This window comes from Cronobacter sp. 153480017-3, assembly GCF_053627815.1.
This window is the reverse complement of the sequence record NZ_JBSEYN010000003.1, coordinates 400,036-515,378: the sequence shown is the minus strand read 5'-3', so window position 1 is coordinate 515,378 and position 115,343 is coordinate 400,036. Positions and strand designations below refer to the sequence as shown.

Genomic DNA, 115,343 nt, shown 5'->3' with positions numbered 1-115,343 from the left:
GCCCGGCGAAAAAGCCGGTCTGAATGCCGGTGTCGGGAATAAACGAGGCCGCAATCATCGCGACAAGCCAGGCCACAGCGATTTTGGTCAGTACCAGCGTGCCGGATTTACGCAGTACCGTGCCAGTCGCGCGTAAATCAATAGACGCGCCAATACAGAAAAACCAGACGGCGAGAACAGGTACCGTTCCGCTAATCATGCCTTTGGTAAACGAGCCGAAATAATTCCCGGTTTCCGGAGCCAGCGTATTTAAAATTGCGCCAAGTAACAGCGGGATAAGCATCATCCCTCCGGGGATGCGTTCCATCGTAGCTTTAATCTTCATCATAAACCTCAGCGGTTTTATTCAGCCCAGGCTGAATTAAGGTTATAAGTGCCCACCGATAAAAATGATTAATTTTCATCGGGTTACGTTGGTATTTTTTGTAGGACAGCCGTGGCGAGGCAGCGGCGGCTGGCATCTTCGGTATAAGAATTGAGACTGGTCTGTGTGCGACTTATCCCGTTATTGAAGCGACTGGCGCTACTATTACTCTTGTGGAATATTGATTCAATAGAAATGAAACGATGTTTTAGTTACATCGATCACATTATTGATTCACGTGTTTGATAGCATCAAACGCAGCGAAAATTTATGTAAATCCACTGTTATTTAATTGGGGTTTTTACGCTTATCTGATACCGGGACTCGATCCCCGTAACGTCACGAGGAGTCAGAATGGACGTTCGTCAAAGCATTCATAGCGATCACGCGAAAACCCTGGATACCGCCGGGCTTCGCAGGGAATTTTTAATCGAGACGATTTTTGTGGCTGACGAGTACACCATGACGTACAGCCATATCGACCGCATCATTGTGGGCGGCGTGATGCCGGTAAACCGCACGGTGGCCGTGGGCAGTGAAGTGGGCAAACAACTGGGCGTGAGCTATTTTCTGGAGCGCCGCGAGCTGGGGGTCATTAATATCGGCGGGCCGGGGCTTATCACGGTGGACGGCACGCGCTATGAAATGAACAGCCGCGACGGGCTGTATGTCGGCAAGGGCGCGAAAGAAGTGGTGTTTGAGAGCGCCGACGCGGCGAATCCTGCGCGTTTTTACTATAACTGCGCGCCGGCGCACACGACATTTCCAACCAAACGCGTGACGCCCGCGGATGTTTCGCCGGTGCATCTTGGCGAGGATGTGACCAGCAACCGACGTACCATCAATAAATATTTTATTCCTGACGTGCTGGAAACCTGCCAGCTCAGCATGGGCCTGACGGAGCTGGCGCCGGGCAACCTGTGGAATACGATGCCGTGCCATACGCATGAACGGCGCATGGAGGTGTACTTCTATTTTGGACTGGAAGAGAACAGCTGCGTCTTCCACATGATGGGCCAGCCGCAGGAGACGCGGCACATTGTGGTGCAAAACGAGCAGGCGGTCATTTCGCCGAGCTGGTCGATTCACTCAGGCGTCGGGACGCGCGCGTATACGTTTATCTGGGGAATGGTGGGCGAAAACCAGGTCTTCGACGATATGGATCACGTTGCAGTGAAAGATATGCGCTAACCGCCCACGCATAAAAAAAGCCTCGTCAGTGACGAGGCTTTTTTGTGGGCTACGCGCCGCGTTTGTCTTCGGTATTACGCTCGAAATCAGAGGCGTCGTGGCGCTCGTGAAGCTGCTCGTTGAGCGGCCCCCAGGTGCGGTTAACGATGCGTCCGCGCTGCACGGCCGGACGTTGTGCGACCTCTTCGGCCCAGCGCTTCACGTTTTTGTATTCCTCAACCTGCAGGAATTTACTTGCCTCATACAGCCCGCCGATAATCAGGTTGCCGTACCACGGCCAGATGGCGATATCGGCAATCGAATAGGCGTCGCCCGCGATAAAACGGTGCTGCGCGAGCTGGCGGTCCAGCACATCAAGCTGGCGTTTGGCTTCCATCGTGAAGCGGTTAATCGCGTACTCGATTTTTTGCGGCGCGTAGTGGTAGAAGTGGCCGAAACCACCGCCGAGATAAGGCGCTGACCCCTGCAACCAGAACAGCCAGTTCAGCGCTTCGGCGCGTCCGGCGTAATCTTCCGGCAGGAATTGACCAAATTTATCGGCGAGATAAAGCAGGATCGCGCCGGATTCAAATACGCGCACCGCGGGCGTGACCGAACGATCCAGCAGCGCCGGGATCTTGGAATTAGGGTTCACCTCAACGAAGCCGCTGGAGAACTGATCGCCTTCGCTGATGCGGATCAGGTGCGCGTCATATTCCGCGCCGCTGATGCCAAGCGCCAGCAGCTCTTCCAGCAGGATAGTCACTTTCTGGCCGTTCGGCGTGCCGAGCGAATAGAGCTGTAACGGGTGTTTGCCGACCGGCAGCGTTTTTTCATGCGTCGGCCCCGCGATGGGACGGTTAATGTTTGCAAAGGCGCCGCCAGACTGCGGTTCCCAGGTCCAGACTTCAGGTGGCTGATATTCGTTTTGAGACATAATGTTATCCCGCGCGATGAGTAAGGAAGTAAACCGGCCGTCCGGTTCGCGTTTTCGAGTGTAGCAGGCGAGGGCGCACTCGCCTGTTATCCGGTTGTGGCATTACCCCACTCAACAGCCCGCGGCGATGTAGTCGCCGTTCGGGCTGACAGGAATAACGGTGAGGAAGAGAACGACCGCGAACAGCAGTAGCGCCAGCCCGCCTGCGATTCGCAGCAGCGCGGCGATACGCTGCGCCTGGACGGGCGTAGCTGGCGTGCCAAAAAGCCGTGTGGTGGTGCGGCGGGCATACTGCACGCCGAGCGACAGCGCCATAATCGAGAGCGCCGTACCGAGCGCCATCGTCATCACCGCCGCCATTCCCCAACTCGCCATGCCCAGCGCATTGGCAAACAGCATAATCATTATCGCGCCGCTACAGGGCCGCGCGCCGATAGCGGCGATAACGCCAAGCCGGGCGCGCCAGTCGCCACCATGATTTTCACGGCCGACACCATGATGGCCGCAGCCGCAGTTTTCCGGGTGCGATTGCACAGGCGTCAGCGAATGGATTTTCAGGCGCGGCGCACGCAGGCTTCTCGCGGCGCGCAGAATAAGAAACAGCCCGAACGCGCCGATAAGCAGCGCGCTCACCTTTTCGAGATACCAGCGGCTCTGGCTCAGATCGCCAGACGCCAGGTTAAAGCCGACCGCCAGGATAAACACAAACGCGATGGCGCTGACGCCCTGCATCAGGCTGCCCGCGAGTGGCACTACTCTTGCCGCAAAGAGGTTTTCGCGGTGGGTGGCAAGATATGCGCTGACGATAAATTTGCCGTGCCCCGGCCCGATGGCATGCAGTACGCCGTAAATAAACGCGCCGCTGATAAGCCAGAGGCCGCCGGTGTACTGATGGTTATTGAGCTGCAACAGATAAAGCACCAGATAGCGGTGCAGCGCGATTTGCAGGCTGAACGCCCATTGCAGAAACGTGCCCCAGTGGCTGTAGAAGAAAAACGCCACGCCCAGCGCAAAGAGTGTTAACAGCAGCGCGCCGGGACGATGCCAGCGGCGGTTCAGGATGGCAGTCGACATGCAGTTATCCCGTGAATGAGCATTAAGCAAGTATAACGATGAAAGCGTTAGGGAGAAGCGGGACAAACAGGTGCAGCAATATCAACAATCGTTACCGCTTTCCGGTGGTATACGACTTACGTCATTCTTACGCGGCCATCATCGTTGTTGAGTAATTATTCATAAAGCAAATGTGAAATAATAATACACTTACTAAATTAATATTCATTAAGCCATTTTAGACGACATTCTCCTCAGCGATTGATATCACCAATAATAAAGGTGCGCTTATGGTAAAGGAAAATTCATGTGCGGTTCGAAAATGTCCATGGTGCCATATAAGTTTGTAGACTAAAATCGATGGCGTTTTCAAGGCGCTAATGGCAGCGCTTTATTGATGTTCGTTGGCGGGAGGCATTGGATACAGGCATTGTACATGTGCGTCTGTCATTATTAATATTACCCGGATGTCATTCTCTTACGTGCGAATGGTGGGTTTTATCTTCATATTGATGGGGGTAGAGGTTTTTGTGGTGTAACTCTCTGAAATTGATGAATAAAAAATTAATTCCTTTATCTCTCTTTAATAAGCTAATTATATTAAACTATAAAATATATACCGGTAAATTATTCATTGTATGAATTTATATCGCTGGGAATCGATGCGCCATGAAATGGCAAGAGAGATTTCCTGATATCAGTCAATATCAGATAAAATGCTGTTGTGAGAAAGTTAAGTTTCTTATCGATCATTATTTGTTACCTTTGAATTCATTGATCTGTTTTTAAAGTGGAATAAGCTTGGCGAAAACAGAACGCAGCACAGGATGTGACTTATTTTGGATTCACTCGCCCATTCATCTTGTTTTTTATCTTCAGCCTCTGACGCCAGTGCTTATATAGATACCCTGCTGCAGGATACGTACCTGTTCGTGATGGATATTCATCATCAGCCTGCGCTGGTACGTGACGAGGCGCTGTATCGCCGCGCGGTGAAGCTGGTGGAGGCTGTGCAGGGGACGCTGAAAGCCAGAAAGGAAAGAGACGATTTGATTCACCACGTTATTTATGCGCAGTGCGCCATGATGGATGACGCGGTACTGAACAGCGCCTCTTCTGAGGATAACTACGTCTGGCTGCGGAATCCGCTACAGGCGCTGTTTATCGGGCAAATGCGGGCCGGAGAAGTGATGCCAGAACGGACGCGGGCGCTGCTGCGGGAGGCTGCGCCAGATCCGCGTCTGCTGGTGCTCTACCAGCGTCTGTATGGCATGGGCTACAGCCAGCGGTGGATGGAAATATCTCCGGATCATGCCTTTCGGGAGAATACGGCTGAACTCACCGAGTCCCTGAATGCGCTGGTGCCAGCCGGTGAACAGCCGTTGTCTGCTGCGCTGGTGGTGGAGCGCCACCCGACGGTACGCGGCCGGTTACTCCGTTCCCGCATGGTCCATATCACGCTGGCATTTTTGCTGACTGCCGGGCTGATAGCGCTCCTGCAATCTTCATTACAACATTTACTTCAGTCAGCCCTGCCGGGCTGAGTATCGTCTATCCCGGCAAGGAACGCATCGGGTGCCGGGTCAGCATAAGGAAGCCATGATGACGACTACATCCCCTGTTCTGGATGCGCTAAGCCTCAATCGCTACCACCTCAAAATTAAGGGCTGCACTGCGCCGCTGGACGTGGAGTCATTTGAAGGTCGCGAAGGGTTAAGCACCCGTTATCGTTATGACGTGCGACTTACCAGCAGCGATAAGGATATCGATCCGGCGATGATGCTGATGAAGAATGTTACCTTCATCATGCAGACTCTGCCGCAGACGGCGTTTCGTCGTACCCTTGCCCCGGAAGTCCAGCGGACGCTGTATGGCGTAATCACTCACTTTTCCCGCCTTTCCGTTTCGCGTGATGAAGCCACATACAGCCTGACGTTCGAACCGCGCCTTTCGCTGCTTGATAACAGCCGCCGCAGCGCCATCTACCAGAACCTGTCCGTACCGGAAGTGGTGGAGAAAATTCTGCGTGAGCACCACAACTGGCCGGGCTGGCTGTTTGAGTTTCGCCTGAGTAATACGTATCCGTCGCGGGAAATTATTACCCAGTTTATGTTGTCGGATGCAGAGTTTATCGACCGTCTGCTCTCGGAAGTGGGCATCTGGTATAACTTTACCCAGGACATCGAGACCGGGCATGAAATGGTGGTGTTCGGCGATTCAGACCGGGGCTGGCAGTATGGCGTCACTGTTCCGGTGGTGAACCCGGCGGGCATGCACGATAACCGCGCGGAATCGGTGTGGAATTTACAGGCACACCATCAGGTGACGGAGCGCTCGGTCAGTACACACGATTACAACTACCGTACCGCTGATGTCATCATGAATGCGGATGCCGACCTGACCCACGATGACGACAAAACCACGTACGGTAATGACTACCACTATACCGATGGTTTTCTTAGCGAAGGCGAGCAGTACGCCACGGCGGGGAACCAGAGTGCCGAAAGCGGGTATTTTTATGCCCGCCTGCGCCACGAACGCCAGCTGAACCGCCAGCACCGCCTCAGCCTTGAAAGCAACTCCACGCTTATTGCCCCGGGCCAGGTGCTGAAGGCCCAGGGCGACAATTCCCGCGCCTTTGCCGAGGGCATGCTGGTGACCGTCATAGAAACTTCCGCCAGCCGGAGTTCGCACTATCGGCTTAAAGCTAAAGGGATAGCGTACCGGAGTACGGTCTGCTTCCGCCCGGTCCATCAGCCCCGCGCCCGTATTACCGTTCCGCTGACGGCGCGTATCACCAGTTCGCAGGCGGGTGATATCTACAGCCATATCGATAAACAGGGCCGCTACCGGGTTCGCTTCGATTTTGATAAGGACAGCTGGCCGCAGGGCGGTGAAAGCCCGTGGCTCAGGCGCGCCCGCGATTACGCCGGGGATAACTTCGGGTTGCATCTGCCGCTGATACAGGGCACCGAAGTGGCGGTGATGTTCGACGGCGGTCACCCGGACAAACCGTTTATCGCCTGGTCGCTCCACGACTCGCGCCACCCCGACCACGTCACGATTGAGAACTATAAACGCAATATTCTTCTGACGCCTGCCGCGAACGAGCTGCGCCTGCAGGATGAGCGCGGCAGAGAGAATATCCACCTCTCCACGCCGTATTCCGGCAAAACACAGCTCAATCTTGGCTACAACGTTGCGGATAACGACGCCAGGCAACTGCGCGGCGAAGGGGCAGAGCTGCGCACTGACGGGCACGGCGTGTTCCGCGCCGCGAAAGGTATTTTCATTACGGCTGACGGCCAGCAACAGGCGCAGGGTGAGATGCTCGCCATGCAGTCTGCGGTCAGCGAACTGGAAGCGGCGATACAGGAAGCCAGCAGTCTGCGGGCCGCCGCCGAAATGGCAAAAGCCGAACTCGCCGACGTACAGAAACAGACCGACCTGCTCAACAGCACGCTGAAAAACCTGCAACAGCAGGCGCTGCTGCTCTCGGCTCCGTCGGGTATCGCACAGGTCACCCCATCCAGCATCCAGCTTGCCGCCGGCCAGAACCTGATTGCCACCACCGGGCAGGATGCGGATATCAGCATCGGTAAAAAGCTGCGTATTGCGGTGGGTGAGGCACTGAGTCTGTTTGCAAAACAACTGGGCATCAAACTGTTCGCGGCAGCGGGCAAAGTGGAAATTCAGGCGCAGAGTGACGCGCTGGAGATGTTAGCGCAAAAGGACATGACGATAGCCAGCCAGAACGGCAGGGTGACGGTGCAGGCGAAAAGCGAACTGCTGCTGGAGTGCGGCGGGGCGTGGATACAGATGAAAGACGGCAGCATCACGCTGGGCGGCTCCGGTAACGTGACGGTAAAAGCCGGGACGCTGGAAAAGCTCGGCCCGGCGTCGATGCAGGGCAGTATCAGCCTGCCGGAGGGCTGTTCAACAATGAAGGCACCGAAAGATGCCGCTGAGCCACTGTGAGGACGACCGTGTGACCATTACGTATGATTTCAGTCCGCAGGCCGTCGCGCAAAAGATGGATGCTTTGCTGACTCAACTGCACGCCGCCATCACTGCGCGTCAGGAATATGTATACCTGCTTATCGATAGGGAGGCATTGCCGGACGATGTGATGCACCCGTTTATCTGCGCACTGGTGGACCATCGCCCGGCGCCGGTCAGGCTGCCGCACCGCAACCTGAGCGTGGATCGCCATCCCTGGCTGGTACCACTCAACCTGACGGATGCTGCTCACCATGCTCTGCTGGTGAACAGCATCCGTCAGGCACTGGAAGAACAGCATCCTGACCGTCTGTGTAATGGCGGAGGCCGTGCGGTCTGTGGCTGGCTGACCAGCCCTTATGATACCGCCGTCGCGGTAAAACAGCTCGGACATACGGCTATTCAGCGGCTGGTCTCAGGGCAGCAGATATTACTGCGTTATTACGACCCGGCCATTCATCACATCCTGTGGGCGCAACTGGATAATTTGCAGCGGGATCGCTGGCTGGGTGGGCTCTCCGGCTGGCATTTCCTGAACGGTGACGGGCAACTGGTGAGCCACTGTCATACAGCTTCTCCTTATCCGCTAATGACCTTCTCGCTGATGCTGAGCCCGGAAGACGAAGACGGTATCCGGCAGGCGGGCGACATCGTGCGCATTCTGGAAAGCTACCGCCTGATGAATATCAGCCAGCACCGGCATGATGAATCCACCGCTATCTCAATCATCCGCGAGGCACTGAGCCGGGCGCGGCATTTGCATGGTTTTGAAGATGAAGCCGACCAGCGGATGCTGGCGCTGGACTGCCTGCGGCTGCACCCATACCTGGACAACCACCCCCGACTAAAAATTCTGCTCTCCCCCCACGAGCGTGAGCCGGGAACCGGTTATGGCACCTGCGTGGCCGGATTGTCCGACCAGGACTGGCAGCGCATCTGTCATGAAATAAACACCGAAAAAGCGGATGCGCTGGCATCCGGTACAGGAGCACTGCATGAGCACGTCCCTTTTTAGCCCTCAGCCTTGTTCACGTTGCCTGGCAACTGGTCCGGCGTTGGTCCCGGTGCGTTATGCCGTAGTCACGGACAAGGTACAGTTCCCGCTGCCCGCATGGGCCGAACCGGAGATAACCTTCCCGGACGAAGGATCGGGTTTTCGTTACGGCCTGCGTACCCTGCGTCAGGGTTTCGTATACGTCTATTACGAAAAAAGCCGTCAGTGGGATGGCTGGGCGGTAGCGGAAGACGGCAGCTTGTGGAAACAGCCTTCAGGAGCGTATGCCCAGCCTAAAAAGGCACCGGACTGCACAGCCCCGGAACACAATGCCACTAACGTCGAGATGATAATCCTGCGTCCCGAAGCGTTAAGTGGAAATACCTGGCTGGCGTTCTCCCCGTCCAAATGGTACACCGACACGCTGGATCGTTACGCTGGTAATGAGCAGGACCGAAAAGCCCGCATGCAGTGCATAGCCACCTGGCAATGGGCGGAGCCTGAAAATAAACACGGTGTGGCGCAAGCAACACAGGCAAATCTAAACACGGTGCTGGATTATGCGCCGTTCAGTTCATCACATCCGGCGGCCCTGATGCCGTTCGATCCGCCAGTCAAACGGTTGTGTTTTACGCAGCCTGAATCCCCCTGGTACCGGTTTAATGAAAGCGATATCTGTCCGAAAGGCACTATTTACCCGTGGAGTAACAACCGGGCAGGTATGGCCGGACGGACCGTGGAGGCACTGGCTCAGCGAGGTTCCGGGCTCACCCCGCTCGGGCGTCCGATTAAACCTCTGTTAGTGGCGCTGTATGATCCTGCGGGTATCACCCATGAACTGGCGGGCTTTGCAGACGATTATACCGCGCTGCATAAAAGCTGGGTGGATGAGCTATCCATCGAATTTATGACGGACCGCTGGCTGAGCGGGGTGGAAAACCAGCTTCGTGAGCTTAACCGTGCACAGGCGCTACAGGACGCGATTTACAACACTGGCCTCATTGATGCGATGACGCAAGGGCACCGCAATGAGCAGGATACCGCCCGCCTGCATGACAACATTCGGCTGAATGCCATCAAATCCGCAGACAGTCAGTTTGCCCATGACTGGGGGAAATATGCGGCAGAGTTGAATCCGCAGAAACGTAAGGCATTTCTGGACTGTCATAACCGGTTCTGTGATGTCCTGGCGCAGCAACTGGAGGCGCTGGCATCATTTCGTGTGGCATGGCTAAAAAATGCACATTTCATCACCTGTAGCCAGGACTTTGCCTCTGAACGTGTGGAAGACAACCTGAGCTACCAGGAAATGGTGGATTACGCGATGGCATCGCTGAATTTGACTCAGACCGGAACCGCCTGGCTGGATGAACAGATTGACCGGTATTCGGCGGGACCGAAAGATAACCTGGTCTGGCGTTCACTGATGCTGAATAACCAGAGCGTGATTGACGAGACGCAGCCTTTCCTCACGGGCCTGGCACAGCACAAAGGCAACCCCCAAAAAGCCGATAAAGCACAGTTTCTGGCGCTGGTTACCAGCCTGAGCGGCAAGTTTGTGAAGGCATATGACAAGGCTAATGCTGCGGTGGCGAAAAATCCGACGCCGTCGTCGTCCTGGTCAAAAATGATGCTGCACTGTGATCGGAAGATGACCACGCTGGGCGACCGTTTTTTCAGCTTTACCCGGTTAGATAAAGTGCTGGATACCATGACGGAAGTGTTGCACAAGACCCTGTTCTCCGTGATGTCCGGTGTGGCCTTTGATGATGCGGTAAGGCTATCAGTGTCACAGCTTGAGGACGGGAATGCCTTTCGCCAGAGCGTGCTGGACAGCCTGAAAGCATCGGGGGCTGACAATCGCCTGAGAACAGAAACGAAATACAAAACTGAATTTGATAAATTCGCTCAAACAGAAAAGGGGGTCTCTGCGCTGAAAAAATCGCGCATCAAGCTGCTGGTGCTGGCGTTTAACCTGCTGGAGTATGCCGACAAGTTACATAAGCTGGAAAACGATACGACCAGCAAGAAAGTCTGGGCGCAGTATTTTGGGGCGGCCTCCAGCACGTTGAGCACGGCCGCAGATATTGTGCAGCCCGTATTTGAATTTGGCATAAAAAGTGAGGGGTGGCTGAAAGGAATTAAATGGACAGGAGCGAGTGCGGGGTCGGTGGCATCGCTTATCAGCCTTGGACTGGATATTACCTCATTCGTTGACGAGTTAAAGAATAAGCAGCGCTGGCAGTTTGTGGTGCTTTACGTTTTTAAAGTCACAGTGGATCTCAGTATAACCGTGAAGGCCCTTAAAGGGCTGCTTGAACTGGTGGTCGAGCGAGGATGGTTATCTGCTGAAAATTTGTTGGCAAAAGGAATTATGCGGATTGCTGCATGGGAAGTCGTGGCGGTTTTATCGAGCTGGGAAGTCATGATTGTTATCTTTATCGTAGAGCAGCTCTACACAGTGTTTTTTGGTAATGATTTGCAGAAATGGTGTGCGCAGAGTGTCTTTGGCGGCAATCCGGCAGAGGATCTGAAGTCCACATGGGTACTGGAGCTTCCGGCCCGCAGAAACAAGGTTCTGGAACAACAGCGGGAAAGCTTTGATACGGCTATGCAGGTGATCCAATGAAACCGAACCGTTACCTTTCCTGGAAAGAAGCTATTGATTTCGACCAGATTAAAAGTCAAATCAGCTCAAAGGAAACATGTATCGAAGTAAATATGCAATGGATTAGTGACCATCCGAATACAGATGAAAAGTTAAAATTAGAACAAGAAATAAATAGTGCTCAGGATAAACTTACTGAGTTAAAAAACCTGTTAAGCAAAGAACCCCCGCTGCCTGAACTTCCTCCTTTACAGCCACTGGTGAAGGTTAGCGGTATCCTGGATGAAATACAGACGATGGTCGTAAAGGGATATTTTTCGGCCCGTGAATATGAACCTGATGAATTCGCTCGCCAGGAGTCACGCCGGCAATGGGGAAGTGTGTTGCTGGCGGCGATTGGTGAATCGGCAGCAGCAACCGTGAATGCGCAGGACGAAATAAGGTCTGCGGATGTTTACCATTTTATTCAGGGCAAAATTGACGGTAAGCCTTTTTACGGATGGACCGGAATGGTCACGGCCAGAGCGGGCGATCGTGTTGAGCTTGCCGCGGTGGATAAAGGCGACCATCTTGAGGTTTATGCACTGGCTGTTCCTGCATTGCGTGTGATTTCCGTGCTCCCGCGCTGCGATATGAGTATTGATGCTTACATTCGCTCGGGAATGAAGATCACCCATGGTTTGCTGTTACTGCTATTTGTCCCCGGCGCGCTGACGTTTCTCAGTACACATAATTATGCGCTTCCTTATCTGGTCGGGATAGTGGTTCTCTGGTTTGCGCTGGATGTGCTGGCCGTTGAATATTCTGAATACCTTGAACGTAAAAAAATCAAACCTCCTCAAAAAATGGCAGAGCGGATTTTTGCTGCTCTCGGTTTCAGCAAACCTGCTGACGTGCATTTACCCGCGATTACGCGACGGAAAGTAAAAGCGCTCAAAAAAAATGGCGTGCCGGATGACAGGCATGACGAGCGCGTGATGCCGGGGCCGCGCGGTGAGAGCCATTATTTTTATTACTGAGTTTATTAATGAAAATGATTGCTGCATGCGGCAAAACCGTTTCATTACCACAGTGAAGGTGACCCAATGAGCGAAAACACTTACCGCCATCGCAAAGATGCTATTGATTTTGATGAGATTAAAAGCCAAAGAAGTATGTTAGATACCAAATTAATTGTAAAAAGGGAGAGAATTCATCGTTGTCCTGAAGATCGTCTTAAAGTCGAAAAAGAAATCACAGAATTGTACGCAAAAATTTCTGAACTGGATGCATTGCTGGCAAAAGCCCCTCCCTTGCCAGCGCTTCCGCCTTCACAACCGCTGGTAAAAGTCAGCGGTGTGCTGGAAGAACTCAATACCCTGTTTACCAAAGGCTATTTCACCGATCGTGAATATGAACCTGACGAATTCACCCGCCAGGAGTCGCAGCGGCAATGGGGAAGTGTGTTGCTGGCGGCAATTGGGGAATCAGCAGCAGCAACAGTGAATGCACAGGATTCCGTTCGGGAAAGCCATACCTATGATTTTGTGCAGGGAAAGATTAACGGAAAACCGTTCTATGGCTGGCTGGGATACTGCTCAGCGCAGTGTGGCGATGATGTTGACATGGCCGCTACCGATCATGGCGATCATTACGAAGTATACGCTTTGGCCCTCCCTGAATTACGCGTCATAACAACTATTCCCTGTTGTGCTTATGGCGTTATCGGTAAAGCGAATGCGGCGGCAATTGGCGGTATTCCTTTTTCAGTTGGTGTCGCCATTATTGGGCTAATTGTCTCCTTCTTTGCTGCAAACAGTATTCTCCAGATGTTACAGATTACCGGCTGGTTCTTTCTGGGGGCAGTAATCTATATGGCCCTGGCTGGTCCGATTGTCTACGACCGAATGAAAGAAAAACCCAAGCCGACCATTGTGCTGGGGCAACGTATTTTTTCAGCGCTGGAATTTCCACACCCTGAAAAAGTGAATCTGCATATGTCAACGCGACTGAAACTGTGGTTTGGGAAAAATGAGGCGTTACCGGAATCAGCATCACGAATGATGCCAGACAAGTATTATTACGTGAGCCATTATTTTTATTACTGAGTTATTTACAGAAAATAATTGCTGGTGTTTTGACAGTGAAAGGAAACAAGAATGATGCGAAAGGGAATTATTCGCCAGGGCGATAAGCTGACCAGTGGTGGAGAAGTTATCACTGCAACTTCAACATTTAAAGTGAATGGAAAAATGGCTGCAAGGATAGGCGATCTGGTCAGTTGTCCGTTGCCGGGGCATGGCATCAATCGGATCGTGGGCAGCACACCACAATATTGTTCTGATGGAGGCTTTCTGGCGTTTGACCATTACCTTTGTGAATGTGGTTGTCAGGTGCTCAGCAGTGCGCCTGATACCTCATTTGGAGGGTAAGCGCCATGAACTGGTCAATCCCCGAACCCTATGCCATCCCTGCGGTAAAACCTCTCCGCTGGCAAAACGGGTGGCGTGTTTTTTTTCTCTGTTGTATCGCGATATTACTGTGTGGCGTTGGAAGCTATTTCTGGCTTAAAGACTCGCGCCTTCTGTTGTACACCTTCGGTATGGTGGTTGCCATTATGGTCCTGGCGGGGATTCTGGCGGGCTGGAAGCTGTACCGTTATGGTGTTGAAGCTGAGCATGCACAAGGGATTGCTCGTTATAACCAGTTGAACGAACATCAGTGGCAGCGTTGGGCTCAGGCGGGAGTACCGGTTCTGGGTATGACAATAATTTTCCCGGAGGCTGTTCCCCATCCTTCAGACGGTATTGTTCCGGTTACTGTCGATATTCCACTTTTCCTGCCGAAATACCCCGGAGAGACCGTGGTGATTAATGAATTGCTACTCCCTCTGGTGCCGCTGCTGACCATTTTTACCCAAAAACACCCCCTCATTGTGCTATTGCCTGATACGTTATCGCAGGAGACATTTCGTGTCGTCTGGCAGCGATTGTCATTACCAGTTTCAGCGCTAAGTGGATTTGAACTGCTACAGCAGGGCTGTTTCAGTCTGGTGAATACCTGGGTAGATGAAAAGAATACCCGTAGTGGCAGGTTAGTATTGTTTGTTGACTGGACCGATAACAGAAAAGCCACTCAGGGAGCGGTGGCCTGGCTTCTGGGATGCGGAAGTAAAAATGAATTACCCGTTCGTTGTACGCTGCATCGTCCTATGCAAACGAAGACTGACCAATTTGCGGCAGATATCGAAAAGTTCTTTCACTATCAGCCTCTGGCACAGGCGATGACGGATTTCTGGTTTGACCAAAGTAGCAAGCCCTGTACCGATATATTGATGATACAGCGCAGTAGATACCTGAAAAAAACTCAGGACGACGGGAAGTTGGCTCCCTCTCTCCATTCGCAATACCTCCCTCATTGGCTGGGTCGGACGACACCTTCACAGGATATCTTTGCGATAACGTTAATGATGCAGATGGCGGAACATCGTCAGGGAACGCAGGTCTTGTTGTGGAACAGAAATAATACACTGACTCTGCAAAGTGTCAGTGCGGGGGACCGGACGGATGATTAATAGTTTATCCCGAATCTCGGGTATCACGCTGATCATTATTCTGATAAGTCTTGTGGTTGGCGCGCTGCTATGGTGGAAAGGACCACACTGGCATCTGACGCCTCAGCAATCAGGCCAGTACTGGTTGATAGTCACAGGAGTGGCTGGCAGCCTTGCTGCGGGGTATCGGGTATATAAGCAACGTAATCCCTCGCGTAAGAATGACGCACCTCATGTTAAAAACAGTACAGAAATAGACCCCTCATCCGTTTTGATTACTGAAATGCGGGAATATTTACGTCATCACTATGGTCTGGGGTGGCGGCGAAAAGTTCGTTTTGTAGTCGTATGTGGTGCGCAACATCAGGTCACACTGTCGGTGCCCGGGCTGGTGGATAACCAGTGGCTGGAAGCCAACAATGTAGTGGCGGTGTGGGGCGGAAACCTGCTGTCCGGGGCAGACAGCCCCCGTATCGCGGTGCTACGTAAACTTAAACGCTGCGCGGTCAGCGCGATAGTGCTGGCGTATGACGGCGAGCTACGCCAGGCCATGCCGGGCGACATGATTGCCCGGCAACTGAACGAACGCTACAAAAAGCTGGGCTGGCGCGTACCGCTGTATCTGTGGGAAATCCGGCAAAGCGACTGGCCGCAGGACGAACGTGAAACGCAGCCGGTGGGCTGTCTGCTTTCGTCGCATACCACACCGCAGGAGCTGGTGGAGACGCTGAAATCCCTGCCGGACAGGCTGACGCCGCCGGGCGTACAGCAGGGGCTGGCGAATCACTCTCATGACTTTCTGCTGCGTCTGGGCTGGCAGTTACGTAACGGGATGGCGGAGCGCTTTCACACATTGGCTGTGTCGTTACTCTCCGGCCCTTATGCTGTGCCGCTGCGCGGAGTGATGTTCAGCCCGCCGCTTTCCCCGAAGGCCGGAACTGACAAACAGCGCTGGCTGCCGGATAACAGCTGGAACGCCATTCTGGACGACCTGCCGGGGCTTAACATTCATCGCGCCGGGCTGGCCTGGGAGCGGATGCTGTATCAGGCGGTGCTGATAGCACTTGGCCTGACCTGCGCGGGCGCGCTGTTCTCCTGGAACGCTAACCGCCATGTGATTACGGACGCACAGAATCTGGCGGCCATCGCCCGCAATGAACATAAGAACACTGGCGAACGTCTGATGGCTCTGGATGATCTGCAGAGAAACATGGAGCGCCTGCAGTACCGCAGCGAACACGGTGTGCCCTGGTATAACCGTTTTGGGCTGAGTCAGAACGATGAGCTGCTGGCCCGTCTGTGGCCAGCGTATGCCCGCAGCGCATTACCGTTACTACGGGATGCCACGGCGGCAAAACTGCGTGACACGCTGAGCGTCTGGAATTCCTTACCCGCCGACAGCGGGCAGCGGGCGAAGCAGAGCCGGGAGGCGTATAACTGGCTGAAAGCCTGGCTGATGTTAGATCGCCCGGAAAAAATGGACGCGGCGTTTTTCGCCACCACCGTGATGGCTCTATGGCCGCACCGCGACGGTGTGACGCCAGGTGTCTGGCAGTATGAAGGGCCTCGCCAGTTGGCCTTTATGGCGCAAAACCTGCCCTCGCACCCGGACTGGAAAATCTCCGCTGACCCGCAACTGGTCTCCATCACACGCAGCGCGCTGCTGCGCCTGATTGGTCAGCGTAACGCGGAATCGGCGCTTTATCAGAAGATGCTGCAACAGGTATCGCATAACTACGCCGATATGCGTCTCTCCGACATGACCGGCGATACCGATGCCTCGCGTCTGTTTACCACGGATGAAGTGGTGCCAGGGATGTTCACCCGCGACGCCTGGGACAACGCCGTACAGCCTGCCATTGATAAGGTGGTGAATGAGCGCCGGGATGAAATCGACTGGGTACTGACCGACAGCAAACACCAGGTAGCCCCGGATATCTCACCGGAGGCGCTTAAGGCCCGCCTGACAGAGCGCTACTTTACCGATTACGCCGGAGCCTGGCTTGATTTCCTCAACAGCCTGCACTGGCAGAATGCCGCCACGCTCTCGGATGCGATTGACCAGCTGACATTGCTCGCTGACGTGCGCCAGTCACCGCTGGTGGCGCTGATGAACACCCTGAACGTGCAGGGCCGTGCCGGACAGTCGCAGGAAGCGCTCTCTGATTCACTGGTGAAATCGGCACAAAACCTGCTGCACAGCGATGGCGCAAAGGCCATCGACCAGCGGGCGGGACCGCATGGGCCGCTGGAAGCGACCTTTGGCCCGACGCTTGCGCTACTCAGCAACCAGAACGGTGGCAGCGACAGCCTGAGCCTGCAGACCTTCCTCACCCGCGTGACCCGCGTTCGCCTCAAACTTCAGCAGGTAACCAATACCGCTGACCCGCAGGCGATGATGCAGGCGCTGGCGCAGACCGTGTTCCAGGGCAAATCGGTGGATGTGACCGACACCCGCGATTACGGCAGCCTGGTAGCGGCCAGCCTCGGTCAGGAGTGGGGCGGTTTTGGCCAGGCGCTGTTTGTTCAGCCGATGGAGCAGGCCTGGCAACAGGTGTTAGCCCCGACGGCAGAGAGCATTAACAGCCAGTGGCAGCAGACCATTGTGAACGACTGGGAACATGATTTTAACGACCGCTGGCCGTTCTCGCCTGACAAACAGAGTGAGGCTTCGCTGCCGCTGCTTTCGCAATACCTGCGTAACGACACCGGGCGTATCACTCAATTTGTGAAAACCAGCCTCGGCGGTGTGCTGCATAAAGAAGGCCGTCGCTGGGTGCCGGATGCCATCAGCAGCCAGGGGCTGCACTTCAATCCAGAATTTCTGGATGCGCTGAATGCGCTCAGCGAACTGGCTGATGTGGTGTTCACCAGCGGCGATGCCGGCGTGCATTTTCAGCTGATGGGTAAACCGGCCCGTGACGTGATGCAGACCACGCTGTTCCTCGACCAGCAAAAACTGGATTACCACAACCAGGTAGAGAGCTGGCAGCCGTTTGTCTGGCCGGACAGCCAGTGGAAGCCGCGCACCACGCTTACCTGGACCAGTGTGAACACTGGCGAGCGTATTTACGCTGATTACCCCGGAAGCTGGGGCTTTATCCGTCTGCTGGATAAGGCGCAGGTGAAGGCAACGGACAACAGTACCTATGTCCTGCGCTGGAAAACGGCAGACAGCGACACGCTGAACATGATACTGCGCACGGAGGCGGGCGTTGGCCCGCTGGCGCTGCTGAGACTGAAAGGGTTCAGGCTGCCGCAGCAGGTGTTTGAAACCACGGGCGCAATGGCAACCCGCCATACAGAGAGCGATGCCGGAAGTGAGGAGTAAATGGAAGATTTAACCCTCCGCTACTTTGAAATCGAAATGCGCTATCTGCGCGATGCGGCGCGGGAATTTGCACAACAGCACCCGGAAGAGGGCCGCCAGATGGGGCTCATGAAGAACGGGGCGATGGACGAATCGGTTGAGCGCCTGTTCCAGGGTTTTGCTTTCCTGATGGGGCGAGTGCGTCAGAAACTGGACGACGATTATCCGGAACTCACCGAAGGGGTTATCAGCCTGCTGTGGCCGCACTACCTGCGTCCGCTGCCGTCGATGTGCGTGGTGGAAATCGCACCGGACCCCGATGCGCTTAAGCACAGTGACATCATCCCTGAACATACCGAAGTGATTTCTGCGCCAGTGGGAGACAATCACGTACGCTGCCGCTACCGCACCACACGACCGCTGACCCTGCAGCCACTCCTGATTGAGAAAGCGGGTATCTTTACCGAGCCGGACGGCGAGAATACCCTGCGCCTGCGCTTTCAGTGCGGTAACACCGCCGACTGGCAACAACTGGATCTTTCGGCTCTGCCGGTCTACCTGAATGGCGATGCGCCGCTGGCCTCGCTGCTGCATCTGTTTCTGACCCGGCTGGTGGGACAGGCATATATCCGCTTTCCTGGTAACGTGGATCGCCATCCTCTGTCGCTGCGTTTTCGCGCCAGCGCCTTTGATGAAGACGCGCATCTGTGGGATGTGGAGAAGAGTGAGTACAGCGGCTATCAGCATCTGCTGGAATATTTCACTTTCCGCGAAAAGTTTATGTTCGTCTCCCTGGAAGGGCTTGAGCAGGCTGACTGGCCGGAAGCGTTACCGTGGTTTGAGCTGGAGCTGCGCTTCACACGGCCCTGGCCGCATGATTTTAGCGTCAGCGAAGAGAACCTGCGCCTGCACTGCGTGACGGTGGTGAATCTGTTCCGCCTCGATGCGCGTCCGCTGGCAATTAATGCCGACCAGACCGAATATCGTTTACAGCCGCTGCGCGATAACGACCCGCATACTGAAATCTTTGCGGTGGAGTCTGTGGCGGCCTCGTCTGAAGAGGATGCGCCACGTTACACGTCGTTTCGCCTCTTTGAACAGCGTGGCGGACTGCTGCGGCGTGAACGCCCGCCCCGGTATTTTAATACCCGTGTGCTGCGCGGCTCCTCCGGGCGCACGGAAACCTGGTTGATTCCCGGCGGCGAAGCATTTGAGCGGGAACGTCAGCAGCCCGATGAAGCACTGGTGCTGAGCCTCACTGGCACCAATGGCAGTCTGCCGCGCAAAACCCTGCAGAGTATCCTTCTCAATCAGCTTGCCGGTACGCCGCAAACCCCGGTTCGCGTGCGTAACCTTTGTCGGCCATCGATGCCCTGTTACCCGCCCAACGAAAACCGCTTTCACTGGAAACTGTTAAGTCAGCTTGGGAGTCGTTTCCTGTGGATGATGAACGATGCAGAGGTGCTGCGTAACGCGCTGGCGCTTTATAACTGGACAGAGGACGACACAAATCGCCGTCGGTTAAGCGGCATTATTAAAGTTCAGCACCATCGCCTTGAATACTGGAAACGCGGCCTGCTGCGGGGTGTGGATATTGAGGTCACGCTCGACACGACGATGTTCGCCGGAGAAGGCGATGTCTGGCTGTTTGGCAGCCTGCTGAACCGCTTTTTCGCGCAGTACGCCGATATGCACCTGTTTAACCGACTCACCCTGATACTACAACCGACAGGACACTGCCTGCGATGGAAAGAAAACCATCAGTCAGCTTCACGCGGCTGAATGACGCGTTCGGCACACGTCTGCCGTACAGCAGCTTTTACCGCTTTCTGCAGTGGCTGGAAAAAACGCACCCGGAATACCCGCCGCTGGGGAGCTCCTGGCGTATCAGCGATGATCCGCTGCGACTGCGCCCGTATGCCGGGATGGGTTTTCCGGCGAGCGAGTTTAAAGACATCGAACCTCATTTTGATGAGAGCCAGGACTCGCCGCCGACGGTCAGAACCACCTTTATGGGGCTGTACGGTATTACGTCTCCGTTACCCACAGCCTATATCGATGATATTGCGCAGCGGCGTGACGGCCATGAAACGGTGGAGCACTTTCTCGATATCTTTAACCATCGCCTGATAACGCAGTATTACCGTATCTGGCGCAAGCACAGTTACCCGGCGTCGTTTGAGGACGGCGGTACGGACAGGATTTCGCAGTGCCTGCTGGGGCTGGCGGGGCTCGGTATTCCCGGTACGGCAGAGCATCTGGATACGCCGTTGTCGCGTTTTCTTGGGATGCTCCCGGCTCTGCAACTGCCGGGCCGGACCGCAGAAGGGATTGCCTCCGTGGTCAGCATGGTTACGCCGGATACATCGGTGGCGGTGAGACCGCGCTATCAGCGGAAAGTGGATATCCCGGAGCTGAGCCTGAGCGCGAACGGAGAAGGTTTTTGTCTGGATGACCGTCCGGTGATGGGCGGTTTCGCCTGGGATGTGAACAGTACCATTGAAATCCGGCTGTATACCGAAAGCAAGGCTGATGTACGGGGCTGGATGCCGCCGGGATACACGCTGTATCACGATTTACTCTCACTGCTGCGTGTCTACCTGGGCTGGCGCTATGACGCGTGTATCTCCCTGACGTTTCCGCGCAGGCTGCTGCCCGCACCGCGCCTGACCGCACGTGACCACAAGGACAGCGTATACATGGGGTACTCGTTCCTGCTGGGGCACGACCCTGACGATACGGGGCCGGACCCGGAAATGCCGGACGAAGTGACGATTAAACTCGGCAGATACGAAGGACTGAAAAAGAATCCCGTTCGCCGCGAGGTAACAGAGGTTGAAGACTGAAAGGACAATGATGAAACGACTTACTCTATTACTGTTACTGGCTTTTATGCTAACGGGCTGCGGTCTGACGCAGCGGGTCAGCGACAGTACGACTTCAGTGGCAAAAGCCATTTTCTACAAACAGGTCAAAACATTGCATCTTGACCTTACTGCCCGTGCGGCACTGAACCCTGATGAAGACGGCATGCCACTGGCGACTGACGTATGGGTGTATCAGCTGAAAGACCGACAGGCGTTTGAGAAAGCGGATTATGCCACACTGCAGTCCGACGCTGACACTGTACTGGGCGTAGACCTGGTGGCTGAAAAAGATGTGTGGATACGACCGGGCACCACCGTATCGCTGGATATGCCGCTCGATGAAGAGACGCAGTACGTGGCGCTGGTGGCGCAGTTTCGCTCACCGGATGCGCGTAAGAACGACTGGCGACTGGTGCTGATGCGGGATGATCTTGACCCGGATAAACCGCGCACTGTGCTGCTGAAAGGGCATTCGATGACACTGAAGCCAACTGAAGATAAATGAGGGACTCGAAACGGAGTGTAGCCGGAATTTGCTGAACAACTGCTGATAAATATAGAGGAAGGATGGGCTCTTTTTGCTCACTTACCAGGTGAACTGCAGCTGGATGATTTCGAAGGCGTATAAACATACGCCTGTGAACATGAAAGCGGGGTGTATCAGATTTAGAGGATGTCACGGACCCGGACTAACGCCGCGTACGGCGAAACATAGAACGCAGTTCGATGAAGAGTCCGGCTCGCTAAAAGCAAAAAACCAGCCCGTAGGCTGGTTTCTTTAAATTAGTGGTGCCCGGACTCGGAATCGAACCAAGGACACGGGGATTTTCAATCCCCTGCTCTACCGACTGAGCTATCCGGGCAACGGGGCGCATTAAACCGTAAAGGCCCGAAGACGTCAACGGCTTTGTCATAAAAAATCCGTCAATCTGTGCTGACTGGCTGATTTTCAGACAAAAAGGCACCCGTTAATGGGTTATCAGGTCAGCGCGCCACCCTGACGGCACTGGGCGAAACGCAGGATATCTTCGGCGAGACGCCGCGCAGTATCCACGTCCGCCTGGCTGCGTTTGACCAGCAGACGGCTCAGACAGCCTTCCAGCACCAGTTCCATCTGCTCGGCGACCATCGCGGGATCGTCCACTTCGAGCTGCGTTAACAGCTCATGCGTGTAGTGATACGCCGCGCGTTTTTGCTGATCCGCCAGTTGATGGATCGGGTGCGACGCCTCGGGGTAAAACGTACAAGCGGCGATAAACAGACAGCCTGGGTAGCGATCCTGGCTGACGCAGTCCGTCAGCGCCTGATAGCGCGCCATGAGCTTTTGCTCGGCGCTTAGCTCTTCGTTGTAGATCAGCTGGCGGCGCCAGGCGTCCACACGCTGGCTCAAATAGCGCAGCGCGTCATACAGTAGCGCCTCGCGATCCGGCCAGTAGCGCTGGATCTCTTCCGTCGGACACTGTGCCGCGGCGGCCACCATTTCCGGCGTGGTATTGGCAATCCCTTCCTGTTCAAGGATATGCAGGGCCTGCTCCAGAACTTCTTCACGTTGCACGGTCTACTCCTCTCCGTTTAGCCCAACGGTTTCTCCCACCCAAGTGTTGTTTACCGCAGGCGATTGTGCAAATGCGTTGCGAATGCGGGCGCGTCCATAAAACCGGTGACGCGGCCATTTGGGATCTCGTTACCCTGCGCATCGAAGAAAATAATCGTCGGCAGCCCGAGCACATTAAGGCGCTTCAGCAATGCCACATCGGCGGCGCTGTTGGCGGTGACGTCAGCCTGCAACAGCACCGCGCCATCCAGCGCGCGCTGCACCGCTGGCGCGCTGAACGTGTATTTTTCAAACTCTTTACAGGCGACGCACCAGTCGGCGTAGAGATCGAGCATCACCGGCTTACCTTTGGCCTGCGCCAGCGCGCGGTCGAGATCGTCCACCGTGGCGATGCGGGTGAAAGCCAGATGCGCCTGGGATTCCGCGACAGGCGCGCCGAAAGCCCAGTCCTGCAACGGGCGGGCGCAAATCAGTGCCGCGCCCAGCAGCACGATTTGCACCGCGCGCATCCAGGATCGGGTGGCGCTCAGGCTGGTCACAAACGCCCAGCCGAAGAACGCGACGCCAAGCGCGCTCCAGAGACGCAATCCCCACGGCTCGCCCAGCACGCGCTCCAGCAGAAATACCGGCAGCGCCAGGATGACAAAGCCGAACGCGGTTTTGACCTGCTCCATCCACGGGCCGCTTTTCGGCAGCAGCCGGTTGCCGAAAACAGTGACCAGAATCAACGGCAGACCCATGCCGAGCGCGTAAAGATACAACGTGCCGCCGCCGAGCCACAGATCCCCGCTCTGGGCGATATAAAGCAGAATGGCGCTGAGCGGCGCGGTGGTGCAGGGCGAGCAGATAAGCCCGGCAATCGCGCCCATCGCAAACACGCCGCCCGGCGAGCCGCCGCGCTGGCGGTTGCTCATCAGCGTCAGGCGCGTTTGCAGCGACGCGGGCAGTTGCAGCGTAAATAGCCCGAACATCGAGAGCGCCAGCAGAACAAACACCACAGAGAGCGTTATCAGCACCCACGGGCTTTGCAGCGCCGCCTGAAATTGTAATCCCGCCGCGGCGACCACCAGCCCGAGCGCGGTATACGTGAGCGCCATTCCCTGCACGTAGACGAACGCCAGCAGCAGCGCTTGGCGGGTGGAAAGCCGTTTTTCGCCGCCAAGCACGATGCCGGAGATAAGCGGATACATAGGGAGCACGCAGGGTGTGAAAGCGACGCCGATGCCGATGAGCAGCGCCCAGAACGCGGAGAAGGGCAGGGTGGCGGAAGGCGCATCGCTGTTAACGCGGGTTTGCTCGCCAGTGGCGGCCGAAGGCGTAGCGGCGTCGGCTTTAACACTCTCTGTCGGTTCGACGGCGCTCAGCGGCACCGTGCGGGTTTCCGGCGGGTAACAGAAACCGGCTTCAGCGCAGCCCTGGTACGTCACGCTCAGCGTCGCGCCCGGTGCCGCCTGCTCTACCGTGACCGGCACGCTGAGCGCGTCACGGTAGATTTCGCTTTTGCCGAAGAACTCATCTTCATGCGGCTCGCCAGTGGGTAGCGCGAGCGGCGCCACGCTGGCATTGGCGGGTGTTACGCGAATTTGCTGGCGGTAGAGATAGTAGCCGTGCTTAATTTGCCAGTTCAGCGTCAGCTGGTTCTTCTGCTGCTGAAAATCAAAGGCAAAAGCCTGATCTGCCGGCACAAACTGCGAGGCGTTTTGCTGGCCGAAGAGTGAGGCCGAAGCATGAGCGCTGCAAAACAGCAGGATCAGCGTAAGGATGCGGTGAGCCATGAGAGGTAATCGTTGTCTCCATGAATGACGGGGATCACAAGCAGTTCGGGTGTCTGGTACGGGTGATGGCTTTTAAGACACGTCAGCAGCGCCTGCTGACGCGCGGTATCGCTTTTTAACACCATCTGCACCTCGTACTCTTGCTCCAGTTTTCCTTCCCAGTAGTAGAGCGACGTGGCACCCGGCAGCAGCGTCACGCAGGCGGCGAGATTTTCCGCCAGCGCTTTGGCCGCCAGATCCTGCGCGGTGGCTTCGTCCGGCGCGGTGCAAAGCACAACGACGGCGTCCGGCGCGGCGTGAGTAACGGTATTTTCATCCAGCATAAAGCCCTCCTGCCTGAAAAGTGTGAACGGCTACTATACAACGGCAGAAGCGGGCGCGTTAGCCGTTGAGCGCAGGTGTGAGGGGTTGTGACGTAAAAAGGGGCGCCGCAGCGCCCCGGAAGATCACAGCATGACGCTGCCCAGCAGGAAGCCAAAGCAGACGGAGAGCACAACGCCGAGCGTGCCCGGAATAAAAAACGGGTGGTTAAAGACGAAGCGGCCAATACGCGTGGTGCCGGTATCGTCCATCTGTACGGCGGCAACCAGTGTCGGGTAGGTTGGCAGAATAAACAGGCCGGAAACGGCGGCAAAAGAGGCGACAGCTGTCAGCGGGGAGACGTTCAGCGCCAGCGCCATCGGCATCAGCGCTTTGGCGGTCGCCGCCTGGGAGTAAAGCAGCGCGGAGGCGATAAAGAAAATCAGCGCCAGCAGCCACGGGTGGCCCTGAATCACGCTGCCCGCCGTCGCTTTGATCCAGTCGATATTGGCGGAAACGAAGGTGTCGCCAAGCCATGCCACGCCGAGGATACAGATACAGGCGCTCATCCCGGCTTTAAAGGTGCTGGAGTTCAGAATGGTGTCGGTTTCCACGCGGCAGAGAAGCGTGATAAGCGTCGCGACGCTCAACATGATGATAAGAATCGCGCTGGTGGTGTTCATCAGCGGTTTTGCCACAAGGCCGAGGCTCGGGCTGTTGATAATCGCATATGCAACAACGCAAACCACGCCCAGCAGGAACAGCCATACGGAGGTTTTGGCGCGCGGTTTGATGTCAATTTGCTCATCGCCGCGCAGCTCGATTAACCCCTCTTCAAGACGTTTGAGGTACACCGGATCGTCGGAAAGCTTCGAGTTAAAAAGGATGGAGACGAGAAAAGACATCACCAGCACCGCCGCGAGCGTAGAAGGGATAACGACCATCAGCAGATGAATGTAGCTGACGCCGTGGCCTTCCATCACCGAGGACATATACACCACGGCGGCGGAAATCGGCGACGCGGTAATGGCTATCTGTGCGGCGACCACCGCGGTGGAGAGCGGACGGCAGGGCTTCACGCCCTGTTCTTTCGCCACTTCAGCGATAACCGGCAGCGTGGCGAGCGAGATATTCCCGGTACCGGCGAAAATCGTCAGAAAATAAGTGACGATGGGAGCCAGTATCGTGATGTATTTCGGGTTTTTGCGCAGCAGCTTTTCCGTCTGGTTGACCAGGAAATCGAGCCCGCCCGCGACCTGCATGGCGGAGATAGCGGCGATCACCGCCATAATGATTGAAATAACGTCAAAAGGGATATTACCGGGTTTCACCCCGATGCCGGCGAGGACCAGCACCCCCAGCCCGCCGGCGTACCCAATGCCGATTCCCCCAAGCCTGGCGCCAAGAAAAATGGCCAGTAAAACGATGATAAGTTCGACGACTATCATGATGGCTTCCTTGATGGTTAATTGTTGGATAATTAAAAGTTATAATTTGGTATCCATTAAACGAAAAAGGCACGTCCGAAGACGTGCCTTTTCAGTGTACCGCGAAAGGGGATTACTGTTCGCTTTCATCGGTATAGCGTTTTGCTTTGTAGGCCGGATGCATCAGGTTCTGGACGGAGAAGATGTCGTCCAGTTCCGCTTCCGTCAGCAGACCGCGCTCCAGTACGACTTCACGCACGCTCTTGCCGGTTTCAGCGCAAATCTTCCCGACGATATCGCCATTATGGTGGCCAATGAACGGGTTGAGATAGGTGACGATACCGATAGAGTTGTAGACGTAGCCTTCGCACACTTCTTTGTTCGCGGTAATGCCGTTGACGCATTTTTCCAGCAGGTTGTAGCAGGCGTTGGTCAGGATATGAATCGACTCAAACATCGCCTGCCCGATAACCGGCTCCATCACGTTCAGCTGCAGCTGGCCGGCTTCAGATGCCATGGTTACGGTGGTGTCGTTGCCGATAACTTTAAAGCAGACCTGGTTTACCACTTCCGGCACAACCGGGTTCACTTTGGCTGGCATGATGGACGAACCCGCCTGCAGCTCTGGCAGGTTGATTTCGTTTAAGCCCGCGCGCGGACCGGAAGAGAGCAGACGCAGGTCGTTACAGATTTTGGAGAGCTTAACGGCCAGACGCTTGAGCGAACTGTGCACCATAACGTAAGCGCCGCAGTCGGAGGTCGCTTCGATCAGGTCTTCCGCCGGAACGACCGGCAGGTTGCTCACTTCCGCGAGTTTCTGCACCGCCAGTTGCTGATAGCCATCCGGGGTGTTCAGACGCGTGCCGATAGCGGTTGCGCCGAGGTTTACCTCAAGCAGCAGTTCCGCCGTACGCAGCAGGTTTTTCGTCTCTTCGTTCAGCAGCACGTTAAATGCGTGGAACTCCTGGCCGAGGGTCATCGGCACGGCGTCCTGAAGCTGGGTACGGCCCATTTTCAGGATGTTTTCAAATTCCACGGCCTTGCGCTGGAAGCCTTCGCCCAGCTCTTTAATCGCGTCGACCAGTTTCACGACAGATGCGTAAACCGCGATGCGGAAGCCGGTCGGGTAGGCGTCGTTCGTGGACTGGCATTTGTTCACATGATCGTTAGGGTTGAGGAACTGGTATTCCCCTTTCTGGTGGCCCATCAGCTCAAGACCAATGTTCGCCAGCACTTCGTTGGTGTTCATGTTAACGGAAGTGCCCGCGCCGCCCTGGTAAACATCCACCGGGAACTGATCCATGCATTTTCCGTTATTCAGCACTTCATCGCAGGCGGCGATAATCGTGTCGGCGATTTTGCGCGGGATGGTCTGCAACTCTTTGTTGGCCAGCGCCGCCGCTTTTTTCACCATCACCATGCCGCGAACAAATTCAGGAATATCGCTGATTTTGCTGTTGCTGATGTAAAAGTTTTCAATCGCTCGCAGAGTGTGAACACCGTAGTAGGCATCCGCTGGAACTTCCCTGGTACCCAACAAATCTTCTTCGATACGAATGTTGTTTAACATGTGAACCTTCTTACTTAAGCTGACTAAGAATGCACCAAACTCACAGGATATATGTGGTTATGGAGGTAAAATGACCGACATTTATGTCCTTAATCGGTCTGGTGCCCACGATCATATGCTGATGATAGCGAAAAGCAGTAACCTGGATCACTTATTCCCCGCCGCGTCTGATGACAATTATTAAACTGTGAAATGGGTCACCGCTTAAAAATTTCCAGAAAAAATGTCCGTGCAAAGTGATTGAACTTTGACTAAGGCGCCTCCATCTCAGTGTATATGCGTTTGCACATCTATTTCTAAGGCGCCAGAAGGCGCCTGCTTTTTACAGGAGAACCCGGTGCGCTGGATACCCTTTATCGCCTTCTTTCTTTACATCTATATTGAAATTTCCATCTTTATTCAGGTGGCGCATGTATTCGGCGTTTTCCTGACCTTAGTGCTGGTGATTTTTACCTCAGTTATCGGGATGTCGCTGGTACGCAACCAGGGCTTTAAAAACCTGATGCTGATGCAGCAGAAAATGGAAGCGGGCGAAAGCCCGGCGGCGGAAATGCTAAAAAGCGTGTCGCTGATTATCGCAGGCCTGTTGCTGCTGTTGCCCGGCTTTTTTACCGATTTCCTCGGCCTGCTGTTGCTGCTGCCGCCGGTGCAAAAACTCATCACGCTGCGCCTGATGCCGCACCTGCGCTTTGGGCGGATGCCGGGCGGTGGTTTTGGGGCTTCATCGCAGGGCGGCAACACCTTCGACGGCGAGTACCAGCGCAAAGACGACGGCCCCAAACGTCTTGAAGACCACGATCGCGACTCGCGATAAAAAATCCAAAAAATTTTTTTCTTTTCCCCCTTGAAGGGGGAAAACCCCAACCCCATCTCTCTGGGCACCAGCCGGAAACCTTCACGGGCCGGCTCAATCCCTAACTGATACGGACTTTCTCAAAGGAGAGCTATCAATGAATATTCGTCCATTGCATGATCGCGTGATCGTCAAGCGTAAAGAAATTGAATCTAAATCTGCTGGCGGCATCGTTCTGACCGGCTCCGCTGCGGGTAAATCCACGCGTGGCGAAGTGCTGGCTGTTGGCAATGGCCGCATCCTTGAAAATGGCGAAGTGAAGCCGCTGGATGTGAAAGTGGGCGACATCGTAATTTTCAACGATGGCTATGGTGTAAAAACCGAGAAGCTGGACGATCAGGAAGTGCTGATCATGTCTGAGAGCGACATTCTGGCAATTGTTGAAGCGTAATCTCACGCGCGAACAAAACTGAACGTACGAATTTAAGGGAAATAACGATATGGCAGCTAAAGACGTAAAATTCGGTAACGACGCTCGTGTGAAAATGCTCCGCGGCGTAAACGTACTGGCAGACGCAGTGAAAGTCACCCTGGGCCCGAAAGGCCGCAACGTGGTGCTGGATAAATCTTTCGGTGCGCCGACCATCACCAAAGACGGCGTGTCCGTAGCACGTGAAATCGAACTGGAAGACAAGTTCGAAAACATGGGCGCGCAGATGGTGAAAGAAGTGGCCTCCAAAGCGAACGACGCGGCAGGCGACGGTACCACCACTGCAACCGTACTGGCACAGGCTATTATCACCGAAGGCCTGAAAGCTGTTGCGGCAGGCATGAACCCGATGGACCTGAAGCGCGGTATCGATAAAGCGGTTGTTGCCGCTGTTGAAGAGCTGAAAGCGCTCTCCGTACCGTGCTCTGACTCCAAAGCTATCGCTCAGGTCGGCACCATCTCCGCTAACTCCGACGAAACCGTAGGTAAACTGATTGCCGAAGCGATGGAGAAAGTGGGTAAAGAAGGCGTTATCACCGTTGAAGAAGGCACCGGTCTGCAGGACGAGCTGGATGTGGTTGAAGGTATGCAGTTCGACCGCGGCTACCTGTCTCCGTACTTCATCAACAAGCCGGAAACTGGCGCTGTTGAACTGGAAAGCCCGTTCATCCTGCTGGCTGACAAAAAAATCTCCAACATCCGCGAAATGCTGCCGGTTCTCGAAGCCGTGGCTAAAGCAGGCAAACCGCTGCTGATCATCGCTGAAGATGTTGAAGGCGAAGCGCTGGCGACCCTGGTCGTGAACACCATGCGCGGCATCGTGAAAGTGGCTGCAGTGAAAGCACCGGGCTTCGGCGACCGTCGTAAAGCTATGCTGCAGGATATCGCTATCCTGACCGGCGGTACCGTTATCTCTGAAGAGATCGGTATGGAGCTGGAAAAAGCGACCCTGGAAGATCTGGGTCAGGCGAAACGCGTTGTTATCAACAAAGACACCACCACCATCATCGATGGCGTGGGCGACGAATCCGCAATCCAGGGCCGTGTTGGTCAGATCCGTCAGCAGATCGAAGAAGCGACCTCTGACTACGACCGTGAAAAACTGCAGGAGCGCGTAGCTAAACTGGCTGGCGGCGTTGCGGTTATCAAGGTTGGCGCTGCGACCGAAGTGGAAATGAAAGAGAAGAAAGCCCGCGTTGAAGACGCCCTGCACGCAACCCGTGCTGCGGTGGAAGAAGGCGTGGTTGCTGGTGGCGGTGTAGCGCTGGTGCGTGTTGCTGCGAAACTGACCGAACTGACTGGCCAGAACGAAGACCAGAACGTGGGTATCAAAGTTGCGCTGCGCGCAATGGAAGCTCCGCTGCGTCAGATCGTGTCCAACGCCGGTGAAGAGCCGTCTGTTGTCGCGAACAACGTGAAAGCTGGCGACGGTAACTACGGTTACAACGCGGCGACCGAAGAATACGGCAACATGATCGACATGGGTATCCTGGATCCGACCAAAGTGACCCGTTCTGCACTGCAGTACGCGTCTTCTGTGGCTGGCCTGATGATCACCACCGAGTGCATGGTTACCGATCTGCCGAAAGAAGATAAAGCCGACTTAGGCGCTGCAGGTATGGGCGGCATGGGCGGCATGGGCGGTATGATGTAATTTAATCTTCATACTTCAGGCCCAGGGCGTTGGCTGCATTCATTCACCCCCGTCACTTACTGAGGTAAGCGCCTGGGATTTATGAACTTGCCGCCTGCCTGCAACCTGAATTATTCGATTAAAAACAGAAAACCCCGGTCAGAAATGGCCGGGGTTTTTCTTTTGGTCATCTTTTTAGTATAAGGTCTTACCGGGCTTACGCAGCCAGGCTATCACCAGCTATTCATAATGGGGAACAACATGCGCTTGAAAGTCACTACAGGAATGGTTGTCGCAGCGCTGCTGCTGGCGGGATGCAGCAACGGTAACACACTCTCGACCGCAGGTCAGAGCGTGCGTTTTGTTGAAGAGCAGCCTGGTAAAGAGTGCCGCTTACTGGGCACCGCGACCGGCGAGCAGAGCAACTGGCTTTCTGGTCAGCACGGCGAAGAGGGTGGCTCCATGCGCGGTGCGGCAAACGATCTGCGTAATCAGGCCGCAGCGATGGGCGGCAATGTGCTTTATGGCGTAAGCAGCCCGACACAGAACCTGCTTTCAAGCTTTGTTCCGACATCCAGCAAAATGGTCGGTCAGGTGTATAAATGCCCGAACTGAAAGTGATATCACCGCATTAACGGTTTTGAAAGATAAAAAGGCGGGTGCGCTGCGCTTACCCGCCCTACGATTTTAACGCCGCGCTGGGTTTGACTGTGGCGGGTGCGCTGCGCTTACTTGCCCTACAGGTTTTAACGCCGCTTTTGGTTTGACTGTGGCGGGTGCGCTGCGCTTACCCGCCCTACGATTTTAACGCCACGCTGGGTTTGACTGTAGCGGGTGCGCTTCGCTTACTTGCCCTACAGGTTTTATCGCCGCGTTGGGTTTGACTGTGGTGGGTGCGCTTCGCTTACCCGCCCTACAGGTTTATCGCTGCCGCTTTTTCTGCGTAGGGCGGGTAAGCGCCAGCGCACCCGCCGCCTCGCCATTCACGATAAAATCAATTCTGTCGCAGCTGCAAATCCAGCGGCGTTTTGCTCGGCTCGCCACCAATTTCACGCGCCAGCTTCGGCACCAGATAACCGGAAACCCGCGACAACAGCTCGCGCATAATCGCCCGCGCCTCGTCGTCGTTCACCATAAAATGCGCCGCGCCTTGTACTTTATCCAGCACATGCAGGTAATAGGGCATCACGCCCGCATCAAACAGCGCATTGCTGAGCGCCGCCAGCGTCGCGGCGTTATCGTTTACGCCTTTCAGCAGCACACTCTGGTTCAGCAGCGTAACGCCCGCCGCGCGTAGCTTCGCCATCCCCTCGCGAAACGCGTCGTCGATTTCCTGCGCGTGGTTGATATGGTTTACCAGAAGCACCTGCAAACGCGTCTCGCCGAGCAGGCGGACCAGCGCATCGGTAATACGCGCCGGGATAACAATTGGCAGACGGCTGTGGATGCGCAGGCGCTTGATATGTGGGATCGCCTCAAGATGCGCAATCAGCCATTCCAGCTCGTGGTCTTTCGCCATCAGCGGATCGCCGCCGGAGAAAATAATTTCATCCAGCTCCGGGTGCGCGGCGATGTAATCCAGCGCGGCCTGCCAGTTGCGCTTATTGCCCTGGTTATCCGCATACGGGAAATGACGGCGGAAGCAGTAGCGGCAATTCACCGCGCATCCGCCTTTTACCAGCAGCAGCGCGCGATTGTGGTACTTATGAAGGAGGCCTGGCACCACACTGTTTTGCTCTTCCAGCGGATCGGTGGTAAAACCGGGCGCCGCGACAAACTCCTCGCGCGCGGTTAATACCTGGCGCAGCAGCGGATCCTGCGGGTTGCCTTTCTCCATCCGCGCGGCGAACGCGCGCGGTACGCGCAGCGCAAATAACCGGCGCGCGTCGCGACCAGCCAGCAATTCTTCACTGGCGTCTATATTGAGAAGGTGCAGGAGCTCATCGGGATCGGTGATAACATCGGCAAGTTGCGATAACCAATCTTCTCGGGATGGGGTATTTAGGGTTACAATATGCGCCATTTTGTGGCTTAGCTACCAGTTAACAATTTCAGAGGGCCTTATGGCGACTTATTCTAGCAACGATTTTCGTGCCGGTCTTAAAATCATGATGGACGGCGAACCGTACGCCGTTGAATCCAGCGAATTCGTTAAACCGGGTAAAGGTCAGGCGTTCGCGCGCGTTAAGCTGCGCCGTCTGCTGACCGGTTCTCGCGTTGAGAAAACCTTTAAATCCACCGACTCCGCCGAAGGCGCAGACGTTGTGGATATGAACCTGACTTACCTCTACAACGACGGTGAGTTCTGGCACTTCATGAACAACGAAACTTTCGAACAGCTGGCTGCGGATGCCAAAGCTGTTGGCGACAACGCGAAATGGCTGCTGGACCAGGCTGAGTGCATCGTGACCCTGTGGAACGGTCAGCCTATCTCCGTTACCCCGCCGAACTTCGTTGAGCTGGAAATCGTGGATACCGATCCGGGCCTGAAAGGCGATACCGCAGGCACCGGCGGCAAACCGGCGACCCTGTCTACCGGCGCTGTGGTAAAAGTACCGCTGTTCGTACAGATCGGCGAAGTCATCAAAGTGGATACCCGCTCTGGTGAATACGTTTCCCGCGTAAAATAATCTCGACTGATATCAGCGGCGTGGTGTCGCCACGCCGCATATTTGCAGAGAACGTCCCATGAAAACCCCGCTGTTACGTCCCCTTTTGATTCTGCTGCTGTGCTCGCTAATCAGCGCCTGTAATACGGCTCGTGGCTTTGGCGAAGATATTCAGCATCTCGGCGGCGCGATTGAGCGCGCAGTAAAATAGTTCTTCTGTTCCTAAAAATCGTTTCCTTCCGGCAGCTTGTCAGTTTTTGTCTATGCTTAAAAAGCTATACACAAATAACTTAGGCTATAAAAGGAAGAGATTATGGTTAAGAAAACAATTGCGGCGCTCTTTTCAGCACTGGTCCTTTCTTCACTGTTGACGGCCTGTAACACCACGCGTGGTGTAGGCGAAGACATTCAGGACGGCGGTAGCGCAATTTCTGGCGCAGCGACTCGCGCATCGCAGTAAGCTTTGCGACGACGGTACGACCCCTCCCGGTGTCGTACCGTTATCTTGCGCACATCTCTGGTAGCGGTACGAACAGCGAAAAGCGGTTATCGGCACCGAGTTTCATGCGAATATTGCGTTTATAGGTGTAAACCGTTTTAACGGCGATGCCCATTTTCCGCGCGATTTCTTCATTGCTCATTCCCACGCTCCACCATTCCAGAATGCGTTCTTCACGCAGCGTCAGTAGCGGTGTCACTGTTTTAGGCTCGCCGAACGGCGGACGCGACATCAGCGCTTTACCAATCATCTGGCCAAGCTCGCGCAGTGGAATAGTTTTATCCACGATGCGCCAGGTTATTTGCTGTGAGCAATAATCATTCAGCACGTCTGAACTACCGCTTTGTAATAAAATAAGGCGCGTAGTATTGCCGCAGGCGGCGAAAATCGAGGAGAACTGATTTACGTGGTGAATATCTCCCATAAACCCGTGAAGATCGGCAATCACCATATTGGGTTGCCATTGAATAAGAAGCTCACGCGCGCGTAGCAAGTGATCGGTTGCCGTCACGTGGAACGGCGCCGCGAAATCTTCAGCGTGGTTAAGCCAGCTTTCGAGCCCGGTACGGCTGAAATGACAGCGGTCAACCAGTAAAATTTTATACATGCTCGGATTCATTATGGAGAGAAAGACGCACCTGCTGACGCCAGCAGGAAAGTGTTTCATCATAGGAAGATTTATCGCTAACTGAACCCGTGATGTACGCGCACAATCGCGGCTATTTCCTGGCTTAACTCACGAGAATCCGCTGGTTTAGGAAAAACCTGGTTGCAAAATGCGCAACAAGAAGGGATGATCCCGCTGTTTAATCACCTGGCCTTGCGGGACGACCTGCAAGCGCGTCATGTTGAACGGGGACGGCCCCAAATAACCTGGAGCTGAATATGTCCTGGTTCATTCTGTTTATCGCTGGTCTTCTGGAAGTGGTCTGGGCCGTCGGCCTGAAATATACCCACGGTTTTACGCGTGTTGTGCCAAGCCTTATCACCGTTTCGGCGATGATTGTCAGCATTGTGCTGCTCTCATGGGCGATGAAAAGCCTGCCGACCGGCACGGCTTATGCTGTCTGGACGGGGATCGGCGCGGTGGGTGCGGCCATTACCGGCATTCTGCTGTTAGGTGAGTCCGCAAGCCCCGCGAGGCTGATAAGCCTGGGGCTTATCGTCGCGGGGATTATCGGTCTGAAACTCAGCACGCACTAACCGGCGCGCTGATTTACCCAAATCAGTTTTTCCACCGCGAAGCCCTGACGGATCGCGGAATCCAGCAGATCCTCTTTCACTTGCTTACTGATGGTTGGCGTGCGGGAGAGGATCCACAGATAGCTGCGATCCGGTCCGCAGATCAGCGCATGCTGGTAGTCTTTATCCAGTGCGATAATGTTATATCCGCCGTAGAACGGGCCGAAGAAAGAGACTTTCAGCGCGGCGCGGCGGGTATCGCCGGTGAAATAGGCTTTACCTTCGCTCTGCTGCCATCTGTTACGATCCGGGTTGAAACCACGGTTAATCACGTTCAGGCCGCCATCGCCACGCAGGCTGTAGGTCGCGGTGACCTGCTCAAGACCGCGCTCAAAGCGGTGATCGAAGCGGGCGATTTCATACCACGTGCCGAGATAGCGGTTAACGTTAAAATCCTCCACCACTCTGACACCGCTCGGCGGCGTCGGGGTACTGCAGGCGACCAGCAGTGCTGCAGTCGCGACGGTAGCTACAACAGGAAGTAGTCGAATACGCATGGCGGGATCCTTCTGTTTTTACTGCTAAGTGTAGATGCCCGTAGCGGTTTTGTAACATCAGAGAAGGGAAATAGTCAGGAAGAAAAGCGCCGCTTCGTGAGAAGCGGCGACAGGGTTCAGAGTGTAACTACGCCAATCAGCGTCACGACCGTCAGAATGGCGGCCAGACCATAGAACACCCATTTCCCGGCAGGAACATGGATTTTCAGGTCGTGCATGCCGTGGTGAATACGGTGCAGGCCGCACCACAGCGGCAGCACAATCATCAGGAACAGGAACAGGCGGCCCACCCAGCTCTGGGCGAACGCCAGCACGCGCTCGTAGCTGAATGCGCCTTCCGGCCCCATGCCGAGCGGCAGCAGAATGCCCACCAGCAGGATGATGACCGGCGCGATAATGGCGCACCACATGCCCCCTGCGCCAAACAGCCCCCAGAATACCGGCTCGTCGGAGCGTTTCGGGTGTTGATTAATCACGATATCCTCCTTACCAGACCAGGGCGATAAACAGCACGACAATCGTGACGATGGCCGTCACACCCCACAGCCCGCGGATCACCGGCTCCGGCCCCATTTTTTCGTCTTTCACCACCACGATGGCGGCTTTCGGCGCGAGCTCAAACCAGGTTTTGGTGTGTAGCAGCGCCGCCAGCAGCGTGATGATGTTCAGTAACACGACGACAGGGTTTTGCAGAAAACCGACAAAACCGGCCCAGCTCTCCGGGCCATGCTTAAGCGCGAACAGGCCATAAATCAGTACAAGGCTGAACCAGACGGCAGGCACCGAGGTGCCTTCGCGCAGCATGTAAAAGCGGTAGAAGGGCAGTTGCTTCCACCAGCCTGTTTCCATCGTCCGTACATAAGGCTTACGTTTCGAGGTCATCATTCACTCCTTGCGCCGGGTTTGAGCATGGCGATTAAGAAATCCTTCGAGCTCTCCACTTTGCTCTGCTGGATAGCCGCGGCCGGATCGACATGTTTCGGGCAGACTTCCGAGCAGAAGCCAACAAACGTACAGGTCCAGACGCCGTTCTGGCTGTTAAGCTGCGGCATACGCGCCTTCTGGCCCTTATCGCGACTGTCGAGGTTATAGCGGTGCGCGAGCGTGATCGCCGCCGGGCCGATGAACTCCGGGTTCAGGCCAAACTGTGGGCAGGCGGCGTAGCACAGGCCGCAGTTGATGCAGCCGGAGAACTGATGGTATTTCGCCATTTGCGCCGGTGTCTGGGTATTTGGCCCTTGTTCCGGCTTGCGCGGGTTACCGATGATATAGGGCTTAATGGATTCGAGGCTCTCGATAAAGTGGGTCATATCGACCACCAAATCGCGCTCGATCGGGAAATTCGCCAGCGCCTCGACTTTCATACCGGAAGTGTAATCGCGCAGGAACGTTTTACAGGCGAGTTTCGGCACGCGGTTGACCATCATGCCGCAGGAGCCGCAGATAGCCATGCGGCACGACCAGCGATAGCTTAAATCCGGCGCCAGGTTGTCTTTGATATAGCCGAGCGCGTCAAGCAGCGAGGTTTGCTCATCCCAGGGCACGTCGTAAAACGCGCTGTGCGGCGCGTTATCGGTTTCCGGGTTATAACGCACGACTTCAATGCGCAGCGTTTTCATCTCAGCCATTCGCCGTCTCCTTTTTATCGGCCGCTTCCGACTCCGCGCCATAAACGCGTTTCGCCGGAGGCAGAGTGGTAATCTTCACGTCGCTGTAATCGAGGCGGGTGGTACCGTCTGCGTCGCGGAAGGCGAGGGTATGACGCAGAAAGTTCACGTCATCGCGCTCGGTGCAGCCTTCGTCAAGCCGCTGATGCGCGCCACGCGACTCTTTACGCGCCATCGCGGAGTGCGCCATACATTCAGCGACGTTCAGGCCATGGCCAAGCTCAATGGTATAGAGCAAATCGGTGTTGAAGACGCTGGAAGTGTCGCTGATGCGCACGCGCTTAAAGCGCTCCTGCAATTCAGCAAGTTTATCGATGGTTTTCTGCATCAGCTCCGGCGTGCGGTAAATGCCGCAGCCTTCTTCCATCGAGAGGCCCATTTCGTCGCGGATTTTCGCCCAGCTTTCGTTGCCGTCCTGGTGCACCAGCCCGTGCAGACGCGCTTCGACATCCGCGGCCTGCGCGTTCAGCACGTCGTCGCGCGTAGATGTCGCTTCCATCGCGCGTTCCATCGCCTGCGTGCCTGCCAGTTGGCCGAATACGACCAGCTCCGCCAGCGAGTTTGAACCAAGACGGTTCGCGCCATGCAGCCCCACGGACGAGCATTCGCCCACGGCAAACAGCCCCTTGATGCGGGTTTCGCACTGCTGATTGGTTTCGATGCCGCCCATGGTGTAATGCGCCGTCGGGCGCACGGGGATCGGTTCTTTGACCGGGTCGACACCCACGTACGCTTTAGCCAGTTCGCAAATGAACGGCAGCCGCTCCAGCAGTTTTTTCTCGCCGAGGTGGCGCAGATCGAGATAGACCACATCGCCGCGCGGCGTGGAGATGGTGTTGCCTTTGCGCCACTCGTGCCAGAAGGCTTGTGACACTTTGTCGCGCGGGCCCAGCTCCATATATTTGTTCTTCGGCTCGCCGAGCGGCGTTTCCGGCCCCATGCCGTAATCCTGCAAATAGCGATAGCCGTTTTTGTTGACCAGAATGCCGCCTTCGCCGCGGCAGCCTTCCGTCATCAGAATGCCGGAGCCGGGCAGGCCGGTCGGGTGGTACTGCACGAATTCCATATCGCGCAGCGGAACGCCGTGCGCCAGCGCCATGCCCATACCGTCGCCGGTGACGATGCCGCCGTTGGTGTTATAACGATAGACGCGCCCCGCGCCGCCGGTCGCCATCACCACCGCATTTGCGCGGATCTGCACGAGCGTGCCTTCCATCATGTTCATCGCCACCAGGCCGCGCGCCTGGCCGTCATCCACCAGAATATCGAGGACGAAATGCTCATCGAAGCGCTGGATTTGCGGGAATTGCAGGGAGGTCTGGAACAGGGTGTGGAGCATATGGAAGCCGGTTTTGTCAGCGGCAAACCAGGTACGCTCGATTTTCATGCCGCCAAAGCGTCTGACGTTGACCGACCCGTCCGGGCGACGACTCCACGGGCAGCCCCATTGCTCAAGCTGAGTCATTTCGCGCGGGCAATGTTTAACGAAATAGTCCACCACATCCTGCTCGCACAGCCAGTCGCCGCCTGCGACCGTGTCGTGGAAATGATACTCAAAACTGTCATGATCCTGGGCAACGGCCGCCGAACCGCCTTCAGCGGCGACGGTATGGCTACGCATCGGATAGACTTTTGAAATCAGTGCGATTTTAGCGTTGGGATTACGCTCGGCCGCCGCAATGGCTGCCCGCAGTCCCGCACCGCCGGCACCGATAATGGCGAGATCGGCTTGAAAAGTATGCACGACATTCCTCCGGGTTTTAGTTATTCCCACCGCGCGGTAACTAAGGCGAAAACTCGGGGCTGCGCGGGGGTAAAGCATTCCCCTGCTCCTTTTTGGGTAGGTGAGTATAACCTTAGCCCTAAAGGGGAAATTTGATGTGTTCGATTTTTTGGGGCGGTGCGGCGCGTTTTACACGCCGGGTTAATTGAAGTGGCTCACAAAACGCAAATCTGGCGTGAATAAAGGAAAAAAGTGCGCAAAATTTGTCTGGCGAACGGGATACGAGTAGACTTCGTGCCCTTGTTTGACGACGGAGAAAGTACCATGAGCGAGACGGCCACCTGGCAGCCGAGCGCATCCATCCCCAACCTGTTGAAACGCGCCGCCATCATGGCGGAGATCCGCCGTTTTTTCGCGGACCGCGGCGTACTGGAGGTGGAAACCCCCTGCATGAGCCAGGCGACGGTAACCGATATCCACCTGTTCCCGTTTGAAACGCGTTTCGTCGGTCCCGGCCATTCCCAGGGGATTAATCTCTATCTGATGACCAGCCCGGAATATCACATGAAACGCCTGCTGGCGGCGGGCTGTGGGCCGGTGTATCAGCTGTGCCGAAGCTTTCGTAATGAAGAGATGGGGCGTCATCACAACCCGGAATTCACGATGCTGGAGTGGTATCGCCCGCATTACGATATGTACCGCCTGATGAACGAGGTGGACGATCTTCTGCAGCAGGTGCTGGAGTGCCAGCCCGCCGAGACCATTTCCTACCAGCAGGCGTTCCAGCGCCATCTGGAGATAGATCCGCTGTCGGCGGATAAAACGCAGTTGCGTGAAGTGGCGGCGAAGCTTGACCTGAGCAATATCGCCGATACCGAAGAAGATCGTGACACGCTCCTGCAACTCTTGTTCTCTATGGGCGTTGAGCCGCACATTGGTAAAGATCGCCCGGTGTTTGTGTATCACTTCCCGGCAAGCCAGGCGGCGCTCGCACAAATCAGCACCGAAGATCACCGCGTGGCGGAGCGTTTTGAGGTCTATTACAAAGGCATTGAGCTGGCGAATGGTTTCCATGAGCTGACCGACGCGCGCGAGCAGCAGCAGCGTTTCGAGCAGGATAACCGCAAACGCCTTCAGCGCGGTCTGCCGCAGCAGCCGGTGGATTACAACCTGCTGGAAGCGCTGAAAGTGGGCCTGCCGGATTGTTCCGGCGTGGCGCTGGGTGTCGATCGCCTGATTATGCTGGCGCTGGGCGCAGAGAGCCTCGCTGAAGTTATCGCTTTTACGGTCGACCGGGCGTAACGGCTGAATGCTTACCTGTGGCGGGTGCGCTGCGCTTACCCGCCCTACGGTGTTAGATAAGGCTTAATTTGCCTTGTAGGGTGGGTAAGCGCAGCGCACCCACCTTTACTAAACGACTTCAACAACAGAATTGCCGCCATAAAAAAGGAGCCTTGCGGCTCCTTTTTCGTTACATACTGCCCGGCGCGCGGCTGGTGCGCCCGGCTGAACTTAACGTTCGCGCCATGCGCTTGCCGTCGAGGCTCTCCAGACGCATCTGGAACGGCGGGAACGGCATCTCGATGCCATGCTCGCGGAAGCCCTGCAAAATCAGCTGATGGATTTCGTGGCGCAGCGGCATGCGGTGTCCCATCTCGGCGGCGTGAATACGCAGTTCAAAGAGCTGAATACCCTGCTGCAAATCGACCAGGAACACTTCCGGCGGCGGGTTATCAATCACATACGAGCACTTCTCAGCGGCACGATAGAGGATCTGCGTTACCTCTTCGCTGTTAGCATCTGCCGGCGCAGGCACCGTCAGCACCACGCGCGTGACCGAATCCGAGAGCGACCAGTTAATAAACTGCTCGGTAATGAACGCCTTATTCGGCACGATTATCTCTTTACGGTCCCAGTCGCTGATGGTCGTCGCGCGCGTGTTGATGCGCGTCACGCTGCCGGTTAAATCGCGAATGGTCACGGTATCGCCGATACGAATCGGCTTTTCAAAGAGAATAATCAGGCCCGAAATAAAGTTGGCAAAAATCTCCTGTAAGCCGAAACCGAGCCCTACACCGAGCGCCGCCACCAGCCATTGCAGCTTCGACCACTCAATACCAATCATGGAGAAGCCCACCAGGCCGCCTATCAGCATCAGCAGATATTTGGTGATGGTGGTAATGGCGTAACCAGTGCCTGGCGTCAGCTCCAGATGTTGCAGCACGACCAGCTCCAGCAGCGCGGGCAGGTTACGCACCAGCTGCGTGGTGACGATAAACACCAGAATGGCGATCAGCACTGCGCCAAGCGTAATCGGTTCAATGCTCTCAACGCCCTGAACGGTCGAGGTGACATCCCACAGCGAAATATTCTCAAGGAACCCGAAAGCCGAGTGAATTTCCGACCACAGCACAATCACGGACAGCAGCGCGATAAGCGTCAGGATCGAGCGCACCAGGCGCAGCGACTGGGCGCTGATCGCATCCAGATCAAGCTCCGCGACTTCCACTTCCACGCTGCCTTCGGTGCTGTGCCCGTGGTGCGGTTCTTCTTCGCCGCGGGCGCGCTGGGCCAGAATTTCCGCGCGACGCGAGCGGGCGCGGTCAAAGGCCAGGCGACGGCGCTGAATGAGCATCCAGCGGCGAATGATGTGGTAAATCACCAGCAGCAGAAACCAGATGGCGACGGACGTTTCCAGACGCGCCAGCAGCGCCTGCGCGGTGGCGAGATAACCGACGGCCGCAGCGAGGATTGCCGTTAACGGCGCGCACAGCAGCAGGTTCCACAGCAGCCGGTTGACCCAGTTATCGCCGTTGCCTTCTTTATCGAGAAAGAGCGGGAGGCCCGCACGCTTGAGGCTGAGCGTGACGATCGCCAGCGCGCCGCAGATAAGCACAAAGCACAGCCGCCCCAGCGAGCCGGAGAATTCGCGGTCGTTGAGGTTATCGAAGGTAATCAACGCCATGATGAGCGGCACGATAAAGCCGATGCTCATCAGGTAGTAGCGCATCGCGCGGGCGACCCGGTTGCGCGGCCAGCCGAAATGCGTGATAAACAGGCCGTTCGGGCGTGCGAAGGTCGCAGAAATCATCACGACCCACAGCAGCGGCACCGTGGCGGTGACGCCATCGCCGACCGCCACGGCGATAGGCCAGGGCCAGGCTTCACGAAGGCCATAGCCAAGCGTCGCCCACAGCACGGGCAGGGGAGAGGCCACCAGAATCGACCAGAACACCGTGCGCATCGTGAGCCAGAAATGGTCCTGCGTTACCTTCCCGACCCGCGCGCTGGAGCGCTCCAGAAACGCTGTAAAGTGACGCCGCGAACTGATACTAAAGCCCACCAGCAGCAGCGCGCCGAAGAGCGGCAGCAGCGTCTCTTTGCTGGTCACCATCATCACGGCGGCTTTACCGAGCTGGCCGAAAAAGTCGAGCGAGATAAGACGGCGCAAATCCTGAACGATATCCACCGGCCAGCTGATAGTGAGCGGGCTGACGTCTGAAGTCCAGAACAGGTAGCGGTGCGTCGCCTCGTTCACTTCTTTCAGCGCGTCTTCAAGCTGGCTGTTTGCCACTTTCAGCTTGGTAAGCTCAAGGATTAACGTATCGCCGCCCTGCAACAGCGAGTTGAGCAGTTCGCGTTGGGTGCGTAACTGCGCGTCGAGAATACGGCTCTGCTCTGCCGTCAGCGGCTTGCCGTCCGCCTGTCGCAACTGGCGCAGCTGCGGCTGCTTGTTGAGCTGATCTTCATAGCGCAGACGATGGACGCGAAGCTGCGCCATTTCGGTATCGAGTTGCTGAAGCTTCGGCATCTCTGGCAGGCGCGACACTTGGGCGCGCAGCGCCTCGCCGAGCACGTTCGACACCCCGAGCCACTGTGACTGTTCACGCAGCGTGGTTAACGCCTGACGCACCTGCATGGTCTGACTGGTGGCCTGCCGCTGCTGGGACGCCACCAGATCCATACGCTGCGCCTGCTGGTTTAGCGCGCGCGACAGCTCGCGGTTTACGTTGAACTGCTCGACAATCGCCGGCGGCAGGTTGGCGCTGTTCTCGGCAAGCAGTTCGGTGCTCTCCAGCGCGCGCTCAGCTTCCTGCTGGCGCTGGCTGTTAAGCTGATTGCGCAGCGCCTGGAGGTAAGCATCAAGCTGTTCGCTCTGCTTTTGCGCCAGTTCCGCGCGCAGGCGCGCCAGCTCCTGGCGGTTGCTGGCGGAGAGCTGGGCGAGTTCGAGTTCGTCAACGCGGGCTTTCAGTTGAGACGATTCGGCCTGCTGGCTAAGCAGCTGCGCCGCGCCAAGCGCATTTGAGCCGGTCGGCGCGCCCGCGCGGCGTTCCATCTCGTTAAGCTGGCGGCGCGCGTCGGTTTGCTGCTGGGGAAGCTGGCTTAAGGAGTCGGCGATTTCGCGCGCGCGATCCTGCTCCTGCTGCGCCTCGCGGCTCTTCTCCAGCAACTGACTGCTGACCTGGAGGATCTCCTGATTGAGCGCGTCGGTGGTAAGCCCGGTAGGCACCCGGCGCGGCTCATCGCGCAGATTGTTGAGTTGCTGGCGCAGCGACTGCGAAAGCTTAGGGAAGTTATCGATAACCTCCTGATATTGCTTTGCGCGCTCAAGGGAAGCTTTTCGCTCCTCAAGCGCGTTTTGCGCCGCCTGCAGGGCTTCAACCACTTGCGCCTGATCGGGCTGGTTTTTGGCCGCTTTGGCCTGTTCCAGCTCCTGCGCTATCTGTTTTTCATCAGGCGCGGTTGCGGCGTTCGCCCAAAAGCTCAGGCTCCAGGCCAGCAGCACGTAAAGGATCAGGCGCACGTCATTTACCTTTGAATTAACGGTTTTGGTCGTTATCTACCAGCGGGTTGGCTTCACGCTCGGCGTCGGCTTCTTCTTGTGAGATAACCGCAGGGGCGACGTCGGCTGCGACCGCCTCAACAGAGACCGCCAGCGGCTCGCCGAGACGCGTGACGGAGAGGCTTTGCAGATGCTCAACCAGCTCCACTTTGCCCGGCGCGAACAGGTTGATAACCGTTGAGCCGAGCTTGAAGCGGCCCATCTCCTGGCCTTTCAGCAGCGCCACGGCGCCGTCGCTTTCGCCTGCCGGGTACGTCCAGCGCTTGATGATGCCTTCACGCGGCGGGGTGATGGTGCCAGCCCAGACGGTTTCGATGCTCCCCACAATCGTCGCGCCCACCAGAATTTGCGCCATCGGCCCGAATTCCGTGTCGAACAGGCAGATGACACGCTCGTTACGGGCGAACAGGTTCGGCACGTTCTGCGCGGTCAGATGGTTTACCGAGAAGAGATCGCCCGGCACATAGATCATTTCGCGCAGGATGCCGTTGCATGGCATATGGACGCGGTGATAGTCGCGCGGCGAGAGATAAGTGGTCGCGAAGGTGCCGTTACGGAACAGATCGGCCATCAGATAGTTGCCTGCCAGCAGCGCTTCCAGCGTGTAGTTGTGGCCTTTGGCCTGCAGGATTTTATCGCCTTCGATGCGCCCGAGCTGGCTGATTACGCCGTCTGCCGGCATTGCCAGCACGTTCGGATCGGTGTTCAGCGGGCGAACTTCATCACGCAGCGGACGCACAAAAAATTCGTTAAAGGTGCGATAGCTGGCGGTATCGGGCTTCTGCGCCTCGCTCATGTTGACCTTGTAGTACTTCACAAACAGATCGATGACCAGTTTAGTCAGCCAGCCTGCGCGTTTGCTCGCGCCCCAGCCAGCCAGACGGGTGAGCCACTGTTTGGGCAGAATGTATTGCAGCGAAAGTTTGATTTCGTTTAACAAGGTAGCCTCCAGGCCAGTGTTTCGTCATTCCTGGCCCGGTTATATGCCGGGCCTGTCAGAAAAAGGGGCTGATTCTAACGACGCCAAGCGTAATTGTCAGTCGTCGCTTTCGGAAAAGTTTTTACGCGTTTTTACCTGCGCCATGCTTTCCAGAATCCGGTGATAATTGTCGAAGCGGGTTTCGGCTATCTCGCCGCGCTCGACGGCCTCGCGAATGGCGCAACCCGGATCGCTGCCATGTTTGCAGTCGCGGAATTTGCACAGGCCGAGATAATCGTGGAATTCGATAAAGCCGCGGGTGATCTGGTCAGGCTCCAGATGCCACAGGCCGAACTCGCGCACGCCCGGGGAATCGATGACTTCGCCGCCGCCGGGGAAGTGATAGAGGCGCGAGGCGGTCGTGGTGTGCTGGCCAAGCCCGGAGTTATCAGAAACATCGTTAACCAGAATCTGGTTATCCTTGAGGCCCAGCAGATTATTCAGCAGGCTCGATTTCCCGACGCCCGACTGCCCGGCGAAGATGCTGGTGCGGCCAATCAGCGCCTCTTCCAGTTCTTTCAGCCCTTCGTCTTTGTAGCTGGAAACCAGCAGGACGCGATAGCCGATACGGCGATAGATATCCATCTGCTCGTTGACGAAGGCCAGGTCTTTTTCATCAAGCAGGTCAATCTTGTTGAGCACCAGTAATGGCTCAATATCCAGCGTTTCACAGGCCACCAGATAGCGGTCGATAATATTCAGCGACAGCTCCGGCAGGATGGCCGAGACGATAATGATTTGGTCGATATTCGCGGCGATAGGCTTCACGCCGTCGTAAAAATCCGGGCGCGTCAGGACGGAGGTGCGCTCGTGCACCGCATCGACAATGCCTTTGCCCTGCACGTTTTCTTTCGCCGGACGCCAGACGACGCGATCGCCAGTCACCAGCGAGCGGATAGTGCGGCGAATGTTGCAGCGGTGCACCCCGCCGTCAGACGCTTCGACGTCGGCATGCTGACCAAAACGACTGATAACGCGGCCGTCGCGAGGCTCACCAAACTGCGAGTCGTCGGGATCGGCTTTCTCCGGAGTCTGTTTGAGCCGGCGCTGATGATTCGCTGAGACGCGGCGTTGCTGACCTTTGGAGAGTTTATTTTTGCTCAATCTTAATGGCTCCTGGTCGCCCCTGGTGGGCAAAACCTCTATGATACCAGCTATTGTAAATGAATTAACTGCCTGTCACCCCAGCGTGACGCGATACGGATGGAAAATAGCATGAGTGCCAATGAAAACAACCTCATTTGGATCGATCTGGAAATGACCGGGCTTGACCCGCGACAGGATCGCATCATTGAGATCGCCACCCTGGTGACCGACGCCAACCTCAACATTCTGGCAGAAGGGCCGGTTATCGCCGTGCATCAGTCTGACGAGCAGCTGGCGCTGATGGATGACTGGAACGTGCGCACCCATACCGCCAGCGGGCTGGTGGATCGCGTGAAGGCGAGCACGATGGGCGATCGCGAAGCGGAACTGGCGACCCTCGAATTTCTTAAGCAGTGGGTACCGGCCGGAAAATCGCCCATCTGCGGCAACAGCATCGGCCAGGATCGCCGCTTCCTGTTTAAATACATGCCGGAGCTGGAAGCGTATTTCCACTACCGCTATCTGGATGTCAGCACCCTGAAAGAGCTGGCGCGCCGCTGGAAGCCGGAAGTGCTCGATGGCCTTAAAAAACAGAATACCCACCAGGCGCTGGACGATATCCGCGAATCGGTAGCGGAACTCGCCTATTACCGCGAACATTTTATAAAATTGTGATGCAAGCGAGGGGCTAAGCCCCTCTTTTGTTGATAAAGTGATCGCTTTGGCGAATAAAAACGCAGTCAGACAAAAATCACGAAAAAAAGCGTTTAAGGGGTTGCGGTAGAAATCATTTCTCGTATAATGCGCCTCCCGTAACGACACAGAAATGTGAATTACGCAGAGCGGGAATAGCTCAGTTGGTAGAGCACGACCTTGCCAAGGTCGGGGTCGCGAGTTCGAGTCTCGTTTCCCGCTCCAAAATTTGAAATCGCCGAAAGGCAGCACCACCCAATCAACGTATTTCGGGTTGCGACAAGGCGGCAACTGAACGAATTCTTGGGAGCTTACTTAAGTAAGTGACTAAGATGAGTGAAGGCAGCCAACGCAGTAGCAGCCAGAAAGACAAAGATTAAGCGGGAATAGCTCAGTTGGTAGAGCACGACCTTGCCAAGGTCGGGGTCGCGAGTTCGAGTCTCGTTTCCCGCTCCAAAATTTGAAATGCCGAAAGGCAACACCACCCAAGCGGGAATAGCTCAGTTGGTAGAGCACGACCTTGCCAAGGTCGGGGTCGCGAGTTCGAGTCTCGTTTCCCGCTCCAAATCTCCTCGATTGTACAAATTATCCACAGCGATAACGCGCGCTACGGCGGGTTTTTCACGTTTGTGCCACACTTTTCTAAACAGACTTATCCACAGAATGCATAAAGTTATCCTGTGAGCAGAAATGATAACTTTGTTCACATCTTTTCTTTATCTTATTGATATTGATAATAAATAATTTATTACCAAATGTTAATTTTGAGGCTTTTTGATAATCATGGCCTTTGAATGACAAGACTTTTTTAATTTTATTCACAGCGAAACGCGTCTAGGCGTCGCGCGGCAAGCCTTTCTCAATCACTCTGACCAGCCGCTGTTTCTGCGGGAGCTGCACTTCCACCACGCAGGCATTACGTTTGTCTGTTTGTTGCGCAATCGCCCAGTCAATATGCTCATCAAGAAGTGGGTGCTCACCTTTGCGCTGTTGCAACGCCGTGATATTAGCCTCGTCCCAGGGCGCGTTGCCGAGCGCGACCGCGATATTACGCAACCAGCGTAAGTGGCCAATGCGGCGGATCGCCGACCCTTCCGTGACTTTCAGAAAGTGCGCTTCGCTCCAGCTAAACAGTTCAATCAGCTTTGGCGCGTGCAGCGCCTGGCGCGGGCTGAAATCCGCTTCATCGGTGAGTTGTGAAAAACGGTTCCACGGGCAAATCAGCTGGCAGTCGTCGCAGCCATAAATGCGGTTGCCCATCAGCGGGCGAAACTCTTCAGGGATCGCGCCTTCAAGCTCAATAGTGAGATAAGAGATGCAGCGGCGCGCATCGACCGTGTACGGCTCGACAATCGCGCCGGTGGGGCAGATGGTCATGCAGGCCACGCAGCGCCCGCAGCCTTCTTCGACAGGCTTATCCACTGGTAGCGGTATATCCACCAGCAGTTCGCCAAGAAAGAAAAACGACCCGGCGTCGCGGCTTAAGATCAGCGAATGCTTGCCGGTCCAGCCGAGACCCGCTTTTTCGGCGAGCGGGCGCTCAAGGATGGGCGCGGAGTCGACAAAAGGTCTAAAATTCAGCGATGCGCAATGCTGTTGCAGCGTTTCGCCGAGTTTTTTCAGCCGGTTTCTCAAAAGCTTATGGTAATCGCGCCCCAGGGCGTAACGGCTCACGTAGCCGAGCGAGGGATCTTTCAGCGTGCTGGCAAACGCCGCCCTGGCAGGCAGATAATTCATGCGCACGCTGATAACGCGCAGCGTGCCGGGCAGCAGTTCATGCGGGCGGGCGCGCAGCATACCGTGACGCGCCATCCACTCCATCTCGCCGTGATACTGTTTATCCAGCCACGCCTGTAACGCGCCTTCGCTGGCGCTGAGATCGGTATCGGTAATACCGACCTGCTGGAAACCGAGCTCGGCACCCCATTGTTTAATTTTTTGCGCTAACTGATTGAGATCGAGGGGTTCAGACATGACGGACCACGGGATGAACAAAAACGACGCCAGTATACCACACTCCGTCTGGCCCGCAGACTGGCTGCGCACGGCGGAACGCGAGGCGGCGGACAGCCTCGGGCTGACGCTCTATGAACTGATGCAACGCGCGGGTGATGCGGCGTTTCAGGTGGCGCGCGCGGCGTATCCGCACAGCCAGCGCTGGCTGGTGCTGTGCGGCCACGGCAATAACGGTGGTGATGGCTATGTGGTGGCGCGTCTGGCGCAGGCGGCGGGCATTGACGTGACGCTGCTGGCGCTGGAAAGCGACAAACCGTTGCCGGAAGAGGCGCAGGCCGCGCGCGAGGCCTGGCTCGGCGCAGGCGGTGAAATCCATGCGCCGCATACGCCGCTGCCGGAAACCTGCGATCTGATTATCGATGCATTGCTCGGCACGGGGCTTTCTCAGGCTCCGCGCGAGAACGTCGCCGCGCTGATTGAACAGGCGAATAAACATCGGGCACCCGTAGTGGCGCTGGATACTCCGTCCGGCCTGCTGGCGCAAACTGGCGCTGCGCCGGGCGCGGTGATTCATGCCGCGCATACCGTGACGTTTATTGCGCTCAAGCCGGGGCTGCTTACTGGCCGCGCCCGTGACGTCGTCGGGCGGTTGCATTATCACGCGCTGGGGCTTGAGGCGTGGCTTGCCGGGCAACAGGCGCCGTATGCGCGCTTCGACGCAACGCAGCTCTCCCGCTGGCTCCGGCCGCGCCGTCCTGGTTCGCATAAAGGCGATAACGGCAAGCTGGTGATTATCGGCGGCGATCATGGCACCGCTGGCGCTATCCGCATGACCGGCGAGGCGGCGTTGCGTGCGGGCGCAGGCCTGGTGCGAGTACTTACTCGCGCGGAAAACATCGCGCCGCTTGTGACTGCACGCCCGGAGCTGATGGTGCATGAACTCACCAGCGATGCGCTCGACGCCAGTCTGGAATGGGCCGACGTCGTGGTTATCGGGCCGGGGCTCGGGCAGCAGGAGTGGGGCAAATCGGCGCTGGCGAAAGTACGCCAGTGTGACAAACCGATGCTGTGGGATGCGGACGCGCTTAACCTTCTGGCAATCGCTCCCGATACCAGTCACAATCGCATTCTTACGCCGCACCCCGGCGAGGCCGCGCGGTTACTTAACCGTAGCGTGGCAGAAATTGAGAGTGACCGCTTACTTAGCGCCAGAGAACTGGCGCAGCGCTACGGGGGGTGCGTGGTGCTGAAAGGCGCGGGAACGGTGGTAACAGGGCCGCAGGACGAATGCGGCATTATCGATGTCGGTAATCCTGGCATGGGTACGGGCGGCATGGGCGACGTGCTTTCCGGTATTATCGGCGCGTTGCTGGCGCAGGGGCTTAACCTTTTTGATGCCGCCTGCGCAGGCAGCGTGGCGCACGGCGCGGCGGCGGATGCGCTCGCGAAGCGCTTTGGCACGCGCGGCATGCTGGCAACCGATCTGTTTTCCACGCTCTATCGTTTTGTTAACCCGGATATAGACACAGACCAGAATCATGATTAATCGCGTTATACCTTTACCCGAAGAGCAGGCCACCCTCGATCTCGGCGCACGCGTGGCGCGTGCCTGCACCGGCGCGACCGTTATCCATCTGTATGGCGATTTAGGCGCGGGCAAAACCACATTCAGCCGTGGCTTTCTGCAGGCGTGCGGTCATCAGGGCAACGTGAAAAGCCCGACGTACACGCTGGTTGAGCCTTATACGCTGGAAAACAGAATGGTCTATCACTTCGATCTCTATCGTCTGGCCGATCCAGAAGAGCTGGAGTTCATGGGCATTCGCGATTACTTCACCGACGACGCCATTTGCCTTGTCGAGTGGCCGCAGCAGGGCGCGGGCGTGTTGCCGTCGCCCGATATCGAAATCCACTTGTCATGGCAGGAGCAAGGGCGAGAAGCGCGGGTGAAAGCGGTCTCCGCCGCTGGTGACGCGCTGCTGGCCCGCCTCGCCTGAACGCAAGGACGACAGGATGATCACACGCATGAAAAACTGGGTAGTGGCGCTTCTGCTGGCGGTATGCGCGCCCGCGTTCGGGGCGACGCTATCTGATATTCAGGTGTCCAACGGCGACGGCCAGGCGCGGATCACCTTAAGTTTTATGGGCGATCCTGAATACGCTTACTCGCAGCAGGTTAAGCGCAGCGTCGCCCTTGATATTAAACAGACCGGCGTGATTCAGGGCCTGCCGTTGATCTTTAGCGGCGAAAACCTGGTCAAGAGCATTCGCGCCGGGCAGCCGAAAGATAATCAGTCGCTGCGTCTGGTGGTCGATTTAACCAAAGATGGCAAAGCGCGCGCGGTGAAGCAGCAAAAGGGCGCGGGCTATAACGTCGTCTTTACGATCGACGCCGACGAGCCGCCGCCGCCACCGCCGCCACCGGTTGTGGCGCAGCGCGAGCCCGTCGCCGCTCCCGTTCGATCGTCCGAGCCTGCGCGCAACCCGTTTCGCACCGATAACGACCGTATCACCAGCGTCGTCGGCAGCAATACCGTGACGCGGCCGGGGCGCAGCGTCAGTCGGACCGCGACATCCGATCGCGTGGTGGTGGCTATCGACGCCGGGCATGGCGGCCAGGATCCCGGCGCTATCGGCCCCGGCGGCGTGCGCGAGAAAAATGTCACCATCGCTATCGCCCGTAAGCTGCGAACGCTGCTTAATGACGATCCGATGTTTAAAGGCGTGCTGACCCGCGACGGCGACTATTTTATCTCCGTCATGGGCCGCTCCGATGTGGCGCGCCAGCAAAACGCGAATCTGTTGGTCTCCATTCACGCCGACGCCGCGCCTAACCGCGACGCCACCGGCGCATCCGTCTGGGTGCTCTCGAATCGTCGTGCCAACAGCGAAATGGCGAGCTGGCTTGAGCAGCACGAGAAACAATCAGAGCTTCTCGGCGGCGCAGGCGACGTGCTCGCGAACAGCCAGGCGGACCCGTACCTGAGCCAGGCGGTACTGGATTTGCAGTTCGGCCATTCACAGCGCGTCGGGTATGATGTCGCCACCAGCGTGCTCGGGCAGCTTCAGCGGGTGGGCGCGCTGCATAAGCGGCGGCCGGAACACGCAAGCCTCGGCGTGCTGCGCTCGCCGGATATCCCGTCGCTTTTAGTGGAGACCGGTTTTATCAGCAACACCGGCGAAGAGCGTTTGCTGGCAAGCGATGATTATCAGCAGCAAATTGCCGAAGCGATTTATCAGGGGCTGCGCAACTACTTTATTGCGCATCCGCTCCAGGCCGCGCCAAAGGGTGACGGCGGAACGGGGCAGACCGCCCGCTCCGCTGACAACGCCACAAGCCAGGTCACCGTGATTCAGTAAGGAGAATTCATGCCGATTCAGGTTCTGCCGCCGCAGCTTGCGAACCAGATCGCCGCGGGCGAGGTGGTGGAGCGCCCTGCGTCGGTTGTGAAAGAGCTGGTGGAAAACAGTCTCGACGCGGGCGCCACGCGCATTGATATCGATATCGAGCGTGGCGGCGCGAAGCTTATCCGCATCCGCGATAACGGCGGCGGCATTAAGAAAGATGAGCTGGCGTTGGCGCTGGCGCGTCACGCTACCAGTAAAATCGCCTCGCTGGACGATCTCGAAGCCATCATCAGCCTCGGCTTTCGCGGCGAAGCGCTGGCCAGTATCAGTTCGGTATCGCGTCTCACGCTCACCTCGCGCACCGCCGATCAGCAGGAAGCCTGGCAGGCGTACGCCGAAGGCCGCGATATGGAGGTGACCATTAAACCGGCGGCGCACCCGGTCGGCACCACGCTGGAAGTCCTGGATCTGTTCTACAACACCCCCGCGCGGCGCAAATTCATGCGCACCGAGAAAACCGAATTCACGCACATTGACGAAGTGGTGCGGCGCATCGCGCTGGCGCGCTTTGACGTGACGATTAATCTCAGCCATAACGGCAAAATGATGCGTCAGTACAGGGCTGTGCAGGGCAACGCGCCGCGTGAACGCCGTCTTGGCAGCATTTGCGGCCCGGCATTTCTGGAGCACGCGCTGGCTATCGAGTGGCAGCACGGCGATCTGGCGCTGCGCGGTTGGGTGGCGGAGCCGAAAGGCACTACGGCGGCGCTGGCCGAAATCCAGTACTGCTATGTAAATGGCCGTATGATGCGCGACCGGTTGATTAACCATGCGATTCGCCAGGCCTGTGAAGATAAGCTCGGCATCGATCAGCAACCTGCGTATGTGTTGTATCTGGAAATCGATCCGCATCAGGTGGATGTGAACGTGCATCCGGCCAAGCATGAAGTGCGTTTTCACCAGTCGCGCCTGGTGCACGATTTTATCTATCAGGGCGTGGTAAGCGTGCTGCAGCAGCAGGCGGCAAATCCGCTCTCTCTCAATGAACCGGCCGAGGACGCGCCACGCTTTCAGCTTGAAAACCGCGTCGCGGCGGGGAAAAATCAGTTTGCGGACCCGGCGCCGCGTGAGCGTGTGAGCACACGCGAGAACGACGCGCCGCGCTATTCATCCGGCGGGGCGTCAGCAGGCAGTAGTGCCGGGCGCAGCGCTGCCAGCAACGGCGGCTGGCCGCATGCGACGCCGGGCTATCAGAAACAGCAGGGCGCGCTGTACAAACAATTGCTGGAGACGCCCGCGGTGACGCCGCCGCCTGCCGCGCCTTCGGTGACAAGCGCGCGTGAAGTTATGCCGTCCGCGCCTGCGCTGGAAGGCCATTCGCACAGTTTTGGACGCGTGCTGACGCTGGTGTCTGAAAACGTGGCGCTGCTTGAGCGCGACGGTAAGCTCATGCTGCTGGCCTTAAGCGTGGCGGAGCGTTATCTCAAACAGGCGCAGCTGTTGCCGCATGATGAAGCGCCCTGCGCACAGCCGTTACTGATTCCGGTTCGTCTAAAAATTTCCGGCGATGAGCGCGATATTATGACCCGCGCGCAGCCGCAACTGGCGCGCCTGGGTATCGAAATCGTCCTCGACGGGCATCACGTGACAATTCGTGCAGTGCCTTTACCCTTACGCCAACAAAATTTACAAATCTTGATTCCCGAACTGATAGGCTACCTGGCGCAGCAACCAAATGCTGACGACGCCGCTATTGCCGGATGGCTTGCCCGCCATCTGGTTATCGCGCAACCGTGGAGCGTCGCGCAAGCCATCGCGACGCTGGCGGAGCTCGAAAGGCTGTGTCCGCAGATGGTGAAAACGCCGCCGGGTGGTCTATTACAACCTATTGATCTACAACCGGCGATGAATGCCCTGACACATGAATGATGTAAGTAAAACAGGCCTTCCGAAGGCGATTTTTCTGATGGGGCCGACGGCATCCGGCAAAACGGCGTTAGCCATTCGCCTGCGCCAGACGCTGCCGGTGGAGCTGATTAGCGTGGATTCCGCGCTGGTCTATAAGGGCATGGATATCGGCACCGCCAAGCCTGATGCGCACGAATTGTCGCAGGCGCCGCACCGCTTGCTGGATATTATCGATCCCGCGCAGGCGTACTCTGCGGCCGATTTCCGCCGCGATGCGCTACAAGCGATGGCGGAGATTGTCGCCGCCGGGCGCATACCGCTGCTCGTGGGCGGCACCATGCTCTACTTTAAGGCGCTGCTGGAAGGGCTTTCGCCGCTTCCTTCAGCGGATCCGACCATCAGAGCGGAGATCGAACGGCAGGCAGCAGAGCAGGGGTGGGACGCATTACACCGCAAGCTTCAGGATATCGACCCTGTCGCGGCGCAGCGAATCCATCCCAACGATCCGCAAAGGCTTTCCCGGGCACTGGAAGTTTTTTTCATTTCGGGTAAAACTTTAACGGAACTGACGCAAACGTCAGGAGAAGCTCTGCCCTATCAGGTGCATCAGTTCGCCATCGCCCCGGCGAGCCGTGAACTGCTCCATCAGCGCATTGAGCAGCGTTTTCACCAGATGTTGGCTTCAGGTTTTGAGGCAGAAGTCCGGGCGTTATTTGCCCGTGGAGATTTGCATACGGACATGCCTTCCGTTCGTTGCGTGGGATACCGTCAGATGTGGTCTTATCTGGCGGGTGAAATCTCATACGACGAAATGGTTTATCGAGGTATTTGCGCCACGAGACAGTTAGCGAAGCGGCAAATGACCTGGCTGCGCGGTTGGGAAGGCGTACACTGGCTCGACAGTGAGAAGCCTGAACAGGCGTACAGCGATGTGTTACAGGTTATTGGTGCGAAGCAACAATGAATGTGTACAATTGAACCGTATCGTGCGCGGATTTTTACGCAGTTTTTCAGAGCCCAAGGGTTCAAGAGTATAAACAACAAGCATATAAGGAAAAGATAGAATGGCTAAGGGGCAATCTTTGCAAGATCCGTTCCTCAACGCGCTGCGTCGGGAACGTGTTCCAGTTTCTATTTATTTGGTGAATGGTATTAAGCTGCAAGGTCAGATTGAATCTTTCGATCAGTTCGTGATCCTGTTGAAAAACACGGTCAGCCAGATGGTTTATAAGCACGCGATCTCGACCGTGGTGCCGTCTCGTCCGGTTTCTCACCATAGTAACAACGCGGGTGGCGGTTCCAATAACTACCATCACAGCAACAACGCACAGCCATCTTCTGCTGCCTCTCAGGATAGCGAAGACGCCGAGTAAGGCCTGGCTGTTGCTCCATGTCGGGGGACCAGTTCGTCTGTGTTCCCCGCTGGTATTTTAAGAGGGTTTACGCTTGTTTGACCGTTATGATGCCGGTGAGCAGGCGGTGCTGGTACACATCTATTTTACGCAAGACAAAGATATGGAAGACCTCCAGGAGTTCGAATCTCTGGTCTCTTCCGCCGGTGTCGAAGCATTACAGGTGATTACCGGTAGCCGTAAAGCGCCGCACCCAAAGTATTTTGTTGGTGAAGGTAAAGCCGTTGAGATTGCCGATGCAGTCAAAGCCACTGGGGCGTCTGTTGTCCTTTTTGATCATGCGTTGACCCCGGCTCAGGAACGTAATCTTGAGCGCCTGTGCGAGTGTCGCGTTATCGACCGCACCGGCCTGATTCTTGATATTTTCGCCCAGCGTGCACGCACCCATGAAGGGAAGCTGCAGGTTGAGCTGGCGCAGCTGCGCCATTTAGCCACGCGACTGGTGCGCGGCTGGACCCACCTTGAGCGCCAGAAAGGCGGTATCGGCCTGCGCGGCCCGGGTGAAACCCAGCTGGAAACCGACCGTCGCTTACTGCGTAACCGTATTACTCAGATCCTCTCGCGCCTGGAGCGCGTCGAGAAGCAGCGAGAGCAGGGACGTCGGTCGCGTACCAAAGCCGATATTCCCACCGTCTCTCTGGTGGGCTACACCAACGCCGGCAAATCCACCCTGTTTAACCAAATCACCACGGCTGAGGTGTATGCAGCGGATCAGCTGTTCGCGACACTCGACCCGACGCTGCGCCGCATAGACGTCGCGGACGTCGGCGAAACGGTGCTGGCGGATACGGTCGGGTTTATCCGCCATCTGCCGCACGATCTGGTCGCGGCGTTTAAAGCCACGCTGCAGGAGACGCGTCAGGCGACGCTGCTGCTGCATGTGATCGACGCGGCGGATGTCCGCATGGCGGAGAATATCGAGGCGGTTAATACCGTGCTCGAAGAAATCGACGCCCACGAGATCCCGACGCTGCTGGTGATGAATAAAGTCGACATGCTGGAGGATTTCGAGCCGCGTATCGACAGGAACGACGAGAATGTGCCCATCCGCGTGTGGCTTTCCGCGCAGACGGGGGCGGGCGTGCCACTGCTTTTCCAGGCCCTGACGGAACGTCTCTCCGGCGAAATAGTCCAGCGTGCGCTGCGTCTTCCGCCGGAAGCGGGGCGTCTGCGGAGCCGGTTTTACCAGCTTCAGGCGATCGAAAAAGAGTGGATGGAGGAGGACGGTTGCGTCGGACTGCAAGTTCGCATGCCGATTGTTGACTGGCGTCGCCTCTGTAAACAGGAACCGGCATTGGTTGACTACGTGGTCTAACCGGCCGGCCGAAGCCTGAAAATATTCCCCTTTGGGGGGTACCCGGATGAACTCAGGCGGCGTGATGACGCCTGCGCTTTTTCGCATTAGCACAATGAATGAAAGCGCACGCCATCACGCCATCTGAAGGACGAAAGGTATATCACCGCATAACAAATATGGAGCATAAACATGGCGTGGAATCAGCCCGGTAATAACGGACAGGACCGCGACCCGTGGGGAAGCAGCAAGCCTGGCGGCAACTCTGGGGGAAATAAAGGCGGTCGCGAGCAGGGGCCGCCGGATCTGGATGATATCTTCCGTAAACTCAGCAAAAAGCTGGGCGGCATTGGCGGTGGTAAAGGCGGCGGTGCTTCGCAGGAGCCACGTAGCCCGGTCGGCGGTCGTATCGTCGGTATCGTCGCGGTCGCTGCGGTCGTCTTATGGGCCGTCACCGGGTTCTATACCATCAAAGAAGCTGAGCGCGGCGTTGTGACGCGTTTTGGCAAATTCAGCCATCTGGTTGAGCCGGGTCTTAACTGGAAGCCCACCTTTATTGATGAAGTGGTGCCGGTCAACGTGGAAGCCGTGCGTGAGCTGGCCGCCTCCGGCATCATGCTAACGTCTGATGAAAACGTGGTGCGCGTTGAGATGAACGTCCAGTACCGCGTCACCGATCCGCAGCGCTACCTGTTTAGCGTCGCCAACGCGGACGACAGCCTGCGTCAGGCCACCGACAGCGCCCTGCGCGGCGTCATCGGTAAATACACGATGGACCGCATTCTGACGGAAGGCCGTACCGTTATCCGTAGCGATACCCAGCGCGAGCTGGAAGAAACCATTCGTCCGTACAACATGGGCATCACGCTGCTCGACGTTAACTTCCAGGCCGCCCGTCCGCCGGAAGAGGTAAAAGCCGCGTTTGACGACGCGATTGCCGCCCGTGAAAACGAACAGCAGTACATCCGTGAAGCGGAAGCGTACAGCAACGAAGTGCAGCCGCGTGCAAACGGTCAGGCGCAGCGTATTCTGGAAGAAGCCCGCGCGTATAAAACGCAGACTGTCCTGGAAGCTCAGGGTGAAGTGGCGCGCTTTGCGAAGATCCTGCCGGAATATAAAGCCGCGCCGGAAATTACCCGCGAGCGTCTGTATATCGAAACCATGGAAAAAGTGCTGAGCCACACCCGTAAAGTGCTGGTCAACGATAAAGGCGGAAACCTGATGGTGTTACCGCTGGATCAGATGCTGAAAGGCGGTTCTGCGCCTGCCGCGAGCGACGACAACAACAGCGGCAATCCGCTGCTGCGTCTGCCGCCGGCTTCCGGTAGCGGTAACAGCGGCGCGAGCAACAGCGCGTCCTCTGGCCGTGGCGATATTATGGATCAACGCCGTGCCAACGCGCAGCGTAACGATTACCAGCGCGAAGGGAGTGAATAACGATGCGTAAGTCAGTCATTGCGGTAATCATCATCGCGTTGGTGGTGCTTTACACCTCGATTTTTGTGGTGAAAGAGGGTGAGCGCGGCATCATCCTGCAGTTCAGTAAAGTGGTGCGTGACAACGATAACAAGCCGAAAGTGTATGAGCCTGGCCTGCACTTTAAGCTGCCGTTTATCGAGTCGGTGAAGACGCTGGACGCCCGTATCCAGACCATGGATAACCAGGCGGATCGTTTCGTCACCAAAGAGAAGAAAGACTTGATCGTCGATTCTTACATTAAATGGCGCATCAGCGATTTCAGCCGTTACTACCTGGCGACAGGCGGCGGCGATCTCTCTCAGGCGGAAGTGCTGCTGAAACGTAAGTTCTCTGACCGTCTGCGTTCTGAAATTGGTCGTCTCGACGTGAAAGACATCGTGACCGATTCTCGTGGTCGTCTGACGTCTGAAGTGCGCGAAGCGCTGAACTCCGGTTCTGCGGGCACTGAAGATGAAGTCGAAACCCCGGCGGCGGATGACGCTATCGCCTCTGCGGCTAAACGCGTGACCGAAGAGACCAACGGTAAAGTGCCGGTGATCAACCCGAACAGTATGGCTGCACTCGGTATTGAAGTGGTTGACGTGCGTATCAAGCAGATCAACCTGCCGGCGGAAGTCTCGGAAGCTATCTTCAACCGTATGCGCGCCGAGCGTGAAGCGGTCGCCCGTCGTCACCGTTCACAGGGTCAGGAAGAGGCTGAGAAATTGCGTGCGGCGGCGGATTACGAAGTGACCCGTACGCTTGCGGAAGCGGAGCGTCAGGCGCGTATCCTGCGTGGTGAAGGCGATGCCGAAGCCGCGAAACTGTTCGCCGACGCGTTCAGCCAGGATCCAGATTTCTACGCCTTTATCCGCAGCCTGCGTGCCTATGAGAGCAGCTTTAACTCCAATCAGGATGTGATGGTGTTAAGCCCGGACAGCGATTTCTTCCGTTATATGAAAACGCCGGCCAATAGCACACGTTAAGCCATTACCCTAAACAAGAGCCGGCAATGACCGGCTCTTTTTTTATGCAGGTTTTACGCACAATGAATACAACGGTTTTGCTGGCGCTGGGTCTGGTGCTGGTGGTCGAAGGGCTCGGCCCGCTGCTTTTTCCACGTCTGTGGCGGCGGATGATCCTCTCTGTGGCGCAAATGCCGGACACCTTACTGCGCCGTTTCGGTGGTGGTCTTGTGGTTGCCGGGATTGTTATCTACTACATGTTGAGGAAAACGATTAACTGAATAAAAATCGGGCAAAATCGACGAAATTTGTATACAAAAAGGGCTGAACATCAGCAAAGCTGGTGTTAGAATCCTTTTTTAAGCAAACGGTGATTTTGAAAAATGGGTAACAACGTCGTCGTACTGGGCACCCAATGGGGTGACGAAGGTAAAGGGAAGATCGTCGATCTTCTGACTGAACGGGCTAAATATGTTGTACGCTACCAGGGCGGTCACAACGCAGGCCATACTCTCGTAATCAACGGTGAAAAAACCGTCCTCCATCTTATTCCATCAGGCATTCTTCGCGATAACGTCACCAGCATCATTGGTAACGGCGTTGTGCTGTCGCCTGCCGCGCTGATGAAAGAGATGAAGGAACTGGAAGACCGTGGTATCCCGGTTCGCGAACGTCTGCTGTTATCTGAAGCCTGCCCGCTGATCCTCGACTACCACGTCGCGCTCGACGTCGCACGTGAGAAAGCGCGCGGCGCCAAAGCCATCGGCACCACCGGTCGCGGCATCGGCCCGGCCTATGAAGATAAAGTCGCACGTCGCGGTCTGCGCGTGGGCGATCTCTTTGATAAAGCCACTTTCGCTGAAAAACTGAAAGAAGTGCTGGAATACCACAACTTCCAGCTGGTGAACTTCTACAAAGTTGAAGCGGTTGACTACCAGAAAGTGCTGGACGACGTCATGGCGATTGCCGACGTGCTGACCAGCATGGTGGTGGATGTTTCCGATCTGCTGGATCAGGCGCGTAAACGTGGCGACTTCATCATGTTTGAAGGCGCGCAGGGTACGCTGCTGGATATCGACCACGGCACCTATCCGTATGTCACCTCCTCCAACACCACCGCAGGCGGCGTCGCGACCGGTTCCGGCATTGGTCCGCGTTATGTGGACTACGTGCTCGGCATCATCAAAGCTTACTCCACCCGCGTGGGCGCAGGCCCGTTCCCGACCGAGCTGTTCGACGATGTCGGCGAATTCCTGTGCAAAAAAGGCAATGAATTCGGTGCCACCACCGGTCGTCGCCGTCGTACCGGCTGGCTGGATGCGGTAGCGGTGCGCCGCGCCGTGCAGATCAACTCCCTGTCCGGCTTCTGCCTGACCAAACTGGACGTCCTGGACGGTCTGGAAGAGGTGAAAATCTGCGTCGCTTACCGTATGCCGGATGGCCGCGAAGTCACCACCACCCCGATGGCGGCGGATGACTGGGAAGGTATCGAGCCGATTTACGAAACCATGCCGGGCTGGTCTGAATCCACCTTCGGCGTGAAAGAGCGCAGCGGCCTGCCGCAGGCGGCGCTGAACTATATCAAACGTATTGAAGAAGTCACCGGCGTGCCGATCGACATCATCTCTACCGGTCCGGATCGTACCGAAACCATGATCCTGCGCGATCCGTTCGACGCATAAAATGACCAGGGGCGCGGCAAACGCGCCCTTTGTTTTCCCGGTTTTTACCCGCCTTTTTCAAATAAATTAGCCGCCTGACATGTGGCTGGTTTATCATCAATATATCGCCCACTGGGCGAACCGCGTTTTTCCCCTCCCATATTCTGAGGTTGATGTGCAGTTAACGAGTTTTACCGATTTCGGGCTACGGGCTTTGATCTATATGGCGTCCCTGCCGGAAGGCCGCATGACCAGCATTTCTGAAGTCACTGAGGTGTACGGCGTCTCCCGCAATCATATGGTCAAAATAATCAACCAACTTAGTCGTGCGGGCTATGTGACCGCCGTGAGGGGTAAAAACGGCGGGATCCGCCTTGGCAAACCAGCCGCAACCATCCGTATTGGTGATGTCGTGCGTGAGCTGGAGCCCCTGTCTATAGTGAACTGCAGTAGCGCGTTCTGTCACATCACCCCCGCGTGTCGCCTGAAACAGGTGCTGGGCGACGCGGTGGCGCGCTTTCTTCAGGAACTGGATAACTACACGCTGGCCGATTTAGTGCAGGAAAACCAGCCGCTTTACAAATTATTGCTGGTGGAATGACGCATTCGCGCCACTGATGACAACGGAGGAACCGCTATGTCACACGATCCTTTTCAGGAACGAGAAGCTGAAAAGTACGCCAATCCCATCCCGAGCCGGGAATTCATCCTTGAACATTTAACCAAACGTGAAAAACCGGCTAACCGCGATGAACTGGCGTCTGAACTCGGCATTGAAGGCGAGGAACAGCTGGAAGCGCTGCGTCGCCGCCTGCGCGCCATGGAGCGCGACGGCCAGTTAGTCTTTACCCGCCGCCAGTGCTATGCGCTGCCGGAACGTCTTGATCTGCAAAAAGGCACCGTCATCGGCCATCGCGACGGTTACGGTTTCCTGCGCGTAGAGGGCCGTAAAGACGATCTCTATCTCTCGTCTGAGCAGATGAAAACCTGCATTCACGGCGATATCGTCCTGGCGCAGCCGCTCGGTTCAGACCGCAAAGGCCGCCGCGAAGCGCGTATCGTGCGCGTGCTGGTGCCGAAGCAGAGCAATATCGTCGGGCGCTATTTCACCGACGCGGGCGTCGGCTTCGTGGTGCCGGACGACAGCCGCCTGAGCTTTGATATCCTCATTCCGCCGGAAGAGGTGATGGGCGCACGCATGGGGTATGTCGTGGTCGTCGAGCTGACACAGCGTCCGACGCGCCGCACCAAAGCTATCGGTAAAATTGTTGAAGTGCTCGGCGACAACATGGGCACCGGCATGGCCGTCGATATGGCGCTGCGCACCCATGAAATCCCTTACGTCTGGCCGAAAGCCGTCGAAGAACAGATTGCGCACCTGAAAGAAGAAGTGCCGGAAGAGGCCAAAGTGGGGCGCGTCGATTTGCGCAACCTGCCGCTTGTCACCATCGACGGCGAAGACGCCCGCGACTTTGACGATGCCGTATTCTGTGAGAAAAAACGCGGCGGCGGCTGGCGCCTGTGGGTGGCTATCGCCGACGTCAGCTACTATGTACGCCCGCCGACTCCGCTTGATAACGAAGCGCGCAACCGCGGCACGTCGGTTTACTTCCCGTCGCAGGTTGTTCCGATGCTGCCGGAAGTGCTCTCCAACGGCCTGTGTTCGCTGAATCCGCAGGTGGATCGCCTCTGTATGGTCTGTGAGATGACGATCTCCGCCAAAGGCCGTCTCACTGGCTATAAATTCTATGAAGCGGTGATGAGCTCGCACGCCCGTCTGACCTACACCAAGGTGTGGCATATTCTGCAGGGCGATGAAGATCTGCGCAGCCAGTATCAACCGCTGGTGAAGCATCTTGAAGAGCTGCACACGCTGTATAAAGCGCTGGAAGAGGCGCGCACCGAGCGCGGCGGTATCTCGTTTGAGAGCGAAGAGGCGAAGTTCATCTTCAACGCCGAGCGCCGTATCGATCGCATCGAGCAGACCCAGCGTAACGACGCGCACAAGCTTATCGAAGAGTGCATGATCCTCGCCAACATTTCGGCCGCGCGCTTTGTCGAGAAGCACAAAGAGCCGGCGCTGTTCCGTATTCACGATCGCCCGACCAACGAAGCGATCACCTCGTTCCGCTCTGTACTGGCGGAGCTGGGGCTGGAGCTGCCGGGCGGCAACAAGCCGGAACCGCGCGACTACGCCGAGCTGCTCGATTCCATCGCCGATCGTCCCGATCACGAGATGCTGCAAACCATGCTGCTGCGCTCGATGAAGCAGGCGATTTACGATCCGGAAAACCGCGGCCACTTTGGCCTCGCGCTGCAATCCTACGCACACTTTACCTCGCCGATTCGCCGCTACCCGGATCTCACGCTGCACCGCGCGATTAAATACCTGATCGCCAAAGAGCAGGGCCACGAAGGCAACACCACTGAAAGCGGTGGCTGGCACTACACCATGGAAGAGATGCTGCAACTGGGCCAGCACTGTTCCATGACGGAACGCCGCGCCGACGAAGCCACCCGTGAAGTCGCGGACTGGCTGAAGTGCGACTTCATGCAGGATCAGGTCGGCCAGACCTTCTCCGGCGTGATCTCAAGCGTCACCGGCTTTGGTTTCTTCGTGCGCCTGACCGATCTCTTTATCGATGGCCTGGTGCATGTCTCGTCGCTGGATAACGACTATTACCGCTTTGATCAGGTCGGCCAGCGGTTGATTGGCGAATCCGGCGGCCAGACGTATCGTCTGGGCGACCGCGTCGAAGTCAAAGTCGAAGCGGTTAACATGGACGAGCGCAAAATCGATTTCTCGCTCATCTCCAGCGAACGCGGGCCACGTAACGTGGGTAAAACCGCGCGCGAGCGCGAGAAGCGAGGCGGCGGCGCTAAAAACCGCAGCCGTCGTCAGGTCGGCAAGCGCCAGAATTTCGAACCTAACGAGGCATTTCGCAGTGAGAAAGGCCGTGGAAAGGTGAAGAAAGATGGCGCGGCGCGGGCAGAGAAGAGCGACAAACCGGCGAAAAGCAGTAAAAAACCGTCGGCCAAAACGCAGAAAATCGCGGCCGCCACCAAAGCGAAGCGCGCGGCGAAGAAAAAGCGCGACGAGTAATCGCGGGGCCTGCGAGCCAGGCCCGATTTATTACGTATTGCCTAACACCGGGCGGCTTGCCGCCCATAACGAGTACCATTCATGAGTGAAATGATTTACGGCATCCACGCGGTGCAGGCCCTGCTGGAGCGCGCTCCCGAGCGCTTTCAGGAAGTATTTATTCTGAAAGGACGTGAAGATAAACGTCTGCTGCCGCTGATCCACGCGCTGGAAGCGCAGGGCGTGCCAGTGCAGGTGGCAAACCGCCAGTGGCTGGATGAAAAAGCGGATGGCGCGGTGCATCAGGGTATCGTCGCGCGCGTCAAGCCGGGGCGTCAGTATGGCGAAAACGATCTGCCGGATCTGCTGGCGGCGCACGCGCAGCCATTCCTGCTGATCCTGGATGGCGTGACCGATCCGCATAACCTCGGCGCCTGCCTGCGCAGCGCCGACGCGGCGGGCGTACATGCGGTGATCGTGCCGAAAGATCGCTCCGCGCAGCTTAACGCGACCGCTAAAAAAGTCGCCTGTGGCGCGGCGGAAAGCGTGCCGCTGATCCGCGTGACCAACCTCGCGCGCACCATGCGTCTGTTGCAGGAAGAGAATGTCTGGATCGTCGGCACGGCGGGCGAGGCGGATCATACGCTCTTTCAGAGCAAAATGACCGGCCCGCTGGCGCTGGTGATGGGCGCGGAAGGGGAAGGGATGCGTCGTCTCACCCGTGAACACTGCGACGAGCTTATCAGCATTCCGATGGCGGGCAGCGTCTCCTCGCTGAACGTCTCGGTGGCGACAGGCATCTGCCTTTTCGAAGCCGTGCGTCAGCGCAGCTAATCGTAAAACCCTCTGCGGAGGGTTTTTTATTGCCCCCGCTCCCTGTGTAAAGTTTTATTAAAGCGCCAGAAACCCTAAACTCCGCTGCTACTATAAGCGCCACAGGCTATTTGCCTGTTTAATCAATACCTCTAACTGGACTCAGGAGATGCAACCGTGCAGACATTCCACGGACTGATGGCGTTTTGCGCTTACTTTTTTATTGGGCTGGCGATGATTAACTGTTTCATGTTCATCTACACCCGCATCACCGCTCACGACGAGTGGAAATTAATTAAAGAGAATAACAGCGCGGCGGCGATTACGTTCGGCGGCGCGATTTTAGGCTATGTGGTGCCGCTCGCCAGTGCGGCGATCAACTCCGTCAGCATTACGGACTATCTGATTTGGGGGGCGATCGCGCTCGTCGTCCAGCTTATAATCTACGGCGGCGTGCGTTTATATATGCCGAAACTGAGCGAGAAAATCATTAACCGCAACGTCGCGGCCGCTATTTTCATGGGCGTGGCGTCGCTGGCGGGCGGTATTCTGAACGCGGCCTGTATGACCTGGTAAAACGAAATAACAAGGAAGGCTATGTCGGCAGCAAGGAAAAGACGTGGAAAGAAAAATGGCGGTCATCCGGTTGCGAATACCTCGGATCTGAAATTTCTTCCACGCCCGGAGCCGGAACGAAAAGGGCCGAAAATACTCACGCTCGCCATCATGGGCGGCGCGGCGTTTTTCGGCCTCAAAGCCTGTCAGGATACCGGCGATAACGACAATGACGGCGATGGCGTCTATTACTCGACGCCCGACGAGTGCCGTGAGGACGGGAACCCGGCAGATCTCTGCACCAACGCCTGGAATACCGCCAAAGCCGAGTTTGAAAAAGATATTCCGCCGAAGCTCACCTGGGACGCCTGTAGCACCGCGTATGGCAATAACTGCTATTACGACGGCGTGGCGAAAACCTGGGTGCCGATGATGGCGGGCTTCCTGCTGGCGAGCAACAGAGACAAAAAGCGCGAGCTGGATGACTCCTCGTCGTCGTATTACACCTCAGGCTCCGGCTATCACTACTACTACACGCGCCCCGTCTGGCAAAACGCGTCTGGCGATTATGTCTGGCGCGGCGGCAACCGCTCCGGTGCCAGCGCCAGCAGCCATAGCCTCGTCACCCGCAGCGCCACAACGATTTCCCGCGGCGGCTTTGGCCGTTCATCCAGCTCCCGCAGTAGCTGGGGAGGCTAAATGCTGCGCCATCACACGCCGGTACGCCCGGATCTCGCGCGTATCGCCCACGAGCACGGCTTTCACTTTCATATTATTGACGATGAAATCTACTGGGATGAAAGCCGCGCCTACCGCTTTACGCTGCGCCAGATTGAAGAACAGATAGAATCGCCCACCGCGGAGCTGCACGAGATGTGCCTTGACGTGGTGGATAGAGCCGTGCGCGATGCGCGCCTGCTTGAGCAACTCGCCATTCCCGAGCTGTACTGGGACGCCATTGCCCAAAGCTGGAAAGACCAGGATCCGTCGCTTTACGGGCGCATGGATTTTGTCTGGACCGGGCAGGGGCCGGTGAAGCTGCTGGAGTACAACGCCGATACGCCCACCTCGCTGTACGAATCCGCGTATTTCCAGTGGCAGTGGCTGGAGGATGCGCGCCGCCAGGGCGTTATCCCGCGCGATGCCGATCAGTTCAACAGCCTTCAGGAGAAGCTCATCGCGCGTCTGGCTGAGATAGCGACGCCTGAACCGCTCTATTTCAGCTGCTGCCAGGAGTCTGAAGAGGATCGCGGCACGGTGCTGTACCTGGAAGACTGCGCGCGCCAGGCGGGCCTTGAGACGCGTTTTATCTATATCGAAGAGATTGGCCTGGGCCTTGGCGGCGTGCTGACGGATTTGGACGATAACGTCATCCGGCAGGCATTTAAGCTCTATCCGCTGGAGTGGATGATGCGCGACGACAACGGCCCGCTGCTCTGTAAGCGCGCCGAGCGCTGGTATGAGCCGCTGTGGAAAAGCATTCTCAGCAATAAAGGGCTGCTGCCGCTGCTCTGGGCGCAGTTTCCGGGCCATCCGAATCTGTTACCGGCGTGGTTCAACGACGATTTCGTGCGCGAGCGGCATGATGTCGCGCAGGCGCTTGCGGGCTACGCAGGGTACGTTCGCAAACCGCTGTTCTCACGCGAAGGCGGCAACGTGACGCTGTTTGATAAAGAATCGCAGGTGCTGGCCCACGAAGAGGGCGATTACGGCAACGAGCCGGTTATCTGGCAGGCGTTTCAGGCGCTGCCGCGTTTTGGCAACAGCTATACGCTGCTCGGCAGCTGGATTGTCGGCGATGAGCCCGCGGGTATTGGCATCCGCGAAGATGTCTCGCTTATTACTAAAGATACCTCTCGTTTCATTCCTCACTATATCGCCGGCTGACGGGTTTTCACTTTTGTGAAGCACGCAGGCGGTTTCTTTTTCCTCTCCTTCCATACTTAACGCGGTTGTCACAGGTAAGGAGAGGGATTTATGCACTGGCAAACCCATACGGTGTTTAACCAGCCCGTTGCGCTCAATAACAGCAATCTGTTTTTATCCGATACCGCGCTGCGCGAGGCGGTGCTGCGCGAAGGCGCAGGCTGGGACGCTGAATTGCTCGCAAGCATTGGCCAGCAGCTCGGCACCGCGGAATCGCTGGAATTAGGGCGACTGGCGAACGCCAATCCGCCAGAGCTGCTGCGCTATGACGCGCGCGGCGAACGTCTTGACGACGTGCGCTTTCATCCGGCATGGCACTTGCTGATGCAGGGGCTGTTCGCTAACCGGGTTCATAATCTGCCGTGGCTTGAGACGGCGCGCGAAGGCGCGCTGGTCGCCCGCGCGGCGCGCTTCGTTCTGCACGCGCAGGTGGAAGCAGGCACGTTATGCCCGATTACCATGACGTTTGCCGCGACACCCCTGTTACAGGCTCATCTGCCGCCGCTGTTCGCCGACTGGCAGACCCCGCTGGCAAGCGATCGCTACGATTCCCACCTGCTGCCCGGCGCGCAGAAACGCGGACTGCTCATCGGCATGGGCATGACGGAAAAGCAGGGCGGTTCGGATGTGCTCAGTAATACCACCCGCGCGGAACCCGTAGCAGGGCGCGGCCCCGGCGAGGCGTACCGGCTGGTGGGGCATAAATGGTTTTTCTCGGTGCCGCAAAGCGACGCGCATCTGGTGCTCGCGCAGACAAAAGGCGGTCTTTCGTGTTTCTTCGTGCCGCGCTTTCTGCCGGACGGTCAGCGCAACGCGGTGCGCCTCGAACGTCTGAAAGATAAACTCGGCAACCGCTCGAACGCCAGCAGCGAGGCGGAGTTTCTCGACGCGCTCGGCTGGCTGCTCGGCGAAGAGGGCGAAGGCGTGCGCCAGATCCTGCGCATGGGCGGCATGACGCGCTTTGACTGCGCGCTCGGCAGCCACGGGCTGATGCGCCGCGCGCTGGCGGTGGCGCTTTACCATACCCATCAGCGTCAGGCGTTCGGCAAAAATCTTATTGAGCAGCCGCTGATGCGTCAGGTGCTCGGACGCATGGCGCTGGAGCTGGAAGGGCAGACCGCGCTGCTGTTTCGTCTGGCGCGCGCCTGGGAACAGCGCGAATCGCCGCATGAAGTGGCGTTCGCCCGCCTCTTTACGCCTGCTGCGAAATATGGCGTCTGCAAGCGCGGCATTCCGTTTGTGGCGGAGGCGATGGAAGCGCTCGGCGGTATCGGGTATTGCGAAGAGAGCGAGCTGCCCCGGCTTTATCGTGAAATGCCGGTTAACAGTATCTGGGAAGGCTCTGGCAACATTATGTGCCTCGACGTATTGCGCGTGCTGACGCGCCAGCCGGGCGTGCTGGAGATGCTGAGCCATGAATTTGACGCGGTAAAAGGGCAGGACAGGCATTTCGATCGCGCCTGGCGACAGCTCGCCGGGCAGTTGCGCAGGCCCGATGAAGCAGCCGGTCGCGCCATTACCACCCAGCTCTTTTTACTGGCGAGTGGCGCTCAGGTGCTGCGCTCGCTGACGCCGCCGCTGGCGCAGGCCTGGTGTCGGATGATGCTGGATACCCGTGGCGACAGCCCGCTACCGGAGCCGGTGCTGGCGCAGGCGCTACTGCGCGCCACGGGTGGGGCGGGCTGATTACGCCTTCAGGCGGAACAGGCTCACCAGTTCGTTCAGGTGGTTGCCTTTCTCGCGCAGTACCTGCGCGGTCTGCTCGCTGCGCGTCACGCGCTCGGCATTGATGTGGGTGGCTTCGCCAATCTGGTGCATGGCGATATTCACCTGGCCAATACCGGCAGACTGCTCGTGCGAGGCGTGGTTAATTTCCGTCACCAGTTGGTTGATCTGACCGATACGGCTGATGATCGCTTCCATCGCGTTGCGCGTCTGTTCGGAGAGCGCGTGGCCCTCGCTGACTTTCGCCAGCGTGTCGCTGATAAGCTGCTCTATCTCTTTCACCGCGTTGGCGCTGCGCGCCGCCAGTGCGCGAACTTCCTGCGCCACGACCGCGAAACCTTTGCCATGCTCCCCGGCGCGCGCCGCTTCCACGGCGGCGTTCAGCGCCAGGATGTTGGTCTGGAAGGCGATAGACTCGATCACATGCGTGATATCCGCGATGCGCTGTGAAGCGCTGCGAATGTCGTTCATGGTGGTCACCGCGTTGCTGACCGTTTCGCCACCGTGCTGCACGGCGTCGGACGCCTCTTTCACCAGGCTCTGGGTCTGCTCCATGTTAGCGGCGTTTTGCGACACCGTGGCCGCCAGCTGTTCCATGCTCGCGGAGGTTTCCTCCACGCTGCTCGCCTGTTTGTTGATCTGCTCGCTGATCTCGCCGCTGTCGGACGCCAGCGCGCGGGTGCCGTGGCTGATATCGCCTGCGGCGTCGCGCACCTGGGTCACTATCTGCTGCAGGCCGTTGCCGATGCCATTGATGGCGTCGATAAGCTGGCCGACCTCATCCTGGCGGCGTGTGTCGATGGTTTCGCGCAGATCGCCTGCGGCGTACTGGCGTGCAAGCGTGATGACGTTACGCAGCGGCGCGGTAAGCCAGCGGCGAACGGTCCAGACAAACACGGCGGCAAACAGCAGCGAGACGATAACGCCTGCGGCAAGGAACTGATTGCGCATGCTCGTTACACCGCTCAGCAGCGTCGCTTTATCCACTTCGCCGACAATCGCCCAGTTCCAGCCCGGCAGTTGTGTGAAGCTCAGCAGGGCAGTGCGGCCATCTTCTTTTTCCATCTCAAGCGTCCCCTGCGGCTCGCTCAGCACCGGTTTTAAGACAGCGTCCGGCCATGACGGGCGTTTGCCTTCATCGCTCGAATGGAAAAGGAACTGGCCGTAGGTTTTGCCCGGCGCGCGGTTAATGACATAAAAATGTCCGCTGTCGCCCAGACGGCGATTGAGGATTTTATTGCGCATCACTTGCCATGAGTTGGTGATATCCACCCCGACGAACAGAATCGCGATCACCTTGCCGCTGGCGTCTTTCACCGGCTCGTATTGCGTGATGTAGCGTTTGCCGAACAGCAGCGCCAGGCCGCGGTAGGTTTCGCCTTTCATGACCGGCGCGAACGCCGGGCTTGCGGTATCGAGCTGCGTGCCGATAGCGCGGCTGCCATCTTCTTTACGCAGCGAGGTCGCCACGCGCACGAAGTTATCACCGCTGCGGACAAACAGCGTGGCGATAGCGCCGGTGCGGGTCAGGAAATCATCGGGCAGCGCGTTGTTTTCATGCAGCGACGTTTCGCCGCCTTTAAGCATTGGCACGCTGATGCCATTGATGCTTTGCATCTGGCTTTCGTCACGGCTGATGGGTTGCGGAATAAAACTGTTGAAGAGTTTAGTAAAGCTTGCCACTTCCTCACTGAGGCTGCTGTCGAACATCTGCGCCATATCCACCACGCTTGTGGTCTGGTTATGGAGATCTTCAAGCGCCAGCGCTTCCAGCTGTTCGCTGGCTTTGTGACTTAATGCAAACGTGAACAATAAAAAAAGGGCCGCGACCGCGACGCCCGTGAGGAATGAAAGCTTCGCGCCCAGTCCCCAGCGTTGAAATGAGAGTGTCATAAAAGAGCCCAAAAGTGCCAGTATTTGGCACCTTCAACGGCAGTTGAGCCCTAATATTTAGTGAGTAAATGTAACTATTTGTTTCAATCTATTTTGATTTGGATCATGGCAAGGCCAAATAAAAACCAGAATTTAGCTAAAGAACGTTCAACTATAGATAATTGCCTGCACGTGCCAGTTATCGGCCCGCTGATTTTCATGCATCTGAATAATTCGATAATACGCCGCGCCCTGTTCGTCCGCTTTATAGGCGATGACTTTTTCAATCTCCTGCGGCGTGCCGGAAATATCGTTTACCGAAATGACGCCAATTTCATTTAAGCCCGTCACTCTGTCAGCATTCACCTCTTCGGCAGACTGCGCAGAAGTGGAAATCAGACCCGCCGATAACAGCAGTGACGTTAAAGCCAGCGATCGTTTCATTGTCAGCTCCCTTACACCTTTTCGATAGATGCAGCGCGCCGGTTCCGGGCGCAGTCCGAAAGTTATTGTGCAGCAGGTACGATCAATGCACGCAAAGGCAGTGTAAATTTCGCTAAATAAAACGACGGCTTACGCTTACTTTCGGTACAAAATCGCGCGGGCGTGCCAGCGGCCAGGCAGCAGAGAGTCATCATTGGAGATGACCTGATAGTAATCTGCGCCTGCGGCGCCTGCTTGTGCGGCGATATCGCGCAGCGCGTCATCCGGTGATCCATACTGCAGCGTCGTGACGGTGCCCATTTTGACAAGCCCCTGCGTCTGGTAGCGCTGGATCTCCTGCGGATGATCCGCCACCGGCGGCGCAGGTTGCGGCGTGCCTTCAAGGGCGCTACAGGCCGTCAGTGTCGCCACCATTAATAAAGGGATGAGCCGTCGCATATGCATTCTCGTTACCTCAGGGATTAATTGTAGTAAGTGTAAGGGAATAGGCGTTCGCTATATCCCGGTTCTGCCGACGAAGGCGCGCTTTTGGGCGTAGAAAATCGTAAAAGCGTAATCTGGCTCGCAACACGATAAAAATCCATGCGTTGCGCGGGTTTTTGGCATCATGGCGTCTGTGCCTAAAGACGTTTTGCAGGAGATAAGTATGATCGAAATTTCGACCCGGCGTTTTGCGGGGATTGAGGCGCTGCATGCGGTGCCTGCGGGAGAGCATGACAAGCCGTTGCCGACGGTCATGTTTTATCACGGCTTTACCTCATCCAAAACGGTCTACAGCTATTTCGCCGTCGCCCTGGCGCAGGCCGGGTTTCGCGTGATTATGCCGGACGCGCCCGATCACGGCGCGCGTTTTAGCGGCGATGCACCACGGCGGATGACGCAGTTCTGGCAAATCCTGCTCGCGACGCTGACGGAATACCCGGCGCTGCGCGACGCGATTCTCAATGAAGGGCTGGTGGCGGACGGCAGGCTCGCCGTTGGCGGCGCGTCGATGGGCGGCATGACCGCGCTTGGCATCATGTCCCATCATCCGGAAGTGAAATGCGTCGCGAGCCTGATGGGCTCCGGCTGGTTTAGCGCGCTTTCACAGACGCTTTTCCCGCCGCAGCCCGCCGAAGCTGCCGTGGTGAGAGCCGCGCTGGCACCCTGGGACGTGGGCGCGCGCCTGCCATCTCTTTCGGATCGCCCGCTGTTTTTATGGCATGGCGAAGAGGACGACGTTGTGCCGGCGGCGCAGAGCCTGCGTTTAGCCGACGCGCTGCGCGAACGGGCGCTGGATAACAATCTCACCTGCCAGTGGCAGCCTGGCGTGAAGCACCGCATCACGCCTGAGGCGCTGGATGCGACGGTTGCGTTTTTCCGCCGCTCTCTTTAAAAGCCGGGCAAACCGGGATTGCGGCTTTTTTTACCAGCGGCCTTGTGTTTGTCATGGTCCGCCATTAGAATGACGCGTCAATTTTTCAGCCGCCCTTTAATCACGTTCCTTGCCTCCCCGGGCCGCGGCTGACCCAGACAGGAGGCTGAATAATCCGTAAGGAGCAATTCGATGCGTCATTACGAAATCGTTTTTATGGTCCATCCTGACCAGAGCGAACAGGTTCCGGGCATGATCGAGCGCTACTCTGCTGCCATCACTGGTGCAGAAGGCAAGATCCACCGTCTGGAAGACTGGGGCCGCCGTCAGCTGGCTTACCCGATCAACAAACTGCACAAAGCACACTACGTTCTGATGAACGTTGAAGCGCCGCAGGAAGTTATCGATGAGCTGGAAACTACCTTCCGCTTCAACGATGCCGTTATCCGCAGCATGGTTATGCGCACCAAACACGCCGTAACTGAAGCCTCTCCGATGGTTAAAGCGAAAGACGAGCGCCGTGAGCGTCGCGATGATTTCGCTAACGAAACCGCTGATGATGCTGAAGCTGGGGATTCTGAAGAGTAATTCTGATGGCCAACCGTCTGGTGTTGTCCGGCACCGTGTGCAGGGCACCCCTTCGTAAGGTCAGCCCATCAGGAATTCCTCATTGCCAGTTCGTGCTTGAGCATCGTTCTGTGCAGGAGGAGGCCGGTTTCCACCGGCAGGCGTGGTGTCAGATGCCTGTAATAATCAGCGGGCACGAGAACCAGGCCGTTACTCACAGTATAACGGTCGGCACGCAAATCACCGTTCAGGGGTTCATCAGTTGCCACAAGGCAAAGAACGGACTGAGCAAAATGGTGTTGCATGCCGAGCAGATTGAATTGATAGATTCTGGAGACTAGCCAAATGGCACGTTATTTCCGTCGTCGCAAGTTCTGCCGTTTCACCGCGGAAGGCGTTCAAGAGATCGACTATAAAGATATCGCTACGCTGAAAAACTACATCACCGAAAGCGGTAAGATTGTCCCGAGCCGTATCACCGGTACCCGTGCAAAATACCAGCGTCAGCTGGCTCGCGCTATCAAACGCGCTCGCTACCTGTCCCTGCTGCCGTACACTGATCGTCATCAGTAATCGGTCACGGTCCATTAATACGACTTTGAGAGGATAAGGTAATGCAAGTTATTCTGCTTGATAAAGTAGCAAACCTGGGCAGCCTGGGCGACCAGGTAAACGTTAAAGCGGGCTACGCTCGTAACTTCCTGGTTCCGCAGGGCAAAGCTGTGCCGGCTACCAAGAAAAACGTTGAGTTCTTCGAAGCACGTCGCGCTGAACTGGAAGCCAAACTGGCTGACGTTCTGGCCGCTGCTGAAGCTCGCGCAGAGAAAATCAATGCGCTGGGCTCTGTTACCATCGCGTCCAAAGCGGGCGACGAAGGTAAACTGTTCGGTTCCATCGGTACTCGCGACATCGCTGACGCTGTAACTGCAGCTGGCGTTGACGTGGCTAAGAGCGAAGTTCGTCTGCCGAACGGCGTTCTGCGTACCACTGGCGAACACGAAGTGGACTTCCAGGTTCACAGCGAAGTATTCGCTAAACTGACTGTAAACGTGGTTGCTGAGTAAGTTTTTACTCAACTACACGTAAAGACGCCGGCCTTGTGCCGGCGTTTTGCTTTTCTGAGATGCTGAAAAGTCTCAGCGCACGCGCAGGAAACTGCCGTCCGGCTGGCGGATAAACAGCACCTGCTGGTTATCACCGGTATCAATGGTCAGCGCCGTCACCACGCCGCTGGCGTTCTGACGAACCTGCACCATCTGCCCCAGCTGAAGATTACTGAGCGGCTTGCCGTCGCCTTCCACTTTCGCCATCGCGTACACATCTTCCGGCGGCAGACCGTGATCGCGGAACAGTTGCGCCAGCGTTTTGCCCGATTCCACGCGATAAGTACGCCACTGCTGCTCGATGTCATTATTCTGGAACGGCTGCACCGGCGCGCTGGGCGCAGGCTGCTGGACATTCGCCTCTGGCGTTTCCACAGGTGCTACCGCCTGCGGCTGCATCGGCGCTTCCGGCGTAGGCGTTAAATCGAGCTGCGCGTCGCGACGCTGCGGCGTTTCCGGCTCGTTGGAAGAAGGCCATAAAAAGCACAGCGCGATAACGACCGCGCAAAGAATAATGCCGCGTCGGTGCGCAGGCGGCAGCGGGTCCATCAGCCGGATATGATCCGGGGCGTGCCATACCTGCGCCAGCAGCGGTTTAATTCGTCCAGGCATGTCTTCTCCTCATTCACTCAAACGCATCGCCGCGCCAGTGTACCATTATAGCGTTCTAACTGTTTGATGCCGGTAGTAAAGCGCGCATTCGTGAGCGCGCTGACATCCCTGACCTTATCACCTTGCCGGAGGATTATTTTACCCAACGTGGCGCTGCTGTTATGCTGCCCGCTAATTTTCCCATTGAGAAAGGATAACCCCATGACAACCCCTTCTTTTGACACCATTGAAGCCCAGGCAAGCTACGGCATTGGCTTACAGGTCGGACAGCAACTGCGCGAGTCGGGCTTACAGGGTCTGCTGCCGGAAGCACTGGTGGCGGGGCTGCGTGACGCGCTGGAAGGCAACCAGCCAGCCGTTCCTGTTGACGTGGTGCATCGCGCGCTGCGTGAAATCCACGAACGCGCCGACGCCGTGCGTCGCGAGCGCCAGCAGGAGATGGCGGTAGAAGGCCAGAAATATCTGGATGAAAACCGCGAGCGCGAAGGGGTGAACAGCACCGAATCCGGCCTGCAATTCCGCGTGCTGACGCAGGGTGATGGCCCGATCCCGTCCCGTAAGGATCGCGTGCGTGTGCACTACACCGGTAAACTTATCGACGGCACCGTATTTGACAGCTCCGTCGCGCGCGGCGAACCCGCGGAATTCCCGGTCAGCGGCGTAATCGCAGGATGGATCGAAGCGCTGACGCTGATGCCGGTCGGCTCCAAATGGGAACTGACCATTCCGCACAATCTGGCCTACGGCGAGCGCGGCGCGGGTGCATCCATTCCGCCGTTCAGCACGCTGGTCTTTGAAGTCGAACTGCTGGAAATCCTGTAAGGCTTTTCCTTTCCCCGCTGCGGCGGGGAATTGTTTTCCCGTAAGCGAAATGACGCGATTTTATTTTGATAATAAGCGGAATACGGGTATTTTTGTGATGCATTTCGCGAAGTGAAAGTGATTTGCCACCCATTTTAAACATAAAATTAACATTATATTTAAATCTTAGTATTCAACCCTCCGATTCTTACCTAATATCGATGTTGCTTTCGCCAAGGACATCGTCATTTCAACACGTAAATAGAGGCCAGCAGAGCCTCCACAACACAGACAGGTACAGGAAACGAACATGTCAGAACAGATCAAAGTGGCTGATGCTGCTGAGGCACCGGCTGAGCAGTCGCTACGGCGCAATCTAACCAATCGTCATATCCAGCTAATCGCTATCGGCGGCGCTATCGGCACCGGGTTATTTATGGGCTCTGGCAAAACCATTAGCCTCGCCGGCCCGTCGATCATTTTTGTCTATATGATCATCGGCTTTATGCTGTTTTTCGTCATGCGGGCGATGGGCGAGCTGCTGCTCTCTAATCTCGAATATAAATCGTTCAGCGATTTCGCCGCCGATTTACTCGGCCCGTGGGCGGGGTATTTTACCGGCTGGACGTACTGGTTCTGCTGGGTGGTCACCGGCATGGCGGATGTCGTGGCCATCACGGCTTATGCGCAGTTCTGGTTCCCTGGGCTTTCGGACTGGGTCGCGTCGCTGGCGGTGGTCGTGCTGCTGCTCTCCCTTAACCTCGCCACCGTGAAAATGTTCGGCGAGATGGAGTTCTGGTTCGCGATGATTAAAATCGTCGCCATCGTCGGGCTTATCGTGGTCGGGCTGGTGATGGTGCTGATGCACTTTAAATCGCCGACCGGCGTTGAAGCGTCCTTTACGCACCTGTGGAATGAAGGCGGCTGGTTCCCGAAAGGGCTGAGCGGGTTCTTCGCGGGCTTCCAGATTGCGGTCTTCGCGTTTGTGGGGATTGAGCTGGTGGGCACCACCGCCGCCGAAACCAAAGATCCGGAGAAATCGCTGCCGCGCGCGATCAACTCGATTCCGGTTCGTATCATTATGTTCTACGTCTTCGCGCTGATTATTATTATGTCCGTGACGCCGTGGAGTTCCGTCGTGCCGACCAAGAGCCCGTTCGTGGAGCTGTTTGTGCTGGTGGGGCTGCCGGCGGCGGCGAGCCTGATTAACTTTGTGGTGCTGACCTCGGCGGCCTCTTCGGCCAACAGCGGCGTCTTCTCCACCAGCCGTATGCTCTACGGCCTGGCGCAGGACGGCGTAGCGCCGAAAGCGTTCGCGAAGCTCTCTAAACGCGCCGTACCGGCGAAAGGGTTGACCTTCTCCTGCATCTGCCTGCTGGGCGGTGTGGTGATGCTCTATATCAACCCGAACGTCATCACCGCGTTTACGATGATCACCACCGTGTCGGCTATCCTGTTTATGTTCGTCTGGACCATCATCCTGTGCTCTTATCTGGTGTACCGGAAGCAGCGTCCGCAACTGCATGAGAAATCGATCTATAAAATGCCGCTCGGTAAACTGATGTGCTGGGTCTGCATGGCGTTCTTCGTGTTTGTTATTGCGCTGCTGACGCTGGAAGACGACACCCGCCAGGCGCTGATGGTGACGCCGCTGTGGTTTGTGGTGCTGGGCGTGTGCTGGTTGTTTATCGGCAAGAAACGTCTGGCGAACTTCCGCCGCTAAGCCATAAAAAAAGGGCCCACGTATCGGGCCCAAAAGGTCAAGTTACTGAGGCGCTCGACAGGGCGCCTTTTATTTTTCGCCTGCGAGGGCACGCGGGAAAAGGGTGTTGTTCTCAAGGCTGATGTGATTCATCAGATCGTCAATCAGCGCATTGATGCCGTTATACAGCGCGCGCCATGTCGTGCAGGCCTCCGGCGGCGGCGTCACGTTATTCGTGGTGTGCTTAATCACCTCCAGCAGTTCTCCCGCCTCGTCGTGCTCGCTCTCCATCACGCTAATCGGTCCGGTTGCCTGGCTGCCCATGCCCTGTTTAATCATCGGGAACAGTACGCGCTCCTCTTTCATCATATGGCTCGTCAGCTCGTCGTGCAGCAGGCTCAGATACTTCGCGAGCCCCTTCGGCACGCCCGGTTTATCGGCGTGAACGCGTTCCACTTTGGTGGCCTGCAAAATCAGCTCTGGTAACTGCTCACGGTGGCGGTCGTGGTAGCGCACAAGGATGTGATCGATGATTTCAGCAAGCGGCGCGGCTTGCCAGTCCTTCTCCAGAGGTGTTTCAGCCAATGCCGCCAGTTCGCTTTCAATCGCGTTCAAATCAAGCGCCTGGCGCGTTGCCGCACGCAGCAGCGTCTGTTTGCCGCCGCAGCAGAAATCCAGGTTGTATTTACGAAACAGCGCAGAGGCGCGCGGGATGGTTAACGCCAGTTCGCCAAGGGGTTGGTCACGGAAGGCCATAGCAGTACCTCACTCAGGATTTATTAAGATGCATATTAAATGCATCTTTAAGGCGAGGCTATAACCCTTTCGGGGAGGAGGGATTAAAGTGTGAGGTGTGTCACAAAAATATTTTGATAGCTAACTGGCTGATCGCTATCAGGAAATAACTGGAAACCGCGCTCCACGCCGCTTTGCTGATTAAACAACCTGAATGACCTGCCGATAGATACACCCTGGATTACACCTGCAAAAAGGTCTTTCATGTTTAAACGTATAAAAGTCATAACCCTTTTAATTACCGTATTGATCGTTCTGGGCGCGATGCAGCTTATCGCGGCAGGCGTTTTCATCACGGCGCTCAATAATGACAAAGACAACTTTAACGTCTCGCAAATCTCCAGCCAGAACGTGGCAGAATTTACCGACGCCTGGATAAGCCTCAACCAGACGCGCGTCACGCTTAACCGCGGCATGCTGCGTCTGCAAGGCAACATGGCGAACCAGATCAACGGCGGCCAGCTCAATCAACTGGTTGATACCGCGAATAAACTGCTGGCAGAGTCGAAGAGCCATTACGATAAATACTATGGCCTGCCGGAAACGCCGGGCATGGACGAACGGCTGGTCGATCGTCTGGAAGAGCAGTACCGCATCTACTCCTCAACGCTTGCGCAAATGAACAAATTCCTGGCCGAAGGCAATCTGGAAGGCATGTTCAAGCAGAACGCCGAGCAGAAGCAGAACGCCATGCAGGTCGTTTATCGCGAGTGGCGCGCCGAGCAGGCGAAGCTTGCCAGTAAAGGCGTAAAAGACAATGAAAGCGACTACGAGCGCATTCTGTGGATCCTGTCGGCGATTATGGTAATGGTGCTGGCTGTGATTATCATCAGCTGGGTGGCGATGCGCCGTGTGCTGCTGCTGCCGCTGCATGACGTCATGGGTCACATTCGTGCGATTGCCGCAGGCGATCTGACGCAGCCTATCGATGCGCAAGGCCATAACGAAATGGCGCTGCTGGCGCGCAACGTTCACGAGATGCAGCAGGCGCTGGCCCGTACGGTCAGCACCGTGCGCGACAGCACCGACACCATCTTCACCGGTGCCAGCGAAATCTCCGCGGGCAGCAACGATCTCTCTTCACGCACCGAGCAGCAGGCCGCGTCGCTCGAAGAGACCGCCGCCAGCATGGAACAGCTGACCGCGACCGTGAAACAGAACGCCGACAACGCCCGTCAGGCGACGCAACTGGCGCGTACCGCGTCGGAAACCGCGCTGAAAGGCGGGGAAGTGGTGGATGGCGTCGTTCGTACCATGGATGAAATCGCCGCCAGCTCTAACCAGATCGCGCAGATAACCAACGTGATCGACGGCATCGCGTTCCAGACCAACATCCTCGCGCTCAACGCGGCGGTGGAAGCGGCGCGTGCAGGTGAGCAGGGCCGTGGTTTTGCGGTGGTGGCGGGCGAAGTCCGTACGCTGGCAAGCCGCAGCGCGCAGGCGGCGAAAGAGATCAAAGCGCTTATCGAAAACTCCGGCAACCGCGTCGATGCGGGCTCGCAGCTGGTGCGCGAAGCGGGCGAAACCATGAAAGAAGTGGTCGGCGCGGTGACGCGTGTGACCGATATCATGGGGGAAATCGCCTCGGCGTCCGATGAGCAGAGCCGCGGTATCGATCAGGTGGGCCTGGCGGTCTCCGAGATGGATAAAGTGACGCAGCAGAACGCCGCGCTGGTGGAAGAGTCCGCCGCCGCCGCAGCAGCCCTTGAAGATCAGGCCGGCAAGCTCAATGAAGCGGTCGCGGTGTTTAAACTCAACCGCGCCCAGGCGCGCGCGGCAAGCGTTGCGCCGCAGGCGTCATCCTTCAGCGCGCCAGCGCCAGTGGCGAGCCTCAAAGCCGCACCGACGGGCGGCAGCGACAACTGGGAAACGTTCTAAGCCTGAAGGCCCGTCACCGACGGGCCTTTTTTTATGGCGCCTCCTGCGTCACGCGCTCCGCGACCGGCACGATTTTCACCCGCACCGCCATCACCACGCCTGCGGCCAGCAACGCGATGCCGGTCAGGGTCAGCAGCGGCGGCAGGCTCTGGCGCAGCAAGAAGGTGTAGAGCAGCCCGGCCAGCGTTTCAAAGACGATAAGCGGGCCGAGGATCACGGTCGGCAGGCGCTGGCTTGCGATATTCCAGCACAGCGCGCCAATCCACGAACAGCAGAGCGCAATGGCGATCATCAGGCCGATAAACACGCCAGGGCGCGGGCCGAAGGGCAGCGCGAAACCGCTGTTATCCGCAGAGAGCCACACGCACGCGGCGATATAACCCACCAGCGAGACGGGCAGCGTCACCAGCCCCTGCGCGGTCGCCCACATCATCGGGTGCTTGTCGGGGTTTTCCCGCAGCCAGCGCGCGTTACGCAGCGCATACCACGCCCAGCAAATCACCGACACGCTCGCCAGCGCAATGCCGCTTGCGTAACGGCCCGGCGTAAAGCCCGGCAAACCGTGGCGCAGCTCGGCGAAATTGACGCAGACCAGCCCGCAGAAAATCGCCGCCAGCGCCGGGCACAACCGCCGCCAGGGCAGCCTGCCGTCGCGACGGCTGTAGAGCAGATTGGCGAAGACCGGGATGACCACCGGCAGCGTGCCGATGATCATCGTGGAGACCGGCGCGCCGGTGCGCTGAATGGCGCTCGCAAGACACACGTAATAGATAAGATTGCCCATCATGGTCAGCGCCAGCGCGGTCAGCCAGTCGCGCGCGGTAAGCTGTTTTAACCGCCCGCGGCCGGCCCACGCCAGCGGCAGCGCCAGCAGGCCCAGCGCCAGGTAGCGCCCCATCGACTGCAATACCGCCGGGTATTCCGGCACCAGCAAAGGGCCGACGAAAATCAGCCCCCACATCATCCCCGCCAGCAGGGCATACAACACACCCGTTAACATCATCACCACCCACGTCGCTGTTTAGCGCATGAGTGTAGCGGCGGGCGAAAACGGGCGTCTTGTACCAGCTTGCTGCGCATCAGCTCAGATCGTGCAGATCTTTGCCGTTGGGCGGCCCGAGGCGAAAATCGGAGAAAACTATCTCAAGCCCGGCGCGCGACGGCGAACAACACATCGCGCCGAGGAAATAGCGCTCCGCTTGCGGAAACGGGCACAGGCGCAGCAGCGGCCAGGTGTCGCCGTCGGTGGAGTATTGCAGGCGCAGGCTCTGGTTCTGGTGCGTCAGGCGCAGCCAGAAGTGCTTCTGCGCGGCGGGGAAAATGCCGGTCGCCCAGTCGGAGCGTTCAAGCGTCAGCACGCTGCCTATCATCGGCTGCGCGTCGTTATACTCAATGCCCGCTTTCAGCCAGTGTTGCTCATCCGCCATCAGGAACAGCCCCGCCTGATCATATAGCGTGGTGAAATCGCCCTCGACGCGCACCTGGAAGGTAAACTCACCGGCAACCTCCGTACCGAACACGTGCCCGGAATGGCGCTGAAAGCCATACCAGGTGGTTTGCCAGAAATCGGTTTGCGCATCGGTGGTGACATGCAGCGCGTCACTTTCGCGCCGCCAGCGTGCGGGTTCATTCAGCCAGCGCCAGTTCGCCAGATTTTCCATCACTCTTCTCCCTTACAACGGTGTCTGAATTATAGCCGGGCTGAAGATCTGGCGAGCCACCTGTTTCTGGTAGCGTGCGGGCGTAATGCCGTAGCGGCGGGTGAAGGCGCGGGTGAGGTGCGGCTGATCGGTAAGGCCCACGGCCGCCGCGACATCAGCGGCGGGCAGGCCAGCGGCGAGAAACTGCTTGGCGCGCCACAGGCGCACCGCCATCAGCATCTGGTGCGGCGTGACGTCATAGCGCGCTTTGAACTGGCGCTGGAAATGATAAGGGCTTAACGCCGCTTCGGCGGCAATCTCATCGAGCGTCAGCGGCAGCATGTAGTTTTCGTAGAGAAACTCGCGTACCCGGTCGAAGCGGTGCGCGCCTTCGGCAGCCTGCGGCGCATGGCGCGCATACGGACGGAAGGTGTCGATAAGATCGAGCAGCAACCCCTGCTGCGCGAGCGTATCCGGCGCGGACCAGAGTGCGGCGATAAGCTGGCCGGTCTGGCGGGCGCGTAGCGGATCGTGACGCTCCACCTCGGCAAACCACCAGTGACGCTCGCCGGTGAGCTGCGCCAGCGTCTCGGGCTCCAGATAAATCATCCGGTAGCGCCAGCCCTGCTGGGTCGCCGCTTCGCCGGTGTGCAGTTCATCGGGGTTCATGGTGACGAGCGAATTCACCGCCGCCACGTGCTGCGCGCCGCGGTAGCGAAAGCGCTCGGCGCCAAGCTCAATCGCGCCGATGCCAAAGGCTTCATGGGTGTGGGGCTCAAAAGCGTAATGCGCGATATGGGCGTGATAAAGCTCCACGCCCGGCAGCGCAGGCAATTGCCGGAAGCGGGCGCTGTCGCGTTCGTCGGTGAACTGATCGGGTACGCCGTGCACAGGAGCTCTCCACGAAGGGTAAGTCCCCATTATAAGAACAACGGTGGCCTTCGCCACCGTAATTAACAATTAATTAACCTGACGGTTATTCGATGCGGGAGAGGTCGGCGTCGTTGCAGCCGGCGTTGCGGCACTCGCGCTCGATGCTTTTCAGCAGCGCAATGCGGGCGGTCATTTTCTCATTGGCGCAGCCGAGCAGCAGCGTGGAGCCTTCCGCGCACTCGTGATCGCGCACTTTCAGCCACGAGATCTGGGCGTTTTTCACGACCTGCTTCTGCGCAGGCGAGAGCACGGACATGGTGTTTTTATATTGCTGGTTGAGGTCGCGGTCGCCCTGAACCATTTCCAGCGCGGCGCAGTAGGTGGTGTCATACGGGCTGCGCGGATTGTCACAGCTCATGGACCACGCGGCGGCGCTGCACAGCAGCAGCGGAAGTGCGAGAAGGTGTGCTTTCATGAGGATCCCTGTTTTCGGTTTATTGTTTTGAGCGCCTGTGGCAGGCGCTCGCATTGTATCCGGCAGGCACAGGGAAAGCAGCCTGCCAGATTTAATATCACGGTTTGAGACTCTCACGCAGGCTCGCTTCAAGCGAGGTGGTCGGGCGGCCAATGAGCACGCTGAGCTGGCGGCTGTCATCAAACAGGCCGCCTTTGGACGCGCCGATATCTGAATCCGCGAGCAGTTTCGCAAAGCCTTCCGGCAGACCCGCGCCCGTGAGCGCCGCGGCGAAATCCGCCTCGCTCAAATTCTGATACGCGACCGTTTTGCCGGTCTCTTTACTTAACAGCGCGGTTAAATCGCGAAGCGTCCAGGCGTGGTCGCCCGCCAGCTCATAAACGCGCCCGGCCTGGTTATCAAGCGTCAGCACTTTGGCGGCGGCTTCGGCGTAATCCTGACGGCTGGCGGACGCAATTTTCCCATCGCCTGCGCTGCCGATAAACACGCCGTGCTCAAGCGCCGGCGGCACGCTCGCCAGATAGTTTTCGGTGTACCAGCCGTTACGCAGCAGCACATAAGGAATACCGGCATCCGCGAGCATCTTTTCAGTAGCGACATGTTCGTCGGCAAGCCCCAGCGGCGAGCGATCGGCATGCAGCAGGCTGGTGTAAGCGATGAGTTTCACGCCTGCGGTTTTCGCGGCGTCGATAACATTACGGTGCTGCGTCGCGCGCTGGCCGATTTCACTTGATGAGATGAGCAGCAGCTTTTCCACGCCCGCGAGTGCCGCGGTGAGCGCCGCCGCGTCATTATAATCAGCCGCGCGAACCTGGACGCCTCTGGTGCTGAGCGCCGCGGCTTTCGCCGGGTTGCGGACAATCGCGACAATCTCCTGTGCCGCAACGGTGTTCAGCAGGGTATCAATCACGCGCTGGCCAAGCTGGCCGGTAGCGCCGGTAATCGCAATCATGGTCTTTTCCTTTGTCTCGGTTGGGTGTTGTGGCACACTATCACTCAAACTAACTTTTAGTAAGTACGTACAAAAAGGTAAGTATGAAATGACCCGTTCTACCCTGAGTGAGCAGTTACGCGACGGCAATCTGTTCGCCGAAGAATGCCCGTCACGCGATGTGCTGAAACATGTGACCAGCCGCTGGGGCGTGCTGATCCTGGTGGCGCTGCGCGACGGCACGCACCGTTTCAGCGATCTGCGCCGGAAAATGGGCGGCGTGAGCGAGAAGATGTTGGCGCAGTCGTTACAGGCGCTGGAGCAGGACGGTTTTGTCGACCGCGTCTCGTATCCGGTGGTGCCGCCGCATGTGGAATACAGCCTGACGCCGCTCGGCGTGGAGGTGAGCGAGAAGGTGGCCGCGCTGGCCGACTGGATTGAAGTTAATCTGCCGCAGGTAATGGCGAACCGTGGAGAGCAAGCGGCGTGAGCGCCGGGTTCTGGTGCTGAAGACAGGATGCCGGGTGCGGCTGCGCCTTACCCGGCCTACGAGGGGAGTGGTTGGCCTGAGTGCCGGGTGCGGCTGCGCCTTACCCGGCCTACGGGGGGAATGGTTTGCCTGAGTGCCGGGTGCGGCTGCGCCTTACCCGGCCTGGGAGGGGATTGGTTGGCGTGAGTGCCGGGTGCGGCTGCGCCTTACCCGGCCTGGGGGGGAGTGGTTGGCGTGAGTGCCGTTACTTCGACAGATCCAGCTGATACACCGCAAAACCGATATCGTCTTTGCCGACGCTGGTCATCGGGTATTGCGCTTTCTCTTTGATGAACGCCGCCGCTTTGTCAGAAGGCGAGGTTTCAAAGCGGATATCCAGCTTGTGGTTGCCTGCAATCGGCGCGAGACGCCAGTTGTTATCCGCCGCCGGGTGAATTTCACCCGCGCGTTTGGTTTCGGCACCAATCCACGCCGCCAGCACCGCGCGGTTCTCGTCCGGCGATGCAAACGCGATATGGCTGCCGCCGGTGCCGGCAAACTTGCCGCCATAAGCGCGATAGTTATTGGTGGCGACCAGGAACGTCGCGTTCGGATCGATAGGCTTGCCGTTAAACGTCAGGTTTTTGATGCGCTCCGCTTTCGGGTTGATCGTCTGACATTCACCGTCATAGCGGGCGGGCTGCGTCACGTCTATCTGGTAATTCACGCCGTCGATAACGTCGAAGTTATAGGTGCGAAAACCGTCCCAGTTCAGCAGCGATTGCGGCTTCGTGCTGTTAACGTCAATCTGGTTAAACTGCCCGGCGGAGCACTCCAGCCACGCTTTTATTTCCGCGCCCGTTGCCTTCACCACCACCAGCGTGTTGGGGTAGAGGTAAAGATCGGCGGCGTTACGCAGCGTCAGCTGGCCTTTTTCCACTTCCACGAAGCTTGCCGGATCGTTTTTACGCCCGCCCACTTTAAACGGCGCGGCGGCGGAGAGCACCGGTAACTGCGCCAGATCCGGATCGCCCTGAATAAAGTGTTCCACGTAAGCTTTCTGCGCGTTGTTCACCACCTGCACGGTTGGATCGTCCTGCACCAGCGCCAGATAGCTGTACATCGGATCGGCGGATTTCCCGACCGGCTGGCTGACAAATTCGCGCGTGGCGTCGTGATCCGCTTTCAGCACTTTCACCAGCGCCGGATCTTCAGCGGCGAGCGATTTCTTCGCCTGGGTGTCGTAGATCGGGCGGGCTTCGGCTTTGCTTTGCGTCACTTTCCATGTGCCGCTGTCGTTATTCAGCACCAGATCGACGATCCCCAGATGGTCGCCCCACATGCCCGGCATCACCGCCGGTACGCCGTTCAGCGTGCCTTTGGCGATATCTGCGCCTTTGATGGCGGCGAAATCTTTACCGGGGAACACCGCGTGCGCATGGCCGAAAAGAATGGCGTCCACGCCCGGCACCTGGCTTAAGTAGTACACCGAGTTTTCCGCCATCGCTTTGTATGGCTCGGCGGAGAGCCCCGAGTGCGCCACTACCACCACCAGATCGGCGCCTTCCGCGCGCATTTGCGGCACATATTTACGGGCGGTTTCGGTGATATCGTTAACCGTGACTTTGCCGCTGAGATTCGCCTTATCCCAGGTCATGATTTGCGGTGGCACAAACCCGATGTAGCCGATTTTCAGCGTATGCGGCTTGCCGTCTTTGTCCTTTACCTGGGTTTCTTTAATCAGGTACGGCGTAAAAAGCGGCTTTTGGGTTTTGGCATCAATGATGTTCGCGTTGACGTAGGGGAATGTCGCGCCAGCGAGGGCTTTATGCAGGTAATCAAGGCCGTAATTGAATTCATGGTTGCCGAGGTTGCCGACGGCGTAATCCAGCGTGTTCAGCGCTTTATATACGGGATGCACATCGCCGTCTTTCAGGCCCTTCGCGGCCATGTAATCGCCAAGCGGGCTGCCCTGAATGAGGTCGCCGTTATCCACCAGCACGCTGTTGGCGGCCTCCTGGCGCGCGGCTTTGATTAAGCTTGCGGTACGCACCAGGCCGAATTTTTCAGTGGGCGCGTCTTTGTAATAGTCAAAGTCCATCATGTTACTGTGCAGGTCGGTGGTTTCCAGGATACGCAGGTCCACCGTGGCGGCGTTCACGCTGGCGGCAACCAGCGTGGCTATCATCGTTGCACTAAACTTAATCATCAGGCAGGTCCTTTTTTTCAGAGCGAAGCCACAAAAGTTTATGTATCTATCGTTTGTTGCTTACAAAAATGTGAATCCTGCCAGAAAAACGGGCAGGGAAACCGGAATCGCTTCACAGATAGCGGAACAAGACGCAATGCGATATAAAAATCATATCGATAAAACAAGGTGTTAAATCCGCAGCCGGGACGGACTGCGAAACGAGAAAGAGGTGGATGACAATGTTAGAACAGATTTGCCAACTGGCGCGCGAAGCCGGCAGCGCCATCATGGAAGTCTACGAGGGTCACAAACCGCTGGAAGCCACCCAAAAGGTTGATGATTCGCCGGTGACGGCGGCGGATATCGCAGCGCACGCGGTGATTGTCGCCGGGCTGAAAGCGCTGACGCCGCAGGTGCCGGTGCTCTCCGAAGAAGATCCGCCAGGCTGGGACGTGCGTCAGCACTGGCAGCGCTACTGGCTGGTGGACCCGCTCGACGGCACCAAAGAGTTTCTCAAGCGCAACGGCGAATTCACCGTTAATATCGCGTTGATTGAAAACGGCAAACCGGTGCTTGGCGTGGTCTACGCGCCGGTGCTGAATGTGATGTACAGCGCGGCGGAAGGCAAGGCGTGGAAAGAAGAGTGCGGCGTGCGCAAGCAGATCCAGGTGCGCGACGCGCGTCCGCCGCGTGTGGTGATAAGCCGCTCCCACGGCGATAACGCCGAATTGCAGGACTATCTGCAGCAGCTTGGCGAACACCAGACCACGTCGGTAGGCTCGTCGCTGAAGTTCTGCCTGGTGGCGGAAGGAGAAGCGCAGCTTTATCCGCGCTTCGGGCCGACGAATATCTGGGATACGGCGGCGGGTCACGCCGTGGCGGTCGCCGCCGGGGCGCAGGTTCACGACTGGCAGGGCAAAACGCTGGATTACACGCCACGTGAGTCGTTCCTGAACCCCAGCTTCCGGGTCACTATTTACTGAGTAACTGTTGCAGCAGGTTCATGACCTGCTGCACTTCTTCCTGCGTCAGGCCGCCATCTTTCGCGTACCGCACGCGCCCGTCTTTATCCAGCACTACAATCGCCGAGCTTCCCGGCTCAAGCTGCCAGGCTTTCTGGGCCACGCCGTTACTGTCGACGATAAACTGCGACCACGGATACTGCTGTTTATTGCTCTCTATGCTGTTGCGAACAAACATTCCGGTGCCGGGAATGGCGTCGTCGCTGTTCACAATCGTTGTGGTCTGGTAGCGGTCGTGCGGGAATTTCGCGGCTTTGATGGCTTCAATCAGCCCCGCATTTTTCTCTTTTGCCGAGGTGCGCCCGGCAATATGTTGCAGCACTCGCACTTTTCCAGGTAACTGCGCGCTGTTCCAGTTTTTGTAGCTAAACTGATCTTTATTCAGCATCAGTTCGCCTTTGTCGTTAATGCCAATGGGCGGCACGCGGTCGTTCTCTTTGAAGTTATGTGCCGAGGCCATCAGCGGCAGCAGCAGGCAGCTCAGCGCCAGCATTCCGCGCAGGGTCATAGGTGGCTCCTTTTTCGATTGTGCAGGTGATCGGACCACTTGGGCCCATTGCTTTTTAGCTTAATTGTTAATTTTCTGTTTTCACGCAACCACAGTGCCAGTTTGCGGGCGAACGCACAGAAACCGTTAAAAAAAGCGGCATTCTCCTGCGCTCCGTAGAGTTTTGAAAAGAAAATTCTGAAAGAATGTAATAAAAGCGTAAATAAAGTCAGGCAGAGTGGGTGCTCCCGAACTTCTGGTCTATAGTCATCTGGCAACAAATTTTGCGTCTTAATCATGATGGTCCAAATGTGGTACCACGAGGGCGTAATTCAGCAGGAGAGAACAATGAAAATTTTCCAACGTTACAACCCGCTTCAGGTGGCGAAGTACGTGAAGATCCTGTTTCGTGGACGGTTGTATATCAAGGATGTTGGCGCTTTCGAGTTCGATAAAGGCAAAATCCTCGTCCCGAAAGTGAAGGACAAACAGCACTACTCCGTCATGTCCGAAGTCAACCGTCAGGTTATGCGTCTCCAGACCGAGATGGCGTAACGACAGCGTTGTACGTATGCAGTAAGACAAACGGCCCCGATGGGGCCGTTAGTGTTTTGAGGCTCAGGCGGCGTTCTGCTCGTCTGGCAGTTTGGGCGTCAGCACACCCGGCTTGTTGTCGATGCGCGTCACCAGCAGCTGGTCGATGCGGTAGTTATCGATATCCACCACTTCAAACTTATACCCGGAGAACTTCACCGCGTCGGTGCGTTTCGGGATTTTGCGCAGCATAAACATCATAAAGCCGCCGATGGTTTCGTAGTTGCCGGACTGCGGGAACTCGTCGATATCCAGCACACGCATGACGTCATCGATCGGCGTGCCGCCGTCAATCAGCCAGGAGTTCTCGTCGCGCGCGACGATCTGCTCTTCCAGCCCCTGACCGACCAGATCGCCCATCAGCGTGGTCATCACGTCGTTCAGCGTGATAAGCCCTACCACCAGCGCATATTCGTTCATGATAACCGCGAAGTCTTCACCCGCCGTTTTGAAGCTTTCCAGCGCCTCGGAGAGCGTCAGCGTATCCGGCACGATAAGCGTGTTGCGGATCTGCACGCCGCTGGTCAGCGCCAGGCTCTGGTTGGCCAGCACGCGGTTCAGCAGGTCTTTGGAATCGACATAACCGATGATGTGGTCGATATCCTGATTACAGACCAGGAACTTGGAGTGCGGATGCTCCGCCACTTTGTTCTTCAGGCTCTGCTCATCTTCATGGAGATCGAACCAGACGATGTTTTCGCGTGAGGTCATGGAGGACGGCACGGTGCGCGACTCCAGCTCAAACACGTTTTCGATAAGCTCATGCTCCTGTTTGCGCAGCACGCCCGCGAGCGCGCCAGCTTCCACCACCGCGTAGATATCATCAGAAGTGATGTCGTCTTTACGCTCCATCGGCAGTTTGAAGAGGCGGAAAATCACATTCGCCATGCCGTTAAAGAACCACACCAGCGGGCGGAAGATGAACAGACAGAAGCGCATCGGGTTGATGATGCGCAAAGCCACGGCTTCAGGCGCAATCATACCGATGCGTTTCGGGGTCAGGTCAGCGAAAAGAATGAACAGGCTGGTGACGAGCGTAAAGGAGAGGATAAAGCTCACTTGCTCGGCGGCCTCGGGGGAGATAAACCGCACCAGCAGCGTGTAGAACGCCGGGGAAAACGCCGCATCGCCCACGATACCGCCAAGAATGGCGACGGCGTTCAGGCCAATCTGCACCACGGTAAAGAAGGTGCCAGGGTTTTCCTGCATCTTCAGTACCCGTTGGGCGTTGATGTTGCCGTCATCGGCCAGCAGCTTGAGTTTGATTTTACGGGAGGCGGCAAGCGAGATCTCGGAAAGCGAGAAAAAGGAGCTGACGCCAATGAGACAAAGTATCAGTAAAATACTGTTTAACATATCTTATCCAGCCATCGCCGGATCCTCGGAAGGGAAGTTGATTATTGTGTGAAAACACGGTGAATGCAGGCTGTAGAGAAGGAGGCCTGCAAATTCAAAGGGTAGTATAGCGTAAGCCCCGGCGTGGCTGCCAGAGGGCTTGCGCAACGGGTGAAGAAAGCGCCCGCCGCGTAGGGAAATTGCGGCGGGCGTAAACGGTCAGATCTCCGGTACGTTTTCGTAGCCTGTCAGCATCAGCAGCAGGTTTTCTTTGGTGCCTGCCGGGTTAAAGCTGTAATTGCCGCCCTGGCGGTCACCGCCAATGTACCAGGCGATTTCGGTTTTCCCGGCAGCCAGCGCGGCCCGCACGGCTTTATCAACATCCACGTAGCGATAGATTCGCGCGTTATCGAGATACAGAATGCCGTCAGATTTGTAGTTACACGCCGGACGATTATTCCAGTTCACCTGATGCTCATCCCACTGCGTATCGGCCGGGTAGAAAAAGATCTGATTCGCGCCTTCGCCGTTTTTCCCGCCATAAATGCGAATTTTATATTTAAACAGCGCGGCATCGGCGTCGGAATAGCCTTCAGGCAGCGGCGGGATGGAAAATTTCACCAGCGACATGACCTCTTTATTGGCGGTGCGTCCCCCGTTGCGCCAGTCATCCTGCACCTGCAGCGTCGGCTCGTCACCAAAGTTACGGCCCGGCTCCGCGCTGCTGACAAACGTATCGGCGCTGGCGCGTTGGTAACTGAACGGAATATTGGTGCCGCAGTCCATATTTTTGTTCATGCATTCTTCGGTCATAAACTGCGCCGATTGCACCGGCCAGCCATTCATGAAATCGCCATGAGCCGTATAGATACTGCCCCATTTCTCAATACGGGTTTCGCCATCCATCTGCGGGTCCATCGACAGCTGGATTTTCGCGGTATCAAGCGAGGTAATCTGTGGCAGAACCCAGGCGACGTTCATATTCACCGTCGGGATTTTCACCGGGAACTCCGCCGGGCACGCGCCTGCGTCGTTGGTGTAGGTGGCGTTCATCCTGCCGCGTGCGGGTTTGAGGTTGACGCCATCCCAGCAGTTCGGGAACTGGATACCGATATTAAACTGTACCGCATCGCCTTTCTGGCGTAACCCGCAGACTTCGCCTGCCGTATTGGTATACCCCTTGCCATTGGCGCACAGAAAGGTGATGTGCCGGTTAGGCCCGGTGCCGTAATGATCGCCCGCCAGCAGCTCAAGACCGGGCGGGAAGGGGGTCAGGGGGTAAGTATCTACACTGGTGCTTTGATAGTAGGTTTTCTGGTAGGCAGGTTTGACGATTTGTCCGTCGGGCAACTTCATGGTGGGAACCCACCAGGCGGAGCTGTCCGCTTTGTTATTACAGGTATTATCCGGCTGGTTTCGCAGCCGGACATAATCGGAATAAGCGTCGGTATGGGTATTGCCAAAGAAGTCATGCAGCATGGCGTGGTTTGGCATGCCATACATCATGATGGCATCGTCGCCAGCGGTATGGTGGTAAGCACAGTCAACATCCGCCTGGGGACCGGCCCAGGCGGAAAGCGCACTAAGACCGGTCACCACCGGGATAAACGAGCGTAACAGCGTGATGAGTTTCATAACAGTTCTCCGCAACCAGTGTCGGTTGAGGGATAGCATGGGCGCGCCGCTTAACGCCTCTCATCACTTATCACAAATCCTGATAATACAATGATTGATGAATTGTTACGCCTCGGGGGGCAGGCACACGCCGATGCCGCCGATGCCGCAATAGCCGTACGGATTTTTGTGCAGATACTGCTGGTGTTCGTCTTCGGCATAGTAAAACGGTTTGGCCGGGGCGATTTCTGTCGTGATATGGCGATAGTCGCCCGCCGCTTCCATCGCCGCGCGGAACCGTTCGAGGCTCGCCTGTGCCGCGGCCTCTTGCTCCGGCGTTAACGGGTAGATCGCCGAACGGTATTGCGTCCCGACATCATTACCCTGACGCATCCCCTGCGCCGGATCGTGGTTTTCCCAGAACACCTGCAACAGCTGTTCGTAGCTGATGACTTTTGGGTCATAGACCACGCGCACCGCTTCGGCGTGCCCCGTCTGCCCGCTGCAGACTTCTCGGTAGGTCGGGTTTGGCGTATAGCCGCCGGTGTAGCCTGCCGCGGTGCTGTAGACGCCCGGCAACGCCCAGAAGAGTCTTTCCACGCCCCAGAAGCAGCCCATCGCGAATAACGCCACCTCCATTCCCTCCGGCACATTGGTCATTGAGTGCCCGGTCACGGTATGCAACGCTGCCACCGGCATACGGGTGTTACGCCCCGGCAGAGCCTCTTCTTCGGTAATCATTTGTTTCTTATCAAAAAAACTCATAGGGCCGACCTCCTGAAAAATGTTAAGCGTGCAAATTCTCGCCTGCGGTTGTCACGAAGCGGCTCTTTGCCCACAATAAACCTCTTAAATGCGACTAAATTAAACATAAGAAATATTTGGGTGATCGTCTTCATTTCAACTCCATTTACCGGAGTTTTGTCAGGCCGCGGAGCGGCATCAGGTTTCCTCCCGGGAGTGGGAATAAGGGATATTCAGGAGAAAACGTGCCATTAATCCGTAACTTGTGCTGGGCCACGCTGCTGGTGGCGGGCGCCTCGACCGCTGCGCCTGTCCGTTTGCAGGTGGAAGGGTTGACCGGCGCGCTACAAAAAAACGTCCGCGCTCAGCTTTCCACGATTCAGACGGATGAGGTCACGCCGGACCGCCGCTTTCGCGCGCGCGTCGATGACGCCATCCGCAACGGGCTGAAAGCGCTGGGCTACTACGAACCGACCATTGATTTCGAACTGCGCGAACCGCCGCCGGGCGGGCGTCGCCAGGTGTTGCTGGCGCGGGTTAACGCGGGCAAACCGGTGCTTATCGCCGGAACGAATGTGATTCTGCGCGGCGGCGCGCGCGACGATAAAGAGTATCTGGCGCTGCTGAAAAAGCGTCCCGCCATCGGCACAGTGCTGAACCATAACGACTACGACAGTTTCAAAAAAGGGCTGACCAGCCTGGCGCTGCGTCGGGGCTATTTCGACAGCGAATATAAAAAGAGCCAGCTTGGCGTTTCGGTGGAGCGTCGCGAGGCGTTCTGGGATATCGATTACGATAGCGGGCAGCGCTACCGCTTCGGCGATGTCACCTTCAGCGGCTCGCAGATCCGCGAAGAGTATCTGCAAAACCTGGTGCCGTTTAAAAAGGGCGATTATTACCAGTCAAGCGACGTAGCAGAGCTGAGCCGCCGTTTATCCGCCACCGGCTGGTTTAACTCGGTCGTCGTGGCGCCGGAATTTGAAAAATCCCGTAAGACCAAAGTGCTGCCGCTGCGGGGCGTGGTCTCGCCGCGCATTAAAAATACCGTCGAAGTGGGCGCGGGGTACTCCACTGACGTCGGTCCGCGTCTCAAAGCGAACTGGCGCAAACCGTGGATCAACTCTTACGGCCACAGTCTTACCACCTCGACCAGTATCTCCGCGCCGGAACAGCAGCTTGATTTCAGCTATAAAATGCCGCTGCTGAAGAACCCGCTGGAGCAATATTATCTGGTGCAGGGCGGCTTTAAGCGCACCGATCTCAACGACACCGAAGCAGATTCCACCACGCTTGCCGTCTCCCGCTACTGGGATCTCTCAAGCGGCTGGCAGCGCGCCATTAACCTGCGCTGGAGTCTGGATCACTTTACCCAGGCCAACGTCACCCATACCACGATGCTGCTCTATCCGGGCGTGATGCTAAGCCGCACTCGCTCACGCGGCGGCCTGATGCCGACGTGGGGCGATTCACAGCGCTATTCCATTGACTACTCTGACTCCGCCTGGGGCTCTGACGTCGATTTCGTCGTCCTGCAGGCGCAAAACGTCTGGATACGCACGCTCTATGACAAACATCGCTTTGTGGCGCGCGGCAACCTCGGCTGGATAGAAACCAACGACTTTGAGCGCGTGCCGCCGGACCTGCGCTTTTTCGCGGGCGGCGACCGCAGCATCCGCGGTTATAAATATAAATCTATCTCTCCTAAAGATGACGACGGCAAGCTGACCGGCGCCTCGAAGCTCGCTACCGGCTCGCTGGAATACCAGTACAACGTGACCGGCAAATGGTGGGGCGCGGTGTTTGTCGATTCCGGTGAAGCCGTCAACGACATCAAGCAAAGCAATTTCAAAACCGGCGCGGGCGTCGGGGTGCGCTGGCAGTCGCCGGTCGGGCCCATCAAGGTCGATTTCGCAGTGCCCGTTGGCGACAAAGAGGAGCATGGTTTGCAGTTTTACATCGGTCTGGGGCCTGAATTATGAGTCGTATGAAAAAAATCAGCCTCGCCGTTCTGGCCGTTGTCGTGCTGCTTATCGCAACCGTTGGCTTTCTGGTGGGCACCACGACAGGTTTACATCTGGTTTTTAACGCCGCTAATCGCTGGGTGCCGGGGCTCGATATCGGGCGCGTCACCGGCGGCTGGCGCGACCTGACTATCACCTCGCTGCGCTACCAGCAGCCGGGCGTGGACGTTAACGCCGGCGAAATCCATCTTTCCGTGAAGCTCGCCTGCCTGCGCGACAGCAGCCTGTGCGTGAATGATTTCTCGCTGAAAGATATCAACGTGGTCGTCGATACCAAAAAAATGCCGCCAGCGGCGAAAGTGGAAGAAGAAGAGAGCGGGCCGCTTGATCTCTCCACGCCGTACCCGATTACGCTGAGCCGGGCGGCGCTGCATAACGTCAATATCAAAATCGACGATACGCTGGTGTCGGTGATGGATTTCAGCTCGGGCCTCGCCTGGGAGAGCCGCAATCTGACGCTCAAACCGACCTCGTTACAGGGGCTGCTCATCGCGCTGCCCAAAGCGGCGGATGTGGCGCAGGAGGAGGTGATCGAGCCGAAGGTGAATAACCCGCAGCCGCAGGAGAAACCGCTCGGCGAGACGCTGCGTGAGCTATTCGCTAAACCTGTGCTGCCGGAGATGACGGATGTTCATCTGCCGCTCAACCTGACAGTGGAAAATTTTCACGGCGAACAGCTGCGCCTGACTGGCGACACCGATATTACGGTCAGCAATCTGCTGGTGAAAATCAGCAGCGTGGATGGCGTCACGAAGCTCGACACGCTGGATATCGATTCGAATCAGGGCACGGTTAACGCCACCGGCAGCGCGGAGCTGCGCAACAACTGGCCGGTCGATATTACGCTTAACAGCACGCTGAACGTGGAGCCGCTCAAGGGCGAGAAAGTGAAGCTCAAAGTGGGCGGCGCACTGCGCGACCAGCTGGAGTTCGGCGTCAATCTTTCCGGCCCGGTGGATGTGGTGCTGCGCGGGCAGACGAAACTTGCCGAAGCGGGCTTGCCGCTCAATCTGGATATTACCAGCGAGCAGCTCTACTGGCCGCTCACTGGCCCGAAACAGTATCAGGCTGACGATCTTAAACTGAAGCTTTCCGGCAAAATGACCGATTACGCACTGTCGTTCCGTACCGCCGTGAAAGGCGATCAGCTGCCGCCTGCCACCATTACGCTTGACGGCAAAGGCAACGAACAGCAGATCAACATCGATAAGCTGGACGTCGCGGCGCTGCAGGGCCACACCACGCTGACCGCGCTGCTCGACTGGCAGCAGGCCATCAGCTGGCGCGGCGAACTGGCGCTGAAAGGCATTAACACCGCCAAACAGTACCCGGAGTGGCCGTCGAAGCTTGACGGGCTGATGAAGCTGCGCGGCAGCCTCTATGGCGGCACCTGGCAGCTTGACGTGCCGGAGCTGAAGCTTGCGGGCAACGTTAAGCAGAATAAGGTGAAGGTCGACGGGCAGCTTAAGGGCAACAGCTATCTTCAGTGGACCATCCCCGGCCTGCATCTGGAATTAGGGCGCAATAAAGCGGACGTGAAGGGCGAGCTGGGCGTTAAAGACTTGGCGCTGGACGCCACGATTGACGCGCCGGCGCTGGATAACGCGCTGCCGGGGCTCGGCGGCACAGCGAAAGGGCTGGTGAAAATTCGCGGTAACGTCGAGGCACCGGAACTTAACGCCGATGTCACCGCGCGCAACCTGCGCTGGCAGGAGCTCTCCGTCGCGCAGGTGCGCCTGCTTGGCGATGTGAAATCCACCGATCAGATCGGCGGCTCGCTGGATCTGCGCGTTGAGCGTCTGGTGCAGGGCGATATCAACCTGCGGCTGATTACGCTCGCCGCCAAAGGCAATGAAAAGTCACATCAGATGGCGCTGCGCGTGCAGGGCGAGCCGGTCTCCGGGCAGCTCGACCTGCGCGGCAGCTTTGACCGTCAGGCGATGCGCTGGCGCGGCGAGATTGATAATACGCGTTTCGCCACGCCAGTCGGCCCATGGGCGCTAAGCCGCGCGCTGACGCTCGACTATCGCGGGCAGGAGCAGAAAATCGCCATCGGCCCGCACTGCTGGCGTAACCCGAACGCCGAGCTCTGCGTTCCGCAAACCATCGATGCGGGCGCGACCGGCCGGGCGCAGGTGAATCTCAACCGTTTCGATCTGGCCATGATCAAACCGTTTATGCCGGAAGAGACGCAGGCGAGCGGGCTTTTCACCGGTAAAGCGGATGTCAGCTGGGATACCACAAAAGAAGGGCTGCCGCAGGGACAGGTGCAGCTCGCCGGGCGCGGGGTTCGCGTGACGCAACTGGTGAACGGCAATCCGCTGCTGGTGGCGTTCGACACGCTGAACCTGAACGCGGAGTTGCGTAATAACCGTGCGCGGCTCAACTGGCTGATTCGTCTCGCTAATAATGGCCAGTTCGACGGTGATATTCAGGTGGCGGACCCACAGGAGCGCCGCAATCTTTCCGGGAATATCAATATCCGTAATTTCTCGCTCGCTATCGCCAACCCGGTCTTTTCGCGCGGCGAGAAAGCGGCGGGTATTCTGAGCGCGAACCTGCGGCTCGGCGGCGATGCACGCCAGCCGCAACTGTTCGGCCAGATGCAGCTTAACGGTGTGGATATCGAGGGTAACTTTATGCCGTTCGATATGCAGCCAAGCCAGCTTGCCATGAACTTCAATGGCATGAGTTCGACGCTGCAGGGCGTGGTGCGCACGAAGCAGGGCGAAATCGCGCTGAACGGTAACGCCGACTGGAGCCAGATCGATAACTGGCGCGCCCGAGTGGCGGCGCGCGGCAGCCGCGTGCGGATCACCGTGCCACCGATGGTGCGCCTGGACGTTTCGCCGGATGTGGTGCTGGAGGCGACGCCAAGCCTGATTACGCTTGATGGCCGCGTGGATGTGCCGTGGGCGCGCATCGTGGTGCACGATCTGCCGGAAAGCGCGGTGGGCGTCTCCAGTGATGAAGTTCTGCTCGATGAAAATCTGAAACCGGAAGAGGAGCAGCACGCTTCCATTCCGATCAATAGTAATCTCATCGTTCACGTTGGGAACAACGTGCGGATAGATGCTTTTGGGCTGAAGGCGCGTCTGACCGGCGATCTGAAAGTCGCGCAGGATAAACAGGGGCTGGGCCTGAACGGGCAGATTAATATTCCCGAAGGGCGCTTCCACGCTTACGGCCAGGATCTGCTGGTGCGTAAGGGTGAGCTGCTGTTCTCCGGTCCGCCGGACCGGCCACTCCTGAATATCGAGGCGATCCGTAACCCTGACGCCACCGAAAACGATGTGATCGCTGGCGTGCGCGTAACTGGCGAAACCGACGAGCCGAAGGTGGAAGTCTTCTCCGACCCGGCAATGTCGCAGCAGGAGGCGCTCTCTTATCTCCTGCGCGGGCAGGGGCTTGAGAGCGGGCAGAGCGACAGCGACGCCATGACGTCTATGCTGATTGGCCTGGGGGTTGCACAAAGTGGTCAGGTTGTGGGTAAAATCGGCGAGACGTTTGGCGTAAGCAATCTGGCGCTGGACACCGAAGGGGTGGGCGATTCCTCCCAGGTGGTGGTCAGCGGCTATGTACTGCCGGGTCTCCAGGTGAAATACGGCGTGGGCATTTTTGACTCGCTGGCGACGCTCACGCTAAGGTATCGCCTGATGCCTAAGCTATATCTGGAAGCGGTGTCTGGCGTAGATCAGGCACTTGATGTGCTCTATCAGTTTGAGTTTTAGCAATGCGAATATTTGTCTACGGCAGTTTACGACGCAAACAAGGCAACAGCCACTGGATGACCAACGCCCAGTGGCTGGGCGATTATGACATCGAAAACTACCAGCTCTTCAGTCTGGGGCATTACCCTGGGGCAGTGCCAGGCGAAGGCTCGGTAGTCGGCGAAGTGTATCGCATCGATGCCACAACGCTTGCGGAGCTGGATGCGTTGCGCACCGCGCGCGGTGAATATAAACGCCAGCTTATCCAGACGCCGTACGGCAGCGCCTGGATGTATGTTTACCAACGACCAACTGAAGGGCTGACCCGCATCGAAAGCGGCAACTGGCTCGACAGGTAAAATCGTTCTTCCTCGAAAACCACGCTTCGGCGTGGTTTTTTAATGGGCGACGTTATACGCACGGGCTTTTACCCCTGCCGTAAATCTGCGCTGTCATAAAACTGCCATAAAAGTTTTAGCGTGACTAATTAGCTACTTAACTGCTGCTACCATTTTCACGCATCTGTTTCCCATAAAGCTCGTATTTTGCAGGCCGATAGATCCGAAGCGTCCCTTTCGGGCGTGCCTACACCATGGGAAACAGAGTATGAAATTAAACCACCTGACAATCGGGCAACGACTCGGTCTGCTGGCGGCGTTACTGCTTGTCGCGGTGCTGTTTATCGGCATTCGTGGCCTGACTATCAACGCCGACGGGCTTGAGCAAAACAACAACATTATGGCCACGGAAAAGGTGATAGCAGAGAGCATCGACACCGCGCGGAACGCGCAGGTGCAGTTCAAAATCCAGGTACAGGAGTGGAAAAACACCCTGCTGCGCGGCACGCAGGGGCAAGCGGCGTTTGATAAATACAAAGCCGCGTTTGTCGATCAGAGTGACAAAACCCAGGCGCTGTTAAACCGCCTTGCCACACTTCTGCCGCAGCTTGGCATGAGCGTGGACGAGGTGCATCAGACCATCGCGCTGCATGAGGGGCTGGAAAAGAGCTATCTGGCGGCGATTGCGCAATACAATATCGCCGACCCGACGAGCGCCCAGCATGTCGATAAGCTGGTGAGCGGTATCGACCGCGAGCCGACGCGGATGATTGATGACGTCGTCGCGAAAACGCTGAAGCAGGCGGATGCGCTGACCCGTCAGACCGAGGCGCGCAACCTGGCGCAGTATCAGCAGACCCGCACGATGCTGCTTATTACGATGGCGCTGACGCTTATCGCGAGCATTCTGATCACCTTCTGGCTGGTGCGCAGCATCACGCGCCCGCTGGCGCAGGCCGTGATTATTGCACGTAACGTTGCCGCCGGTGATTTGCAGACGGCGATCACTGTCAGCGGCCGCGATGAGACCGCTGAGCTGATGAGCGCGCTTCAGGAGATGAACGGTAACCTCACCCGCATCGTCTCTGGCGTGCGCAACGGCACCGAAACCATCGCCACTGCGTCGACCCAAATTGCCACCGGCAGCCGTGAGCTCTCGGCGCGCAACGAAGCGCAGGCGAGCGCGCTGGAAGAGACCGCGGCGTCGATGGAAGAGCTGACGTCGGTGGTGAAAAACAACGCTGAGAACTCGCGCTTTGCGAGCGATATCGCGCGCGATGCCTGCCAGGTGGCCGGGCAGGGTGGCGAAGTGGTTGAGCGCGTGGTGCAGACCATGAGCGAAATCCACCAGTTCTCTACCGAAATCAGCAACATTATCAGCGTTATCGACGGTATTGCCTTTCAGACCAATATTCTGGCGCTCAACGCGGCGGTCGAAGCGGCGCGCGCAGGCGCGGAAGGACGCGGATTTGCGGTGGTGGCGGCAGAAGTGCGCGCGCTGGCGCAGCGTTCCAGCTCGGCGGCGCAGGATATCCGTAACCTGATTGACCGCTCCGTGAGCCGTATCGACGAGGGCAACAGCCTGGTGAAAGGCGCAGGCAGCGCGATGGAAGATATCCTGAAAAGCGTGCAGCGCGTGAGCGAGCTGGTCGAGACGATTTCGATGGCGAACCGCGAGCAGAGCACCGGTATTGACCAGGTGAATATTGCCGTGACGCAGATGGATGCCTCGACGCAGCAGAACGCCGCGCTGTCGCAGGAGTCCGCCGCGGCGGCCCAGTCGATGCAGTATCAGGCCGAGAAGCTGCTGGATTCCGTCAGCGTCTTCCGTCTGGCGGCGCACCGGGACGAAGCGCTGGCGTAACGCCCATAAAAAAACACCGCCTTCGGGCGGTGTTTTTTCATTCGCGGCGAATTACTTCTTCGCGCGTTCGAAAGAGGCGCGGATCTCTTCTTTAGCGGCTTCGGCGTTATCCCAGCCTTCCACTTTGACCCACTTGCCTTTTTCCAGATCTTTGTAGTGTTCAAAGAAGTGGGTGATCTGCGCTTTCAGCAGTTCCGGCAGATCGTTCACGTCTTTGATGTGATCGTATTCTTTAGAGAGTTTAGTGTGCGGTACCGCAACCAGTTTGGCGTCTTCGCCAGACTCGTCGGTCATTTTCAGTACGCCAACCGGACGGCAGCGGATCACAGAGCCCGGCTGCAGCGGGTACGGCGTCGGGACCAGCACGTCAACCGGGTCGCCGTCCAGAGACAGGGTGTGGTTGATGTAGCCGTAGTTGCACGGGTAGAACATCGCGGTGGACATAAAACGGTCAACGAACAGCGCGCCGCTCTCTTTGTCCACTTCGTATTTGATAGGATCAGCGTTAGCCGGAATTTCAATAATAACGTAGATGTCTTCCGGCAGATCTTTGCCCGCAGGTACGTTCAGTAAGCTCATGTCTGTTTCCTTAAAAATGTATGGCAAACAAGTGCCAGGTATTATAGCCAACTGCAATGGAAAGTCGTGGACTCTTTTGTTTCACCAGTGAGCCTGCTGCACCTTTCAGCGTTTTCCCATGACACGTTCATCCATAAAGCCAGCTGCATCCTCAATAAATTACTGAAAACGTTTACATTACGCGCCCGGAGACCGTTTTTACGCTAAAAATTTTTGGCCGATGCCGCGCTGGCGCTTGCCGCGCCGTATCCCGGCTGGCGTTAAATCCCGCCACTTCTGAATTTTAACTTTTTCGTTACTTTTTTGAATTGTGATGTAACGCATTCAGTTACATCCACGCTTGTCTATAGTTTCGCCACAGGTGGACTCTTACCCAACAATAAACTTACGAGGATACCCTTATGTGGAAGCGCTTACTTGTTGTCACAGCAGTTTCGGCAGCCATGTCGTCTATGGCATTGGCTGCCCCGTTAACCGTGGGATTTTCTCAGGTCGGCTCTGAATCGGGCTGGCGCGCGGCGGAAACCAGCGTTGCGAAAAGCGAGGCGCAGAAGCGCGGCATTACGCTGAAAGTCGCTGATGGCCAGCAGAAGCAGGAAAACCAGATTAAAGCGGTGCGTTCGTTTATCGCCCAGGGCGTAGACGCGATTTTCATCGCGCCCGTTGTGGCGACCGGCTGGGAGCCGGTGCTGAAAGAGGCGAAAGACGCGGAGATCCCGGTGATCCTCCTCGACCGTTCGATTGATGTTAAAGACAAGTCGCTCTACATGACGACCGTTACCGCCAACAACGTGCTGGAAGGCAAGCTTATCGGCGACTGGCTGGTGAAAACCGTCGCGGGCAAGCCTTGTAACGTCGTGGAGTTGCAGGGCACCGTGGGCGCGAGCGTGGCTATCGATCGTAAGAAAGGGTTTGCCGAGGCGATTTCCAAAGCGCCGAACATCAAGATTATCCGTTCTCAGTCCGGCGACTTTACGCGCTCGAAGGGCAAAGAGGTGATGGAGAGCTTTATCAAGGCCGAGAACAACGGCAAAAACATCTGCATGGTTTACGCGCATAACGACGATATGGCGATCGGCGCCATTCAGGCCATCAAAGAGGCCGGGCTGAAGCCGGGCAAAGATATCCTGACGGGCTCCATCGACGGCGTGCCGGATATTTTCAAAGCGATGGCGGATGGCGAGGCGAACGCGAGCGTAGAGCTGACGCCGAACATGGCCGGCCCGGCGTTCGACGCGCTGGAGAAATTCAAGAAAGACGGCACGCAGCCTCCGAAGCTGACGATTACCGAGTCGGTGCTGTATCTGCCGGATACCGCCAAAGAGATGTTAGAGAAGAAGAAAACGATGGGGTATTGATTGATCGGCGTGACGGGTTTTTGAGGTGTTCTTACGGCGGCGGGTAAGCGCAGCGCACCCGCCAGCAGGTGTGAGTTTTGTAGGGCGGGTAAGCGCAGCGCACCCGCCAGCAGGTGTAAGTTTTGTAGGGCGGGTAAGCGTAGCGCACCCGCCGTGTCCAGACAGCGCACCCGCCGCGCCAACCAACATCACGCTAACCGCAACACGCCAGGCTCAGGCAACAGGAGAGTCCGACCATGAATAACGACAACCATCAGGAAATCCTGCGAACGGAAGGCCTGAGCAAAACGTTTCCCGGCGTAAAGGCGCTCGACCATGTCGATTTCAGCCTGCGGCGCGGGGAGATCATGGCACTGCTCGGGGAAAACGGGGCCGGAAAATCGACGCTGATTAAAGCGCTCACCGGCGTTTATCAGCCCGATGGCGGCACCATTTATCTCGGCGGCGAGGCCGTGCGGCCGCGCAACACCGCGCACGCGCAACAGCTTGGCATCGGCACCGTCTACCAGGAAGTTAACCTGCTGCCCAACATGTCGGTGGCGGACAACCTGTTTATTGGCCGTGAGCCGCGCCGCTTCGGCCTGCTGCGCCGTAAAGAGATGGAAAAACGCGCCACGACGCTGCTCGAATCCTACGGATTTCATCTTGACGTCCGCGAGCCGCTGAACCGCTTTTCGGTCGCGATGCAGCAAATCGTTGCTATCTGCCGCGCCATCGATCTCTCCGCGCGCGTGCTGATCCTTGATGAACCCACCGCGAGCCTCGACGCCAAAGAGGTCGAGATGCTCTTTACCCTGATGCGCCAGCTCCGCGCGCAGGGCGTCAGCCTTGTCTTCGTCACGCACTTTCTCGATCAGGTCTATGAAGTCACCGATCGCATCACGGTGTTGCGTAACGGGAAATTTGTCGGCACGCGCGACACCGCCGACCTGCCGCAAATCGAACTGGTAAAAATGATGCTGGGGCGCGAGCTTGAGAGCAACGCGCTGCAGCGCGCCGGGCGCACGCTGCTTAGCGAAAAACCGGTCGCGGCGTTTCACGATTACGGCAAGAAAGGCGTTATCGCGCCGTTTTCGCTGGAAGTGCGCCCCGGCGAAATCGTCGGCCTGGCGGGTCTGCTCGGCTCCGGGCGTACCGAAACGGCGGAAGTCATCTTCGGCATCCACCCGGCAGACAGCGGCACGGCGACCATTAAAGGCAAACCGCAAACGCTGCGCTCGCCGCAGCAGGCGTCACGGCTTGGTATCGGTTTTTGCCCTGAAGACAGGAAAACCGACGGCATCATCGGGGCCGCCTCGGTGCGCGAAAACATCATCCTGGCGCTGCAGGCCCAGCGCGGCTGGCTGCGCCCGATCCCGCGGCGTGAACAGGATGAGATCGCCGCCCGCTTTATTCGCCAGCTCGGCATCCGCACGCCGGGCCCGGAACAGCCGATTGAATTCCTCTCCGGCGGCAACCAGCAAAAAGTCCTGCTGTCGCGCTGGCTGCTGACGAAACCGCAGTTTCTGATCCTCGACGAGCCGACGCGCGGCATCGACGTCGGCGCCCATGCGGAGATCATCCGGCTTATCGAAACCCTGTGCGCCGACGGATTGGCTCTGCTGGTCATCTCGTCTGAGCTGGAAGAGCTGGTGGGCTACGCCGACCGGGTGATTATCCTGCGCGACCGCCAGCAGGTGGCGGAGATCCCGCTTGAGGATCTCTCGGTCGGCGCCATTATGAATGCCATTGCGGCATAAGGAGCTACGCGTGATGCCTCGTTCATTACCGGATACGGGCGCGCCGAAGCGGCGCTTACGCTTCCCGCCTGGCATGCCGCAAATCGCGGCGTTGATGCTGGTGTTGCTGGTCGACGGCCTGGTGGCGGACCACTTTTTCCAGATAGTGCTGCAGGACGGGCGGCTCTTCGGCAGCCCGATAGATATCCTCAACCGCGCCGCCCCCGTGGCGCTGCTGGCGATCGGCATGACGCTCGTCATCGCCACCGGCGGGATCGACCTCTCCGTCGGCGCGGTGATGGCGATTGCGGGCGCGACCGCCGCGACGCTGACCGTGGGCGGGCACAGTCTCGCCGTGGTGATACTGGCGTCGCTCGGCGTCGGCGTGCTGGCCGGGCTCTGGAACGGCATTCTTGTGGCGGTGCTTAAAATTCAGCCCTTTGTGGCGACGCTGATACTGATGGTCGCCGGGCGCGGCGTGGCGCAGCTGATTACCTCCGGGCAGATTGTCACGTTCAACTCGCCGTCGCTCGCCTGGCTTGGCAGCGGCTCGCTCTTTTTCTTCCCGACGCCGGTCATTATCGCGATCGTGACGCTGCTGGCGTTCTGGCTTTTTACCCGCAAAACCGCGCTCGGCATGTTTATTGAAGCCGTTGGTATCAATATTCGCGCGGCGAAAAACGCGGGGGTCAGCACGCGGCTTATCGTCATGCTCACCTATATGCTGAGCGGCCTGTGCGCGGCGATTGCCGGGATCATCGTCGCGGCGGATATCCGCGGCGCGGACGCTAACAACGCCGGGCTGTGGCTTGAGCTCGATGCCATTCTGGCGGTGGTGATTGGCGGCGCGTCGCTGATGGGCGGGCGCTTTAACCTGGCGCTGTCGGTCGTCGGCGCGCTGATTATTCAGGGGATGAACACCGGGATTTTGCTGTCGGGCTTTCCGCCGGAGCTGAACCAGGTGGTGAAAGCGGTGGTGGTGTTGTGCGTGCTGATTGTCCAGTCGCCGCGATTTATTGGTCTGATTAAAGGAGTGCGCCGCCATGATAAAACGTAACCTGCCGCTGACCATCACGCTCGCGGTGTTTGTGCTCGGCTATCTCTACTGCCTGACGCAATTCCCCGGTTTCGCCTCCACGCGCGTGATTTGCAATATCCTGACCGATAACGCGTTTCTCGGGATCATCGCCGTCGGTATGACGTTTGTGATCCTCTCCGGCGGCATCGATCTCTCGGTTGGCTCGGTGATCGCCTTTACCGGCGTGTTCCTCGCCAAAGCGATCGGCTTCTGGGGCATGTCGCCGCTGGTGGCGTTCCCGCTGATCCTGCTGATGGGCTGCGCGTTCGGCGCGCTGATGGGCTGGCTTATCGATGCGCTGAAAATCCCGGCGTTTATCATTACGCTCGCGGGCATGTTCTTTCTGCGCGGCGTCAGTTATCTGGTGTCTGAGGAGTCGATCCCGATTGACCACCCGATTTACGACACGCTCTCAAGCCTCGCATGGAAAATCCCCGGCGGCGGACGGCTTAGCGCAATGGGCCTTCTGATGCTGGGCGTGGTGGTGATTGGCATTTTCCTCGCGCACCGCACCCGTTTTGGCAACCAGGTGTACGCCATCGGCGGCAGCGCCACGTCCGCCAACCTGATGGGCATCTCCACCCGCAGCGTTACCGTGCGTATTTATATGCTCTCGACCGGGCTTGCCACGCTCGCGGGTATTGTTTTCTCCATTTACACCTCGGCGGGCTACGCGCTGGCGGGCGTCGGCGTTGAGCTGGACGCCATCGCCTCGGTGGTTATCGGCGGCACGCTGCTTTCCGGCGGCGTGGGTACGGTGCTCGGCACGCTGTTTGGCGTGGCGATTCAGGGGCTTATTCAGACCTATATTAACTTCGACGGCACGTTGAGCTCCTGGTGGACCAAAATCGCCATCGGGCTACTGCTGTTTATTTTTATCGCGCTGCAGCGCGGGCTCACGGTACTGTGGGAAAACCGCCAGAGCGCCGAGGTCACGCGTGTGACGCCGCGCTAACTTTTCAGTTATAAGATATTGATCTGGCTAAACTGTATAAACTTTCCCCGGTAATTGCCGATAGTTTTTTCTTCAATGGATCAAGCTATCGCGATTACCGGGACCCCACCATGTTGAGAAATCTCTCTATCCGTACCGGCCTGCTGACGCTGTTGGCGGTTATGGCCGTTTTGCTTCTGCTCGTGAGCGCCATGGGCATCTACTCACTCACCCAAAGCTCGGCATCCTTACAGCGCATTAACGCGTTGCAGGGCGAAAAAATGATGCGTCTGAACGAAGGCTATACGCTGCTGTTGCGTGCGCGCAACGAGGCAGGCCAGGCGGTGCGCCAGATGGAAATCGGCATGGTGGACGACGCGACCTCGACCGTGAAAATCATCGCGGGCGAGCTGGTGCGCGGTCAGCAACTGCTGAAAACGGTGCTCACCAGCGAGGTGGATGACGAACAGGGCGCGCTGCTGCTCGGCAAGCTTAACCAGAGCTTTAACGCGCTGAACGGGCAGGGGCTTGCGCCGATGATGGCGGCGCTCAACAAGCAGAGCCCGGATGATTACTACGATCTGCTCGGCAACGGGCTTATCCCGCTGACCCGCGCGTTTGATAACGATGTGCAGGCGTTTCAGCGCTGGGGCGAGGCGCGTGGACGTCAGGAAGTTAATGGCGTGCTGACGCAGAAACAGGTGATGCTGGCGCTGATTGGTCTGGTGGCGCTGCTAACCGCGGCGATGATGACGCTGGTCTGGCTGGCGCTTCGGCACTTGCTGCTCAAGCCGCTGGCGCAGTCCGTGGAGCAACTTGAGCATGTGGCGGCAGGCGATCTGACCCGTTCGCTGACCGCGACCAGCAATAACGAGCTGGGGCGTCTGGTAAGCGCCATCGAGGCGATGCGTTTGTCGCTCGCGCAGTCGGTGATGCGCGTGCGTGACGCCAGCGCGCAAATCGACACCGGGAGCCGCGAGCTGGCGGCGGGCAACGTCGATCTGGCGCAGCGCACCGAATCGACCGCCACCTCGCTTGAGCAGACCGCGGCGAGTATGGAGCAGATCACCGCGACGGTGAAACAGAACGCCGATAACGCCGGGATGGCGCATCAGCTGGCGAAAGCGGTCTCCGATACCGCCGATCGCGGCAGTGAAATGGTCTGTTATGTGATTGAAAAAATGCGCGACATTTCCGGCAGTTCAAACCGGATTGGCGACATTCTAAGCGTGATTGACGCCATTGCGTTCCAGACCAATATCCTCGCGCTGAACGCGGCGGTGGAAGCGGCGCGCGCGGGCGAGCAAGGGCGCGGGTTTGCGGTGGTGGCGGGTGAGGTGCGTACACTCGCGAGCCGCAGCGCCGAGGCGGCGAAGGAGATCCGCGCGCTTATCAGTAATTCGCAAAGCCAGGTGGGCGAGGGCAGCGAGCTGGCTATGCAGGCCGGTGAGACAATGGATGAGATTGCCGAAGAAGTATTGCGGATGACGAAGCTGGTGCGCGAAATCGCCGACGCGTCGCTGGAGCAGAGCCGCGGTATTGAGCAGGTGAATATCGCCGTGAGTCAGATGGACGAAACCGCCCAGCAAAACGCGGCGCTGGTGCAGCAATCCTCCGCCGCCACCCGTTCGCTGGAAGAGCAGGCGCAGCAACTGGTGGAAGCAATGGCGTCGTTCCGGTTGCAGACGGCAGGTTAAGTTTTCGCTGATAACCGGTGGGTGCGCTTCAGGCTGGTGGGTGCGCTGCGCTTACCCACCCTACAAGATGAGATGTGAGATAACGGTATGGTGGGTGCGCTGCGCTTACCCACCCTACAAATAATCGATGAGATAACCGGTTGGTGGGTGCGCTTCGCTTACCCACCCTACAAAATGTGATGGGTTTCGTAGGGCGGGTAAGCGAAGCGCACCCGCCGTTTTTGCCTCAGCCCGCCGTTTTCTTCACCCGCCAACAAAAAAGGCAGCCGTGGCTGCCTTTTTCATCACTGACAAACGCGCTTATGCGTCCGGGAATTCGCGGATAAACCGCTCGACGTCGTTCACCATCTGCTCGGTGCCGACGAAGAACGGACGGCGCTGGTGCAGGCTGTCCGGTTTAATATCGAGAATACGTTGCTTGCCGTCGCTCGCCTTGCCGCCCGCCTGCTCGGCCAGAAACGCCATCGGGTTGCACTCATACAGCAGACGCAGCTTGCCTTCCGGGTGGCTCGCGGTGCTCGGGTAGAGATAAATCCCGCCTTTCAGCAGGTTACGGTGAAAATCCGCCACCAGCGAACCAATATAGCGCGAGGTATACGGGCGCTGGGTCGCTTTATCTTCTTCCTGGCAATATTTAATGTACTTCTTCACGCCCATCGGGAATTTAATGTAATTCCCTTCGTTAATGGAGTACGTATTGCCGCTTTCCGGGAAGCGCATACGCTCCTGGCACAGACAGAACACGCCGAGCGACGGATCGTAGGTAAAGGCGTGAACGCCGCAACCGGTGGTATACACCAGCATCGTGGAGGAGCCGTAAACCACATAACCCGCGGCGACCTGCTGGCTGCCCGGTTGCAGGAAATCTTCCATCGTGACCGGCGTACCTACCGGCGTCACGCGGCGATAAATAGAGAAAATAGTGCCGACAGAGACGTTAACGTCAATGTTTGACGAGCCATCCAGTGGATCCATCAGGACGACATACTTCGCGTGTTCGCAGCCTTCGAAAACGACAATCTCGTCTTCTTCTTCGGAGGCGATGCCCGCCACGATATCGCGTGCCTTAAGCGCGGCTTTGAGCTTTTCATTGGCGAACAGATCGAGTTTTTGTTGCGTCTCGCCCTGCACGTTTTCGACGCCGCTGGCACCCAGGATATCGACCAGACCGGCCTTATTGATATCGCGGTGGATGATCTTAGCGCCAAGCTTTATTGCCGACAGCAGCGCCGTCAGTTCCCCGGTGGCGTGAGAAAATTCGTGCTGCTTTTCAACAATAAATTCACCTAACGTTTTCATAACACTTTCCCTGCATCCTGAAGTTGAGTAAAGCGATCGCAACAATCTTAACAAACATTCAAATTGTAGCGCACAGGTGAATCGCGCCAGCAAAATGCGGATTATCCTGAAATGCGTTTATTCGCCCCGTGTCAAACAGGTAGAATGTGCGTCAGTTTTAATAAGGACTGTACCTATGCGTATTCATATACTGGGAATTTGCGGCACATTTATGGGCGGCGTGGCGATGCTGGCGCGCTCGCTGGGTCATGAAGTGACGGGGTCGGACGCGAATGTCTACCCGCCGATGAGTACCCTGCTGGAAAAGCAAGGGATTGACTTAATTCAGGGCTATGACGCCTCGCAGCTCGAACCGCGTCCGGATCTGGTGGTGATTGGCAACGCCATGACCCGCGGCAACCCGTGCGTTGAGGCGGTGCTGGAGCAGGGCATTCCTTATATGTCCGGCCCGCAATGGCTGCACGATTTCGTCCTGCGCGACCGCTGGGTCGTGGCGGTGGCCGGCACCCACGGCAAAACCACGACGGCGGGCATGGCTACCTGGATCCTGGAAGCCTGCGGCTACAAGCCCGGCTTTGTCATCGGCGGCGTGCCGGGCAATTTCGATGTCTCCGCGCGCCTTGGCGACAGCCCGTTCTTTGTGATTGAAGCCGACGAATATGACTGCGCGTTCTTTGATAAACGCTCCAAGTTTGTCCACTACGCGCCGCGCACGCTGGTGCTCAACAACCTCGAGTTCGATCACGCGGATATCTTTGACGATCTGAAAGCCATCCAGAAACAGTTCCACCACCTGGTGCGCATTGTGCCGGGGCAGGGAAAAATCATCTGGCCTGAGAATGACATCAATCTCAAGCAGGTAATGGCGATGGGCTGCTGGAGCGAGCAGGAACAGCTTGGCGAGCAGGGCCGCTGGCAGGCGAAAAAACTCACTAACGACGCTTCAAAATGGGAAGTCTGGCTGGACGGCGAATGCGTGGGCCAGGTGGAGTGGCAGCTGGTGGGCGAGCACAACATGCAGAACGGGCTGGCGGCCATCGCCGCGGCGCGTCATGTCGGCGTGACGCCTGCCGATGCCGCGCAGGCCCTCGGCTCGTTCGTGAACGCGCGTCGCCGCCTTGAGCTGCGCGGCGAAGCCAACGGCGTCACGGTGTATGACGATTTCGCGCATCACCCGACCGCTATCCTCGCCACGCTTGCCGCGCTGCGCGGCAAAGTGGGCGGTACGGCGCGCATCATCGCCGTGCTTGAGCCGCGCTCCAACACCATGAAAATGGGCGTCTGCAAAGACGATCTGGCGCCGTCGCTCGGGCGCGCCGACGAAGTGTTCCTCTTCCAGCCGCACCACATTCCGTGGCAGGTGGCGGAAGTGGCGGATGCCTGCATCCAGCCGGCGCACTGGAGTGCTGATATCGACACGCTGGTGGAGATGATTGTCAAAACCGCGCAGCCGGGCGATCACATTCTGGTGATGAGCAACGGCGGTTTCGGCGGCATTCATCAGAAACTGCTGGATGCGCTGGCGAAAAAAGCCGAAAAAGCGCAGGCGCTCTGAGCCGCTCCCGCTAATAAAAAAGCCTCCGCATGCGGAGGCTTTTTTTTAGGCCCGGCTCACTCTTTAGCGATGGGCGTCTCTTCCTGCGTCGTTTTCTTATCGCCCTGAATATCGGCGATGCGTTTTTCGACGTCAGAGACCTGCTGCGCGTTATGCAGCAGCGTGTAGGTCAGGTCAAAGCGCGTGCTTTCGCCCGGAGCGAGCTGTTTCACGCGTTTTTGTTCGCGCTCAATCGTGACCGGGTAGGCGTAGCTGGTGCCAGGCTCAATGCCGGTCACATAGCCCTGCTTCAGGGTGTCGGTGTTTTTCCACATCGTCAGCACCGGCAGTTGCTGCAGGTTAAAGCTAATCGCCGCGCCTTTATCACCCGCCTTGTTGACCACCGCGGCGACCGTCTCCTGCTTCGCATCGCCGAGCGGCGTCAGGTTAAAGACCATCTCGTCGAAGCCTTTGGTCGGCCCGCTGTAAGTGTTCCACTCTTTCAGGCCGCCTTTGGCATAGTCGTTAAAGGGGCTCACTTTTTCCAGCGGCGCGATAAAGCGCGCGCCTTCTTCCAGAATCGGCTGGCCGAAGTTACTGTGGTAGATAATCTGGTAGTCGTGCGGGTAATCCGCGTGGTTGGTCAGTACATCGTTGATGCTGAAACTGTTGCTGCCTGGCACGTAGCGCAGCTCGGTCAGGGTCTGCAAATCCGCTTTCTTGAACGTGCTCTCTTTCAGCAGGCCGCGCACTTTGATTTCATACGGCGCGTTGTCGCTCACTTCCACTTCCACGCGTGAGGCAGGCGTATTGCCCGCTTTGCCGTGCAGCGTGTAAAGCTGACCGTCAGCAGTGGTCGGGTGACCGGTCCATTCATAACCGCAACGCACCATCATCTCGTTGAAGCCTTCCAGCCAGCCCAGCCCGTTGCGGCTTTCCAGGTTGATATACGCCGGGTTAACCACTTCTTTCACTGGCGAATCCCAGCCCATGCGCACGCCAAAACCGTCGGCGCGCAGCAGGTTCATACCGCGCGTCGGGCTTAACGTAATGGTCAGGCCGTCTTTACTGGTGATGGTGATGATTTTGCTGCCTTCCTGCTTGCCGCCATGAAGCACTTTCTGCTCAATGCTGAACGGCGCGCCGGAAAGCTTCAGCTTTTGGCTGCTGATTTGCCAGTTTCCTTTCTCGACGCCCTGTTCAGCATCGGTCAGCACCCAGGTTTGCGCGCTCACCTGAGCAGAAATCAGCAGGGCAAGCGGGGTAAGCCATACGGTTTTATTCATCTTTTCTTCCTTTTAGCTGAATCGTTTTTAGCTTTGCCCGTGCAGCCTGGCGGATCGCAGGTTAAGAAAACGTGATCGTTTTCAACTGTCTAAAAAAAGCCGGTTTTTGCGAAGGTAATTGTGATTCGCATTAAATTAGAGATGAAAATGTAATCATCATTACAGTCAAAATCGTGAATGTGAGCAGCTTTAGCTTTAACGATTCAGCCAATAAAAGCGGAGTCATGTCCGGCGTTAAGAGACGCCTTAAAAGCGGTCATAAACTATCACTAAAAGGAATAGAAAAGGGGAAACAGCTCAGGCAGCGCCTGAGCCGGGAGGGATTACTGCTCGCTTTCCGCCAGTTCGCGCAGATACTGGAAAATCAGGCGTGAGGATTTCGGCGGTTTATTGCCTTCTTTCTCTTTTTTGGCGTTACGGATAAGCGAACGCAGCTGCTGGCGATCTGCCTGCGGCCACAGGTTCAGCACGTCCGGCACCGCATCGTCGCCTTCTTCGATCAGACGATCGCGCAGCTGTTCCAGCTTATGGAACAGCGCCACCTGTTGGTTATGGCGGTTTTTCAGCTTATCGAGCGCCTGGCGGATCGGTTCGTCGTCACGCTGACGCAACATTTTGCCGATAAGCTGCATCTGGCGGCGGCGGCCTTCTTTCTTAATGCGCTGCGCCAGTTCAATGGCCGCGCGCAGATCGTCGTCCAGCGGGATTTTATCCAGCGCGTTTTTACCGAGATCGACCAGTTCAGCGCCAAGGCGCTTCAGCTCTTCGGCGTCGCGTTTAATTTCACTTTTGCTGACCCAGATAATCTCATCATCGTCGTCATCGTTTTCGTTATCGGGCACTTCATCGAGCCAGTCATCGGGCTGCTTTGTCATCTCAGGCTCCTCAAAAAAAGAGGCTAATACTACCAGTTAAGGCGCGCACTGCGAAATGGTTCTCTGTTAGACTCACAAAATGTGGCTTTTCAGTTTCACCTTACATTATGGCACTCGCGATGAAAGTAATCACACAAGTTGAAGCGCAGCGCAAAGCGCTGGAACAGGCGGTTTCTCAGGCGCTGGAGCTGGCGTCCGGCAAGTCGGACGGCGCGGAAGTGGCGGTCAGCAAAACGACCGGCATCAGCGTCAGCACCCGCTACGGTGAGGTGGAGAACGTCGAGTTCAACAGCGACGGGGCGCTTGGCATCACGGTTTATCACCAGAATCGCAAAGGCAGCGCCTCGTCGACCGATTTAAGCCCGGACGCTATCGCCCGCACCGTACAGGCGGCGCTGGATATCGCCCGTTACACCTCGCCAGACCCGTGCGCGGGCGTGGCGGAAAAAGATCTGCTGGCTTTCGACGCCCCGGATCTTGATCTCTTCCATCCGGCCGAGATCGAACCGGAACAGGCTATCGACTACGCCGCGCGCGCCGAACAGGCGGCTTTAAAGGCCGATAAACGCATCACCAATACCGAAGGCGGCAGCTTTAACAGCCACTACGGCATCAAAGTGTTCGGCAACAGCCACGGCATGTTGCAGAGCTACTGCTCGACACGCCATTCGCTCTCCAGCTGCGTGATTGCCGAAGAGAACGGCGACATGGAGCGCGACTACGCCTACACCATTGGCCGCGCGCTGGGCGATCTGCAATCGCCGGAGTGGGTGGGTGAAGAGTGCGCCCGCCGCACGCTGTCGCGCCTCTCGCCGCGCAAACTGCCGACCATGAAAGCGCCGGTGATTTTTGGCCGCGAAGTGGCGACCGGGCTGTTCGGTCATCTGGTCGGCGCCATCAGCGGCGGCGCGGTGTACCGTAAATCTACGTTCCTGCTCGATTCGCTTGGCAAGCAGATCCTGCCGGAGTGGCTGACGATTGAAGAGCATCCGCATCTTCTGAAAGGCCTCGCCTCCACGCCGTTCGACAGCGAAGGGGTGGCGACCTCGCGCCGCGACATCATCAAAGACGGCGTGCTGCAACAGTGGCTGCTCACCAACTACTCTGCGCGCAAGCTGGGGCTGAAAAGCACCGGTCACGCGGGCGGCATCCACAACTGGCGCATCAAAGGCCGCGGCCTGAGCTTTGAGCAACTGCTGAAAGAGATGGGCACCGGCCTGGTCGTCACCGAGCTGATGGGCCAGGGCGTCAGCGGTATCACCGGCGATTACTCGCGCGGCGCGGCGGGCTTCTGGGTGGAAAACGGCGAAATTCAGTATCCGGTGAGTGAAATCACCATCGCCGGCAACCTGAAAGAGATGTGGCGCAATATGGTTACCATTGGTGACGATATCGAAACACGTAGCAATATTCAGTGTGGTTCAGTACTGCTGCCGGAGATGAAAATCGCCGGTGAGTAAGGCAAGGGCGCCCGTTGTGGCGCTTTTTTTTCGTCATAACAATAAAAAGGTGAGTCAATGCGTAAGCAAGCATTAGCGATGTTAGCGGTCTCCTCTCTGTTGTTCACCAGCGCCGCGGCGTGGGCGGATCTGGAAGACAACATGGACACCCTCAATGAAAACCTGAAAGTCGTGCAGAAGACCAGCGATGCGGCAGAAATGAAAACCGCGCTGACAAAAATGCGCGAGGCGGCGCTGGACGCCAAAAAAGAAACCCCGCCGAAGCTCGAAGATAAGCCTGCTGACAGCCCGGAAATGAAAGATTTCCGCCACGGTCTCGATACGCTGGTAAGCCAGATTGACGGCGCGCTTAAGCTCGTTGATGAAGGCAAAATCAAAGAGGCTCAGGCGAGCGCCGAAGAGTTCAAAACCACCCGCAACACCTACCACAAGAAGTATCGCTAAGCCCTTTTTTGTGCGGCGGTTCGCCGCCGCACGTTCCCTCTGCGCCCGGTCATAAGCCACGCTTATTCTCCGCCGCCTTTTGCGCGCGGCGTCGCAAGCCCGTTATTTTCTTTTTTCCACGCCAGACATGACCGCCAGTGACATTCATCACAGTTATTTGGTGGTTTATATCCATTCACGGCTTTTATGTGGAACAGATCACTGCCGCCACTCTCCTTTCCACTTTGAAGTGGAAAACAACTCGCTACAAACCTTTAACACCCGCCGTTAGTGTTACCTCAGCGCAACTAATCAGGTATGCAGAGTGAATAACGGAGCGGTAATGAACAACGCCAGATGTCGACACGCGGAGGATGCCGCGACGCTTGCCGGGCGGATGCTGGATGAAGTTTACGCGCTCCTTGAGCGCCACCAGATAATGCCCAACGACGTGCAGCGGCAGATGCTCAGCTCACACGTGCGGGCGATGGCGCACCGCTCGGTGACAGGCGAGCCGCTGCCCGAGGTGGAAGAGAGCCTGTTTGAGGAGATCTCCGAAGGCTCGATGGCGCTGGCGCGTGAAATTGTGGCGCAGTTCGGCAATCTGCCCGATGAAGAGGCCTGGCTGTTGTCGGTGCACTTCGAGGTGGCGAAAGAGAATCTTTAACCTTCAGGAGCGAACCATGGAACAGATTACGGTAGTGATTGGCGATCGTCTGGGCAAAGGCCAGAAAGTGGCGGCGGGCGCGGAAAAAGCGGGCGCACGCGCGGTCGTAGTGCCGGGTGTCGCGGCGGATATGAAGCTTGGCGACGTGATGAAAACCGAAGGCGCGACGTTCGGCATCTCGTTTTGCGGCAGCGGCGGCGCGGGCGCTATCACCGCACAGACTAAACATGGCTACAAGGCCAAATATGGAATGCGCTCGGTGGAAGAGGGCGTCACCGCCATCAACGAGGGCTGCAACGTGCTGGGTTTCGGCTTTATGGATAAAGAAGAGCTGGGCGAGCGGCTGGTGGAAGCCTGGAAAAAGAAATACGGCGCATAACGTATGAAAGAACAGTTCACCACCACGGTGAGAGTGAAAGGCAAAGGCGACACGCGTGCTCGCGCGTTCGCTGATGCCCTGAATCAGGTACAGGCGGCGGTGATAAAAGCCTCGCCGCACATCTTACTGCGTATAGAGCCACAGGATGTGCAGGTTGTTCATGCGCGGGAAACGGTGCGTAAAGAAGCGTTTCTGTTTTTCTTTTTGCGCCGGGAACGACGGGCTTTCAGCGTGGAGCTGGACGTGACCGTCAACGTGACCGCCATCAATCTCGATAAGGTGGATTTCGTCACGCAACACAG

Annotated in this window: 106 protein-coding genes and 4 tRNA genes (2 of these 110 only partly in view); 70 read left to right on the top strand and 40 right to left on the bottom strand. The window is 57.3% G+C overall.

What is annotated here, in order from left to right; genetic code table 11:
- Positions 1-325, bottom strand: the beginning of a protein-coding gene (gene kdgT, locus ACUW6V_RS10290) for a 2-keto-3-deoxygluconate transporter (protein WP_041460360.1). The gene continues 677 nt to the left of window position 1, outside the view; the window shows 325 of its 1,002 coding nt (coding positions 1-325); the start codon lies at positions 323-325; its stop codon lies beyond the left edge, outside the window.
- Positions 326-718: 393 nt separating this feature from the next.
- On the opposite strand from kdgT, the gene kduI reads away from it, so the two are divergent.
- Positions 719-1,555 (top strand): 5-dehydro-4-deoxy-D-glucuronate isomerase, encoded by an 837-nt coding sequence (gene kduI / locus ACUW6V_RS10285; RefSeq protein WP_105622820.1) that lies wholly within the window; start codon positions 719-721, stop codon positions 1,553-1,555.
- Positions 1,556-1,604: 49 nt separating this feature from the next.
- On the opposite strand, the gene yghU is transcribed toward kduI, so the two are convergent.
- Both yghU and ACUW6V_RS10275 read right to left on the bottom strand, forming a co-directional pair.
- On the bottom strand, positions 1,605-2,471 hold the full coding sequence (yghU, locus tag ACUW6V_RS10280) for a glutathione-dependent disulfide-bond oxidoreductase (protein WP_007887537.1): 867 nt from the start codon (positions 2,469-2,471) through the stop codon (positions 1,605-1,607).
- A 111-nt stretch (positions 2,472-2,582) separates the two neighbouring features.
- A complete protein-coding gene (locus ACUW6V_RS10275; protein WP_454038324.1) occupies positions 2,583-3,545 on the bottom strand; it encodes a nickel/cobalt transporter in 963 nt (320 codons plus the stop codon).
- Between the two features lie 818 nt (positions 3,546-4,363).
- On the opposite strand from ACUW6V_RS10275, the gene ACUW6V_RS10270 reads away from it, so the two are divergent.
- The 12 genes from ACUW6V_RS10270 to tssJ all read left to right on the top strand — a co-directional run bounded on the left by ACUW6V_RS10270 (position 4,364) and on the right by tssJ (position 21,339).
- Entirely contained in the window at positions 4,364-5,068 is a 705-nt protein-coding gene (locus ACUW6V_RS10270; protein WP_454038323.1) for a DotU family type IV/VI secretion system protein, read from the top strand.
- Between the two features lie 58 nt (positions 5,069-5,126).
- Positions 5,127-7,502 (top strand): type VI secretion system Vgr family protein, encoded by a 2,376-nt coding sequence (locus ACUW6V_RS10265; protein WP_454038322.1) that lies wholly within the window; start codon positions 5,127-5,129, stop codon positions 7,500-7,502.
- Positions 7,503-7,512: 10 nt separating this feature from the next.
- Positions 7,513-8,538 (top strand): DUF4123 domain-containing protein, encoded by a 1,026-nt coding sequence (locus ACUW6V_RS10260; protein ID WP_158679084.1) that lies wholly within the window; start codon positions 7,513-7,515, stop codon positions 8,536-8,538.
- Complete coding sequence (locus tag ACUW6V_RS10255; protein WP_454038321.1) at positions 8,519-11,146, top strand: T6SS effector BTH_I2691 family protein; 2,628 nt, start codon at positions 8,519-8,521, stop codon at positions 11,144-11,146. Before ACUW6V_RS10260 ends, ACUW6V_RS10255 begins: the two co-directional genes overlap by 20 nt.
- The gene (locus ACUW6V_RS10250; protein WP_148736478.1) at positions 11,143-12,144 is read left to right on the top strand and encodes a putative type VI secretion system effector; all 1,002 of its coding nucleotides are present in this window, start codon (positions 11,143-11,145) and stop codon (positions 12,142-12,144) included. The genes ACUW6V_RS10255 and ACUW6V_RS10250 overlap by 4 nt, the downstream gene beginning before the upstream one ends.
- Positions 12,145-12,210: 66 nt before the next feature.
- Complete coding sequence (locus ACUW6V_RS10245) at positions 12,211-13,212, top strand: putative type VI secretion system effector (RefSeq protein WP_097569971.1); 1,002 nt, start codon at positions 12,211-12,213, stop codon at positions 13,210-13,212.
- Positions 13,213-13,266: 54 nt separating this feature from the next.
- A complete protein-coding gene (locus ACUW6V_RS10240) occupies positions 13,267-13,536 on the top strand; it encodes a PAAR domain-containing protein (RefSeq protein WP_071602608.1) in 270 nt (89 codons plus the stop codon).
- Positions 13,537-13,541: 5 nt separating this feature from the next.
- On the top strand, positions 13,542-14,678 hold the full coding sequence (locus ACUW6V_RS10235) for a hypothetical protein (RefSeq protein WP_454038320.1): 1,137 nt from the start codon (positions 13,542-13,544) through the stop codon (positions 14,676-14,678).
- A gap of 262 nt (positions 14,679-14,940) precedes the next feature.
- The gene (locus tag ACUW6V_RS10230) at positions 14,941-17,988 is read left to right on the top strand and encodes an ImcF-related family protein (protein WP_454038319.1); all 3,048 of its coding nucleotides are present in this window, start codon (positions 14,941-14,943) and stop codon (positions 17,986-17,988) included.
- Positions 17,989-19,749: a type VI secretion system baseplate subunit TssF gene (gene tssF / locus ACUW6V_RS10225; RefSeq protein WP_454038318.1), complete on the top strand. Its 1,761-nt coding sequence runs from the start codon at positions 17,989-17,991 to the stop codon at positions 19,747-19,749.
- Positions 19,713-20,813, top strand: a complete 1,101-nt coding sequence (gene tssG, locus ACUW6V_RS10220; protein WP_454038317.1) for a type VI secretion system baseplate subunit TssG — start codon at positions 19,713-19,715, stop codon at positions 20,811-20,813. Before tssF ends, tssG begins: the two co-directional genes overlap by 37 nt.
- A 7-nt stretch (positions 20,814-20,820) precedes the next feature.
- Positions 20,821-21,339, top strand: a complete 519-nt coding sequence (tssJ, locus tag ACUW6V_RS10215) for a type VI secretion system lipoprotein TssJ (protein WP_044594800.1) — start codon at positions 20,821-20,823, stop codon at positions 21,337-21,339.
- Between the two features lie 282 nt (positions 21,340-21,621).
- Here the strand turns inward: tssJ and ACUW6V_RS10210 are convergent.
- The 6 genes from ACUW6V_RS10210 to aspA all read right to left on the bottom strand — a co-directional run bounded on the left by ACUW6V_RS10210 (position 21,622) and on the right by aspA (position 27,461).
- A tRNA-Phe gene (locus ACUW6V_RS10210) sits at positions 21,622-21,697 on the bottom strand.
- Between the two features lie 116 nt (positions 21,698-21,813).
- The gene (locus ACUW6V_RS10205) at positions 21,814-22,389 is read right to left on the bottom strand and encodes a transcriptional regulator (RefSeq protein ID WP_004387009.1); all 576 of its coding nucleotides are present in this window, start codon (positions 22,387-22,389) and stop codon (positions 21,814-21,816) included.
- 50 nt (positions 22,390-22,439) lie between these two features.
- Positions 22,440-24,164, bottom strand: coding sequence for a protein-disulfide reductase DsbD (locus ACUW6V_RS10200; protein ID WP_015386317.1), 1,725 nt, complete (start codon positions 24,162-24,164; stop codon positions 22,440-22,442).
- Entirely contained in the window at positions 24,140-24,487 is a 348-nt protein-coding gene (gene cutA / locus ACUW6V_RS10195) for a divalent cation tolerance protein CutA (RefSeq protein WP_004387013.1), read from the bottom strand. Before cutA ends, ACUW6V_RS10200 begins: the two co-directional genes overlap by 25 nt.
- Positions 24,488-24,610: 123 nt before the next feature.
- Entirely contained in the window at positions 24,611-25,912 is a 1,302-nt protein-coding gene (locus ACUW6V_RS10190; RefSeq protein WP_004387014.1) for an anaerobic C4-dicarboxylate transporter, read from the bottom strand.
- A 112-nt stretch (positions 25,913-26,024) separates the two neighbouring features.
- Entirely contained in the window at positions 26,025-27,461 is a 1,437-nt protein-coding gene (aspA, locus tag ACUW6V_RS10185; protein ID WP_007871256.1) for an aspartate ammonia-lyase, read from the bottom strand.
- 337 nt (positions 27,462-27,798) lie between these two features.
- On the opposite strand from aspA, the gene ACUW6V_RS10180 reads away from it, so the two are divergent.
- The 4 genes from ACUW6V_RS10180 (at position 27,799) to ACUW6V_RS10165 (ending at position 30,992) form a co-directional block, all read left to right on the top strand.
- A complete protein-coding gene (locus ACUW6V_RS10180; RefSeq protein ID WP_007887527.1) occupies positions 27,799-28,275 on the top strand; it encodes an FxsA family protein in 477 nt (158 codons plus the stop codon).
- Between the two features lie 136 nt (positions 28,276-28,411).
- Positions 28,412-28,705, top strand: coding sequence for a co-chaperone GroES (locus ACUW6V_RS10175; protein ID WP_004387018.1), 294 nt, complete (start codon positions 28,412-28,414; stop codon positions 28,703-28,705).
- A gap of 49 nt (positions 28,706-28,754) precedes the next feature.
- Entirely contained in the window at positions 28,755-30,398 is a 1,644-nt protein-coding gene (groL, locus tag ACUW6V_RS10170; RefSeq protein WP_004387019.1) for a chaperonin GroEL, read from the top strand.
- A 240-nt stretch (positions 30,399-30,638) separates the two neighbouring features.
- Entirely contained in the window at positions 30,639-30,992 is a 354-nt protein-coding gene (locus tag ACUW6V_RS10165) for a DUF4156 domain-containing protein (protein WP_007871252.1), read from the top strand.
- Positions 30,993-31,371: 379 nt separating this feature from the next.
- On the opposite strand, the gene epmB is transcribed toward ACUW6V_RS10165, so the two are convergent.
- A complete protein-coding gene (gene epmB / locus ACUW6V_RS10160) occupies positions 31,372-32,400 on the bottom strand; it encodes an EF-P beta-lysylation protein EpmB (RefSeq protein WP_041460811.1) in 1,029 nt (342 codons plus the stop codon).
- A 40-nt stretch (positions 32,401-32,440) separates the two neighbouring features.
- Between epmB and efp the strand changes: the two genes are divergently transcribed.
- The 3 genes from efp (at position 32,441) to ecnB (ending at position 33,446) form a co-directional block, all read left to right on the top strand.
- Positions 32,441-33,007, top strand: coding sequence for an elongation factor P (gene efp / locus ACUW6V_RS10155; protein WP_004386068.1), 567 nt, complete (start codon positions 32,441-32,443; stop codon positions 33,005-33,007).
- Positions 33,008-33,065: 58 nt separating this feature from the next.
- Entirely contained in the window at positions 33,066-33,197 is a 132-nt protein-coding gene (locus ACUW6V_RS10150) for an entericidin A/B family lipoprotein (protein WP_007871236.1), read from the top strand.
- A gap of 102 nt (positions 33,198-33,299) precedes the next feature.
- Positions 33,300-33,446 carry a lipoprotein toxin entericidin B gene (ecnB, locus tag ACUW6V_RS10145; protein WP_004386070.1) on the top strand — a complete coding sequence of 49 codons (147 nt, stop codon included), beginning with the start codon at positions 33,300-33,302 and terminating at the stop codon, positions 33,444-33,446.
- Positions 33,447-33,486: 40 nt separating this feature from the next.
- On the opposite strand, the gene ACUW6V_RS10140 is transcribed toward ecnB, so the two are convergent.
- Entirely contained in the window at positions 33,487-34,092 is a 606-nt protein-coding gene (locus ACUW6V_RS10140) for a response regulator transcription factor (RefSeq protein ID WP_105608438.1), read from the bottom strand.
- A 278-nt stretch (positions 34,093-34,370) separates the two neighbouring features.
- Between ACUW6V_RS10140 and sugE the strand changes: the two genes are divergently transcribed.
- Complete coding sequence (sugE, locus tag ACUW6V_RS10135) at positions 34,371-34,688, top strand: quaternary ammonium compound efflux SMR transporter SugE (RefSeq protein ID WP_007796674.1); 318 nt, start codon at positions 34,371-34,373, stop codon at positions 34,686-34,688.
- Here sugE and ACUW6V_RS10130 read toward each other — a convergent pair.
- The 5 genes from ACUW6V_RS10130 to frdA all read right to left on the bottom strand — a co-directional run bounded on the left by ACUW6V_RS10130 (position 34,685) and on the right by frdA (position 38,635).
- On the bottom strand, positions 34,685-35,218 hold the full coding sequence (locus tag ACUW6V_RS10130) for a lipocalin family protein (RefSeq protein ID WP_097570013.1): 534 nt from the start codon (positions 35,216-35,218) through the stop codon (positions 34,685-34,687). The genes sugE and ACUW6V_RS10130 overlap by 4 nt on opposite strands.
- 122 nt (positions 35,219-35,340) lie before the next feature.
- Positions 35,341-35,700: a fumarate reductase subunit FrdD gene (frdD, locus tag ACUW6V_RS10125; protein ID WP_007871230.1), complete on the bottom strand. Its 360-nt coding sequence runs from the start codon at positions 35,698-35,700 to the stop codon at positions 35,341-35,343.
- Between the two features lie 10 nt (positions 35,701-35,710).
- Complete coding sequence (gene frdC, locus ACUW6V_RS10120; protein ID WP_007871228.1) at positions 35,711-36,106, bottom strand: fumarate reductase subunit FrdC; 396 nt, start codon at positions 36,104-36,106, stop codon at positions 35,711-35,713.
- On the bottom strand, positions 36,106-36,852 hold the full coding sequence (locus ACUW6V_RS10115; RefSeq protein ID WP_097640933.1) for a succinate dehydrogenase/fumarate reductase iron-sulfur subunit: 747 nt from the start codon (positions 36,850-36,852) through the stop codon (positions 36,106-36,108). The genes frdC and ACUW6V_RS10115 overlap by 1 nt, the downstream gene beginning before the upstream one ends.
- Positions 36,845-38,635 carry a fumarate reductase (quinol) flavoprotein subunit gene (frdA, locus tag ACUW6V_RS10110; protein ID WP_097582553.1) on the bottom strand — a complete coding sequence of 597 codons (1,791 nt, stop codon included), beginning with the start codon at positions 38,633-38,635 and terminating at the stop codon, positions 36,845-36,847. The genes ACUW6V_RS10115 and frdA overlap by 8 nt, the downstream gene beginning before the upstream one ends.
- A gap of 303 nt (positions 38,636-38,938) precedes the next feature.
- Here frdA and epmA point away from each other — a divergent pair, with 303 nt between their 5' ends.
- Entirely contained in the window at positions 38,939-39,916 is a 978-nt protein-coding gene (gene epmA / locus ACUW6V_RS10105) for an elongation factor P--(R)-beta-lysine ligase (protein ID WP_007887508.1), read from the top strand.
- Between the two features lie 169 nt (positions 39,917-40,085).
- Here the strand turns inward: epmA and mscM are convergent, their stop codons facing one another.
- The 3 genes from mscM to rsgA all read right to left on the bottom strand — a co-directional run bounded on the left by mscM (position 40,086) and on the right by rsgA (position 45,540).
- The gene (gene mscM, locus ACUW6V_RS10100; RefSeq protein ID WP_004385281.1) at positions 40,086-43,418 is read right to left on the bottom strand and encodes a miniconductance mechanosensitive channel MscM; all 3,333 of its coding nucleotides are present in this window, start codon (positions 43,416-43,418) and stop codon (positions 40,086-40,088) included.
- A 16-nt stretch (positions 43,419-43,434) separates the two neighbouring features.
- A complete protein-coding gene (asd, locus tag ACUW6V_RS10095; RefSeq protein WP_097582558.1) occupies positions 43,435-44,397 on the bottom strand; it encodes an archaetidylserine decarboxylase in 963 nt (320 codons plus the stop codon).
- 96 nt (positions 44,398-44,493) lie between these two features.
- A complete protein-coding gene (gene rsgA / locus ACUW6V_RS10090) occupies positions 44,494-45,540 on the bottom strand; it encodes a small ribosomal subunit biogenesis GTPase RsgA (RefSeq protein ID WP_454038316.1) in 1,047 nt (348 codons plus the stop codon).
- A gap of 111 nt (positions 45,541-45,651) precedes the next feature.
- Here rsgA and orn point away from each other — a divergent pair, with 111 nt between their 5' ends.
- The 4 genes from orn to ACUW6V_RS10070 all read left to right on the top strand — a co-directional run bounded on the left by orn (position 45,652) and on the right by ACUW6V_RS10070 (position 46,780).
- Positions 45,652-46,197: an oligoribonuclease gene (gene orn / locus ACUW6V_RS10085; RefSeq protein ID WP_007887500.1), complete on the top strand. Its 546-nt coding sequence runs from the start codon at positions 45,652-45,654 to the stop codon at positions 46,195-46,197.
- Positions 46,198-46,364: 167 nt separating this feature from the next.
- A tRNA-Gly gene (locus ACUW6V_RS10080) sits at positions 46,365-46,440 on the top strand.
- Between the two features lie 155 nt (positions 46,441-46,595).
- Positions 46,596-46,671: transfer RNA gene (locus tag ACUW6V_RS10075), tRNA-Gly, on the top strand.
- A 33-nt stretch (positions 46,672-46,704) separates the two neighbouring features.
- Positions 46,705-46,780 (top strand) — tRNA-Gly (locus ACUW6V_RS10070).
- A 269-nt stretch (positions 46,781-47,049) separates the two neighbouring features.
- Here ACUW6V_RS10070 and queG read toward each other — a convergent pair.
- Positions 47,050-48,189 (bottom strand): tRNA epoxyqueuosine(34) reductase QueG, encoded by a 1,140-nt coding sequence (gene queG / locus ACUW6V_RS10065; RefSeq protein WP_004385286.1) that lies wholly within the window; start codon positions 48,187-48,189, stop codon positions 47,050-47,052.
- Here queG and nnr point away from each other — a divergent pair.
- From nnr to ACUW6V_RS09975, 18 genes are all read left to right on the top strand, one after another.
- Positions 48,188-49,717, top strand: coding sequence for a bifunctional ADP-dependent NAD(P)H-hydrate dehydratase/NAD(P)H-hydrate epimerase (gene nnr, locus ACUW6V_RS10060; protein ID WP_454038315.1), 1,530 nt, complete (start codon positions 48,188-48,190; stop codon positions 49,715-49,717). The genes queG and nnr overlap by 2 nt on opposite strands.
- Positions 49,710-50,168, top strand: coding sequence for a tRNA (adenosine(37)-N6)-threonylcarbamoyltransferase complex ATPase subunit type 1 TsaE (gene tsaE / locus ACUW6V_RS10055; RefSeq protein WP_012123684.1), 459 nt, complete (start codon positions 49,710-49,712; stop codon positions 50,166-50,168). The genes nnr and tsaE overlap by 8 nt, the downstream gene beginning before the upstream one ends.
- 16 nt (positions 50,169-50,184) lie before the next feature.
- Positions 50,185-51,531 (top strand): N-acetylmuramoyl-L-alanine amidase AmiB, encoded by a 1,347-nt coding sequence (amiB, locus tag ACUW6V_RS10050; protein WP_454038314.1) that lies wholly within the window; start codon positions 50,185-50,187, stop codon positions 51,529-51,531.
- A 9-nt stretch (positions 51,532-51,540) separates the two neighbouring features.
- Positions 51,541-53,448, top strand: coding sequence for a DNA mismatch repair endonuclease MutL (gene mutL / locus ACUW6V_RS10045; RefSeq protein ID WP_454038313.1), 1,908 nt, complete (start codon positions 51,541-51,543; stop codon positions 53,446-53,448).
- Positions 53,441-54,391, top strand: coding sequence for a tRNA (adenosine(37)-N6)-dimethylallyltransferase MiaA (gene miaA, locus ACUW6V_RS10040; protein WP_004385291.1), 951 nt, complete (start codon positions 53,441-53,443; stop codon positions 54,389-54,391). Before mutL ends, miaA begins: the two co-directional genes overlap by 8 nt.
- Before the next feature lie 100 nt (positions 54,392-54,491).
- Positions 54,492-54,800, top strand: a complete 309-nt coding sequence (gene hfq, locus ACUW6V_RS10035) for an RNA chaperone Hfq (RefSeq protein ID WP_004385293.1) — start codon at positions 54,492-54,494, stop codon at positions 54,798-54,800.
- A gap of 73 nt (positions 54,801-54,873) precedes the next feature.
- Positions 54,874-56,154, top strand: coding sequence for a ribosome rescue GTPase HflX (gene hflX / locus ACUW6V_RS10030; RefSeq protein ID WP_004385294.1), 1,281 nt, complete (start codon positions 54,874-54,876; stop codon positions 56,152-56,154).
- Between the two features lie 171 nt (positions 56,155-56,325).
- Entirely contained in the window at positions 56,326-57,570 is a 1,245-nt protein-coding gene (hflK, locus tag ACUW6V_RS10025) for an FtsH protease activity modulator HflK (RefSeq protein WP_004385295.1), read from the top strand.
- A 2-nt stretch (positions 57,571-57,572) separates the two neighbouring features.
- Entirely contained in the window at positions 57,573-58,577 is a 1,005-nt protein-coding gene (gene hflC, locus ACUW6V_RS10020; RefSeq protein WP_004385296.1) for a protease modulator HflC, read from the top strand.
- A gap of 62 nt (positions 58,578-58,639) precedes the next feature.
- Entirely contained in the window at positions 58,640-58,837 is a 198-nt protein-coding gene (locus ACUW6V_RS10015; protein WP_004385297.1) for a DUF2065 domain-containing protein, read from the top strand.
- 102 nt (positions 58,838-58,939) lie between these two features.
- Positions 58,940-60,238, top strand: coding sequence for an adenylosuccinate synthase (locus ACUW6V_RS10010; protein WP_004385298.1), 1,299 nt, complete (start codon positions 58,940-58,942; stop codon positions 60,236-60,238).
- Positions 60,239-60,392: 154 nt separating this feature from the next.
- A complete protein-coding gene (gene nsrR / locus ACUW6V_RS10005; protein ID WP_004385299.1) occupies positions 60,393-60,818 on the top strand; it encodes a nitric oxide-sensing transcriptional repressor NsrR in 426 nt (141 codons plus the stop codon).
- A 36-nt stretch (positions 60,819-60,854) separates the two neighbouring features.
- Positions 60,855-63,320 carry a ribonuclease R gene (rnr, locus tag ACUW6V_RS10000; RefSeq protein ID WP_032988009.1) on the top strand — a complete coding sequence of 822 codons (2,466 nt, stop codon included), beginning with the start codon at positions 60,855-60,857 and terminating at the stop codon, positions 63,318-63,320.
- Positions 63,321-63,401: 81 nt separating this feature from the next.
- Positions 63,402-64,133 (top strand): 23S rRNA (guanosine(2251)-2'-O)-methyltransferase RlmB, encoded by a 732-nt coding sequence (gene rlmB / locus ACUW6V_RS09995; protein ID WP_007778372.1) that lies wholly within the window; start codon positions 63,402-63,404, stop codon positions 64,131-64,133.
- A 156-nt stretch (positions 64,134-64,289) separates the two neighbouring features.
- Entirely contained in the window at positions 64,290-64,688 is a 399-nt protein-coding gene (locus ACUW6V_RS09990) for a DUF350 domain-containing protein (RefSeq protein WP_004385301.1), read from the top strand.
- A gap of 21 nt (positions 64,689-64,709) precedes the next feature.
- Positions 64,710-65,366 (top strand): DUF1190 domain-containing protein, encoded by a 657-nt coding sequence (locus ACUW6V_RS09985; RefSeq protein ID WP_004385302.1) that lies wholly within the window; start codon positions 64,710-64,712, stop codon positions 65,364-65,366.
- On the top strand, positions 65,367-66,554 hold the full coding sequence (locus ACUW6V_RS09980) for a glutathionylspermidine synthase family protein (protein ID WP_454038312.1): 1,188 nt from the start codon (positions 65,367-65,369) through the stop codon (positions 66,552-66,554).
- A 90-nt stretch (positions 66,555-66,644) separates the two neighbouring features.
- Positions 66,645-68,279, top strand: coding sequence for an isovaleryl-CoA dehydrogenase (locus ACUW6V_RS09975; protein WP_105606875.1), 1,635 nt, complete (start codon positions 66,645-66,647; stop codon positions 68,277-68,279).
- Here ACUW6V_RS09975 and ACUW6V_RS09970 read toward each other — a convergent pair whose 3' ends face one another.
- The 3 genes from ACUW6V_RS09970 to bsmA form a co-directional block, all read right to left on the bottom strand.
- Entirely contained in the window at positions 68,280-70,211 is a 1,932-nt protein-coding gene (locus ACUW6V_RS09970; RefSeq protein WP_454038311.1) for a methyl-accepting chemotaxis protein, read from the bottom strand. It abuts the gene before it with no gap.
- A gap of 147 nt (positions 70,212-70,358) precedes the next feature.
- Positions 70,359-70,634, bottom strand: coding sequence for a YdgH/BhsA/McbA family protein (locus ACUW6V_RS09965; RefSeq protein ID WP_004385306.1), 276 nt, complete (start codon positions 70,632-70,634; stop codon positions 70,359-70,361).
- Between the two features lie 135 nt (positions 70,635-70,769).
- Positions 70,770-71,078, bottom strand: coding sequence for a biofilm peroxide resistance protein BsmA (gene bsmA / locus ACUW6V_RS09960; protein ID WP_007852316.1), 309 nt, complete (start codon positions 71,076-71,078; stop codon positions 70,770-70,772).
- A 202-nt stretch (positions 71,079-71,280) separates the two neighbouring features.
- On the opposite strand from bsmA, the gene yjfP reads away from it, so the two are divergent.
- The 5 genes from yjfP (at position 71,281) to rplI (ending at position 73,619) form a co-directional block, all read left to right on the top strand.
- Positions 71,281-72,009 carry an esterase gene (yjfP, locus tag ACUW6V_RS09955; protein ID WP_454038310.1) on the top strand — a complete coding sequence of 243 codons (729 nt, stop codon included), beginning with the start codon at positions 71,281-71,283 and terminating at the stop codon, positions 72,007-72,009.
- Positions 72,010-72,180: 171 nt separating this feature from the next.
- Positions 72,181-72,576, top strand: coding sequence for a 30S ribosomal protein S6 (gene rpsF, locus ACUW6V_RS09950; protein WP_001216673.1), 396 nt, complete (start codon positions 72,181-72,183; stop codon positions 72,574-72,576).
- A gap of 5 nt (positions 72,577-72,581) precedes the next feature.
- On the top strand, positions 72,582-72,896 hold the full coding sequence (gene priB / locus ACUW6V_RS09945) for a primosomal replication protein N (RefSeq protein ID WP_004385309.1): 315 nt from the start codon (positions 72,582-72,584) through the stop codon (positions 72,894-72,896).
- A 4-nt stretch (positions 72,897-72,900) separates the two neighbouring features.
- Positions 72,901-73,128 (top strand): 30S ribosomal protein S18, encoded by a 228-nt coding sequence (rpsR, locus tag ACUW6V_RS09940; RefSeq protein WP_000135199.1) that lies wholly within the window; start codon positions 72,901-72,903, stop codon positions 73,126-73,128.
- A gap of 41 nt (positions 73,129-73,169) precedes the next feature.
- A complete protein-coding gene (rplI, locus tag ACUW6V_RS09935; RefSeq protein ID WP_004385310.1) occupies positions 73,170-73,619 on the top strand; it encodes a 50S ribosomal protein L9 in 450 nt (149 codons plus the stop codon).
- Positions 73,620-73,691: 72 nt separating this feature from the next.
- Here rplI and ACUW6V_RS09930 read toward each other — a convergent pair whose 3' ends face one another.
- A complete protein-coding gene (locus ACUW6V_RS09930; protein ID WP_104671715.1) occupies positions 73,692-74,270 on the bottom strand; it encodes an OapA family protein in 579 nt (192 codons plus the stop codon).
- Positions 74,271-74,471: 201 nt separating this feature from the next.
- Between ACUW6V_RS09930 and fklB the strand changes: the two genes are divergently transcribed.
- Both fklB and cycA read left to right on the top strand, forming a co-directional pair.
- On the top strand, positions 74,472-75,092 hold the full coding sequence (fklB, locus tag ACUW6V_RS09925; RefSeq protein WP_007702034.1) for an FKBP-type peptidyl-prolyl cis-trans isomerase: 621 nt from the start codon (positions 74,472-74,474) through the stop codon (positions 75,090-75,092).
- 289 nt (positions 75,093-75,381) lie between these two features.
- Entirely contained in the window at positions 75,382-76,794 is a 1,413-nt protein-coding gene (gene cycA, locus ACUW6V_RS09920) for a D-serine/D-alanine/glycine transporter (RefSeq protein WP_004385314.1), read from the top strand.
- Positions 76,795-76,863: 69 nt separating this feature from the next.
- On the opposite strand, the gene ytfE is transcribed toward cycA, so the two are convergent.
- Positions 76,864-77,529: an iron-sulfur cluster repair protein YtfE gene (ytfE, locus tag ACUW6V_RS09915; RefSeq protein ID WP_104671714.1), complete on the bottom strand. Its 666-nt coding sequence runs from the start codon at positions 77,527-77,529 to the stop codon at positions 76,864-76,866.
- A gap of 243 nt (positions 77,530-77,772) precedes the next feature.
- Here ytfE and ACUW6V_RS09910 point away from each other — a divergent pair, with 243 nt between their 5' ends.
- Positions 77,773-79,446, top strand: a complete 1,674-nt coding sequence (locus ACUW6V_RS09910; protein WP_454038309.1) for a methyl-accepting chemotaxis protein — start codon at positions 77,773-77,775, stop codon at positions 79,444-79,446.
- A 31-nt stretch (positions 79,447-79,477) separates the two neighbouring features.
- Here the strand turns inward: ACUW6V_RS09910 and ACUW6V_RS09905 are convergent, their stop codons facing one another.
- From ACUW6V_RS09905 to ACUW6V_RS09885, 5 genes are all read right to left on the bottom strand, one after another.
- The gene (locus ACUW6V_RS09905) at positions 79,478-80,446 is read right to left on the bottom strand and encodes a DMT family transporter (RefSeq protein ID WP_181397909.1); all 969 of its coding nucleotides are present in this window, start codon (positions 80,444-80,446) and stop codon (positions 79,478-79,480) included.
- Between the two features lie 79 nt (positions 80,447-80,525).
- Complete coding sequence (locus ACUW6V_RS09900) at positions 80,526-81,107, bottom strand: DUF1349 domain-containing protein (protein WP_104658930.1); 582 nt, start codon at positions 81,105-81,107, stop codon at positions 80,526-80,528.
- Positions 81,108-81,119: 12 nt separating this feature from the next.
- A complete protein-coding gene (locus tag ACUW6V_RS09895) occupies positions 81,120-81,977 on the bottom strand; it encodes an AraC family transcriptional regulator (RefSeq protein ID WP_004385318.1) in 858 nt (285 codons plus the stop codon).
- Between the two features lie 85 nt (positions 81,978-82,062).
- Complete coding sequence (locus ACUW6V_RS09890; RefSeq protein WP_032987997.1) at positions 82,063-82,434, bottom strand: lysozyme inhibitor LprI family protein; 372 nt, start codon at positions 82,432-82,434, stop codon at positions 82,063-82,065.
- Between the two features lie 97 nt (positions 82,435-82,531).
- Positions 82,532-83,386, bottom strand: coding sequence for an SDR family oxidoreductase (locus ACUW6V_RS09885; protein ID WP_171964248.1), 855 nt, complete (start codon positions 83,384-83,386; stop codon positions 82,532-82,534).
- Positions 83,387-83,474: 88 nt separating this feature from the next.
- Between ACUW6V_RS09885 and ACUW6V_RS09880 the strand changes: the two genes are divergently transcribed.
- Positions 83,475-83,855 (top strand): winged helix-turn-helix transcriptional regulator, encoded by a 381-nt coding sequence (locus tag ACUW6V_RS09880; RefSeq protein ID WP_014728010.1) that lies wholly within the window; start codon positions 83,475-83,477, stop codon positions 83,853-83,855.
- A gap of 244 nt (positions 83,856-84,099) precedes the next feature.
- Here ACUW6V_RS09880 and ACUW6V_RS09875 read toward each other — a convergent pair whose 3' ends face one another.
- On the bottom strand, positions 84,100-86,043 hold the full coding sequence (locus tag ACUW6V_RS09875; protein ID WP_454038308.1) for a bifunctional 2',3'-cyclic-nucleotide 2'-phosphodiesterase/3'-nucleotidase: 1,944 nt from the start codon (positions 86,041-86,043) through the stop codon (positions 84,100-84,102).
- A gap of 221 nt (positions 86,044-86,264) precedes the next feature.
- Between ACUW6V_RS09875 and cysQ the strand changes: the two genes are divergently transcribed.
- Complete coding sequence (gene cysQ / locus ACUW6V_RS09870; RefSeq protein WP_007887430.1) at positions 86,265-87,008, top strand: 3'(2'),5'-bisphosphate nucleotidase CysQ; 744 nt, start codon at positions 86,265-86,267, stop codon at positions 87,006-87,008.
- Here the strand turns inward: cysQ and ACUW6V_RS09865 are convergent.
- Positions 86,998-87,555, bottom strand: coding sequence for a YtfJ family protein (locus tag ACUW6V_RS09865; RefSeq protein ID WP_004387561.1), 558 nt, complete (start codon positions 87,553-87,555; stop codon positions 86,998-87,000). The genes cysQ and ACUW6V_RS09865 overlap by 11 nt on opposite strands.
- Before the next feature lie 327 nt (positions 87,556-87,882).
- Between ACUW6V_RS09865 and ACUW6V_RS09860 the strand changes: the two genes are divergently transcribed.
- Positions 87,883-88,089, top strand: coding sequence for a DUF1107 domain-containing protein (locus ACUW6V_RS09860; RefSeq protein WP_004387562.1), 207 nt, complete (start codon positions 87,883-87,885; stop codon positions 88,087-88,089).
- Positions 88,090-88,152: 63 nt separating this feature from the next.
- Here ACUW6V_RS09860 and ACUW6V_RS09855 read toward each other — a convergent pair whose 3' ends face one another.
- The 3 genes from ACUW6V_RS09855 to msrA form a co-directional block, all read right to left on the bottom strand.
- Positions 88,153-89,484, bottom strand: a complete 1,332-nt coding sequence (locus ACUW6V_RS09855) for a hemolysin family protein (RefSeq protein ID WP_004387563.1) — start codon at positions 89,482-89,484, stop codon at positions 88,153-88,155.
- A 198-nt stretch (positions 89,485-89,682) separates the two neighbouring features.
- Entirely contained in the window at positions 89,683-91,098 is a 1,416-nt protein-coding gene (locus tag ACUW6V_RS09850) for a CBM96 family carbohydrate-binding protein (RefSeq protein ID WP_454038307.1), read from the bottom strand.
- Between the two features lie 105 nt (positions 91,099-91,203).
- Positions 91,204-91,842, bottom strand: coding sequence for a peptide-methionine (S)-S-oxide reductase MsrA (gene msrA, locus ACUW6V_RS09845; protein WP_004387565.1), 639 nt, complete (start codon positions 91,840-91,842; stop codon positions 91,204-91,206).
- Between the two features lie 224 nt (positions 91,843-92,066).
- Here msrA and tamA point away from each other — a divergent pair, with 224 nt between their 5' ends.
- The 4 genes from tamA (at position 92,067) to ACUW6V_RS09825 (ending at position 99,754) form a co-directional block, all read left to right on the top strand.
- Entirely contained in the window at positions 92,067-93,800 is a 1,734-nt protein-coding gene (gene tamA, locus ACUW6V_RS09840; RefSeq protein ID WP_014728014.1) for an autotransporter assembly complex protein TamA, read from the top strand.
- The gene (tamB, locus tag ACUW6V_RS09835) at positions 93,797-97,573 is read left to right on the top strand and encodes an autotransporter assembly complex protein TamB (RefSeq protein ID WP_105578119.1); all 3,777 of its coding nucleotides are present in this window, start codon (positions 93,797-93,799) and stop codon (positions 97,571-97,573) included. The genes tamA and tamB overlap by 4 nt, the downstream gene beginning before the upstream one ends.
- A 2-nt stretch (positions 97,574-97,575) precedes the next feature.
- Positions 97,576-97,911 carry a gamma-glutamylcyclotransferase family protein gene (locus ACUW6V_RS09830; RefSeq protein WP_004387569.1) on the top strand — a complete coding sequence of 112 codons (336 nt, stop codon included), beginning with the start codon at positions 97,576-97,578 and terminating at the stop codon, positions 97,909-97,911.
- A gap of 247 nt (positions 97,912-98,158) precedes the next feature.
- On the top strand, positions 98,159-99,754 hold the full coding sequence (locus ACUW6V_RS09825; protein WP_454038306.1) for a methyl-accepting chemotaxis protein: 1,596 nt from the start codon (positions 98,159-98,161) through the stop codon (positions 99,752-99,754).
- Between the two features lie 51 nt (positions 99,755-99,805).
- Here the strand turns inward: ACUW6V_RS09825 and ppa are convergent, their stop codons facing one another.
- Both ppa and ACUW6V_RS09815 read right to left on the bottom strand, forming a co-directional pair.
- Positions 99,806-100,333 (bottom strand): inorganic diphosphatase, encoded by a 528-nt coding sequence (gene ppa, locus ACUW6V_RS09820; protein WP_004388179.1) that lies wholly within the window; start codon positions 100,331-100,333, stop codon positions 99,806-99,808.
- A 198-nt stretch (positions 100,334-100,531) separates the two neighbouring features.
- On the bottom strand, positions 100,532-100,657 hold the full coding sequence (locus ACUW6V_RS09815) for a hypothetical protein (RefSeq protein WP_007897850.1): 126 nt from the start codon (positions 100,655-100,657) through the stop codon (positions 100,532-100,534).
- Between the two features lie 77 nt (positions 100,658-100,734).
- On the opposite strand from ACUW6V_RS09815, the gene ytfQ reads away from it, so the two are divergent.
- From ytfQ to ACUW6V_RS09790, 5 genes are all read left to right on the top strand, one after another.
- Positions 100,735-101,691: a galactofuranose ABC transporter, galactofuranose-binding protein YtfQ gene (ytfQ, locus tag ACUW6V_RS09810; protein ID WP_012123718.1), complete on the top strand. Its 957-nt coding sequence runs from the start codon at positions 100,735-100,737 to the stop codon at positions 101,689-101,691.
- 236 nt (positions 101,692-101,927) lie between these two features.
- The gene (gene ytfR, locus ACUW6V_RS09805) at positions 101,928-103,430 is read left to right on the top strand and encodes a galactofuranose ABC transporter, ATP-binding protein YtfR (RefSeq protein WP_007897849.1); all 1,503 of its coding nucleotides are present in this window, start codon (positions 101,928-101,930) and stop codon (positions 103,428-103,430) included.
- A gap of 13 nt (positions 103,431-103,443) precedes the next feature.
- Complete coding sequence (gene ytfT / locus ACUW6V_RS09800) at positions 103,444-104,466, top strand: galactofuranose ABC transporter, ATP-binding protein YtfT (protein WP_004388182.1); 1,023 nt, start codon at positions 103,444-103,446, stop codon at positions 104,464-104,466.
- Positions 104,453-105,442: a galactofuranose ABC transporter, permease protein YjfF gene (gene yjfF, locus ACUW6V_RS09795; RefSeq protein ID WP_032982172.1), complete on the top strand. Its 990-nt coding sequence runs from the start codon at positions 104,453-104,455 to the stop codon at positions 105,440-105,442. Before ytfT ends, yjfF begins: the two co-directional genes overlap by 14 nt.
- 110 nt (positions 105,443-105,552) lie before the next feature.
- Positions 105,553-107,118, top strand: coding sequence for a methyl-accepting chemotaxis protein (locus tag ACUW6V_RS09790; protein ID WP_054624064.1), 1,566 nt, complete (start codon positions 105,553-105,555; stop codon positions 107,116-107,118).
- Between the two features lie 300 nt (positions 107,119-107,418).
- Here ACUW6V_RS09790 and fbp read toward each other — a convergent pair whose 3' ends face one another.
- A complete protein-coding gene (gene fbp / locus ACUW6V_RS09785; RefSeq protein WP_004385255.1) occupies positions 107,419-108,417 on the bottom strand; it encodes a class 1 fructose-bisphosphatase in 999 nt (332 codons plus the stop codon).
- 175 nt (positions 108,418-108,592) lie between these two features.
- Here fbp and mpl point away from each other — a divergent pair, with 175 nt between their 5' ends.
- Positions 108,593-109,972, top strand: coding sequence for a UDP-N-acetylmuramate:L-alanyl-gamma-D-glutamyl-meso-diaminopimelate ligase (mpl, locus tag ACUW6V_RS09780; RefSeq protein ID WP_038856243.1), 1,380 nt, complete (start codon positions 108,593-108,595; stop codon positions 109,970-109,972).
- 56 nt (positions 109,973-110,028) lie between these two features.
- Here the strand turns inward: mpl and ACUW6V_RS09775 are convergent, their stop codons facing one another.
- Positions 110,029-111,237, bottom strand: a complete 1,209-nt coding sequence (locus tag ACUW6V_RS09775) for an aldose 1-epimerase family protein (protein ID WP_097582627.1) — start codon at positions 111,235-111,237, stop codon at positions 110,029-110,031.
- 323 nt (positions 111,238-111,560) lie between these two features.
- Positions 111,561-112,112 carry a ribosome biogenesis factor YjgA gene (yjgA, locus tag ACUW6V_RS09770; RefSeq protein WP_004385258.1) on the bottom strand — a complete coding sequence of 184 codons (552 nt, stop codon included), beginning with the start codon at positions 112,110-112,112 and terminating at the stop codon, positions 111,561-111,563.
- 107 nt (positions 112,113-112,219) lie between these two features.
- On the opposite strand from yjgA, the gene pmbA reads away from it, so the two are divergent.
- From pmbA to ACUW6V_RS09745, 5 genes are all read left to right on the top strand, one after another.
- Entirely contained in the window at positions 112,220-113,572 is a 1,353-nt protein-coding gene (pmbA, locus tag ACUW6V_RS09765) for a metalloprotease PmbA (RefSeq protein WP_012123727.1), read from the top strand.
- Between the two features lie 57 nt (positions 113,573-113,629).
- Positions 113,630-114,016: a cytochrome b562 gene (gene cybC / locus ACUW6V_RS09760; RefSeq protein ID WP_004385260.1), complete on the top strand. Its 387-nt coding sequence runs from the start codon at positions 113,630-113,632 to the stop codon at positions 114,014-114,016.
- Positions 114,017-114,320: 304 nt separating this feature from the next.
- Positions 114,321-114,662, top strand: a complete 342-nt coding sequence (locus ACUW6V_RS09755) for a glycine dehydrogenase (protein WP_454038305.1) — start codon at positions 114,321-114,323, stop codon at positions 114,660-114,662.
- A 16-nt stretch (positions 114,663-114,678) separates the two neighbouring features.
- Positions 114,679-115,041, top strand: a complete 363-nt coding sequence (locus tag ACUW6V_RS09750; protein WP_004385262.1) for an SFCGS family glycine-rich protein — start codon at positions 114,679-114,681, stop codon at positions 115,039-115,041.
- 3 nt (positions 115,042-115,044) lie between these two features.
- Positions 115,045-115,343, top strand: partial view of a DUF4312 family protein gene (locus ACUW6V_RS09745; RefSeq protein WP_097564114.1) — the 5' portion only. 4 nt of this gene lie beyond the right edge of the window; 299 of the gene's 303 nt are visible here — the first part of the coding sequence; the start codon lies at positions 115,045-115,047; its stop codon lies off the right edge, out of view.

Bases quoted from the DNA above. Each gene is read 5' to 3' on its own strand.
- ACUW6V_RS09790 (WP_054624064.1), top strand. From the start codon at position 105,553: ATGTTGAGAAATCTCTCTATCCGTACCGGCCTGCTGACGCTGTTGGCG.
- ACUW6V_RS10115 (WP_097640933.1), bottom strand. From the start codon at position 36,852: ATGGCTGAGATGAAAACGCTGCGCATTGAAGTCGTGCGTTATAACCCG.
- ppa (WP_004388179.1), bottom strand. From the start codon at position 100,333: ATGAGCTTACTGAACGTACCTGCGGGCAAAGATCTGCCGGAAGACATC.
- efp (WP_004386068.1), top strand. From the start codon at position 32,441: ATGGCGACTTATTCTAGCAACGATTTTCGTGCCGGTCTTAAAATCATG.
- rpsF (WP_001216673.1), top strand. From the start codon at position 72,181: ATGCGTCATTACGAAATCGTTTTTATGGTCCATCCTGACCAGAGCGAA.
- fbp (WP_004385255.1), bottom strand. From the start codon at position 108,417: ATGAAAACGTTAGGTGAATTTATTGTTGAAAAGCAGCACGAATTTTCT.
- ACUW6V_RS09815 (WP_007897850.1), bottom strand. From the start codon at position 100,657: ATGCGTTACATCACAATTCAAAAAAGTAACGAAAAAGTTAAAATTCAG.
- ACUW6V_RS09975 (WP_105606875.1), top strand. From the start codon at position 66,645: ATGCACTGGCAAACCCATACGGTGTTTAACCAGCCCGTTGCGCTCAAT.
- ACUW6V_RS10010 (WP_004385298.1), top strand. From the start codon at position 58,940: ATGGGTAACAACGTCGTCGTACTGGGCACCCAATGGGGTGACGAAGGT.
- cycA (WP_004385314.1), top strand. From the start codon at position 75,382: ATGTCAGAACAGATCAAAGTGGCTGATGCTGCTGAGGCACCGGCTGAG.
- ACUW6V_RS09910 (WP_454038309.1), top strand. From the start codon at position 77,773: ATGTTTAAACGTATAAAAGTCATAACCCTTTTAATTACCGTATTGATC.
- ACUW6V_RS09885 (WP_171964248.1), bottom strand. From the start codon at position 83,386: ATGATTGCGATTACCGGCGCTACCGGCCAGCTTGGCCAGCGCGTGATT.
- ACUW6V_RS09880 (WP_014728010.1), top strand. From the start codon at position 83,475: ATGACCCGTTCTACCCTGAGTGAGCAGTTACGCGACGGCAATCTGTTC.
- aspA (WP_007871256.1), bottom strand. From the start codon at position 27,461: ATGTTAAACAACATTCGTATCGAAGAAGATTTGTTGGGTACCAGGGAA.
- rplI (WP_004385310.1), top strand. From the start codon at position 73,170: ATGCAAGTTATTCTGCTTGATAAAGTAGCAAACCTGGGCAGCCTGGGC.
- bsmA (WP_007852316.1), bottom strand. From the start codon at position 71,078: ATGCATATGCGACGGCTCATCCCTTTATTAATGGTGGCGACACTGACG.
- ACUW6V_RS09965 (WP_004385306.1), bottom strand. From the start codon at position 70,634: ATGAAACGATCGCTGGCTTTAACGTCACTGCTGTTATCGGCGGGTCTG.
- ACUW6V_RS09860 (WP_004387562.1), top strand. From the start codon at position 87,883: ATGAAAATTTTCCAACGTTACAACCCGCTTCAGGTGGCGAAGTACGTG.
- ACUW6V_RS10140 (WP_105608438.1), bottom strand. From the start codon at position 34,092: ATGTATAAAATTTTACTGGTTGACCGCTGTCATTTCAGCCGTACCGGG.
- hflC (WP_004385296.1), top strand. From the start codon at position 57,573: ATGCGTAAGTCAGTCATTGCGGTAATCATCATCGCGTTGGTGGTGCTT.
- ACUW6V_RS09930 (WP_104671715.1), bottom strand. From the start codon at position 74,270: ATGCCTGGACGAATTAAACCGCTGCTGGCGCAGGTATGGCACGCCCCG.
- sugE (WP_007796674.1), top strand. From the start codon at position 34,371: ATGTCCTGGTTCATTCTGTTTATCGCTGGTCTTCTGGAAGTGGTCTGG.
- ACUW6V_RS10190 (WP_004387014.1), bottom strand. From the start codon at position 25,912: ATGATAGTCGTCGAACTTATCATCGTTTTACTGGCCATTTTTCTTGGC.
- ACUW6V_RS10265 (WP_454038322.1), top strand. From the start codon at position 5,127: ATGACGACTACATCCCCTGTTCTGGATGCGCTAAGCCTCAATCGCTAC.
- ytfT (WP_004388182.1), top strand. From the start codon at position 103,444: ATGCCTCGTTCATTACCGGATACGGGCGCGCCGAAGCGGCGCTTACGC.
- ACUW6V_RS09905 (WP_181397909.1), bottom strand. From the start codon at position 80,446: ATGTTAACGGGTGTGTTGTATGCCCTGCTGGCGGGGATGATGTGGGGG.
- ACUW6V_RS09985 (WP_004385302.1), top strand. From the start codon at position 64,710: ATGTCGGCAGCAAGGAAAAGACGTGGAAAGAAAAATGGCGGTCATCCG.
- rnr (WP_032988009.1), top strand. From the start codon at position 60,855: ATGTCACACGATCCTTTTCAGGAACGAGAAGCTGAAAAGTACGCCAAT.
- yjgA (WP_004385258.1), bottom strand. From the start codon at position 112,112: ATGACAAAGCAGCCCGATGACTGGCTCGATGAAGTGCCCGATAACGAA.
- ACUW6V_RS10200 (WP_015386317.1), bottom strand. From the start codon at position 24,164: ATGGCTCACCGCATCCTTACGCTGATCCTGCTGTTTTGCAGCGCTCAT.
- pmbA (WP_012123727.1), top strand. From the start codon at position 112,220: ATGGCACTCGCGATGAAAGTAATCACACAAGTTGAAGCGCAGCGCAAA.
- fklB (WP_007702034.1), top strand. From the start codon at position 74,472: ATGACAACCCCTTCTTTTGACACCATTGAAGCCCAGGCAAGCTACGGC.
- ACUW6V_RS09970 (WP_454038311.1), bottom strand. From the start codon at position 70,211: ATGACACTCTCATTTCAACGCTGGGGACTGGGCGCGAAGCTTTCATTC.
- msrA (WP_004387565.1), bottom strand. From the start codon at position 91,842: ATGAGTTTTTTTGATAAGAAACAAATGATTACCGAAGAAGAGGCTCTG.
- yjfP (WP_454038310.1), top strand. From the start codon at position 71,281: ATGATCGAAATTTCGACCCGGCGTTTTGCGGGGATTGAGGCGCTGCAT.
- ecnB (WP_004386070.1), top strand. From the start codon at position 33,300: ATGGTTAAGAAAACAATTGCGGCGCTCTTTTCAGCACTGGTCCTTTCT.
- tsaE (WP_012123684.1), top strand. From the start codon at position 49,710: ATGATTAATCGCGTTATACCTTTACCCGAAGAGCAGGCCACCCTCGAT.
- hflK (WP_004385295.1), top strand. From the start codon at position 56,326: ATGGCGTGGAATCAGCCCGGTAATAACGGACAGGACCGCGACCCGTGG.
- ACUW6V_RS10230 (WP_454038319.1), top strand. From the start codon at position 14,941: ATGCGGGAATATTTACGTCATCACTATGGTCTGGGGTGGCGGCGAAAA.
- ACUW6V_RS09900 (WP_104658930.1), bottom strand. From the start codon at position 81,107: ATGGAAAATCTGGCGAACTGGCGCTGGCTGAATGAACCCGCACGCTGG.
- ACUW6V_RS10240 (WP_071602608.1), top strand. From the start codon at position 13,267: ATGCGAAAGGGAATTATTCGCCAGGGCGATAAGCTGACCAGTGGTGGA.
- cutA (WP_004387013.1), bottom strand. From the start codon at position 24,487: ATGCTGGATGAAAATACCGTTACTCACGCCGCGCCGGACGCCGTCGTT.
- mutL (WP_454038313.1), top strand. From the start codon at position 51,541: ATGCCGATTCAGGTTCTGCCGCCGCAGCTTGCGAACCAGATCGCCGCG.
- ACUW6V_RS09890 (WP_032987997.1), bottom strand. From the start codon at position 82,434: ATGAAAGCACACCTTCTCGCACTTCCGCTGCTGCTGTGCAGCGCCGCC.
- ACUW6V_RS10250 (WP_148736478.1), top strand. From the start codon at position 11,143: ATGAAACCGAACCGTTACCTTTCCTGGAAAGAAGCTATTGATTTCGAC.
- cysQ (WP_007887430.1), top strand. From the start codon at position 86,265: ATGTTAGAACAGATTTGCCAACTGGCGCGCGAAGCCGGCAGCGCCATC.
- ACUW6V_RS10235 (WP_454038320.1), top strand. From the start codon at position 13,542: ATGAACTGGTCAATCCCCGAACCCTATGCCATCCCTGCGGTAAAACCT.
- tamB (WP_105578119.1), top strand. From the start codon at position 93,797: ATGAGTCGTATGAAAAAAATCAGCCTCGCCGTTCTGGCCGTTGTCGTG.
- ACUW6V_RS09825 (WP_454038306.1), top strand. From the start codon at position 98,159: ATGAAATTAAACCACCTGACAATCGGGCAACGACTCGGTCTGCTGGCG.
- groL (WP_004387019.1), top strand. From the start codon at position 28,755: ATGGCAGCTAAAGACGTAAAATTCGGTAACGACGCTCGTGTGAAAATG.
- ACUW6V_RS09775 (WP_097582627.1), bottom strand. From the start codon at position 111,237: ATGAATAAAACCGTATGGCTTACCCCGCTTGCCCTGCTGATTTCTGCT.
- ACUW6V_RS09750 (WP_004385262.1), top strand. From the start codon at position 114,679: ATGGAACAGATTACGGTAGTGATTGGCGATCGTCTGGGCAAAGGCCAG.
- epmA (WP_007887508.1), top strand. From the start codon at position 38,939: ATGAGCGAGACGGCCACCTGGCAGCCGAGCGCATCCATCCCCAACCTG.
- ytfE (WP_104671714.1), bottom strand. From the start codon at position 77,529: ATGGCCTTCCGTGACCAACCCCTTGGCGAACTGGCGTTAACCATCCCG.
- epmB (WP_041460811.1), bottom strand. From the start codon at position 32,400: ATGGCGCATATTGTAACCCTAAATACCCCATCCCGAGAAGATTGGTTA.
- ACUW6V_RS10245 (WP_097569971.1), top strand. From the start codon at position 12,211: ATGAGCGAAAACACTTACCGCCATCGCAAAGATGCTATTGATTTTGAT.
- ACUW6V_RS10015 (WP_004385297.1), top strand. From the start codon at position 58,640: ATGAATACAACGGTTTTGCTGGCGCTGGGTCTGGTGCTGGTGGTCGAA.
- ACUW6V_RS09855 (WP_004387563.1), bottom strand. From the start codon at position 89,484: ATGTTAAACAGTATTTTACTGATACTTTGTCTCATTGGCGTCAGCTCC.
- ACUW6V_RS09865 (WP_004387561.1), bottom strand. From the start codon at position 87,555: ATGACCCTGCGCGGAATGCTGGCGCTGAGCTGCCTGCTGCTGCCGCTG.
- tssF (WP_454038318.1), top strand. From the start codon at position 17,989: ATGGAAGATTTAACCCTCCGCTACTTTGAAATCGAAATGCGCTATCTG.
- orn (WP_007887500.1), top strand. From the start codon at position 45,652: ATGAGTGCCAATGAAAACAACCTCATTTGGATCGATCTGGAAATGACC.
- hfq (WP_004385293.1), top strand. From the start codon at position 54,492: ATGGCTAAGGGGCAATCTTTGCAAGATCCGTTCCTCAACGCGCTGCGT.
- ACUW6V_RS09875 (WP_454038308.1), bottom strand. From the start codon at position 86,043: ATGATTAAGTTTAGTGCAACGATGATAGCCACGCTGGTTGCCGCCAGC.
- cybC (WP_004385260.1), top strand. From the start codon at position 113,630: ATGCGTAAGCAAGCATTAGCGATGTTAGCGGTCTCCTCTCTGTTGTTC.
- yghU (WP_007887537.1), bottom strand. From the start codon at position 2,471: ATGTCTCAAAACGAATATCAGCCACCTGAAGTCTGGACCTGGGAACCG.
- ytfQ (WP_012123718.1), top strand. From the start codon at position 100,735: ATGTGGAAGCGCTTACTTGTTGTCACAGCAGTTTCGGCAGCCATGTCG.
- ACUW6V_RS10275 (WP_454038324.1), bottom strand. From the start codon at position 3,545: ATGTCGACTGCCATCCTGAACCGCCGCTGGCATCGTCCCGGCGCGCTG.
- ACUW6V_RS10175 (WP_004387018.1), top strand. From the start codon at position 28,412: ATGAATATTCGTCCATTGCATGATCGCGTGATCGTCAAGCGTAAAGAA.
- rlmB (WP_007778372.1), top strand. From the start codon at position 63,402: ATGAGTGAAATGATTTACGGCATCCACGCGGTGCAGGCCCTGCTGGAG.
- ACUW6V_RS10165 (WP_007871252.1), top strand. From the start codon at position 30,639: ATGCGCTTGAAAGTCACTACAGGAATGGTTGTCGCAGCGCTGCTGCTG.
- priB (WP_004385309.1), top strand. From the start codon at position 72,582: ATGGCCAACCGTCTGGTGTTGTCCGGCACCGTGTGCAGGGCACCCCTT.
- ACUW6V_RS09830 (WP_004387569.1), top strand. From the start codon at position 97,576: ATGCGAATATTTGTCTACGGCAGTTTACGACGCAAACAAGGCAACAGC.
- ACUW6V_RS10255 (WP_454038321.1), top strand. From the start codon at position 8,519: ATGAGCACGTCCCTTTTTAGCCCTCAGCCTTGTTCACGTTGCCTGGCA.
- amiB (WP_454038314.1), top strand. From the start codon at position 50,185: ATGATCACACGCATGAAAAACTGGGTAGTGGCGCTTCTGCTGGCGGTA.
- queG (WP_004385286.1), bottom strand. From the start codon at position 48,189: ATGTCTGAACCCCTCGATCTCAATCAGTTAGCGCAAAAAATTAAACAA.
- tssG (WP_454038317.1), top strand. From the start codon at position 19,713: ATGGAAAGAAAACCATCAGTCAGCTTCACGCGGCTGAATGACGCGTTC.
- tssJ (WP_044594800.1), top strand. From the start codon at position 20,821: ATGATGAAACGACTTACTCTATTACTGTTACTGGCTTTTATGCTAACG.
- ACUW6V_RS09850 (WP_454038307.1), bottom strand. From the start codon at position 91,098: ATGAAACTCATCACGCTGTTACGCTCGTTTATCCCGGTGGTGACCGGT.
- ytfR (WP_007897849.1), top strand. From the start codon at position 101,928: ATGAATAACGACAACCATCAGGAAATCCTGCGAACGGAAGGCCTGAGC.
- kduI (WP_105622820.1), top strand. From the start codon at position 719: ATGGACGTTCGTCAAAGCATTCATAGCGATCACGCGAAAACCCTGGAT.
- ACUW6V_RS10150 (WP_007871236.1), top strand. From the start codon at position 33,066: ATGAAAACCCCGCTGTTACGTCCCCTTTTGATTCTGCTGCTGTGCTCG.
- frdC (WP_007871228.1), bottom strand. From the start codon at position 36,106: ATGACCTCGAAACGTAAGCCTTATGTACGGACGATGGAAACAGGCTGG.
- mpl (WP_038856243.1), top strand. From the start codon at position 108,593: ATGCGTATTCATATACTGGGAATTTGCGGCACATTTATGGGCGGCGTG.
- yjfF (WP_032982172.1), top strand. From the start codon at position 104,453: ATGATAAAACGTAACCTGCCGCTGACCATCACGCTCGCGGTGTTTGTG.
- ACUW6V_RS09980 (WP_454038312.1), top strand. From the start codon at position 65,367: ATGCTGCGCCATCACACGCCGGTACGCCCGGATCTCGCGCGTATCGCC.
- nnr (WP_454038315.1), top strand. From the start codon at position 48,188: ATGACGGACCACGGGATGAACAAAAACGACGCCAGTATACCACACTCC.
- miaA (WP_004385291.1), top strand. From the start codon at position 53,441: ATGAATGATGTAAGTAAAACAGGCCTTCCGAAGGCGATTTTTCTGATG.
- rpsR (WP_000135199.1), top strand. From the start codon at position 72,901: ATGGCACGTTATTTCCGTCGTCGCAAGTTCTGCCGTTTCACCGCGGAA.